The organism is Paraburkholderia sp. 2C (assembly GCF_054589215.1).
Map to the genome: position 1 here is coordinate 31,736 of NZ_BAAILL010000017.1, position 115,343 is coordinate 147,078.

Below are 115,343 nucleotides of genomic sequence, written 5' to 3' on the forward strand. Positions count from 1 at the left end.
TGCACTATACGGGCATGGCCGCCGCCGACTTCGCGCCGGGCGCGATCTGCGGCGCCGTGCAAGGCGCGAACCCGAGCGTGATCGCGGGCGAGCACGCGCAGTGGCTGGCGACCACGGTCATTCTGTTCACGTTGGCGATTCTCGTCGTCACGCTGCTGCTGTCGCGCTTCGATGCGCGCGCGACGCTGCTCGCGGGCTCGGTCTCGACGCTCAACAACCAGATCGTGCGCCTCGCGACCTACGATACGCTCACCGGTCTTCTGAATCGCAGTTCGCTGACCGGGCGGATCGGGCGCGCGATCGACGTTTCGCGAGCCCGCCACAAGCCGTTCGCGATTCTGTTTATGGACCTCGACGGCTTCAAGACGATCAACGATTCGCTCGGCCACGCGTTCGGCGACGAAGTGCTGAAGGCATTCGCGCTGCGCCTCCTGCAATGCGTGCGCGCGGCGGACACGGTCGCGCGTCTCGGCGGCGACGAGTTCGTGATACTGGCCGAAGAACTCACTTCGGCACAGGACGCCGCGCAGATGGCCGACGGCGTGCTCGCGCGCATGCGCGACGGCATCGTCGCCGAAGGCCAGGCGCTGCAGGTCATGCCGAGCATCGGCGTGGCGCTGTTTCCGCAGGACGGCGACAGCGTCGACGCGCTGCTGCGCCATGCGGACGCCGCCATGTACGAAGCGAAGCGCGAAGGCCGCGGCATTTACCGCTTCTTCGAAGCGCACATGAACGAGGCCGCGATGCGCACGCTGAAAATCCAGCGCGCGTTGCACGACGGCCTCGGCAAGGGCTATTTCTCGCTGCACTTCCAGCCGAAATTCCGCAGCGACAATGGCGAGGTCGCGGGCGCCGAAGCGCTGCTGCGGCTCGATCATCCGGAATTCGGCCAGCTCGCGCCGGTCGACTTCATTCCGATCGCCGAGCGCTCGGGCCAGATCGTGCAGATCGGCTACTGGGTGGTGCGCGAAACGTGCCGCCAGATCCGGCGCTGGGAAGCGGCCGGCCTGCCGCCGATGAAAGTCGCGGTCAACCTGTCGCCGCGCCAGCTGATCCAGCCCGAACTCGTGCCGACGATTCTCGATATCACGCGCGCCGAACAGGTGGCGTGCGCGCAACTGATGTTCGAAATCACCGAAAGCGTCGCGATGCAGGACGCACCGAAGACGATCGCGACGATTCACCAGTTCCAGCAAGCGGGCTTCGAAATCTCGATCGACGACTTCGGCACCGGCTATTCGAGCCTCGCGTACCTGCAGCGCTTTCGCGTCAAGCAGCTGAAAATCGACCGCTTCTTCACGAACGGCCTCGACGACAACGGCCACGAAGGCCAGGCGATCGTGTCGGCCATCATCGCGCTCGCGCACTCGCTCGAAATGGACGTGGTCGCCGAAGGCGTCGAAACGAAGTCGCAGTACGACAAGCTCAAAGACATGCAGTGCGACGAAATGCAGGGCTTCCTGCTCGGCCGGCCGCTGACCGCCGACGCGTTCGGCGCATTGATGCACCAGCAGACGCGCACCACTCCCGGCGCGTCGGCGCTGCTGAACTGAGCCGCAAACGGCGCAAAACGCTGGGATACGCCGGCACATTCCGGGAGCGCCAGGGAAACCGCGGCGGCTTCCTTAATATTTTCTTGACTTCGGGCGTCCGCGCATTAATATACGCATCGCGTATATCCGCTGACAACAATCTCAACCACGGTCCGACCGGACGAGGTGCCCGAATGAGCGTTCCGCAACAAGCCTTCCTGCGCGATGCGATGCGTCGCATGAATCTGACGCGCGACGGCTTTGCCAGCCGCATCGGCGTATCGCGCCGCGCCCTCGACACGTGGCTTCTGCCCGACGACTCGCAGGAATCGCGCGCGATGCCGGAAATCGTCGAGCGTTTCGTCTCGGAAATCGTCGTCAGCGGCGACGCCCCCGAAGGATATACGCAAAGCGTAGACTCGCGGCGCCCGACGCTGGCAAGCCAGATCCTGTTCGAAGGCAAGCCGCAGCTGCTGTCGGTCGACCAGTTTTCGCGCGATTCGGTCGAGGCGCTGTTCCGCGTCGCGGACATCATGCAGCCCATTGCACGCCGCCGGAAAATCTCGCGCGTGCTCGAAGGCGCCGTGCTCGGCAACCTGTTCTTCGAAGCGAGCACGCGCACGCGCGTGAGCTTCGGCGCGGCGTTCTGCCGGCTCGGCGGTTCAGTGTGCGACACGACGGGCTTCACGTTTTCGTCGATGGCCAAAGGCGAGTCGATCTACGACACGAGCCGCGTGATGAGCGGCTATGTCGACGCGCTCGTGATCCGCCACCCGGAGCAAGGCTCGGTGGCCGAATTCGCGCGCGCGACCAACGTGCCCGTGATCAACGGCGGCGACGGGCCCGGCGAACACCCGAGCCAGGCGCTGCTCGATCTGTACACGATCCAGCGCGAGTTCTCGCGTCTCGGGAAAATTGTCGACGGAGCGCATATCGCGCTGGTCGGCGATCTCAAGTACGGGCGCACCGTGCATTCGCTCGTGAAGCTGCTCGCGCTTTACCGCGGCATCAAGTTCACGCTGATCTCGCCGCCGATGCTCGACATGCCGGCGTATATCGTCGAGCAGATTTCGCGCAACGGCCACGTGATCGAGCAGACGCACGACCTGACAAACGGCCTGCGCGGCGCGGACGTCGTCTACGCGACGCGCATCCAGAAAGAACGCTTCACCGACGAATCGTTCGAAGGCTACACGCCCGATTTCCAGATCAACCAGGCGCTCGTCGACAGCACGTGCGGGCCCGACACGCTGATCATGCACCCGCTGCCGCGCGACAGTCGCCCCGGTGCGAACGATCTCAGCACCGACCTCAATCACGATTCGCGGCTCGCGATCTTCCGGCAGACCGACAACGGCATTCCGGTGCGCATGGCGATCTTCGCGGTGCTGCTCGGGGTCGAGACGCTCGTGCAGCACTCGATGCGCGACGCCGCATGGCGCCCGCCTGCGTATCTCGGCCCGGACGACGCGGTGTTTCACGGCATCGACTGACGGCCGGGCGTGCGTCACGCCGCGTCGAGTTCCATGCTGGGCCGATACAACGCGTTGCAACCGGCGATCGCCTCCACCGCGAAGTCGACGAACGAGCGGACCTTCGGCGAAAGCTGCCTCAAGGTCGGATAGATGATGTGAATCGTGCGCCTCGGCGTGTTGTAACCGTCGAGCACGCGCTCGAGCCTGCCCGTGCGCAAATGGTCGGCGGCGATATAGCTGTGCACATAGACAATACCCGAAGCGGCGAGCGCCGCGTCGATCAGCGCGTCGCACTGGTCCACGACCTGGCGCGCGGAATCGCCGACGCGCACGGTCCAGTCACGGCTGTCCGACGTGAAGTGCCAGTCGCGGCAGCGCCGCGTATCGGGCGACATATAGGCCACGCAATCGTGTTGCGCGAGATCGTCAGGAGTCCGAGGCCGGCCGTGCTCGTTCAGATACTCGGGACTCGCGCATGCCACCCAGTGCACGAAGCCGACCTCGCGCGCAATCAGACGGCTCGACGGCAAATCGCCGATGCGCACCGCGATATCGAAGCCCTCCTCGATGATGTCCTGCATCACATCCGAGAAGCTCGTTTCGATCGTGATATCGGGAAACTGCCGCTTGAACGCGACCAGCGCGGGCATCAGGATCGACCGGCCGAATGCCATCGGCGCGGCGATCCGCAAACGGCCGGACGGCACTTGAGCGGACTGTTGCAAGGCCGCTTCCGCATCCTTGAGGCCGGCGAGAATCTCGCGGCATCTGTCGAAGAATACGGACCCTTCCGCGGTGAGCCCGACGCTTCGCGTCGAGCGATGCAACAGCACGACACCGGTTTGCGATTCGAGCCTGCTGACCGCCTTGCTGACGCCGGAAGCCGTCAACCCCATCTGTTTGGCTGCGCCGGTAAAACTCCTGGCCTCAGCGGCACGCACAAACGCCTCAACGGCAGACAAATCCATCTCGTCCTCAACAAATCGGCGAAAGCCTCTCATTGCGTCGAGCAGGCTTCGGCATCGTTAGCAGATTGCTGGTCTGATGCGACGTGAATTTTACGGAACCAAGCCGCAATAACAATCGGGCTTCCATTCATGACAGAGTTGACATGGATTCACCTATCAACCCTGTCTCAGCCGTTGCGCATATTATTTAGCGCGTCGAGGAAACACGTTCACGTCGCAACACGAATGACACGGGTGCAGAGCCGATACAGCGTCGTAGCGGCCGTCTCGTTCGCATCACGAATCGACGCGCACAGGCGCTTGCCTGCCTCTGCATGAGCGCAGCCTCAGTGATGGCGATACAGGTTCACCGAATGCGCCCGCCCAAGATCGGCGCTATCGAAGCGCGCCCCCGCCTCGGAGCTGCCGGCGCTCGAACCGCCGTACGCCGACGCCGCTGCGTTGGCATTCGCGTTGGCATTCGCGTTGGCATTTGCGCTGGCTTCCGCGCTGGCTTCCGCGCTGGCTTCCGCTTTGACATCCGCATTGGCGGTCTCGTTGTTCGCCGCATCCCGCGCCATTTTTTGCGCGGCCCTGTTCGCAACATAGACAGCCGACGGATCCCAGCCGGGCTCCGGATAGTGCACCTTGCTCAGCGGAAAGGTCCCATTCTGTTCGGCCGCGATCAGGTCGGCGCGAACCTGTGCGCGCGTGAGCGGCGCGTTGTCGGCCGCATGGCCGACCAGCGGGAAGACAACGAATGAAGCAACGATCAGAGCCTTGTTCAAGCGGTTCATCGCAAATCCCCTTCAGTTCGGTGAGTACCGTCTGCGACGGCATGGACTGAACTTTAGGGGGACGCCCGATAGGCGTGAATGGCACGTCGGCTCATGAAACTGCTCGATCGGCTCACGGGTTTTGACGCGAGCGAGGCGGATTCGACGGGGCCGCTCCGGTTTGACGGCGTGCAATAACGCCAAATGCGACGCCAGATGCAACGCCAGGTGCGACGCCAGATGCGACGCCCAGATGCGAGCCCCTACGCAACAAGGCCATAGGCCCCCTACATGCAGCATTCAAGACACAGAACGTGCATATATGCCCCCGCAAGCGCGGCCTGCGGTCGGTGTTGCCTTCGGCGGCGCATTCTTTTCATCCCTGTCTAACAAGGCCGTCATGAAGCACGCTCCGTGTGAACTTTGACTTTCAAACCCGCAAGACTATGGTGCGCCTATTTACTTTTGACTTTGTTACGTGCAACGTGCTGTGTAGAAGCATGTGCAGTTTCCGGCTTCCGTATTCGTCCTTCCGCTGTTGCCCGCCGCGGCTTTCATATCGATTGCACATCGGACACGCTGCGTATCTCGCTCGTCGTGCGCGGGGCATCGAAATTGCTGTTCCGGTTCCAATCGCCTATCGCTTCGCGTCGCGTGCTCGCCGTTCGACGCCACCTGTCCGATGCTTCGCGAGTCCACAACCCCCTTTCCTGCCTTTCCTGGAGCAAGCAGAACACCATGTTCAAGGATCACGCTCTCGACCACAATGATGCGCGCAACGACGCCGACGGCGCGTCCCCAGTCCACTCCTCGCGCCGCCGGTTCCTGCAATCGGCGGCGGCCGCCGCGACCGTCGGCGCCGCTCCGCATCTGCGTGCGCAAACGCAACCCGCACCACCCGCGCAAGCGGGCGACGCGACGGCCCGGCAGCTCGCGCCCGTTCCCGCGCGGCCGGTCAAGCTCGACATCAACGGCCGCGAATACACGCTGCAGCTCGAACCGCGCGTAACGCTGCTCGACGCGCTGCGCGAATACGCGGGTCTGATGGGCACCAAGAAAGGCTGCGACCGCGGGCAATGCGGCGCGTGCACCGTGCTCGCGGACGGACGCCGCATCAATGCATGCCTGACGCTTGCCGTCATGCATGAAGGCGAAAAGATCACGACCATCGAAGGTCTCGCGCAAGGCGGCACGCTAAGCCCGCTGCAGCGCGCGTTTATCGAGCACGACGCCTTTCAGTGCGGCTACTGCACGCCCGGCCAGCTGTGTTCGGCGACCGCCATGCTGAGCGAATTCAGCGCCGGCACGGCGAGCACCGTCACCGCGGACGTGCGGCGCCGCCCGACCCAACTGACCGATGACGAGATCCGCGAGCGCATGAGCGGCAATATCTGCCGCTGCGGCGCCTATGCGAACATCGTCGCGGCCGTGCGCGCGGCGAATGGCGGCGGCACGGCAAGCAGCAGCACCGGTCATGACGACAGCAGCGATACCGCGGGTTTCGTCCGCCACCCCATCTCCACTCACGCCTAACGGAGCGCTCATGGACCCGATCTCCTATGAACGCGCCGCCGACGTAAACGGCGCGTTACGCTCCGCGCAGGAGCCAGGCTCGATGTATATCGGCGGCGGCACGAATCTGCTCGACCTGATGAAAGGCGGCGTCTCGCGGCCGATGCGTCTGATCGACATCACGCGCATCGGCGGCCTCGACACGGTCGCGACGCTGCCCGACGGCGGGCTGCGCATCGGCGCGCTCGCGCGCAACACCGACGCGGCAAATCACGCGCTCGTGCGCGAACGCTACCCGTTGCTTTCGCAAGCATTTCTCGCGGGCGCATCGCCGCAGTTGCGCAATATGGCGACCGTCGGCGGCAATCTGATGCAGCGCACGCGCTGCCCGTACTTCTACGACACCGCCTTCGCGCAATGCAACAAGCGCCTGCCCGGCAGCGGCTGCGCCGCGCTCGAAGGCCTGAACCGCACGCACGCGATTCTCGGCGCGAGCCCGCAATGCATCGCCGTGAATCCGTCGGATATGAGCGTCGCGCTCGCGGCGCTCGACGCGGTCGTGCGCGTGCGCGGCCCGAGCGGCGAGCGCGCGGTGCCGATCGGCGAGTTTCATCGTCTGCCGGGCGACCGCCCCGATCTCGATACGACGCTGCAAACGGGCGAACTGATACTCGCGGTAGACCTGCCGCCGCCGCTCTTCAGCGATCACGCGCATTACCTGAAGGTGCGCGACCGCGCGAGCTACGCGTTCGCGCTGGTCTCGGTTGCGGCCGCGCTGCAGATGGACGGCAATACCGTGAAAGATGCGCGCATCGCGCTCGGCGGCGTCGCGCACAAGCCGTGGCGTGCGAACGCGGCGGAACAGGCGCTCAACGGCCGTCCGCTGACCGATGCGAACTTGCGCGAAGCGGCCGCCGCCGCGGTCGCCGGCGCGCGTGCGCAGCGCGACAACGCGTTCAAGATCGAACTCGCGCAGCGCGCGATCATGCGCGCGGTCAGGCAGGCCGCGAACCCGTCCACCGGGCAAGCCTCCAGCCAGGCCTCCAACGCGGCCGTGGCCCGCGCGGGAGGTGTCGCATGAGCATGATCGGCTACCCGCTCGATCGCACCGACGGCGTGCTCAAGGTCACCGGCGGCGCCCGCTACGCGGCCGAATTTCCCGAAGCGCGGCTCGCACACGCGGTGCTCGTCACGAGCACGATTGCGAACGGCACAATCGCGTCGATCGACACGAGCCGCGCCCAGGCGCTGCCGGGCGTGCTGCTCGTCATGACTTACCAGAACGCGCCGCGCCTCCCGCAAAAAGGCCAGGCGGGCTTCGCGCCGCCCGCGGGCCGGCGGCTTTCGCTGCTGCAGGACAATCAGGTGCATTACAGCAACGAGCCGGTCGCGGTAGTTGTCGCGGACACGCTCGAGCATGCGACCGACGCCGCGCATCAGTTGCGCATCGCGTATCAGAATCAGCCTGCGGCGCTCGACTTCACACAGGCGAAAGCGCGCATGCATGCGCCCGACAATCCGCAAGGCCGGCAAACCGACACGCAGCGCGGCGATTTCGACGCGGGCCTGCGCGAAGGCACCGTGCGCGTCGACGCGGTCTACACCACGCCGCTCGAAACGCACAACCCGATGGAGCCGCACGCGACGATGGCCGTGTGGGACGGCCCGCATCTGACGCTCTACGATTCGACGCAAGGCGTGAGCGGCGCGAAGGTCGCGGTCGCGAAAGCGCTCGGCCTGCCGCCCGACAACGTGCGCGTGATCTCGCCGTTTATCGGCGGCGGCTTCGGCAGCAAGGGCTCGTCGTGGTCGCACGTCACGCTGTGCGCGATGGCCGCGAAGCAAACGGGACGCCCTGTGCGGCTCGCGCTCGAGCGGCCGCAGATGTTCGGGCCGGTCGGCGCGCGACCGCGCACCGAGCAGCACTTCGTGCTCGCCGCCAAGCCCGACGGTACGCTGACCGCGATGCGCCACGACAGCATCTCGAGCACATCGATGATCGAAGACTGGACCGAGACCTCCTGTATGGTCACGCGAATGTCCTACGCCGTGCCGAATCAGGTTACGACGCACCGCCTCGTGCAACTGAACGTCGGCACGCCGACCTTTATGCGCGCTCCCGGCGAAACGACGGGCTCGTTCGCGCTCGAATCGGCAATAGACGAACTTGCGGTCGCGCTGAAGATGGACCCGCTCGCGCTGCGTCTGAAAAACTATGCGGAAGTCGATCCTCAGGAAGGCAAACCGTGGTCGAGCAAGGCGCTGCGCAAGTGCTACGAGATCGGCGCGCAACGCTTCGGCTGGTCGCGCCGCAGCCCCGCGCCGCGTTCGATGCGCTCCGGCAATACGCTGATCGGTATGGGCATGGCGACCGCGACCTATCCGGCGAACCGCAGCGACGCATCGGCAATCGCGCGCATCCTGCCGGACGGCACCGCGTTCGTCGCATCCGGCACGCAGGACATCGGCACCGGCACCTACACGGTGATGACACAGGTCGCCGCCGACGCCCTCGGTTTCGAGACGCAGAACATCCGCTTTGCGCTCGGCGATTCGACGCTGCCGAATGCGCCGGGCTCCGGCGGCTCGCGCTCCGCCGCGAGCGTCTCGCCCGCCGTGCGCGACGCGTCGACGCAGGTGCGCAACAAGCTGATCGCGCTCGCCCTCGCCGACAGGGCGTCGCCGGTGTTCGGCACGGACATCGCGGATGTGACCGTCGAGAAAGGCTGGGTGGTGAGCCGCAAGGATCCATCGAAACGCGATCCGGCCGCCGCCGTGCTCGCGCGCGCGGGCGGCCAGCCGATCGAGGCGAGCGCCAGCGCGAAAGCGGGCGACGAGCGGCAGCGCTATTCGTTTCACTCGTTCGGCGCCGTATTCGCGGAAGTGCACGTCGACGCGGATCTCGGCACGGTTCGCGTCGCACGCGTCACGGCCGTCTACGACATCGGGCGCGTGCTCAACGAGAAGACCGCGCGCAGCCAGCTGATGGGCGGCATCGTATGGGGCGTCGGCGCGGCGCTCCAGGAAGAAAGCACGCTCGATCCGCGGATCGGCCGCATCATCAATGCGAATCTCGCGGAGTACCACGTGCCGGTCAATGCGGACATCAACGCGCTCGATGTCGTCATGCTCGACGAGCCCGACCCGTACATCAGTTCGCTGGGCGTCAGAGGCATCGGCGAGATCGGCATTACGGGCGTGCCGGCCGCGATCGCGAACGCGGTCTATCACGCGAGCGGCGTGCGCGTGCGCGACTTGCCGATCACGCTCGACAAGGTGATGCCGGACGCGCAGCGCCATTTCGCGTAGCGCGCGTGCCGTTGCGAGGCCGTTATGCGACTTGCGTGGGAGCCCGGTTGCGCCGCACAATCGGGTTCATTCCCTTCTTCCGGTGCCGCCCATGGCTTATGCGTCGCTCGCTACCGGTGTGCTGCTCGCCGCCGGTTATGGATCGCGCTTCGATCCGGACGGCCTCCATAACAAGCTGCTTGCCCGTCTGCCCGATGGCACACCGGTCGCGCATGAAGCCGCGCATCGGCTGCTGCTTATCGTGCCGCGCGTGATCGCGGTCGTGCGGCCCGGCTCCGACCCGCTCGCGCGCGTGCTCAACGACGCCGGCTGCGACGTCGTGTTCTCGACCGACGCCGAACGCGGCATGGGCGCGAGCCTCGCCGCCGGCGTCGCGGCCAGCGACGACGCCGAAAGCTGGATCGTCGCGCTGGCCGATATGCCGCGCATCGCCGTCGCCACGATCGAAGCGGTCGCTCGCACGCTCGACGGCGGCGCATCGATCGTCGCACCGTATTACCGAGGGCAGCGCGGCCATCCGGCCGGCTTCGGTTTCGCGCATCGCGAGGCACTGCTCGCGCTCGACGGCGATACCGGCGCGCGCGCCCTGTTCGCGCTGCATCCGGTGACGCGGCTCGACCTCGACGACGCCGGCGTGCTCACCGACGTCGACACCCCCGACGATCTGCGCAAACTACCCGCGTAAGCCGCCTAACCCGCTAACCCGCTAACCGGCGAGGCCGCGAGGCCGCGAGGCCGTAAAGCCGCGAAGCCGCGAAGCCGCGACGCCGCGACGCCGCGACGCCGCGTTTTCCGACCGTGGCCGGGCGCGGCCATTCCGACCGTCACAGGCACAATGCTTGCGCCTGTTCCGTGCAATCCGGCAATCTCGGGCGATAAAACCCGACGCAATGTACCGGTTTTGCATCTAAGCTGGTGAAAGGCCGCGGCCGTGCAGCGCCACGATGGTCGCCGCCGCCTCACCACCCGGCGAGTCCCGTCCAGTCACAAATCCATGAGCGAAACCAATCCGCGTCTCTTTGTCGTATCCCCGCATTTCGACGACGCCGTGTTCAGTTGCGGCGCGTTGCTCGCCACCTCTCCCGATGCCGCCGTCTGTACCGTGTTCGCGGCGCCGCCCGAGCATGACATGTGTACCGAATGGGATACGAAGGCGGGCTTTACCGGCGCGTACGAATCGGTCCACGCGCGCACGATCGAAGATAACAACGCGCTGGCGGTGCTCGATGCGATACCGGTACGGCTGCCGTTTCGCGATGCGCAGTACCTCGATTCACCGTCGATCGGCAAGCTTGCCGCCGCGCTCGAGGAAATGATCTACGGCTCGACCGCCGACACACTGCTGATGCCGCTTGGGCTGTTTCACGCCGATCACCGCCTCGTGTTCGACGCGTGCTGCGAAATCCTGCCGCGGCTCTCGCATCTGACGTGGTTCGCGTACGAGGAAGCGATCTACCGCCCGATGCCGGGGCTCGTGCAGCAACGTCTGATCGACCTTGCGAAGCGCGGCATCGTCGCGACGCCCGCGCATCCGGCCGCCGACCATACGCTCGACGGCGAGCGTCAGGCGCTGATGAAGCGCGAAGCGATCAGCGCGTACACGAGCCAGTTGCACGCATTCGGCCCCGAAGGTTACGCGGACGTATTTGCGGGCGAACGCTACTGGCGGCTCGATACGGCACGGCGCTCGGCCGGCGAACATCGCCGCGGCCGATAAACATGCGGGTTGCGGCTTGCCGCGGTTTCGGGCCGCCGCTCGCGGCGCTTGGCGCGCAATGCGTGCCGGCCCTTCGAGCGAAGCGCGAGCAGGCTCGACCCTTATGGCCTACGCTATCTGTTGCAGGAAAGCGCGTCGGACATCGTTCAACCATGCGGCCGGCGTTCCTGCCCGCATTTCGCTACGTGATACAAGGCAAGCACGAGGTAACGCCATGATTTGCCGCATCCACACCGCTCCGATTCCCGAACCCCTCGCCGACCCGACGCGCGACCCTGAAGGCGACCCGCTGACGCCGCCGTCGCCCGGCCATCACAACGATGAACCGCAGCGTCCCGAAGGACCGCCCGATAAGGATCCGGTGTAGCCGCGCCGGATCCTTGCCGCCGGCTGTTGCGGCTGTTGCGGCTGTTGCGGCTGTTGCGGCTGTTGCGGCTGTTGCGGCGCGTTGCCGCTTATGCGGAGCGATCGGGACCTATCGCGACCGATGGCGGCCCATCGCGGCCTAGCGTGCGTGGCGCACCATCGGAATCATCGGCGGACAGGTGCTCACACGCAGCATCGTCTGCACTTCGAAGCCGTGCCGTTCATAGAACGGCACATTGCGCTCGTTGGACGACCACAGATACGCGGGCAGATGCGCCGCATCGCATTGAGCGAGACGCGCCTGCAACAGCAACGCGCCGCGCCCGCGGTTCTGGCCGATCGGATCGACGCCGAGCGCCGACAGATACCAGAACGGTCCCTTCGGTTCGTAGCGTTCGAGTTGCGCGGCGATGCCGCCGAACGCCTCGAGCTTCTCCGGCGCGCAGCCCTCATGCAGAATCGCGGCGATCGCGCCGTCGTCGTGGCGGACGCCGGGCGGCCGCCAGCATGCAACCGCGAGGCCGTCGTCGGTCCGCTGCAACGCGGCCGACTCGAACGCATGCGTGACGAGCACCCGAAACAGTTGCGTCGCATAGGTCATCATGCGCAGCGGCGTGTCGAAAATCCAGCGCACGACCGGGTCTTCGATATTCGCGAGCACGATCGCGGCAGTAGCCGCATCGAGATCGCCGGGCGCGTCGATCGTCACGACGCGCAAAGAGTCTGGAAGCATGGTTGCTCAACCTGCTGGCGGGTTCGGGTTGGTTCGGGTCGTATCGCCGTTCGGTGTGCACGGGGCGTGCCGGCATGCACACCGGTTACCGGGCGACGCATCCCCGACAGGTATACTCCGGCTTTACAATCCGCGCGTTCGACATGCTTGCTCTCAAGCTCACGCTGGTTCCCTCGTTCCTGCTGATCGTTTCGATGTCGGGCAAATGGTGGGGACCGGCGATCGCCGGATGGCTCGCCGGCTTGCCCGTCGTGGCCGGCCCGATTCTCTACCTGCTCGTGCTGCAGCACGGTGCCTCGTTCGGTGCGCAAGCGGCTACGCTGTCGCTGGCGGCGATCCTCGCGTCGGAGGCGTTCAATTTCGGCTACGCATGGACCTGCCGCGTCGCGAACTGGCGCGTGGCGCTCGCGGCCGGACTCGCCGCGTGGTTCGCCTGCGCGAATGCGCTTGCGCTGCTGCCCGGCGCCTCGAACACGTCCCCCGCTTTCGCCTGGCCCGCATCGACCGCCTGGGCGCTCGCCGCGGCGGCGCTCGGCGTGGGCTTCGGCAATGCGTTCCTGCCGAACAGCCGCGCGCTCGCGAAAGGCGCGCCGCTCACGCGCATCGACCTCGCGGGCCGGATGCTTGCGGGCATCGCGCTCACGTTGATCGTCACCGCGCTGTCGGGACGGCTCGGCGCGGGCTGGAGCGGCCTGCTCGCGGTGTTTCCGCTGATGGGTGTGGTGCTGTCGGTAGCGTCGCACCGCGCGCACGGTCCGGCGTTCGTGATCGCCTTGCTGCGCGGCATGGTCGCCGGCCGCTTCTCGTTCGGTGCGTTCTGCCTCTTTCTGTCGTTTGCGCTGACGCGCGAACCGGCCTTCGCGGCCTTCGCGCAAGCGGCCGCATTGGCCGTCCTGGTCCAGGGACTGACAAAGCGGCTGACGAAGTCACGCGCCCGCGCTGCTGATGAAGCCACGCACCCGCGCCCGGCCACCTCGAGCGCCGGGCATGGCACGGGCATCAGAACTGATAGTTGAGCGAGATATCGCAGACGCCGCCCGTCTTCGTCTGGATGATCGGGCTATTCGCCGCGCTGCCGAGCAGCCGTTTGATGGCGCCGTCGGCCGTGACGAACCAGTGCTTGTTGACGAACCAGATCATCGTGATGCCGAAGCCCGCCGACTTGAGGCCCGCGCTCGCATCGTACTGCCGCAAGCCCGACGCAGCCGACTGCGCGGCATTCACGCCGAACCAGCTGTTCATATAGGTCGAATCGGCAAAGGTCACGGAAGGCCCGGCGAACCAGAAGAACGACTCCGAGCTGCCCGGCATCGGCATATAGGCGCCGAGGTCCAGAATCCAGCCGTTCGACCCGCCGAGGCTGCGCGTGATCGCCGTGCGGAACGTCAACGGAAATTCCTTCGAGATCACATACTCGCCCGCGAGCTTGATCTCGGGCGCCGGGTTGATATTGGGGAGTCCGTTCAGATGCTGCGGATCGTCGTGGGAGCGCCGACCGAGGTCGTACACCATGGCGATACTCGTGCGCCAGTTCTGGCCCTGCAGCACGTTGACGCCGAGGCCCTCGCCGGTCGAAAGAAACGCGAGGTCCTTGTAGCGGATATCGAGGCTCGGCCCCGCGAGAATGTGATAGCGCGACGAGCCGTCATAGCGCGGCTCGAAGGTCATGCCGGCGCCGACGCGCGTTTCCCAGGTCGGGAGCTTCGGCTCATACAGCTTCTCGAGCGGGATGCCCGCCGAGTACTGCCACTCGCCGAGCGGCGACGGCGTTTGTGCATAGGCGCCCGGCGCCGCCAGCGCGGCGGCGGCCGCACTCGCCGTGGCCCAGATTGCGGCATTGCCCACTCTCAGACTGCGCCTGTTCTTGCCGCGCCTCTTCGTCTCAAGCCGGCCGGTCCTTTTGTTTGACGCCACAACGCCTCCCATCTTCTGGTTAGTTGAGTCCCGGCCGCGCCTGCAACGGCCGCCGTCCGCCTGCGAAGGCGACGGCGACGGCGGTCCGGCGTGCGGCGGGCCGGGATTGGGGTGAGCGAGCATGTCAGCGTGCGTTCGTGCCGCCTGCCGCGCGGCCGTTGGCTACACACTGAGCAAAATCTACTGCGTAAATTCGCAGCCATGCATGCGATAGCAAACGGTGTTCCACCACTCGTTGCGTGCGGCCGTCTATTGCTTCGCCACTGTGCGTCATTCAGGCCGGCTTCGCCGCGACGCCGCGCTCCGGCCCCGTCCCCTCGCGGGCGAGCCGCGCTGCCGGCCTGTCCCTCCCCGGCTCGCTCATTGTGGGCTCATTCAGCGCCGCTAACCTGCAATCGTCAATCGAGCGCAGGGCACGCGCCCAAACCGGGTGGCACCGATGCGCAACAAGGGGAAAAAATGAAACGCTCTCTGGTTATCGCCGGCACCTCGTCACTGATCTGCGCGTTCGCGCTCTCCGGCTGCGCGGCGCCCGCCGGTTCACCCGGCATCTATGGCGCGGCGCAGACGCAGCGCGAAGAAACGATTCGCACGGGCACCGTCGAAAACGTGCGCAACGTGACGATCGACGCGAACAACGGGCAGCCCGGCGTGCTGGGCGCACTCGGCGGCGGTCTTTTGGGAGGGGTGGCGGGCAGCGCGATCGGCCGCGGACACGGCTCGCTGCTGATGGGTGTGCTCGGCGGCGTCGCGGGCGCGGTCGCCGGCAGCGAGGCGCAGCACAAGCTCGCGCAGCAGCACGGTCAGGAAATCACCGTGCGCCTCGACGACGGCACGTGGCGCGCGATCACGCAAAACACCGACGACGGCATGTTCCGTCCCGGCGAACGCGTGCGCCTGCTGTCGAGCGACGGCATCACACGCGTCACGTACTGATTGCGCAACCTGAGAACAGGAACAGCGGCTGGCGCGGCGCCGCGACAGCCGCGATAGCCGCGATAGCCGCAAACGGCATGGCGCCGCTCAAGCGAGCTGGAACACCGACACCGCGTTACGCAGCGAATGCGCCTGCTCGTCGAGTGCGGCAGCGGCTGCAGCGGCTTCTTCGACGAGCGCCGCGTTCTGCTGCGACACCTGATCCATCTGCGTCACCGCGCGATTGACCTGCTCGATGCCGTCGCGCTGCTCTTCGGAGGCTGCCGCGATTTCGTCCATGATCGCGGTCACGTGCGAGATCGACTGGCGCAGCTCTTCCATCGTCTCGCCCGCCGTGCCGACGAGGCGCGCACCCGCATTGACGCGCTCGACCGAGTCGCCGATCAGTTCCTTGATTTCCTTGGCCGCCGCCGACGAACGCTGCGCGAGGCTGCGCACTTCGCCCGCGACCACCGCGAAGCCGCGGCCCTCTTCGCCCGCGCGCGCCGCCTCGACCGCCGCATTCAGCGCGAGGATATTGGTCTGGAACGCGATGCCTTCGATCACGCCCGTGATATCGGCGATCTTCTGCGAGCTGCGATCGATGCTGCCCATCGTCTCGACGACGTCGCCGACCACCGTCGCACCGCGTCCGGCGATGACGTTTGCCTTGCCGGCCAGATCCTGAGCCTGACGCGCGTTATCGGCATTCTGTTTGACGGTTGCCGTCAGCTGCTCCATGCTCGCTGCCGTTTCTTCGAGCGAAGCGGCCTGCTCTTCGGTGCGTTGCGACAGATCGCTGTTGCCCGCCGCGATCTGGCGCGTCGCGCTGACGATCGATTCGGAGCTGTGCGTGACTTTGCGGACCGTATCCGTGAGGCCGCCTTGCATCGTCTTCAGCCCTTCGACGAGCTTGCCCATCTCGTCGTGCGAATGCACGTCGAAGCGGCCCGTCAGATCGCCGCTCGCGATCCGGCGCAACTGCTCGAGCACGGTGACGAGCGGCCGCGAAATCGAGCGGTTCAGGCCATTCGCGCACAGCACGCAGGCGCCCATGCCGACCACGATCAGCACCAGGCCGACCATGCGCAGCACGCGGAACTGGCTCTGCGCCTCGTCGAACGCGCGCTTGCCGCGCTCGAGCTTCCATTGCTGAAGCGCGTCCCACGACTTCGCGAGCGGCACCGTGTACTTGATGATGACGTTCATCGCGATGTCGTCGGCGGTCTTGTTGTCGCCCTTCCTCATCGCCTCCATCAACGGCAGCAGCGCATTCTGCACGATCGCGTTGCGCGCCGCGTTCGCCGCGTCGGCAAGACTCTGCTCTTCGGCTTCATGCGGCAGCGCGTTGTAGTCCTTCCATGCCTGGTCGGAAATCGCGAGATAGTCCGCGGCCTTGTCGATGAGCTTGGGCGCGTCCGGCGCTTCGGGGTGCAGCATCGCCCGATCGAGCGTCGTGCGCGTGATCGTCAGATTCAGATTCGACTTGGCCAGCGCGATCGACGAAGCAAGCTGGTTCGAATACGCGTAGTCCAGATCGCCGCTCAGATCCTGCATGCCGAATTGCGCAAGCAGACCGAGTGCAATGATCAGAACGCCGAGAATCGCAGTAGTGGCCCAAAGCCGGGCAGAAATCGAGAGGCGTGAAAACATGATTGACCAGATGAGTTGTTTTTGGACGAACCGGGCGCTGATCGAATCATCGAAACGCTACCGGGTCTATCGCTGAATACAACGGCACTGTCACGCCAAACTTGAGGCTTTCAGCGAAAAAAATCGTTTGCGCTGAAGCGTATCGACGAAGTTCGTGACCGGTCTGTGAAAGACCGGTCACGGTGCTGCCAGCAAGGCACTCGCGCCGCGGTCAACGGCCTTGCGCCGTCACCGAGTCGTATCCGACCGTCTGCGGCGAACCGTCGTGGGTATCCGGATCGATTCGTCCATCGAGCACGGCCAGCGCGGTCGTACGATCGAGCGCGCCTTCCCAGCGCGCCACCGCGAGCGTCGCGACGCCGTTGCCGATCAGATTCGTCACCGCGCGCGCTTCGTTCAGGAAGCGGTCGACGCCAAGCAGCAGCACCAGACCCGTAACCGGAATCTGATGCATCGACGCCAGCGTCGCCGCCAGCGCGACGAAGCCGGCACCCGCCACCCCCGCCGAACCCTTCGAGGTGAACAGCAGCACGCCGAGCACGATCAACTGGTCTTCGAGCGAGAGATGAATGTTCATCGCCTGCGCGACGAAGATCGCCGCCATCGTCAGATAGATCGACGTGCCGTCCGCGTTGAACGTGTAACCGGTCGGCAGCACCATGCCGACGACCGACTTGCGGCAGCCGAGTTGCTCCATCTTCACGAGCATCTGCGGCAGCACCGCTTCGGTGGACGCCGTGCCGAACGTGATCAGGATTTCATCCTTGATATAGCGCAGGAACTTCCAGAGCGACAGTCCGCACATGCGCATGATCACGCCGAGAATCACGACGATAAACACGACCGACGTCAGATACACGCACAGCATCAGTTCACCGAACTGCCTGAGCGTACCGATGCCGTATTTGCCGACCGTAAACGCGATGCCGCCGAATGCGCCGATCGGTGCGACATACATCACGATACGCACCACACCGAACATGCCGTGCAGGAATGTGTCGAGCATGTCGACGAACGGATCGGCGCGCTTGCCCATTCTCGCCAGCGCGATCGCGAACAGCACCGAGAAGAAGATGATCTGCAGCATGTCGCCGTTCGCGAACGAGCCGACCACCGTCGATGGCACGATGCCCGTCAGAAACGCTATCGCGCCATGTTCTTTCGCCGCGTGCGTATAGGCCGCGATCGCCGCGCCGTCGATATGCGACGGATCGACGTTCATGCCGACGCCCGGCTTCATCAGGTTCACCACGACCAGACCGATCGCGAGCGCGAAGGTCGACACGATTTCAAAATAGAGCAGCGCCTTGACGCCGACGCGCCCGGCTTCGTGGATGTCGTTCATGCGCGCGATGCCGACCACCACCGAGGCGAAGATGATCGGCGCGAGCAGCATCCGGATCAGCTTGATGAACAGGTCGCCGAGCGGCTTCATCTGCGCGCCGACATCGGGATTGAAATGCCCGAGCAGAATGCCGATCGCGATGCCGATCAACACCTGCACGTAGAGCTTCGAAAGAGTCTGCTTGAGTCGCATCTTAGGTCTCCTGTGTCGACCAGCGTGAGTGCTTCAGCGCTTACTCTGGTCCCATGCCGGGCTGCTCAAGGTCAGCGCTTTAGCACTTACCTTGAGTAGCTCGGCCTGCGCAACTGCTCTGGCGGTTTGCCACGGCCCCGAAAAAGCCGCCAGCGTACCGGTGAAACATGACAACGGAGCGCTCGCGCCCATCGTGTTTCCGGTTGTCTCCGAGATCCCCGTTGTAACGACGAAGCCGCTTGCCCGCTGCACTCCTTATGCAGACGGACAAACGGCCCTTTCCCACCTGCGCGATTACGCGAGCAGGGTTTGCATCTGCTGATACAGATCGCGCTTGCCTTCGAAGCCGATACCCGGCAGATCCGGCATCGTGATGTAACCGTTATCGACCTTCACGCCATCGGGGAAGCCGCCGAACGGCTGGAACAGATCCGGATACGACTCGTTGCCGCCGAGGCCGAGACCCGCCGCGATATTGAGCGACATCTGGTGGCCGCCGTGCGGAATGCAGCGCTTACGCGACCAGCCGTGCTCGTGCAGCATGTCGAGCGTGCGCAGATATTCGACGAGACCGTACGACAGCGCGCAGTCGAATTGCAGCCAGTCGCGATCCGAGCGCATGCCGCCGTAGCGGATCAGGTTGCGCGCGTCCTGCATCGAGAACAGGTCTTCGCCGGTCGCCATCGGCTTGTCGTAGTAATTGCGTAGCGTCGCCTGCAGTTCGAAGTCGAGCGGATCGCCCGGCTCTTCGTACCAGAACAGGTCGTATTGCGAGAGCGCCTTCGCGTAGCGCACCGCCGTGTCGAGGTCGAAGCGGCCGTTCGCGTCGACGGCGAGCTTCTGGCCGTCCTTGAGCACCGACAGGATCGAATCGATACGGCGCAGATCTTCGTCGAGCGAGCCGCCGCCGATCTTCTTCTTCACGACCGTGTAGCCGCGGTCGATATAGCTGCGCATCTCGTCCTTCAGCTTCTCGTGATCCTGGCCCGGGTAGTAGTAGCCGCCCGCCGCGTAGACGAACACCTTGCGGTCCGGCACGCCGTTGCCGTAACGGTCCGCGAGCAGCTGGAAGAGCGGCTTGCCTTCGATCTTCGCGACCGCGTCCCAGATCGCCATATCGATCGTGCCGATCGCCACCGAGCGCTCGCCATGGCCGCCCGGCTTTTCATTCGTGAACATCGTGGCCCAGATCTTGTGCGGATCGAGGTTCGTGCCCTTGTCGTCGACGAGCGACGCGGGGTCCGCTGCCATGATGCGCGGGATGAAACGCTCGCGCATCAGCGTGCCCTGACCGTAGCGGCCGTTCGAGTTGAAGCCGAAACCGACCACCGGCTTGCCATCGCGGATCACGTCGGTGATCACGGCGACGCAGCTCAGCGTCATCTTGCTGAAGTCGATATAGGCATTGCGAATCGACGAACTAATAGGAAATGTCTTTTCGCGAATCTCGACGATCTTCATTCGGAGTCTCCAGAAATCCTGCACGCTGCCGGTGCATACGACGTTTGAAAGTCGAAAGATTACGTCCGGCGGCGCGCGTTAGAATTCAGCAATATTCAATTGATAATTCAGTTTCAGTGAAAACCGACATTAATTCCGACCTCGAGTTTTTCGTGCTGCTGGCGCGCCACGAAAGCCTCTCCGCAGCGGCCCGCGCGCTCGATCTGACGCCGCCCGCGGCGACCCGGCGCCTCGCCCAGATGGAGGAAAAACTCGGCGTGCGGCTCGTCAACCGCACCACGCGCACGGTCAGCCTGACGGCGGAAGGCGAGATCTACCTGCAGCACGCGGCGCGCATCCTTGCGCAGGTGCAGGAAATGGAAGACGCGGTGTCGAGCCACGGCGCCGCGCCGCGCGGTTTGTTGCGCGTGAACGCCTCGCTCGGTTTCGGCCGCACCACCATCGCGCCGGTCGTCTCGAAGTTCGCGAAGGCTTACCCGGAAGTCGAAGTGCAGTTCGAGGTGACGGACCGGCCGATCGATCTGATCGAAAACGCGTTCGACCTGGCCATCCGCTTCGGCGAATTACCCGATCAGCGCCTCAACGCGCGACGCATCATGTCGAACCGGCGTTTTTTATGCGCGTCGCCGGCCTACCTGGAGCGCCACGGCACCCCGCACAAGGTGGCCGATCTGGCGCACCACCGCTGCATCGTGCACCGGCAAAACGATGACGCTTACGGCATCTGGCGCTTCGTGCGCGAGCAGCACAGCGAAGCGGTCAAGGTGCACGGCATGTTGTCGAGCAATGACGGGGACATCGTGCTCGGCTGGGCGCTGGACGGCCACGGCATCCTGATCCGCTCCGAGTGGGACCTCGAAAAGTATGTGAAAAGCGGCCGGCTGCGCGTCGTGCTGCCCGATTTCGTGCTGCCGGACGCCGATCTGTTCGTGTACTACCCGAGCCGGCAAAACCAGGCGGCGCGCGTGCGCGCGTTTATCGACTTCCTCGTGGCGCAATTCGAGCCGCCGGCGAGAAAAGGCCGGTAACGGCATAGCGAAGCCGGCGCAGCGAGCCGATCGAGCCCGGCGCGGAGCCACCACCCAGGAAGGCGCGCATCGTCAGAAGCCGATCCGTGCGCCCGCCGCAACTGTCATTTTCGCCGGCGTGACGCGACCAAGCGATGTATCGGGGAATAACTAGCGCGAAACGGTGTTTGCCCGATGAAAGGAACTGTCGATCGCACCGATGCCGCCTCGTGCCGGGATCGCCGCGCACCGACAGGACGAGCGCCGGAATGCGGCGCGCGCATCGCTTACCGAGGTCGCCAAAGATGATTCCGTTTCTGATTGCATGGTTAGGCGGTGTGCTAACCATTGTCAGCCCCTGCATCCTGCCGGTTCTGCCGTTCGTGTTCGCGCGCACGGGCAAGCCGTTTCTGCAAAGCAGCCTGCCGCTGCTGGCCGGCATGGCCGCGACCTTCAGCGCGGTCGGCGCGCTGGCCGCGGTCGGCGGCGGCTGGGCGGTTGCCGCGAACCAGTATGGCCGTATCGCGGCGCTCGTCGTGCTGGCGCTGTTCGGCCTCACGCTGCTGCTGCCGAAGCTGTCCGACTCGATGACGCGGCCGCTCGTCGCGCTCGGCGCGCGGCTTTCGGAGACCGCGCAAGGCACCGACAAACAGTCGACCATCTGGGCGTCGCTGCTGCTCGGCGTCGCGACGGGCCTGCTGTGGGCGCCGTGCGCGGGCCCGATTCTCGGTCTGATCCTGACCGGCGCCGCGCTGCAAGGCGCGAGCGTGCATACCTCGTTGCTGCTGATGTCGTATGCGGCAGGCGCGGCGACCTCGCTTGCGCTCGCGCTCGTGGTCGGCGGCAAGATGTTCACGGCGATGAAGAAGTCGCTTCATATCAGCGAGTGGGTCAAGCGCGGGCTCGGCGTGGCGGTGCTCGCGGGTGTCGCGGCGATTGCGGCGCATGCCGACACGGGCTTTCTGACGCATCTGTCGCTTGCGGGCACCAATAGCCTCGAACAGCGCGTGCTGGATCGTTTCCACGGCGCGAAGAATGGCGCGCAAGGCGCGATGACGGCGGCCAATGTGCCATCGGCGGCCGCGGGGAACGAGGCTGCGCCGGCGACGTCCATGTCGTCGGCCGACACGGCAAACGCAGCCGGCTCGCAGGCAATGGCGCAAGCGGCCCAGCCGGGCAGCCCCGCGCCGCTGCCGGTCGAAGGCACGCTGCCGTCGCTCGACGGCGCGGTCCAGTGGCTGAACTCGCCGCCGCTCAGTGCCGCGCAATTGCACGGCAAGGTCGTGCTCGTCGACTTCTGGACGTACTCGTGCATCAACTGCCTGCGCACGCTGCCGTACGTGAAAGCGTGGGCCGACAAATACAAGGACGCGGGGCTGGTGGTGATCGGCGTGCACACGCCCGAGTTCGCCTTCGAAAAGGACGTCGGCAATGTGAGCCGCGCGGTGAAGGACCTGAAAGTGAACTTCCCTGTGGCGATCGACGACAACTACACGATCTGGCGCGCGTTCAACAACCAGTACTGGCCCGCGGATTACTTCGTCGATGCGCAAGGCCGGATTCGCGCGCATCATTTTGGCGAAGGCGACTATGCGGGCTCCGAACAGGTGATCCGTCAACTGCTGACCGAGGCCGGCGCGCACAATCTGCCGGGCGGCATGGTGAAGGACAACGGCACGGGCGCGGAAGCGGCGCCGGAGATAGCCGACATCCAGTCGCCGGAAACCTACGTCGGCTACGACCGCGCGACGAATTTCGCGTCGCCGGGCGAACCGGTGCTGGACAAACCGCACCGCTATACGCTCGGCAACGGTCTGGGCCTGAACGACTGGGCGCTCGACGGCACGTGGACGCTCGGCGCCGAGCATACCGATCTCGTTCAGCCCGGCGGCGCGATTGCGTTCCGCTTCCATGCGCGCGATCTGCACCTTGTGCTCGGACCGACGGCGAACGGACAGCCGGTGCGCTTCCAGGTGACGATCGACGGCAAGGCGCCGGGCGCGAATCACGGCAGCGATACCGACGCGAACGGCAACGGCACGGTGACGACGCAGCGTCTGTATCAACTGGTCCGCCAGAGCGGCACGATTACCGACCATACGTTTGAAATCCGCTTTCTCGACCCGGGCGTGCGCGCGTATGCGTTCACGTTCGGTTGATCCCTGCTTCATCACGGAGAAGACCATGAAGAACGAAGTTCCTCAACAACCTCTGCGCACGGGCGCGGCCGTTACGCGAGGTGTGCGGCGCCGCTTGCCGTTTGTCGCGCTGCTCGCCGCGCTCGTGGCGGGTATCGGCTTGACGCAACGGCATGTGCTCGCCGACGAGGCGCATAGCGTGCCGCCGCCGGCCGTCGACGAAACGGCGGCGAATGCGCCGCCATCGGAAACCGTCGTACTGGCGGGCGGCTGCTTCTGGGGCGTGCAGGGCGTGTTCCAGCACGTCAAAGGCGTGACGAGCGCGGTGTCGGGTTACACCGGCGGCGCGCAATCGGCGGCCGAGTACGAGACGGTGAGCACCGGCACGACGGGCCATGCGGAATCGGTGCGCGTGACGTTCGACCCGCATCAGATCAGCTACGGGCGCATCCTGCAGATCTACTTTTCGGTGGCGCATGACCCGACCGAGTTGAACCGGCAAGGGCCGGACGTCGGCACGCAATACCGCTCGACGATCTTCCCGACCACGCCCGACCAGGCGCGCATCGCGAAGGCGTATATCGCGCAGCTGGGCAACGCGCATGTGTTCGCGGACAGGATCGTGACGACGATCGAGCCGGATCGCACGTTCTATCCGGCTGAGTCGTATCACCAGAACTATCTGACGCTGCACCCGGATCAGCCGTATATCGCGTTCAACGATATTCCGAAGGTCGAGGACCTGAAGAAGCTGTTTCCGACGCAGTATCGGGATAAGCCGGTGCTGGTGAAGGCGGCTTCGTAGGGAGTTTTGAAGTCTTGCCCGATATGTCGTGCCCATGCATGACGACATCGACACATCAAATCAAACGGCCCATATTTCCGGAATATCGGAACTATGGGCCGTTGCGTGAGTAAACCACGCTTAATTCCGGAATATCGGAAATATTCAGTCGGTTACCCAGGACGGGAGTGTCGTCTACTACTTCACCAACCCATCAAACCCCTGCAACAACCGCTCGATATCCGCCGCATGGATATCGCCCATCGTCGAAATCCGGAACAGTTCCGCCGACAGCCCGCCCTGCCCCGCATAGATCACGAATCCGCACGCCTTCAGCGCATCGTGCAACTGCGGATACGACACGCCATCCGGCAGCCGGTACGCGCGCAGCACCACCGACGACTGATCGGCCGGCAACACACTCGCCATCCCGCGCGCGGCCAGCCCCGCCCGCACCTGCTCGGCAAGCGCCGCATAGCGCGCATGGCGGGCGGTCCACCCGCCTTCATCAGCGAGCTCGCGCAGCGCTTCGACGAGCGCGTAGTACGCATGCACCGACGGCGTAAACGGCGTATTGCGCTGATCCTGCAGCCGCGCAAGCCGCCCGAGGTCGAGATAGTAAGTACGGCTGGCCGCCACCTCGAGCGCATCGCGCCGCACGATCACGAACGCCGCGCCCGGCACGCCATGCAAACACTTGTTTGCCGTCGCCGCCACCGCGGCAATCGTCGGATCGGCGAAGTCGATCGCTTCCGCGCCGAAGCTGCTCACGCCATCGACAAGCAGGCGCACGCCGCGCTCGCGGCATACCGCGGCAAGCGCACGCAGATCGTTGAGCCGCCCCGTCGTCGTTTCATGATGAATCGCCGCGACGTGCGTGATCGACCGATCGGCATCGAGCGCGGCCGCGATACGCGCGATGTCCGGCGCCTGCATCCACTCGTGCTTCACCACCGTCTGCGCGATCCGGTATTGCGTCGCGATCGCGGAAATGCGTTCGCCATACACGCCGTTCTCGACCACCAGCAGCTTGCCGTTCTCAGGCACGAGCGCGGCCACCATGCTCTCGACCGCGGCGGTGCCGGAACCCGTCATCAGCACCGCGGTCCATTGCGCAGGATCGAGTCCGTAGATCTGCAACAGCCGTGCGCGCGCTTCGTCCTGCAAATCGAAAAACTCGCTCTCGCGGTGGCACAGGTCGGTTTGCAGCAGGCTGTTACGCACGCGTGCGCTCAGCGTCACCGGGCCCGGATTCAGCAATAACATCGACGTTCTCCTTACTGTGCTGGCTATCGCGCTTGCTACGACAAAGCGATTGCGCCGATGTGGCGCATTAGACGTGCCTTGACATCGGGCGGCGTGATCGTCGGACGCGGCAGGCCGTCCGGCGTGCCGCGGCGAATCGCCAGCCGCACGAAACGCGGGCCGTCGACATCGGCGCGCGAAGCGGCGAGCACCTCGTCGAGCACGCTCAACTGATCGGTTTCCACCGCCGATGCGTAGCCGCACGCGGCCGCCACGCCCGCGAACGACACGTGCGGCGATACCGTCGCCTGGCCGCCGGTCGAATCGTGCGCGCCGTTATCGAGCAGCACGTGCGTGAGGTTTGCTGCGCCGTATGCACCGAGCGTGGCGAATACGCCCATGCGCATCAGCGCCGCGCCGTCGCCGTCGAGCGCGACCACGTGCAAATCGGGCCGCGCCAGCGCAAGGCCAAGCGCGAACGGCGTAAGGCACCCCATCGAGCCGACCATATACAGCTGGTTCGCGCGGTCGTCGATCGCATACAGCTCGCGGCCGCAGAAACCCGTCGACGCAAGCACGACCGTCGAATCGAGCGGCGCATGCGCGATCACGCGCTGCAGCGCTTCGTTGCGAGTCGGCAATGCGTCGGGCGCGACGCCGCTCACTTGCGTCACGGCCGCTTTCGCCGCACCGCGCGGCGCGGCGTTGCCGGCCTTCAGTTCATACGGCTTGACGCTGCCCTTCTGCATCACGAGCGCATACGGCCGGCCCGTTTCGTCCATATGCCTGATCGCGCGATCGAGCGCGGGACCGATTGCTTCGGCCTCGGTCGGAAACGTCTCCCACGGAATGTCCATCGTGTCGAGCATCGCCGGCGTGATCGGGCCCATCAGCGCGTGCTGCGGCTCGTCGGGCACGCCCGGCTGGCCGCGCCACGTGACGATCAGCAATTGCGGCAGCCGGAACGTCCACGTCAGCGACGTGAGCGGGCTGACCGCATTGCCGAGTCCGGAGTTCTGCATCATCGTGACGCCGCGCTTGCCGCCGAGCGTCACGCCCGCAACGAACGCCACCGCATCGCCCTCGTTCGCCGCCGACACGTAATGCAGATTCGGGTCCTGCAGCACGTAGTTGATAAACGGCGTCAGGTATGAACACGGCACGCCCGCATACCAGTCGAAGCCGCGCTCGCGCGCGGCCTCGACGAACTGTGCCGCTTCGATCATCGCGCACCCTCGTCGGCGCTGCCGCCTTGGGCGAGCGGCGTTTGCGCATGCGCGAAATCGCCGGCGCGGCGGAAGTCTTCGAGATCGTTGACGCCGCGCCAGTGGCCGTGCACGTATTGCACTTCCACCTCTTCGCCGGCTTCGATCAGCGCATTGAGCAGCGCGGGCATGTCGAGCGACGCGAAGTCCGGGCGCGCCTGCAGTTGCGCCATCACTTCCTGAAGACGCGCGAGGCCCGCGCCACGCACGTTCAGCAGACCCACCCAGCGGCCGTTCGGCGCCTTCGATGCCGCGCCTGCCGGCGCGTCGCTTTCATTGCTCGACACACGGCGCAGCAGCACCTTGTTGCCGAACAGGCCGCGGTCGTCGCCGGCCGAGCACCATGCGAAATCGCGCACGCTCTGATTGGCTGCATGCGTCTCCGACGCATCCGACGAATCGACCACGACGCTGAACGCCGCTTCGCTTTCGACGAGGTCACGCACGATATAGCTGCGGAACAGCAGATCGCCGTACGAGATCACCGTGTCGTTTTGCAGGCGTTCGAGCGCGCACGCGAGCGACGCGAGCTCGCCCGTGCTTTCATGTTTGTCATTCACGACAAGCTTGATGCCCGCCGTGTCGATCGCATCGGCGCGATAGCCGCCGACCACGGTGATGTCGTTCACGCCCTGCTTCTTGAACGCATCGACGAGCCAGCGCAGGAGCGGCTTGCCGGCAATCGGCAGCATCACCTTCGGACGGTCGGCGGTGACCGCTTCGAGGCCCTTGCCGCGGCTCGCCGCGAGCACGACAGCCGAGCCCGACGCACGCGAAGCGGACAGGTAGCGGTCTTCCGCTTCCGAATATTCGTCCGCATCCTGCAGGCGGAAAATCTCGTTCACCGTCGCCACGCGGTCTTCGACGTTCACGAGCGTCTGGTTCTCGTAGATGTCCTTCACGACCGCCTGCATCGCGGACACCGCCGCGCGCAGCTGATGGTTCGCCCAGATCACCGCGCTGATGCCGGCCTTGCGGAACACGTCGGTCGGCGTGCTGTAGTACTTGGTCGGCACGATCACGATCGGCGAGCGGCCGGCCCATTCGCGCGCGAATTCGAGAATCTCGTCGGGCTTCGACAACTTGCTGTGCATCAGGATCGCGTCGGCGCCTGCCTGGCGGTACGCTTCCGCGCGGCGCAGCGCTTCCTCCATGCCCCAGCCTGCGATCAGCGCCTCGACGCGCGCGACGATCGAGAAGTTTTCGTCGAGTTGGGAGTCTTTGCCGGCCTTGATCTTGCCGCAGAATTCGTCGACGTCCGCGAGCGGCTGACGCTCGCCGTTGATAAAGCTGTTGGTCTTCGGGAACTGCTTGTCTTCGATGCAAACGCCCGCGATGCCGCGCTGCTCGAGCTTGCGCACGAGGCGGCGCACGTTGTTGAAGTTGCCGTAACCGGTATCGCCGTCGAGCAGAATCGGCAGGTCGCTCGCGTCGGCCATGAATTCGAGCTGATCGACCACCTGGGTCCAGCTCGCCTCGTTGTTGTCGCGCACGCCGAATTGCGCGGAAATCGTCAGACCCGAGCCCCAGATCGCCTTGAAGCCCGCTTCGCGCACGATGCGTGCCGACAGACCGTTATGCGCTTCCATCAGGAATTCGAGTTCGTTGCTGATCAGCATCTGGCGCAGCCGGGCGCTGCGTGAATTGACGGAAGTAGCGGAAAAAGAAGGTTCGCGTGCATTCATTTTGTGGCTCCTGCTGGCCGCTGCAATGGCGGCAAAACGTCGACAGCCGCTCGCGCAGCGCCGTTGGGAAAATCGATCGTTGTCGAGCTTGCGAACGCAAGCCTGAGTGCGCGGAAACACTGGGCACGAGCGCGCGCTCCCGCGCTTAGGGAGATATCGAATTGATCGATGCGGTTCTTGTTCAAATCGGTTTTTGGCCGCCCGCGCGGGTCGCGGGTCTATTTCGGGATCACCAGAAGTGGCGACTATATCGGAAATAAAACGCTCGCGCCGCATTGGTACGCCATTTATGGCAATTGGTGGAATTAGTTTGAAAATTGTGTGATTTACGGCCAATTACGCCCAGCGCGCCGTCCACGGCAAACGGCTCCGCCGATCTCGCATCGCACCGACCCGCAGCGGTCTCGCAAGGCCCTGATTTATCAGACGAAAGTCGCCGCAAATCCTTGCTATATAAGGGTTTCCCCTGCTGCGCGGGGTTCGCCGCGCATCCGTTAACGCCGCTTAGGCGTCACGAAGTTCCGTTTCACCGTTTCACACCGTGGAAGCCGGCTTTCAACGCCATTTTCACCGCCTCCGGCTTTCAACCTCGCACGACAACCGCGCTTGCAATCCACTTTGTTTTATCCCGACACCCGGACATGCAGACCATGACGCTCAACAAGAAACTCGGCTCGATGATTGCCGTGCTGTGGATCGGCCTGATCCTGATCGGCGCGTTCGGCGCATGGCAAAGCCGCGCATCGATGATCGCGGAGCGCCGCGCGCAACTGATGACGCTCGGCCAGGAAGCCAATTCGATCGTCAACCACTTCTATACGCTGTCGCAGCAGCACGCGCTCAGCGAAGCGGACGCGAAGAAGCAGGCGCTCGCCGCCGTGGGCGCGCTGCGCTACGGCACCGACGGCTACTTCTCGATCAACGATTCGAAGCCGGCGATGCTGATGCATCCGATCAAGCCCGAACTGAACGGCAAGAATCTCGATCAGTTCGCGGACCCGGCGGGCACGCACGTGTTCATCGAGATCGTGAAAGCCGGCGATCGCAAGCCCGGCGGGGACTTTGTCGACTACCTCTGGTCGAAGCCCGGCAGCGACAAGCCGGTGCCGAAGACGAGCTTTTCGTTGCGCTTCGCGCCGTGGGACTGGTACCTCGTCACCGGTATGTATATGGACGACGTGCGCAGCGCGTTTATCGGCAATCTCGCGCGTTGGCTGGCCATGACGTTCGCGCTCGGCGCGCTCGCCACCGTCGTGATGGTGCTGGTGCTGCGCAGCGTGCGGCGCACGCTCGGCGGCGATCTCGAAGTGGCCGTCGCGGCCGCGCAGCAAATGGCGAGCGGCGACCTCGCGACCGCGGTGCCGGTCTCCGCCGGCGACCATACGAGCCTGCTGCACGCGCTCTCCGCGATGCAACACGGGCTTGTCGCGACGGTTTCCCGTGTGCGCATCGGCACCGAGAATATCGATGTGGGCGCAACCGAAATCGCCGCCGGCAACACCGATCTGTCGCAGCGCACCGAGGAACAGGCAGCGGCGCTCGTGCAAACCGCATCGAGCATGGATCAGATGACGCACAACGTGAAGCACAACGCGGACAGCGCCACGCAAGCGGCCCAGCTCGCGAGCCAGGCGGCCGATGTCGCATCGCGCGGCAGCCAGGTCGTCGACGACGTGGTGCGCACGATGGGCGACATCACGAACAGCTCGCGGCAGATCGGCGACATCATCGGCGTGATCGACGGCATCGCGTTCCAGACCAATATCCTCGCGCTGAACGCGGCCGTCGAAGCGGCGCGCGCAGGCGAACAGGGCCGTGGCTTCGCGGTCGTCGCGGCCGAAGTGCGCAGCCTCGCGCAGCGGTCCGCCACGGCGGCGAAAGAGATCAAGGCGCTGATCGAGACGTCGACGGGCAGCGTCGACGCGGGCGCCGAACTCGTCGCGAGCGCGGGTTCGACGATGAGCGAGATCGTGCAGTCGGTGCGGCGCGTCAACGAAATTCTCGAAGAGATCAGCCGCGCGTCGCGCGAACAGAGCGCCGGCATCGAGCAGGTCAATCGCGCGGTCGGCGAGATGGATCAGGTCACCCAGCAGAACGCCGCGCTCGTCGAACAAGCGGCCGCAGCCGCGCATTCGCTGAAAGACCAGGTGAGCGGGCTGCGCGACGCGATCTCCACTTTCACGCTGCCGGCGAGGGCATAAGAGCGCGCGCATCGCGCTTGCGCGACGCGCGCGGCCGAATGTCGGCAAACGTCAAATAAACGGACTGGCGGAACCCGGCGGTACGCGTTGCGCATACTTCTTTCAGACGCGCAGGCCCATGCCGCCGACCCTTCACAAATCTTGACAGTCAATTTTCCCGAGCATGACTAAACTCCGCGCTCGGGAGCGGACCGGCCGCATTTCTATCGTGCGGCACCGGTTTCGCGCGCTCCCGTTCTTGAAACTTTCCAGGGAGCACAACCCGTCATGTCTTTATCCAAACGTCTTGTCGCCGAACTGTTCGGCACTTTCTGGCTCGTCCTCGGCGGCTGCGGCAGCGCCGTTCTTGCAGCGAGCTTCGCCGGCCCCGAACACGGGCTCGGCATCGGTTTCGTCGGCGTCGCGCTGGCCTTCGGCCTGACCGTACTCACGATGGCGTATGCAATCGGCCACGTATCGGGCTGCCATCTGAACCCGGCGGTCAGCATCGGCCTCGCAACCGCAGGCCGCTTTCCGATGCGCGACGTCGTGCCGTATATCGTCGCGCAACTCGCGGGCGCGATTCTCGGCGCCTTCGTGCTGTCGCTGATCGCATCCGGCAAGCCCGGCTTCGATCTGGTCGCAAGCGGTTTTGCCAGCAACGGTTACGGCGATCGCTCGCCCGGCCATTACACAATGGCCGCCGCGTTCATCTGCGAAGCGGTGCTGACCGGCTTCTTCCTGTTCGTGATTCTCGGCGCGACCGACAAGCGCGCGCCGGCCGGCTTCGCGCCGATCGCGATCGGCCTGTGCCTGACGCTGATTCACCTGATCTCGATTCCGGTGACCAACACGTCGGTCAATCCGGCGCGCTCGACGGGCCCTGCACTCTTCGCCGGCGGCGCGGCGGTCGACCAGTTGTGGCTGTTCTGGGTTGCGCCGATCGTCGGTGCGGTTGTCGCGGGCATCGTGTATCCGCTCGTTGCGGGCAGCGCGACGAGCAGCGAGGTGCGCGCATCGCGCGCGACGGCATAAGCGATCGATAGCGTTACGCGTCGACATCGCAGCGCACGCATCACGCGGCGCGTCGGGCGAGGCGGGTATGGTGTTCCCGCAACGCCCGCCGCGCCGCGCTCGCATTCACATTACACATTCATTACAATCGGTGCGGCGCTGCGCAACAGCCGCATCAACGGTTGCGTCGCGTACTTCGCGTGTTCCGCGCGTTCCATGTATTCCGCGTTTTACTTCAAGCCCGCAACCATGGTTCTGAAAAAGAAAGCGCAATCCAGACCTGCCTACGCGAGCCATGCGAAGCATCCGATGCTCGCGGCGCGCCTGCCGGCGTGGCGCTCGAAGCTCATCGTGTTTATCGCATTCACCGCCTTCGCGTCGCTGATCGGACGCGCGTGGTGGGTGCAGGTGGTCAATCGCGACTTCTATGTCGAACAAGGTCAGAAGCGCTATCAGCGGACCATCGAACTCGATGCGACGCGCGGGCGCATCGTCGACCGTCATGGCGCGCTGCTCGCCGTCAGCCTTGCCACCTACGAAATCTGGGCCTCGCCGAAGCTGATCGACGCCGGGTCGCTCGCGCCGCTCGCCGCGCTGCTCGATCTGCCGCCCGCCGAAGTGCGCCGGCGCGTGTCCGGCGACAAGTCGTTCGTGCTGCTCAAGCGTCAGGTCGACGCGGACACGGCCGCGAAGATCAGCCGGCTCGGCCTTGCAGGCCTCACGCAAATCGCCGACACGAAGCGTTTCTATCCGGAAGGCGAATCGGCCGCGCACGTGGTCGGCTTCACCGATATCGAAGACAACGGCCAGGAAGGCGTCGAACTCGCCGTGAACGATGCGTTGAGCGGCATGCCGGGCCGCCGCGACGTGATCCGCGATCGCCTCGGCCGCGTCGTCTACGAAACACGGCCGCTGCAGCCGGCGCGCAACGGTGCGACCGTCCAGTTGACCATCGACCGTCGCATCCAGCAGCTCGCGTACGCACAACTGAAAGTGGCCATCGCGAAGCATCACGCCGAAGCGGGCAGCGTCGTCGTGCTCGATGCGCGCAATGGCGAGATCCTCGCGCTCGCGAACTATCCGAGCTTCGACCCGAACGACCGCGCACGGCTGACCGGCCGGCAACTGCGCAACCGCGCGGTCGTCGACACATTCGAGCCCGGCTCGACCATCAAGCCGGTAGTCGTCGCGCTGTCGCTCGACGCGGGCAAAGTGCGCCCGCAGACGTTGATCGATACCGCGCCGGGCTCGTACCGGATCGGCCCGAATCTGATCCACGACACGTCCGACCACGGGCGCATGACCGTCGCGCAGGCGCTACAGAAATCGAGCAATATCGCGCTCGCGAAGCTCGCGCTCAATCTGCCCGCGGAAACGATCTGGACCACGTACCAGCACTATGGTCTCGGCCGCGCGCCGCAACTGATGTTTCCCGGCGTCGCCGCGGGCAAGGTGCGGCCGTATGCACGCTGGCGGCCGATCGAGCAGGCGACAATGGCGTATGGGTATGGGTTGTCGGCGTCATTGCTGCAACTGGCGCAGGTCTACACCGTCTATGCCGGCGACGGCACGCTGCGGCCCGTCAACCTGCTCCGCGAGGCGGCCCCCGACGCGCGGCCGGACCATGCGGCGAACCCGCCGTTCGCGCACGCGCGGCGCGTCACGACGCCCGCTACCGCGGCGTCGATCCGCTCGATGCTCGAAATGGCGACCGGCCCCGGCGGCACCGGCCAGGCCGCGTCGATCGAAGGCTATCGGGTCGGCGGCAAGACCGGCACGGCGCGCAAGCAGATTGGCGCGACGTATGCGAAGAACCGCTACCGCGCGCTTTTCGTCGGCATCGCACCGATGAGCGACCCGCGTTTGATCGTCGCGGTGATGATCGACGATCCGGCCGGGCGCGCGTTTTACGGCGGCACGGTCGCGGGGCCGGTGTTTTCGGCCGTGGCGGGCGGCGCGCTGCAACTGCTCGGCGTGCCACCCGACGCCTAGGGCGCGGCGCGCTCCCGTGAGCGGCTCAGGCTTTATCGAGCCAAAGCGTTGCCGAGTCGCTATCGACAGGGGTGTAGCGGTACGAGATCAGATCGTCCCGGTCTCCGATTGACGTTCTTCTGTCGAGGTGCCCTTTTTCAGCCAGCACCCGTAACGTGACCGAGCCGTCCATGTTGCGCGACACGACGGCCAGCGCGGTTCCGACAGCGGGCTGCTGAGGGTTCTGCTCGTAGTAGTTGAACGTCATCATGTGCCAGCGATTCTCTCGCGGTCCGTATTCATGCCGCTTGATACCCAGTTGGGTGTTCAGCGCGGTCAGTTCGGGCACGCCGACGGCGCCCGCGATTGCGCCCATGCCCGCCACCGCCTCGGCATTGCTGAGCTTCCGGCCGCTGTAGATCAGCGCCGAGAACGGATACTGATGACCGACCTCGACGAGGTCGAGATTGTTGTTTTGCCAGCGGAGGTCGGATGTCGAGCGCGGGCCGATCGTGCGGTGAGCCTTGACGATACTGCGCGCGCCATCGGTCGACGTATGCCAGTTCGCACTCGGCGACGATGTGCCCGCATGATAGGCATAAAGCGAATGGCCGTCGCTTGCGAAAAGCATCGTGCAGCCGCTCATCGGCCCACCGGTCACGAGCACCGATGCACCCTGCGGAATGTCCGCGAAACGCAACCGCAATGCGCCAACACCGTCCCTGCCGTTATTGAGTTGAATCACATTGATGTTCTCGGCGAGCTTCGCTCCGTCGGGCCCCCACTGCCTTCCCACGAAAAACTTCGCATCCCCCGAGTAAGACGTGACATCTCCCCCGTTGCCGACCTTGAGCACATCACGCCGCATGTCTGAACTCGTTTTCTGCAAGCGGCGTCCGCGCGCCATGCTGGTGACGTCCATATCCTTGCGGTAAAAAATAAACGGCGTATCAAAGGCGTTGACGCGCCGCTGTTCTTCGTCCGGCCCGAGCGGCGCGCTGACGCTGATCGGCCCTTTGCCTGCAAGACGGTCAATCGCCGCGTTTTCGATTGTGATCGGCGCCGCGCCGGTCGGCACGCATCCCGTGGACCGCGACAGACAGCTGGGGTCGGCCTCTGAGACTTTCCGGCCCGGTTCGGATGACGCGTGCCTGAGCGCCGCTTCTTCAGTCTTACCTGACGCGCCGCCACTCGCGCCGGCGACCGGCTCCTCGCGCGGGCCGGCTTCTTCGGCCGTTTCAGCCACCGGCTCCTTGCGTGCGCCAGAATCTTTGGCGGCTCCGGCAACCGGCTCCTCGCGCGAGCCGGCTTCTTTGCCCGCACCCGCGCCCTGGGTCCCTTCAGCAGGCAGCTTTGGCGGACGGGTCGGACTGAGCCGATAGCCGATCTGGCCCGTCGGCAGCCGTGCCGGCGGTTTGAACGCGGGCTGCGCGTCGCGGCCACCGGCGCGCATTCCCAGCGGAATCCTGAAGCGCGGAAAATCGAAGATAGACAACGGCTCCCGCGGCGGTGCCTGTGGCGCTGTCGCTCTCGTCCGGGCCGGCGCAGGCGGCTTGCGAACAATCCACCCAACGCCGGCCGACGTCGGAGCCAACCCTTCGCCGAACCCTTGCAGCTGGCCGATATTGTCCGTCATCGTCTGCGGCGATAGGGATTCGCCCGCGAGCGCCGAATTCAACGTCTCGAGGGCGGAACCGGCGGCTTGCTGCACGCGCCCCGCATGGGTCAGCGTCAGAAACGATTCGACGATCTGCGCGTACTGATAGATTTTCTGCTCCTCGTCGGCGCTGAGCGCGACACCTTGCGTCGCTTTCTTGACCAGATCTCTCGCACTCTTGATGAACGATCCGAACGGCCGCTTCACCGCCTCGGCGCCCATGCCAAACACTTCTTTCAGCGAATAGTCGTTCTTGATCCGCACGCCGCCGACATAACGGATTTGCGGCCCGTCGTCGTTGCGTGGCGGTGTTGCAGCGGGCGGCGGCGTTTGAGCGCCCTCTGCCGGAGCGGCGGGCACGAACCGCCGCATCGCAACCGGGCCGCCATCCTGCGTCGCGCCGTCGGCGCGCAGGAATGCAAGGCGATCGCGCAATGCGTCATATTCCTTGAGCGTGAGGCCGTCTTCGATCGACAACTGGTCGCGAGGCTTCAGGTTAATCGCCAGCGCATTCTCCTCGAGCAGCAGAAAGCGCTCCGTCAACTGATCGGCGTCCGGGTAGGGCTTCAAAACATCGGATGCGGGCGGCGGCTCCAGCACACTCGCGTCCTGAGGCCGGCCGGACGGCGGCGCGCGCTTGTCCGGCGGAGGGCGTCGCTCGCGAGATGCATTGCTGGCCTGCGGCACGAATCCTTTTGCTGACGCGCCCTGCCCCGGCGCGTCGTTCGCCGGCGTGCCCTTCGCTCGCGATCCCGCGCTGGAAGACCCGGTTTTATCGTCGTCATCGGGACGCCGTGAAACCGGATCCGGGCGTTTGTGCAATATCGGGTGCGGCACCCTGTCCCAGATCATCATGATGTGAACTCCCTGAACACTGATCGCCGTGCCACGCGTGGCCTCCGAAACGTGAAGGACGCGTCGGATGAATGCGCGAGTGAGCGATGGGCCCCAGCATAGGGCTGAAGAAACCGTCGGTGTGGTGAAGGATCAGCACGTCCGCAAGCGGGCGCCGCGAGCGCGGCAGCGACGCGCAACCGGCCGCCGGGGATCGGCCGTGACAGTCTTAAGGCTCGTTTAATTCTTTGCGGCGACGATGACGTCATCCCCTGTTGAGCCGCCGAAGTCCAGGCGGCATTTTTTTGTCCGCGCGGCAGGTTCAATCCGGTTGGGTTCGATTCCGGTTGGGTTCGATTCCGGTTGGGTTCGATTCCGGTTGGGTTCAATTCCGGTTGGGTTCGATTCCGGTTGGGTTCAATTCCGGTTAAGCACCACCAAGCTGCGCAATCCGGTCCCATTCACGCCGCCCGCCAGCCGTTCATTGCTGGCCGCCGGGCTGTCGGCGGGAACACATTCCACGAGCCGTCGTCGTGACGGAAAAACAGGATCGACAGCAGGCCGCCCGGCCGCGAGGCTTCGACGCGCACACACCGCCGGCCGTATCCGGACGTACGCAATAGGCGCGTGACACGCGCGGGCATCGCGGGCGTCGGCGCGAGCCACTTATCGACGGCCCAGTGCAGTGTTTTTCCGGTTGTGTTCATGACAGTCTCCTTGAGCGGCTGTTGATCGATAGCCGTCGCGTTACGCCGCGCGAGCGACGAGCCGGCCGCCCTTTCCCTTCAGTCCACGCGCAACGCCCGCCGTGATCAGACACAGCAGCGCGCGCAACGCCGCGTTGGGACGCGTGAAGCACGCGTGCACCTGCTCGCTGCGGCTTTCGCCGAACAGGCACCACGCGCAAAAGTGTTCGCAGTTGTTGGTCAGCAGGCGATAGCGGTTTTCGCCCAGCCGCGAGCGTGCGCGGCGCACCGCCTCCTCGCCCACATACTTCGGGCACGGATGCGGCCATACGGTGATCGCATGACCCGCGGCAAACTGTTCGAGCGTGACCTCGCCAATCGGACCGCGCTGGGCCGAGCCGGCAAACCCGGCGTAGTGAACCACCTTGCCGGCGCCGACATAAATACCGTGATGCGCGTAGCCGCGGCGTTGCGTGATGAGGTGTGCGCCGAGCGCCGGTTCTTCATAGAAGCCATAAACCGTGACATCGTTGACCGCGCAGGCCGTCGCGCATTGCGCGGTCCGCTGCTCGATCGTCGCTGGCTGGTGGATGGTGTTCATGGCTTGCCCCGTTTCGCTTCAGAAGTCCAACACTGGTACCGGTGTTTTTGCATCATCCGGGCCAACGAATGCAAGTCATTGATCTATCGAGGATTCGTGCCAAACCGAAAGGCGTCGGATGCGCCGGTGTACGCCATGTCCCAACACTATTCGCCTGAACGTGTTGGCACGCGGCGATCAGTTTGCAAGCACGCCATGGCAGACATGACGGCGCGCACAATGGAGCGCACCGACTGCGCGACGGCAAGTCGCCGCGGATTGTGTTGGGTGTCCCAACGTTTTCTCCGGCATTGTGTTGGCCGCCGCAGAACGCGAGCACGCGAAGCCGCGCGCGACGACCCGAATCGCCGCGCAGGATTGCCGCCCAATCAATGCGTTAGCATTTCGTAGTCGGAATGGATACAAACTGGCACACCCCTTGCACCGATTTGCCGCAGCTATCCTTTTCAACATCGCAGCCGCGCAGCACCGGCTTCTTCCGGAGAACCGACCATGGCCTCGATCGCAATTCACGACCTCTCGCATAACCTCGCACTCGACCGCAAGGCAATGACCGCGATCCGCGGCGGCGGTGGCGCGCCATGGGTATTCGGCTGGATCCAGCCATACGTACGCAGTTCGCCAAGCATGGGCCCGGTGGTTAATCTGTACGAAGTGCAAAACAACTTCTACGCAGACCAGATGATCAACCAGTTCCAGACCGTCGACGTGCGCAATAGCGCGCCGAATTCGAACATCAGCGTCGCGCCGGATGCGCTCAGCAGAAACACTGCCTGACCGAAGCTGAGCCGTCATGTGCGCAAGCCACTTCCGCTGGGTGTCGACGGCGCGCTCGGATGCCGGGCGCGTGCGCGACATCAACGAAGATGCCTGTCTCGACGAGCCGGCGCGCGGGCGCTGGGCAGTCGCCGACGGCATGGGCGGACATGCGGTTGGCGACGTCGCGAGCCGGCTTGTGATCGACAGGCTTCGGCAGTTGCCCGATGCGGCGGCCGGCATCGGCCAGGCACTTGCGCAAACGCGTGCCGTACTGCTCGACGCCAATCAGCAGTTGCGCGACGAAGCAGCACGCCGCCAGGTGCAGCGGATCGGCAGCACCGTGGTTGTGCTGCTTGCGTGCGACCGCTTCTGCGGCTGTCTGTGGGCCGGCGACAGCCGCATCTACTTATGCCGCCACGGCCGGTTGCGCCAACTGACGCGCGACCATAGTCATGTCGAGGAACTGCGCGCGCTCGGCCAGTTGACCGAAGAGGAAGCGCGCAACCATCCGGCGCATCACATCATTACGCGCGCGGTCGGCGCCACGGACGCGCTCGCGATCGACGAAGACACGCTCGAAGTCGCCGACGGCGACCTGTTCCTGCTGTGCAGCGATGGGCTATCGAACGAACTGACCGACGCCGAGATTCTCGCGGCACTGGCCGCCTTTCCACTCGACATCCGGCGCGTCACCGATGAACTCGTCGACAAAGCGCTGGCGCGCGGGGGGCGCGACAACATCACCGCGATTCTCGTGCAGGCGGAAGATCCGCTCGCATCCGACAAGACATTGCTGAATCCGACACGCTGATTCGAACGCGCAGTGCGGGCGGACCACGCATCGAGCCAAGCGTTCAGCGTTCAGCGCAGATCGGCATCGCTATCGTCCGCGTCGTTCTGATGATCCGTGTGCGTCACGCCGCGCGGTCGCTGAGGCTGGCGAAAATCTTTCGAATGCAGCCCGTGCTTCTTCAGCAGCATCTGCAGATGCGAGCGGTTCATATCGACGCGACGCGCGAGTTCCGCGACAGTGCCGCCGACTTCACGCAAGCCGCGCTGCAGGAACGCCTTTTCCGCTTCATCGCTTGCCGCACGTTTCGCGTCGCTCAGCGACAGCAGATTCGATATGCCGGCTTCGCCGTTTATCACCGTGGCGGCCTCCGCTCCCGCAACCGCCGACGACGCGCTTGCAGCAGGCCGCACGTCGACGGGCAAGTGCTCGATATCGGCGATATCGCCGGCGAGGCACGATACCCGATACAGGATGTTGCGCAGTTCCCGGATATTGCCCGGATACGCATAGGTCAGCAGAAAATCGCGCAGACGCGGCGTCATTCTGATCGGCCGGCGCTTGAGCGCGCCCGCGGCTTCATCGCCGAAGTACGAGAACAGCAGCGGGATTTCATCGCGGCGCTCGCGCAACGGCGGCAAGGTCACGTGAATCACGCTGAGCCGGTAGAACAGGTCTTCGCGAAAGGTGCCCTGCTCGCTGAGCTTGCGCAAATTGCGATTTGTCGCCGCGACGATGCGCGTATCGACCGCGATCGGCTCATCGGAGCCGACGCGCTGGATTTCGTGCGCTTCGAGCACTCTGAGCAGTTTCACCTGCCCCGACAACGGCAGCTCGCCGATCTCATCGAGAAAAATCGTCCCGGTATGCGCGCTCTCGAATTTGCCTTTGCGGTCGCTCGATGCGCCGGTAAACGCGCCCTTGCGATGGCCGAACAGTTCGGATTCCAGCAGGTTGTCCGGAATCGCGCCGCAGTTCACCGAGATAAACGGCTTGTCCGCGCGGCCGCCGTTCGCGTGGATCACCTTCGCCATCAGTTCCTTGCCAGTGCCGCTTTCGCCGTCGATCAGCACCGGCAAATCCGTTGGCGCAGCTTTCTCGGCAATTTCAAGCGCCTCCAGCAGCTTCGGATTGTCGCCGAACGTGCCCTCGAAAATAAAGCTGCGTGCAAGCAGCGCTTCGCGCCGCGCGCCACGCGTCCGGGCCGCTTCGGCGGCGGCCGCGCGTTCCGGCTCCGCGGTTGCGGCCTGCACGAAGCGCTCCTTGTGCGACAACTGCATCACTTCGTCGCGCAGCACACTCGCCTGGCGCAACAGTTTCTCGATCTCCGCGCGCTCGAGCCTTGAAGACCAGCGCAGCGTGGAGCGCAGGATTTCGATCTTTTCGATCAGCCCCGCATAGGAAATCGCGGGGCTGCTGTCCTCCGGCTGGTCGAGTATTTTCATCATGCACTCAACTGTTTCTGGACGAGCTGGTAGTACATGCCCTTCCGGTTGACGAGTTCCTCGTGCCGCCCCTGCTCGACGATCGCCCCTTCATACAGCACGAGGATCTTGTCCGCCCGCATGATCGTGCTCAACCGGTGCGCGATGATCACGGCAGTGCGGCCTTTCAGGATGTCATGCATATTGCTGAGTATGTTGCTCTCCGATTGCGTATCGAGCGCCGACGTCGCCTCATCGAAGACGAGCAGCCGCGGGTCGTGATAAAGCGCGCGCGCGATGCAGAGCCGCTGGATTTGCCCACCCGATAGCCCAATGCCGCGCTCGCCGACTATCTGCTCGTAACCGAGCGGCATCCTGGCAATAAACGCGTGCGCGTCGGCCATCTTCGCGACCTCCTCGATGCGGCGCCGATCGGGCGTATCGTCGCCGCTCGCGATGTTTTCGGCGATCGTCCCCGAAAACAGCAGATTGGTTTGCATCACATAGCCGATCTGCGCGCGGTAATAGCCTTTGTCGACCACATTGAGGTCGTAACCATCGACGGTCATCTTGCCTTCGCTCGGCGCATAGAAGCCGACCAGCAGCTTCGCGAGCGTCGTCTTGCCCGAGCCGCTGCGCCCAACGATCGCCACGAGTTCGCCGGGCTTGATATCGAAGCTGATGTTTTCGAGCACATACGGCGCGTCGCTTTCGCCATAGCGGAAATAGACCCCGTTGAGGCTGATTTCGCCTTGCAGATCGGGCAGCATCACACGCGACTGAAGGTCCTGCGGCTTCTGCTCCGGCTCGATATCGAGCACGTCGCCGAGGCGCTCCATCGCCACGCCTGCATCGTTGAGCATGCTCCACAAGCCGACCAGCCCCATCAACGGGCTTAGCACGCTGCCCATGAACGCATTGAATGCGATCAGTTGTCCGATCGTCATTTCACGCGCAAGCACGAGGTCCGCGCCGACCCAAAGAATCGCGATCGTCGTCGCGGCATTGAGCAACTGGCTGCCGAAGCCGACCATGATGTTGAACGCGTGCGCGCGGTACTGCACTTCGAGCGCCTTTGCATACTTCTTTTCCCAGCGCAGCCGCACGGGACGCTCGATGCCCATGCCCTTGACCGTTTCGACGCCGGACAGCGCCTCCATCAGGAACGCTTTCGAATCGGTCGACGCGGCGAACACTTCGCGCGCATAGGCCTTGATTTTCGGCGTCGCGAGCACCGTCAACGCAATGATCGGAATGACAAACGCGATCAGCGTCAGCGTCATCTTCACGTTGTAGAAGAACATGATCGCGAAGTAGATGAACACCATCAGCAGGTTGAGCGCGGTGGTCACCGTCGACTCCGTGAGGAATGCACGGATCGTCTGATTCTCCTGGAAGCGCGCGAAAATATCGCCGGTCTTGCGCTTCGCAAAGAACGAAAACGGTAAGGACAACGTGTGCCTGAAGAACTGCGACATCATCGCGAAGTCCATGTTGCGCACCATGAAGTTCGACAGATACGCGCGTATCGTCGACATCAGCTGCGAAAACACATTCGAGATGATGAGCCCGATAATCAGCAGATGCAGCAGCCCGATGTTCTGGTGAACGATCACGCCATCGAGAATATTCTGGATGATCAGCGGCGGAATCACGCCGAGCACCTGAATGACGAACGTCGCCAGAAACAGGTACGCAAGTATCTTGCGATACGGCGTCAGGTAACCGATAAAACGCAGCCATGGCGAACGCGATGCGGCCAGCCGAATCAGATTTGGGCCGGGCGTGAAGAGCAGACAGGTGCCGCTCCAGCCGCGCTCGAAATCTTCGACGGCGAGCTTCCGGAAGCCGAGCGCCGGGTCCGCAAGCCACACGGTGTCGTGCGATACGCCGTACACCACCACATAGTGGTAGCCCTCCCAGTGAATGATGAACGGCAACTCGAAGCCGCGCAGCGAATCGAACGTGCACTGCACGCCATGCGTCGTGAAGCCGAGCGCTTCGCCTGCGCGTGCAAGACTGTCGAGCGTCGCGCCCTGCGTCGTGACATTCGCAAGCTCGCGCAGCTTGCCGAGCGTCATCGGAATGCCGTAGTGCTTGCAGATCATCGCAAGGCACGCGGCGCCGCAATCCATTTCCTCCGCCTGCTCGACCAGCGGGAAACGCTTGATCACACGCTCGCCGAATTCCGGCTTCGTATGCAGATCGAGTGTCAGCGGACGCTTGCGCCGCTGCTCGAGGCGCTTCTGGCGCTCGAGTTCGCGGTCCGCATAGCGAATCCGTTCGTCGAGCACTTCACGCAGCTTCGGATTGCGCTCGAGGATGAAATGCACGGTGCGCTCGGGAATGACCAGCAGCCGCGTATCGGTGGTCGCAACCACCGACGCGATCTGTTCCTGGCGCATCAAGCAGGCCTTTTCCCCGAATATCTCGCCGTCGCGCAAGGTCGCGATTGCGTAGTCGTGGCCGTCTTCATTGCGCACGATCCTGACTTCGCCCTGGCGCACCACATAAAGGCGCCGATCGTCGCGCGCATCCTGCTTGAGGATCTCCTTACCGGCGCTGACCCGTTTAACGCCTACGCTGCGTACATATTCCTCAAGCTCGGTCTTGTTGAGCTTGCCGCGCAGATCGAACAGTTGCGCAACAAAGCCACCCGCCGAATTGATCGCCACATAGCTCGCAACGAACGCATGCGCGGCCTGATTCGCCACGATCACCGGCTCGATCGCCGCATGCGGAATAAACAGTAATTCGGTTTTGGCCGATGCACGCACCGACGACTCATGCACGTAAGCGCGCAGCATGGCGATCTCGCCGAAGATCTCACCCTGCTTGCGCACGCCCATGCTGATTTCCTTGCCGTGCTCTTCGGTAAAAATGCGCACGGACCCGGACTTGATCACAAACAGTCCATCCGCCGGATCGCCGGCATTGCATACCGTTTCGCCGAACGTGTGGAAACGCGACTGCGCCTGCGCGGCGAGGCGCTCGATCTCGTCGCGCGAAAACGGCGAAAGGATTTCAACCGACGCAAGAAAATCCGCGGTGGTCGGCGACATTTGCGGAGGAGCGTCCATATCAGTGGCGTCTCGACGAATTCATGTCAATGCGGCGGCAAACAGGTTCGGTGGTCCGCGCCCGTCAGCGCGCTTCGATAATGTGTTCCTGCGCGCGTGCCATCAGCCACTCTTCGCGCAACAGGCGCTTGATTTCCGATGTCACATCGTCGTCGAGCGTTGCCGGATACTTCGCGGTGACCGCGAAGATCTCGAAGCACGACCGGTCCGACGATGCGAACGGCCCAAGCAGATCGCCGACCGCCGCATTGAAAATCTTCGCTTCGATATCGGGCTTAAGCGACCCGCGTAGCACCTTGCCGATCACGCCGCCCGCCGCGCCCGTATCGGCAATCGAATGCTCGCGCGCCATCTCGGCGAAGCTCTCCGGATCGTCGTGCAGATACGAGATCATCTCCTTCGCCTTTCCTTCGCTATCGAGCACGATATGGCTGACCTCGATCGCATCGAACTTCGGCGAATTCAGCGAAAAGTATTCTTCGATCGCGCGATCGTCCGCGATGCTGTCGAGCATCTTCTCCTGATAGAGGCCGTCCGTAATGAACGATTCGAACTGATCGAGCGACACGCCCATGGCATCGAGATACTGGTTCGTATCGGCCGCGCGGTGCAGCCCGCGCACGCGGCGAAACTGATCCGCGCGCTGCTGGATGTCGTCGGCGCTCACGGTAATGCCGTGTTTCTTCGCCGCATGCACGGTGAGCTTGTCGCGCACGAGCTGCTCGATCAGGCTTTCGAACTGGCCCGTCAGTTTCAGCAAACGTATGAACTCGGCATCGTCGACGACTTCATCATCGATTCTTACAATCGCGGTCATCTCATTCGCTCCTCTGGTTGTGTGCCCTGCGCCGTGCCTGCCATGCATCGGTTAAGGAAAGGCGCCTGTATTCTGCTATCCGGCCAGTTGCCGGAACGGGTCGAGTCCGAGATCGATCAACCTGCGTTCGCGCACGACGATTTCCGCACTTGCGGTCATGCCGTAACGCAGTGGATAGCGGTTTTCCGCCACCTGGTAATAGTCTTTTTCGAGTGTCACGCGGCCTTCGTAGACCGGCTGCCTGTCGGGTCCGGACGGCTTCGTCGCAGGCGAAATGTACGCAAGCGTGCCTTTGACGATGCCGTAGCGCTGGTAAGGGAAGGCATTGAATTTCATCTTGACCGCCATGCCTTCATGCAGGAATGCGCGGTCGCGTTCGGCGATTTCGATCTTGAGCACCGGGCGTGCATCTTTAGGCGCAATGCCGCCAAGCGGCGCATTGGCCTGGATCTTGTCGCCCGTCTGCGTCGACGTGACGTCGGTGATCACGCCCGACACCGGCGCGAGAATCAGCAGGAAGTTGTCCTTGTCGATATTCTCGAAGCGGATCCGCGCCGCGGCATCCGATACGAGACGCGCGGTTTGCAGTTGCAGGCGCAGCTTGTCTTCGGTGCTGGTCATCTCGCGCACGGCCGCGTCGTATTGCAGTTTGAGACTTGTCGCCTGCTGACCGCTCGTTTCGAGCTGCGCGTTCGCTTCGGCAAACTCGTGGCTCAGCTTGAAATCGAGCTCGGTCAGCTTCGATTGCGCGACACGGTACGCGTTTTCCGCTTCCAGATACGCATTGCGCTTCTGTTCGACCTGCAGTTCCGCGACACCGCCGCCGCCCGGTTGCGCAAAAAGACGCGCGTATTTATCGAACTCGCTGCGTGTCGCATCGCGAAGATGGCGCGCATTGTCGAGATTGCTGCGCGCTTCTTCGAGCGCCGCCTTTTGCCCTTCGGCAAGCTTCGTCGTGCCTTCGGAAAGGCGGTTTTCGTGCAAGCGCTCTTCTACTTCGAGCTGATCCTTGAGCGCGGCGGCCTTTCGCTCCATCAATTCCTTCTTTTCTGGAAACTGCTTCCATTCGCGCTCGGCATCGTCGAGTTTCAGCTGTGCTTGCAGTGCATTGGTCGCCGCCTCGATGGCACCGCGCGCGTTGAGCCGGGCGAGCACGTCGCCCTTCGAGACAGGCTGACCTTCAGCGATATAAAGGTCCGCGAGTTCGCCGTCGATCGGCGCATAGATGCGCCGCACTTCGGATTCGGGCGACAACGTTCCCTGAGCGGTGACGATCACATCCGCGCGCCCGATAAACGACCACAACAAACCGGCCACCACCAGCGCGACCATCGCCAGCACGAGCGCCTGCGCGGTGCGCACCGGCTCCGCGGTCAGAATCGCGATGCCTTCGACGCTGTGGTCCTCCAGCGCCTCGTGCAGCGGCTTAGGGTGAGGATCGCGCTTCACCGTCTTTGCCTCCGATTAATGCGAGCTTCGCCTTCAGGAGACCCGGTTCGAGCACCATGCGCAGTTCTTCGAGCGAGCGGCGTTGCAACGCGCTTTCCGCGTCGATGTCTTCAACGAGTTGATCCCACTGCGACGGATGGTCGGCTTTGAGCTGCCTATAGACGCGCATGCCCTGATGCGCGGAAGCCTGCGCGTCGTTCAGCACGCGCGCCTGGTTGCGAAACTTGTCGGAAATACCCGATTCGAGCCGCTGCGCGCCTCCGATCGAGCCGTTCGCGCGGTATTGGCGCCACAGCGACTGCGCGCGTTCGAGCTGGGCATGCGCCTGTGCCAGCGCGCTGTCGCGCAGCGACGCGACGTCAGGTGCGATCGCGCGCGCGAACCACACGTCCTCGGCAGGATCGAGCCCGGCATAAAACGACAGCAGGCGCTGCTGATAATCTTTGCCGCCGCGATGGTTCTGCAAGTCCGCGAATTGCGCAGCGAGTGTCTTTTTGTGCGTGTATTCGGCGGCAATCTCTTTCGACCATGCGCCGCCTGCAATCTGTTGCAAGATATTGAGCGCCTGTTGCATGTCGCCGCGCTGCCAGGCGGCAATTGCCTCGTCGTGCTGGCGAACCACATCGGGCAACGGCAAACGCGACGCGGCCAGTTGACGGTATTGCGCCTGAAATGGCGGCGTCGCGAATCGCACCTGCTTCATCTGCGTGAGCAGCGGCGTCAACCGTCTCGCCAGCAGCGCATTCAGGAGATCGATGTATTGGCGAAGGTCGTCTCGCAGACTGTCGAGGCCCGCAAGCCGCGGATAACGCTGCGTGCAGTCGTCCAACACGGCGATCAGCGCATCCGGTTTGTCGCGCACAAGCTCGGTGCCGATTGCCGTATTGAGCCGATCGATGGCCGCGACATACACCGAGTCGTCGCTTTGCAGCTTGCGCAGATGGCTCAACGCCAGCGCATACGGGTCGGCGAATTGCGGCACATACGATGCAATTCGATCGAGCGTGCGCTGATGGCTGCTGGGGTCGTCGTCCCAGTGCTCGAGCAAGCCGTTGATGCGCGCCTCGTCGCCATAGATCCGGATAGGCGCGTCGCTGCCGGACTGCCCGCCGGCTGCCGCCGTAGTGGTACCGCGTCGCGCCGCAAAATGCTCGAGATCGCCCACCCATTGCAATTCGTCGATCAACGGCGCCGTATCCGGATTGCCCGCGCTCGACGCCTTCATGCCGCCGACCAATGCCGCCGCGCGATCGTACTGTCCCGCATGCAACGCGTCGAGCCAGCCTGGCACGCGCGCTTTCATCAGCGCGACGCTCGCCAGTGTCCTGACCGCATCGTCGGTGGGATGACGCGCAAGGTAAGCGTTCGCGACAACCAGCGCTTGCTCGTCGTCGCCGCTGGCCAGCAGGTGCTTGAGTTCGCGCTCCGAAGCACCCCTCATATAAAGCGCCGACGCGAGCGCCACGATCAGCAGCACCACCGCAAGCGAAGCGATTCCGATACGCCGCAGCGTCTTGCGGTCGCCCGCGAAGGTGCGCGCGTACTCCGCGGCGAGCGCGCTAAAGAGGTGGCGCGGCTGGCGCGAGCGAGACTCGTCCGCGGCATGATCGGCCACTGCGGGCCGCGCGGCCTCGTTGACTTCGTCCTCGCGCTGCACGGCGCGATCGACATAGAAAATGTCGAGAAACGAATGCGCGGCGCCGACGAACGTCGTCTTGTCCATGTCGATTGCCGGCTCGATTGCCGGCTCGATTGCGGGCTCGATTGCGGGGGCGGACGCCGTCGCCGGCGCGGGTCGAGCAGCCGGCGATTCCGCATCCGGCACCGCATGGTGCGCCTGCGCATCGCGCGAAGCCTGGTGCGCCATCAGATGCGTGACGGTCGGCTCGATCGGGGGCGCCTTGTGCACCCTCACGCGATAGACGAAATGATCGCTGCCGAATCCAAGCACGTCGCCGTCCCGCAGTGCAAGTGCCGATTCGTCGAGCCGCTTTCCTCCGACAAACGTGCCGTTTGTGCTGCCGAGATCCTCGACATGCGGTTCGCCACCGCGCAGGAACAGATGCGCATGGCGGCGCGAAATATAGTTGACCTGATGCGGAAAGCGCTCTTTATAGCGTGAGAACAGCGGATCGGTTTTGCTGACCAGAAACGGAAACGCCTCCACGTCGATCGATTCGAGGCCGAGGTCGGACCGCTCGGGAATCAGCGTGACGCTCACCTGCTGCGCCGCCAGCGCCGCGGCCGCGTCGAACGCGCGCGGCTCGATGCCGACGCGATAGGCAAGCTCGCCGCCGAAACACAGCTCGTCGCCGGCTCGCACGCGGCTGGGCGACTCGCGCACGGCGACGCCATTGACCGACGTGCCGTTCTTGCTGTCGAGATCGGCGACATAAACTGCGCCATGTTCGGAGAAGATTCGTGCGTGGCGCCGCGACAGGCGGGCCACGCGCTCGCGCGGGTAAGCGGCGAACGGCGCTTCGCTGCGGCCGATGGCGAAAAGGCTTTCGCGAATCCGGATCACGCCGAGTGCCGGGTCTGAAACCGGCACGAGCACGACATCGAACTCCTGGTTCAGAGTCGCCCGCATCTCAGCAATCGAAGCTTCGCCGGGGTTCATCTTTCTGGATCACTAAGCGTATACCCGCTGGCGCCTGCGTCGGATCGAAGCGTCAGAGGAATGCCGTCAGAAAGCGCGGCGGAAAGCGCGCGGGCGGCCCGAAACAGGGGGCGGCGGGCACACAGCGATTTTAAGTCACGCATGACGGTAGTCAATTTTTAACGTCGTTCACTTGCATCTGGATATCGACCGGCGGCCAGCCGCCGCCCAGCGCCTTATAGAGCAACACCGTGTCCGACAGAATCTGTTGATGGTTCGACAGCAGTTCGAGCTGCGCTTCGAGATACGACCGGTCCGTTTCGAATACATCGAGCTGCGAAATCACGCCCTCTTTCAACTGCGCATTCACCTGGTCCGCGACGATGCGCAGGCGCTCGACCTGCTGCAGCAACTCCACCCGTTGCGCCTTGTGCGCATTCAGATTGACGAGCGCGCTCTCGACTTCTTCGAACGCGCCCATCACGGTGCGCCGGTACTCCTGCTCGGCCACCGTGGCTTGCGCTTCAGTCGTCTTCACATGCGCGCGCACGCCGGGATCGAGAATCGGAATGTTGATGCTCGGCATCACGCCGAACGTGAACGATTTCAGCAGATCCGACAAAGCGAGGCTCGCGGTGCCACCGTGCGCGGTAAGACTCACGGTCGGCAGTTGCGCGAGCTTCGCTTCGCCGACCAGGTCGTACGATTCAAGCACGCGCAATTCGGATGCGACGATGTCCGGGCGCCTTGCCAGCAGTTGCGACGGCAAGCCGGCCGGCACCGGTGGCAATTGCACGCGCTGCTGCAAGTGCCCGGGCGGCACCTTGTATTCGCCGGCCGGCACGCCGATCAGCGTGCACAGCGCATTGTTCGCGAGATCGCGCGAACGGCGCAGATCGAGCAGGTCCTTGGTCAGACGGTTGATCTCGGCCTGCTCGCGCAGCACTTGCGTCTTCGGTATCAGGCCGCTTGCGCTCATGCCCTGGAAGATCGTCAGGATCTGCCGGTTCGCGTCGATCATCTTCTGCTGCTGTTCGATCTGATCGTCGAACTGCAGGATCTGGAAATACGTGCTCGACACATTCGACACCAGTTCGAGGTAGCCCGCGCGCCAGTCGGCTTCGGTTGCGCGAAACTCGGCTTTTTGCGCCTGCACGCCTTTTTCGACCTTGCCCCAGATATCGATGTCCCAGTTCACCTGGGTCGCAACGTTGTACTGCCTTGAAAACGGCACGCCGGTCGTCTTTTCGAAATTCGCACCGGCGCCGAGATCCATTGTCGGCAAGGCGCCCGATTGCGCTTCGGCAATCTGGGCACCCGCTACGTTGATGCGCGCGGCAAGAATCTTGATGTCGAAGTTGCCGTCGATCGACTTCGCAATCAGCGTGTTCAGATACGGGTCCTGGAAGGTCTTCCACCAGTCGGGCTCGATCGTGTCGGAAGCGGAAATCGACGCGTTGGTGCGATCGGTCCACGACGCCTTGGCCGGCGTGTCGGGACGCTTGTAGTCGGGCACGTGGGCATCGATGCAGCCGCCGAGCAGTGCACAGGTGAAGAGCGCCTCGACGGCGATCCCGGCAACGGCGGATAGCCTTACGACAGCGCGGCGATCGCAGGTCCGCTGCGCAAGGCGGTTGCGGACGATACCCGGCAAGCGGCGAACCAATGAACGAGGCGACACGAACACGGTATTCTCCGAACGATCCCGGCGATGCCACAGCAAGGCGCGCGATTCAAGTAAAGCACGTCCCGCGCGGCATCTCTATCGATATCCGCGTGAATCGAGGTGTGCTGGAAAGCGTGCGTCGCGCGGCGTGCGTCGAGCGGGCCGTATGGAAAGGACGATTCTGCTTATCTGCTTTTTGATGCGCGACCGCTTACGGCGATGCTTACGTGCAATTCACGCGGCAATGCGCATGGCGATGTGCCCGGCAATGCGGTACTGCTATGCGGTACTGCAATGCGGCCCGCGGAAGGCCCGGTCCAGCCTCCGCGGAGCCGTCAGGCCACTTAATGAACGTTGACGTTGTTCGTCGCGGTCATGGTCGGCGTGATCGTCGTGTTGAAGTTCTTCGCGAACGCGTTGCCGTTGCCGCTCACGTTGTTGACCGATTGCGACTGGTCGATCAGTTGCTGCGCGGTAACGGTCTTGCTGTCGTCGAACTTGAACGACAGGCTCGGGAAGTACGGGTAGGCGATATAGCCGCCGCGCACGGCCTTCATGGCCTTGCTGTCGAGTTGTTCGGTAACGTGCAGGTCTTTGATCATCAGCGATTTCATCACGGTTCTCCTAAGAAGGTGGACGCAGGGTCTGCGTTTTCAGGTTCGAGCATGTCTTGTCTGCTCGCGGCTTACTAACGCATGGGCTGTGCCAGTGATGAACCCGCTTGCGCTCAAGGCGAGTAGAGCCTTGTAAACACAAGGGTTCCGCTTGATGGGCCGCCTGCTTCGCGAGTTGACGCGAGCGTGTTGCCGTTTCGGAGAGATGGGTGTGGGCCAACAACGCGTGGTTGAGTGTTGTCTCATGGGCCACACCTCGGCCACACGTCACTTCGCAATCACGGTGATCTTCTTCGAATAGATCGGCGGATCGTGCGGTACATGCTTGTCGTCGCCCATCAGCAATTGCAGCGTGTGCTTACCGGGCGGCAACTCGATCATCGTTTCGGTTTCGCCGGCGCCGAAATGCAGATGCTGGCGGTCGGACGGAATCTCCTGGTCCATCGGCGGCAGATCGGTATCGATCAGCAGATGGTGGTGCCCCGTGTTCGGATATTTGACGCCCTTGGGAGCGACGCCCATATAGCGCAGTCCGAACCACACGCGAAACGGTTTGTTGGCCGGCACGACCTGGCCGTCGTTCGGGTAACCGATATAGGCAATCGCATCGCGCGGCGCCGGGGTCGTGCCGGCCGATGCATTGCCCACAAACCAGCCCATCAACGCGGCAAGCGCCGCAGCGGCAAGAATCTTATACATGACTGGCGCTCTCCGTCGAGCATCGTTCGCCCGCTCCAGGGCCAGGGCCCCAGGAGCCCCTCACTTGACGATGATCGTGATTTTCTTCGAGTACACGGGCGGCACATGCGGCACGTGGTTCTGATCGCCGAGCAGGAGTTGCAGCGTGTGCTTGCCCGGCGGTAGTTCGATGCGCGCATCGGTCTCGCCCGCGCCGAAATGAAGATGCTGGCGGTCGGACGGAATTTCCTGGTCGAGCGGCGGTAGATCGGTGTCGATCAGCAGATGGTGATGCCCCGTATTGGGCACGTTCACGCCCTTCGGGCATACGCCCATATTGCGCAGCCCCATGCGAACCCACAGTTTGCCGCCCTGAATGACTGCGCCGTCGTACGGCCAGATGATGTATTCCTGCGCGCCGGGCGGCGACGGCGTCTGTTGTGCGGAGTGCACGCTCGATGGACCCAGCGCGATACATGCCGCCGACGCAATCAACAGCGCGGCTAGCACGCCCGGCGTTCTTGTTCTTCGCATGGCGCATTCTCCCGAAGGAAGGTCAGGGCTTTGCGATTCCGTTTTAGCTTAGGACGGAACTTGCCAAAAAGATACGCGACACTCGTTAACGTTCTGACGTTCGGACTGCGTGCTATCTTTTTGATGACGGCCGGCGAGACGTCCCGTACCCATAGACGGTTCATAGCGGACAGGATTTGAATATGTGGCGAACACTCCTGCTGGTGTGCATGATCGGGCTCGGCAGTGCGCAGGCGGCCGGCGCCGATACCGCTTCTGCCGAACGCAAAGTCGCGCTGGTGATCGGCAACGGCAACTATCCGGTTAGCCCGCTCGCTAACGCGCGGCACGATGCCGAGGCTGTCGATGCCGCTTTGAAGTCGCTAGGCTTCGACGTGGTCAGCGTGTCCGATGCAACGCCGCAAAAAATGAATGAGGCAATTGCCGAATTCGGCAGGCGGCTGCAAGCGGGCGGTATCGGTCTTTTCTACTTCGCCGGGCACGGCATGCAAACCGCGCATTCCACTTTGCTGCTCCCCGCGGGCAGCGATGCGCGCAGGCCGGCCGCTTTGCTGCGCGATGGCGTGGACGTAGCGGCGGTATTGCAGGCGATGTCTGCGGTACGGCCCGGGCAGCGCAACGTCGTCGTGCTCGACGCCTGTCTTGTGCAGCCTTTCGCGCACCCTTCCCGCTTCGATGCGGCACTGCCGGCATTGCCCGCTCGAACATTCGTCGCCTATGCGGCGGCGCCCGGTGCCGTTGCGTTCGACGGCGCGCAACATGGCCTGCTGACCGGCGCATGGCTGCGCCAGATGCAAAACGCGCCACTCGCCGCCCAGAGCGAAGACATGGGGGCGATGTTCGCGATGCTTCGGCACGCGGCAAGCGAGGTTAAGTCGCTTACGAACGGCCGGCAAAAGCCGTGGATTTCATCGACGGCGCTTGAACCGTTAGGCGTCGCCGTCAGCAGCATGCGAAATCTCGATGCGTCGCAGCGCATCGCGCTCGCGAGTTCGGCTTACGAAGACAACACGCACGCGCCCATTCAAACCCGCGGCATCATGCCCAAAGACAGCAATGAGCAATACGAACTGACATTCTGGGACTCGATCAAGGACAGCAATTACGCGAGCGATTACGAAGCCTATCTGAAGGCCTATCCGAATGGACGCTTTGCGACGCTTGCGCGCGCCCGCATCGAGCGTCTGAAAGCTGCGGCGGGCGCGCAAAAACCGCAAGCGGCGCCGGCCTCATCAGTGCCTCAAGCGACCACACCAACCGCGCCAGCTACATCTGCCGCGCCTGCCGCACCCGCACCGCAGCAACAACGCCCCGCCGCTGCAACGCCTGCACCGGCGCCGGCGCCCGCACAACCGCCCGCCAAAGCGCCTTCCTCCGCAAGCGGCGAAAGCCGGGACTGCGCGACCTGCCCGGTGATGATCGCGTTACCGGCCGGCTCCTTCACGATGGGTAGCCACTCCGACGACCCGTCTGAAAAGCCGCCACACCACGTAACGATCGCGGCGCCGTTCGCGATCGGCAAATACGAAGTGACGGTCGAGCAATGGAATGCGTGCGCGGACGCGAACGCGTGTCCGCGCCTGTCCGCCGACACCAATTCGGTGAAGAATGCGCCGGCGCGCGATCTAAGCTGGGACGACGCACAGCTCTATGTCAAATGGCTCGCCAAAACGACAGGCAAGCCTTACCGCCTGCCGACCGAAGCCGAATGGGAATACGCGGACCGCGCGGGCACTACGTCGAAGTACTGGTGGGGCGAGCAGATGCGCAAGGGCCAGGCGAACTGCAAGGACTGCGGCGAGCCATGGCATAAGGAAGGCCCCGAAAGCGTCGGTACGTTCGCGGCCAATCCTTATGGATTGCACGACATGAACGGCAGCGTATGGGAATGGGTGAGCGACTGCTGGCACAACTCGTACCAGAACGCACCGAACGACGGCCGCGCGTGGGACGCACCGGGCTGCAACATGCGGGTGATCCGCGGCGGTTCATGGCGCGAAGGCAGCGACTACATGCTCACATCGACCCGCTTCAAGTACAGTCAGAGCGTGCGCCAATCGCAAGACGGCTTTCGTGTCGCCAAAGACCTGAAGTAGCCGCTCGCGCCGGGGCTCAGTGCCCGCGCGCCTTGCTCGTAATCGGCGCGATGTCCGCGACGATCTTGTCCTGCCCGTACTTTTCGGCCATCTGCTTGAGCCTCGTGTCGAGCAGCCTTAAATAATCGGCGCGCGCTTCGCTTTCCGGCCGCATGCTGTCGAAGAGCGGCGCCGGCGTAATCAATAGCACGACGAGTTCCGTACCGAACGGTTTCGATACGATCCAGTCGCCGCCCGCACCGATCGTCGCCTTGTAATGCGGCGGCGCCTGATTATCTTTTGCGCGCGGCCCAGGCACCATATGCACGACACTGCCGTCAAGCACGTAGTAATCGACATTCACGTACGAGTCGTAGCCCGGCGTCGACACGTCGACAACGAGCGGGTCGCCTTCAGTCAGCTGTCCGCCCGATGCGCGCGTATGAAGCGTCGCGACATGGCCCGCATCCCAGTTGTGCGCCCAATAAGGCGCGTACGCGTCGAGCACTTCGCATTTGTCCGCGCCTAGCGGCCGCACGTCGAGATTGAGCGCGTCGACACCCGGCATCGCACCGACCGTCGTCTTCAGCGTGTCGATACCATCGGGCTGCGCGACAAAGCCGCGCAGTTGTACCGCGCGACCGCTGATCGATGCGGCAAGCGCGGAACACGGCACCTTCGCAAGCAAGGGCGAGACCACCGCGAGTGTCGGCGGCGGCGCCGGCGTAACGTTCGCCGCTCGCGCCGCGGCTTCGCTTTGAGACGGCATTGCCCTTTGCGCTGTCGTTTGCGATGCACCGATCGAGCCTGTTTGAACCGGCGCCTCCAATGCGCCCGCTGCCGTCGCGTCCGAAGCCGACGACACCTGCTGCTCGGCATCCTGTTCCGCTGTCGACACCCGATAACGATAAACACCGGCGCCCGCCGCAATCAGTGCGACAAGCGCCGCGACGCCCGCTTTCAATGGCCAGCCCGACCGGGCACTCGACCCGCCGTTGCCCTTTTTCAACGTGCCCTGAAGCGGCTTGGCCTTCACGTTCGCCGGGCGCGCCTCATCGACGCAAAACTCTTCGACAAAGCGCGCGACCGTCGGCATTCGCGTCGCCCGATCGAATGACAGCGCCGCGCGCAAGGCGCGCCATTGCCGCGTGCTGAGCTGCTCGGGACGCTGCGGCTGCTGATGCGCGGCGCGCGCCTGCGTCGCGGACATCCGCTCGAACGGATGGCGCCCAGTGAGCAGTTCATACGTGATGCAGCCGAGCGCATAGATGTCGTCGCGCGGATCGGGCTCCAGATGCTCGAGCATTTCGGGGCTCGCATACGCAGGCGTCAATGCGCCGAGGCTGCCCGGGTCGAACACGGTCACGTCGCTTTCTTCCTCGCTTCGCTGAAAGACGCGTGCAATGCCGAAGTCGATCACCTTCACTTCGCCGTGCTCGGTGAGGAACACATTCGCGGGCTTGAAATCGCAATGCACAAAGCCGCGTTCGTGCGCATAGGCAAGCGCGGCCGACATGCCGCGCACGATCGGCAGTGCGGCGCCGACCGGCATGCCATGGAAATCGGGCGTGCGCAAAATCTGGCTGAGCGGCTTGCCCGACAGATACTCCATCGTCAGATAGACAATCGCGCCGTCGCGATCGAAGTCGTAGACAGTGACGATGTTCCGGTGCGCGAGCACCTGCGCCTTGCGCGCCTCGCGCTGCAGTGCGATCAGCGACTTCGGATTGCCGCGAAACTGCACATTGAGCACCTTGATCGCGACATACGGCTTGCGATCCGATGCTTCGAGCTTGCGCAGATCGAGCGCCTTATAGACGGTGCCCATGCCGCCGATGCCGAGGCATTCTTCGAGCACGAAACGATTGTTGAGCGTGTCGCCCGTCCCTTTGACTTCATCGGACGATGCGCCGTGCGCGAGCGTCGCGCCGATCGTTCCCGATGGCGATGACGACGGCGGCGGCGGCGGAACCGCCGCGCCAGCGCCGCCTGGCGTTCCGCCATGGCCCGGTGTGGTCTGCACACGCGTTTCCTCGCCGCCCGCTGCCGCGAGATTCGACACCGGCAATTGCTCGATTCTGCGATGGACCTCCGCATAGAGATCCGCCGGCAATGGCATGCGTGCGTGCGCTTCGCGCAGGACATCGAAAAGCCGTGCCGAGCCCTGACCGTCGGTCGTCAACGTGCTGTCGAGCTGAGCGACGAACGCATCGTGTGAAAGCGCGCCGCTCTGGTAATCCCGGATCAGATGCGCAAGGTTGGCCATGGGTGCGAAGCGATGCAGCGCTCGTTGGGATGGAAGAGATCCTGTCGTAATCAATTACATGCGCTCGTTCGATAGTAGCCCGCACGATTCTCTTTCGCAAACGGAATTGGCCACGTATGCGGCTCACTCCATATGTTGCGAACCGGCCAACAGCTTCGGGCAACCCGTTGGCCTCAACCCGTCATCAGCCGTCTCCGGCCGCTATCGTCGATGCGCCGATCGTCGAAGCCGGATACGCGCCGGTTTCGCGGCACACGCGCGAGCGCCTTATCCATCAACGGTCGAACGCTTTTGCAGCGCATTTCGCGGGGCTCGTCGCAACGACTGGCACAGCCTGTGCGTGAGTGACGCCCGAGCAGACAAGATGCTCAAACGAACCGCCAGACCCCTCTATTCCTTGTTAGGAGAACTTTCATGAAATCGCTGACCATCAAAGACCTCGCCATGGCCGAACAACTCGACAGCAAGGCCATGCAGGCCGTGCGCGGCGGCTATATCGCTTTCCCGTACTACCCGGACCTGTCGCTCAAGTTCGATAACAGCAAGACGGTCAATGCGCAGCAACTTGTAAACCAGTCGCAGGACGTGAGCAACATCAGCAACAACGGCAACGCGTTCGCGAAGAAATTCGACACGACGATCACGCCGACGATGACGGGCACGAACAACGTCAACGTCTACTAATCACGAGACTTGCACGGGGGACCGGGAGCGCACGCACCGCACGCGCTCCCGGTGAATGCAGTCCGCCTGTTTTGCTGCTGTCGCTGTTTTTGCCCGCTTTTTGCCTGCTTTTTCCGTTTTATGTCTCCCTGGAGAAATATCATGTCGTCCATCATCATTAGCGACCTGTCCGGTATCCGGACACTCGAGCACGGCGAGATGTCCGCCGTCTCCGGCGGCGCGCCCGGCAATTCGTGGCTCGCCGGCCTCGGCCCGGTGGCCAACGTCAATATCGGCGTCAACCAGAACATCACGCAGATGCAGTTCGTCAACGTCGAAGCACTGAACAACATCGGTGTGATCGGCGCAGGCTTCGTGCCGCCGAATCTGAACGTCAGCCCGAAGCTTTGGGCAAGCACGAATGCGGCCGTGTAATCACACGCTGAGATGGAGGAACGGGGACCTCCGCACCGTGCGCTAGCGCGCGCTGCCGGATACCGGAAGCGCGCGCCTTTTCCTATACTGGTTGTTCGTCATCAAGCGTCGGGAACAGCCATGACCAGGCTCGTTATCAAGGACCTTTCCGCCAGCGTCGAACTCGACCGCCAGGCGATGACCGCGATTGTTGGCGGCGCGCGAGTCGGCGCACGCTTTTTCGGCGCGGCCGGAGAAACTCAGCCCGCCGCATCGCGCAACGTCGCGCGCGTCGTCGATTTTCCGCCGGGCTTTTCGTCTGCACGGCCAATGGTCGACGAACGGATTCCGGCGCAAAGCCTGTTGCGAAAGTGATGCGTGGCGTTGCCTGTGGCGCGGGACGTCAGGCGCCGATTCTTGACGCGAGTGTCGAAGGCAACGCGCGTGGTGCGGCCGGCACTTCTTTCAGGCACCGCTTTCAGGCACCGCTTCCATTAACGGACAACAAAAAGCCCCTCTTTGCGCCAATGCGCAAGAGGGGCCGCCAATGCCTTACCGTACTATTGATGACTGGATGACGGATTGCCGGATTGAGGAGTCCGGCATCGCCCCAGCCAGAAGCGAAATCCGTCATCACGCCGATTATGCGATGCGAAGCGCTGCACGTCATTGCACAAGTTGACAAGACACCCTTACCGGAATGGCGCACAATACAGCGTTTCAATACGAACCACCGCTTTGCCGCTCTGCCTTGCCGCTCTGCCTTGCCGCTCTGCCTTGCCGCTCTGCCTTCTCAAGCCGCCTTGCCAACCTACACCCTGCCCGCCACTTTGACCGCGGAACTCGAAATCCGCAAAAGCCGCTTTATCGGATATGCCATTCCCGTGGCAGACCGTGACGCCGCAATGGACGAGTTGCGCCGCCTGCGCGAAGCGCATCCGACGGCAACGCACGTATGCTGGGCGTTGCTCGCCGCCGGCCAGTCGGGCATGTCCGACGATGGCGAGCCATCGGGCACAGCCGGGCGGCCGATTCTCGAAGTGCTGCGCCACCACGACCTCGATGGCGTACTGGCTGCGGTCGTTCGCTACTACGGCGGTGTCAAACTCGGTGCGGGCGGACTCGTGCGCGCCTACACGGATGCGATTGCAAGCGTCCTGCAAGACGCACCACGCGTCGAACGAATTGCGCTTGCAACGCTTGCGGTGGAAATAGGCTACGCGGACGAAGCGCGTGTACGGCGCTGGATCGAGCAGCAGAACCACGTGCTCGAAAACAGCATGTATGGAATGGATGTGGGTCTTGTGATTCGCTTGCCCGTTACCGCGCTTGAAGACGCACGCGATACATTGCGCGACCTCACGCAGGGCCGCGCGGTCTTTCCCGCAGTCTGTCCTTCAAACTCCGGTCAGGAAGACTAAAGCCCGCTTTGAGGCCCACCTCGGATCGCTAAAGCGAAACGAGCGGCCACGCGACGGCGAAGTTCGCCGCGCGCGCCGCTCGACAGATCAGGCGATATCCAGCCTGGCCTAGCTTAGCGTGATCGCGCCATTCGCCGTGACCGGCGCAGCGACCGATGCGGTATGCGCCGCGACCTTTCGCGAAGCGCCGCGCCCGGTTTTGCGCGCGGCCACTTTTCTCGCAACCTTGCTCGCCGTCACCTTTCTCGCCGACGTCCTTCCAGCAGCCGCCCGGCCCGATGCGGCCTTTTTAGCCGCCGCTTTGCGACCGGCGGTCTTTTTGGCTGCCACTTTCTTGACAGCGGCTTTCTTCACCGCCGTCTTTTTGGCAGCAGCCGACTTTCTGCCCGGGCTCTTCTTAGCGGCGGTCTTTTTCATTGCTGCCTTTTTAGCCGTGGTCTTTTTTGCCGCCGGCTTTGCAGCGGGCTTGACGCTCACGCTAGCTGCCGCGCTGCCGCCATCGATCAAGAACTTGCTCCGGTCTTTCACGTTCTTGATCCATGCCGGCGGCCGGGCATGCCCGCTCCACGTCGCGCCCGTTTTCGGGTCGCGGTACTTGGGCGGCAACTTGCCCTTGGTCGCGCCCGTGCTTTTCATCTTGCCGTTAGCAAGACCGAGACGCGCGCGCTCCCGTCTTGCCTTCGCACGCGCTTCGATATCGCGCGTGGTAAGCCCATGCTTGATCATCAGTTCGCGAATCTGGTCAAGCGCGCCTTGCGCCCGCTTTGCGATGATCGCATCGGCCTGCGCTTGCAGTCTCTTCAAGCGCGTCTGGATCTGCTCCAATGTGGCCATACTCCTCTCCTGGTTGAACGACATAAGCGGACTATGCCATGGATATAGGTTGAAGTGCTACGTTTTGAAGGTAAAGTAAGGTAATAACAACAAATTGAGCCTTAGCAAACGTCGCAAAAAAGCAAATTAAGCCTAATCCAATTATGCGCAAGCGCATCTTGCCGTCTTTTTTCTTGCTGGCGCCTGATGCGTATCGCCGCGCTGTTAGCGGTCTTTAACAGAACGATGTGCTTGCCAATGTGCGCGCCATGCAACGGAGAGGTAACCGCAAGCGCAAAGGCGACCGCCACCGCGCTGTGAACCGGCTTTCAGATATGCAACCAATAAAACCGGAAATTCCGGACATTGAATCGGAATCTGTATGGGCAATCCTGCATTAAGGTCTATTGAAAGTCCGCAGGTTCCACGGCATCCGGCGACGACTTCAATGCAATGACCGGGTATTGCCATGCCAGCATGAACTGCTTTGCCCTAACGAATCCTGCGTGCCATGCTTACGCTCTGAATAACCCGTGCTCGCCGCATCGCGTGTGCTTCGCATCGCGCTTCGCGTCGTACGCCGGCGGCGAGCCCCGCTGCGCGAACCCATCCATTACCCTTAGACTGTCAACTTCATGCAAGGCGCACGAGGCCGGGAAGCAACGTTTTGTCGCAATCAGTCATCTCCGCATTGACCGCCCCATTCACGCACGCACTGACCTCGATACATCGGGAGATTCATATGGAGCATGCGTACGTCCAGTTATTGCACCTGCTAGCGGGGCACACTGGATGGACGTTGGCCGTCGTCTTCCTTGCCGCCTTTCTCGAAGCGGTTGCCTTTATCGGCACATTCGTGCCGGGCAGCACCGCGCTGTTCGTGGCGGGTGCCCTCGTCGGCACCGGCACGCTCAATCTTGGCTGGCTGCTCGCCATCGCCGTGGTCGGCGCAATCGCGGGCGACGGCATCAGCTACTGGTTCGGCCATCGCTACCGGGACAGGATCGCCGGAGCCTGGCCGTTTCGCACCCATCCTCGGCTGCTCGAACGAGGCCATCAGTACTTCGAAAAGCACGGCGCGAAGGCGGTCCTGTTCGCCCGCTTCGTCGGGCCGTTGCGCGCGGTCGTGCCGGTCGTCGCTGGCATGCTGCAGATGCCGCCCGGCCGCTTCTATGCGATGAACGTGCTGTCCGCGGTGCTGTGGGCGCCCGCGCATATCCTGCCCGGCGTCGTGTTCGGCGCGTCGATACAACTGGCCGGCGACGTGTCGTTCCGGCTCGTGGCGGCGCTTGCCATCGTCGTCGGCGCCGTATGGCTCATCTACATCGCCGCGCGCTTCATCCTTTCGCATGCGCGCGCGTGGTCGGTCAGCTCGCAACGCAGCGTCGTGCTGTGGGCGCGCCTGCATCGCCGGAGCACCGCCGGCCGCTTCGTGCTTCACATCGTCGATCCGTCGCAACAGCACAGCGTCGTGCTCGTCGTCGCGATCTCGATCATCGTGCTGCTCGGTGCAGGCATTTTCTTCGGCGTGCTGCAGGATGTCGTGCACGGCAATCCGCTCGTGCAAACGGATGCGTCGGTCTATCGCTTCATGCGCGCGATCCACTCGCCATGGTTCGCCGAAGTGCTGACACGTTTCACCGCGCTCGGCACGGTGCCCACGTTAACGGCGCTGATCGCGACCGGCGTGCTGTGGATGGTCGCCGAGCGCCGCTGGCGCACCGTCGTCTACTGGGTGATCGCGGTCGCGTTTTCACAAATGCTCATCATCGGCATCCAGTTGATCGTGCATCGCGCGCCGCCGTGGAGCGGCAGCGACTACGCCTACGCGTTCCCGAGCAATCACGTCGCGGCGAGCGTGATCGTCTATGGCTTTCTCGGCTTTATCCTCACGCGCCGGGTCGGCATCTTCAGCGCCATTGTCGTGACGACGGTCGGCACCGTGATCCTGCTTGCGATCGCCTTCGCGGGACTGTACTCGGGCCTCTATGCATTCTCCGACGCGATCGGCGGCGCCGCGTTTGCGGCGGTCTGGGTGGCGATCGTTGCATTCACCGCGGTCTGGCGCAATCCGCACGCGTCGCCGAAGCGCCCCTGGATGCCGCTGGTCGTGCTCGCCGTCATTTGCGGGAGCGTGGTGCTGCAATACCGCTTCCGCCCGGACTCGCTTGCGATACCGCCGATGGTGCCGCGCGCGCCGATCGTCGTGAGCGAGGCGCAATGGACCGATTCGCTTTGGAAGACTTTCCCGTGCTATCGCTCTGACCTGAAGGGCGATCGTCGCGAGCCCATCACCGTGCAATGGACCGCCGATGCCGGCCAGATCGAAGCGCAACTGGGCAGCCGCGGCTGGGTGCCCGGCACGCGCGTCTCCGCGCACAGCCTCTTTTCGCTGATCTCGCCAAATGTGCCCGCGATGGACCTGCCTGTGCTGCCGAAGCTCAACGACGGCGAACCGTCCACGCTGATTTTCGCGCGCCAGCGCGAGCGCCGCGACGAGCGCGACGTGCTGCGCTTCTGGCCGACCGGTTACGCGGTGCAGCGCAGGGCAGGCGCCGCCGCGACACCGATCTGGCTCGGTTCGCTCGTGCACGAGCGGCTGCTGCGCCCGTCATGGCCGTTCAACGTATTGCGCACCGACCGGCAGATCGATCCGATGATTTCCGAACCGGGCGGACCAGAATGGCAGGCGTTGGAAACGTCGCGCAGCATCGGCTGCAAGGGGGTGCCGGTCACGCTCATTGCGCATTGAATGCCGCAAGCGTATGCCCCCATGGTGCGCGCGGCTTTCAACCATGCAACAATGCTCGGGACCGGAGCGGCCGCCGCCCGCTTTTAGCTCGACTTCGGCTTGAACCCGCGGCGCCACGCAAGGAGACATTTCTGTGATCGAGTTTCCTGCCGCGGCAGTCGCGACATGGGGCAGCGCACTGGTATTCGTCAATGTGCTGATCGCACGCCTCGGCATACCGATTCCCGCGGTGCCGCTGCTGCTGTTCGCCGGCGTGGCGATCGTCGACCATCGGCTGTCGTTCTGGCACGTGCTCGGCGCGGCGATGCTCGGCGCGATGATCGGCGACGGTGTCTGGTTCACGGCGGGCCGTGTACTCGGCCGCCGGCTTATCCACGGTCTCGCGCGTTTATCGGTTACGGTCGAAAAGCGTGTCAGAAAAGCACGCGCGCTGTTCGTTCGCTTCGGGCCCGGCATCGTCGCGGTGTCGAAGTTCATTCCGGGTCTCGCGATCATCACACCGCCGCTGATGGGCACGACACGCGTGCGCCCCCTTATCTTTTTCGCATGGGATGCGCTCGGCGTGACCGCGTGGGCCACGTTCTGGCTGCTCGGCGGCGCGCTGTTCGAGCGGCACTTGCGCATGTTCATCGTGGAAGTGCGCCGGCACGGTTGGTCCGCGATCGACGTGCTCATCGCGCTTGCGCTTATCTATCTGCTTTACCGGCTGATCCTGCGCTGGCGCCTGCAGCCGCCGCTCACGCTCGCGCGCATCACGCCGGAGCATGTCGAGGCGATGCTGCGCCCGGCCATGCCGCCCGTCATTCTCGATGCGCGCCCCGAACCGGTGCGGCAGCAGGAACCGTATCGGCTGCCGCGCGTGATGACAGTCGAAGCCAATTCGCTTGAAGAAGTGGACGAGGTGGAACGCAATACGGTCGTGTATTGCGTGTGCCCCGATCACGAAACCGCGCGCGCGTTATCGCAGCAGATGCGCGAGAGGGGTTTCAAGCGCGTGCGTGCGGTCAAGGGCGGCCTCGATGCATGGGAGCGGCGCGGCTATGCGGTCGAGCCGGTGCCGCCCAATCGCGGGCGATATCGTGACGAGCCGGACGATGTGTCGTTTGAGGAAGAATCGACGTGTCGGGTCACGCTGCGCGGCATTGCCTAGCCTTGACACGTCACGCTTAAGAGCCAGTCAAGGCATCAAGGCTTGACGCCGGCCTTGAGATTAACGAAACCCGCCGCTGAAGCCGGCGCCCCCGCACCGGCAACCACGATACGGTCGCGCCCCTGCGCTTTCGCCTGATAGAGGCTGCGGTCCGCTTCAAGCAGCCACGTGTGATAGTCGGGCATATCGGGCATCAGTTGCGCAATGCCCGCGCTGATCGTGCACGGGCACGATGCATCAGGCTCGCGTGCCTGCTCGCGCACGCGCAGCAGCAATTCTCGCGCGATCGCCTGGGTCTCGCGCAGGGTGGCGCCGGGCAGCACGACGCCGAATTCCTCGCCGCCATAGCGGCCGATGCTGTCGCCCGCGCGAAAATGGCTTTGCAGCATACCGGCGAACGCAACGAGCACGGCGTCGCCGGCCGGATGGCCGAGCGTATCGTTGATCTGCTTGAAGTGATCGAGATCGATCAGCAGCAGGCACGACGCGTAGCTGTTCGCCCGGCAGCGCTCGAATTCGAGCGCGAGTTGCCCTTCCCAATGGCGGCGGTTCCAGAGCCGGGTCAGCCCGTCTGTACGGCTCAGGTGTTCAAGGTCGCGGGTGCGCGCGGCGAGCTTTTGCGACATCCGGTACATCGCCCAGCCAAGCGAGATCGGATAGACGATCAGCAATGGCAGACTCGCGACGATGGTCGCCATGGTCGACATCGGGGTAAACGTGAGGCCCAGCACAGCAGCGCCGATCACGACGCCAGCCGCATGCGCGGCGATGCCGCGCGCAAAGAAACGCACGCCGTCCGCGGCGATATTGTCCATGCTGAGCATGACGAGAATCACGACGCTCGGCAGCACATTGAATTGCATTGCAACAATCCAGAAGCCGCCGAAAATCGAGTCGATCATCAGATTGAGCCGCTCGCCGCGATACGGGACGGCGCCGGCAAGCGCCGCGCGGCGCGCGACATGCGGCCAGATAATGCCGTGGAATACGGCGAGGCTCCACATCGCAACGCCGCGCTGCTGGCCGAGAAGAACCGAACCGACGCAAAGAAAACCGAGGCCGAGGCCAACAATGCGTAACCGGTAGTTACGCTCGACAAAACCCGCGCCCTTGCCGGTCATACCGCCCGCCGCCTTGTCCGTCGTTCGATCCGTTTCTGACGCCATCTGGCACCTGCGCAAAGAACAGCGGGATTCAAGAACAGTTAATAAATACACGCGACGGTGCGTCGCGATATACCTGTAAAACACGACGTGCTTAATACGGTAAAAATTCTACCAGTTTATCGATGCCGCGCTGCACGATACGAAGGTTTTTCCATTTTCGCGGATCAGTCGCCACGTCGCCGTAAATCGGCTTAACCCGAATGCGCCGGCATTTCGTTAAAGGGCGATTAATCATCAGTTTTTACAGGCAAAATCGGTCATGGGTTTGTCATCTCGTCGACACACTTGCCACTCAGCATCGATGGTTCACGCGACCAACCTGGGAGGCACACGCCATGCCGGAACTTTCCTTTCCGCAAGCGGGTTCAACAACCGGAAAAGGCCGCAGTGTCGGCCTCATCATCTTTTTGCTTGTCATCGTCGCGGGCGCGATTTATTGCGCGACGCATCTGATCGACGATTTGCAGACCGTCCGGCAATCGTCGTTCCTGCCCTATCTGCTGCTTGGCATCGCGCTTTTAATCGCCCTTGCCTTCGAGTTCGTCAACGGCTTTCACGACACCGCGAATGCGGTGGCAACCGTCATCTATACCCATTCGCTATCGCCGAATATTGCGGTGGTCTGGTCCGGTGCATGGAACTTCCTCGGTGTCCTGACTTCGACCGGAGCGGTCGCCTTCGGCATCCTGCAGTTATTGCCGGTGGAACTGATCCTGCAGGTCGGCAGCAGCGCCGGCTTCGCGATGGTCTTCGCGCTGCTGATCGCGGCGATCATCTGGAACCTCGGCACGTGGTATCTCGGCCTGCCGTCGTCGAGCTCGCACACGCTGGTCGGCTCGATCATCGGCGTAGGCCTCATGAACCAGCTGCTGCACGGCGCATCGGGCACGAGCGGCGTGGACTGGAACCAGGCGCTCGGCGTCGGCAAGTCGCTGCTGTTTTCGCCGGTCGTCGGCTTTCTGCTGTCGGGCTTGCTGCTGCTCGTGCTGAAAGCGGTCGTTCGCGTGCCGGATCTGTACAAGGAGCCGGCCGGCAACGAGCCGCCGCCGTTCTGGATTCGCGCGCTGCTGATCCTCACCTGCACCGGCGTGTCGTTCGCGCACGGCTCGAACGACGGTCAGAAAGGCATGGGCCTCATCATGCTGATCCTGATCGGCACCGTGCCGACCGCGTATGCGCTCAACAAGGCGGTCTCGCCCGCGCAGACGCAGACCTTCCTCGCGGTGTCGCAACAGGCCGCCGCCGCGTTCGGCAATTACACGAACGGCGCGCCGCCTTCCGTTGCGCCGCGCGCCGACGTCGAGCGCTACGTGCAAACGCGCCAGCTGCAGGCGACCACACTGCCCGCCCTGCAGCAACTGGCCGCACGCATCGGCGAACAGGTCGGCGCGTCCGGGTCGCTCGCGAACGTGCCGCAGGACAAGGTCAACAACGTGCGTAACGACATGTATATCGCGTCCGAAGCAATCCGTCTGATGGAAAAGGCGAAGTCGCCCGCGTTCTCGGAGAACGACACCAGGGCGATCGACAACTTCAAGAAGCAGATCGACAACGCGACGAAGTTCATTCCGACGTGGGTGAAGGTTGCGGTCGCGATCGCGCTCGGTCTCGGCACGATGGTCGGCTGGAAGCGCATCGTCGTGACGGTCGGCGAAAAGATCGGCAAGCAGCATCTGACCTACGGCCAGGGTGCGTCGGCCGAACTCGTCGCGATGCTGACGATCGGCGCCGCGGATGCATACGGCTTGCCGGTGTCGACCACGCACGTACTGTCGTCGGGCGTGGCCGGCACGATGGCGGCGAACGGTTCGGGCCTGCAGTGGAGCACCGTGCGCAGCCTGATCCTCGCATGGGTGCTGACGCTGCCCGCATCGATCGCATTGTCGGCCGGCCTCTACTGGCTGTTCCGGAATCTGTTCTAATGCGCGCGGCGGTCGCTAAAGGCTGAAGCCAATACCAAAGCAATGGCTAAAGCGATAGCGACCGCGGTAATAAAAAACGCGGCAGAGTCACACACTCTGCCGCGTTTTCCTTCTTTAGCTTCTTGGCGTGGCGTGCCCGCATCCGGGCACCGCATCGGCGCACCGCATCGGCGCGCCGCAGTATCAACGCGGCGTCAATACAACTCGGGCACGATCATCTCGGCCGCCACCGGCTGCCGGATATACTCGGGATGATGAACGCGCTCGGGCAGCGTAACGGCCGGATGCTCGACTTCGTTATACGGCACCTGGCTCAGCAAATGGTGAATACAGTTCAGGCGCGCGCGCTTCTTGTCGACCGCCTGCACGACCCACCACGGCGCCTCGGGAATATGCGAGCGCTGCAGCATCACTTCTTTTGCCTGCGTGTACGCTTCCCAGCGCCGACGGCTTTCGAGGTCCATCGGGCTTAGCTTCCACTGCTTGAGCGGATCCTGAATGCGCGCCTGAAAGCGGATTTCCTGTTCTTCGTCGGTAATCGAAAACCAGTACTTGAGGATCTGGATGCCGCTACGCACGAGCATTTTTTCAAACTCGGGCACCGAGCGGAAAAATTCTTCGTACTCCGCGTCGTTGCAAAAGCCCATCACGCGCTCGACACCCGCGCGGTTGTACCAGCTCCGGTCGAACAGTACCATTTCGCCGCCGGCCGGCAGGTGGCTCACATAGCGCTGGAAATACCACTGCGTGCGTTCGCGGTTGTTCGGCGCCGGCAGCGCGGCGACACGGCACACGCGCGGATTGAGCCGCTGCGTAATGCGCTTGATCGCCCCGCCCTTGCCGGCCGCGTCACGGCCTTCGAAAATCACCACCACGCGGTGGCCGGTCTGCACGATCCAGTCCTGCAGCTTGACCAGTTCGCCCTGCAGCCGGAACAACTCGCGGAAATAGCGCTTGCGCAATGCGCGCGCTTCGTCGGATACCGCTCCCTCGCCGTCGAGGATGCGGTCGTCGACTTCCATTTCCAGTTCCTCGTCGTACGCGTCGATGAGGTCTTCTTCGAAACGCCGCTGCCGGGCGGCCAGCGTAGTCGGGTCGTTCTCCCGGTCGAACTCGTTCATCGCGTTTCTCCACGGTTGCGCGTTGCGCTCGAATAGCAACGCCAAAAGATCGATTATCGAAGCGCCAAATGTCAACTTTGTTACCTGACAGCGCGATGTAATCGAAGGGGCGTCCGAAGAGTTTACCGTAGCCGTTTCGCGAAGCTCAGTTGATGGCCGTCGGGGTCGCGGATATGGAAATATCGCTCACCCCACGTGGCGTCGGCGGGCGCGCTTTCCGGCGAGAGACCTGCGGCGAGCGCGCGCCGATAGAGCGCATCGACGTCGGACACGTGGATGACCACGCGCCCCCACCAGTTGATCGGCCCATGCGTTTCCGCAATGAGGTTCAAATGCGAGCCCCCGAATGCGTATGACGTAAAGGCCGCGTCGGAGCCGCCATAGGCGAATGGAAAGCCGAGCGCGGCGTAAAACTGCACGGCACGCGCCATATCGCGCGTGCCGAGCGTGACGGCATTGATGGATTCGATGCGCGGCGCCTGCTGCTCAGCCAGTGGCGTGGGATGCTTCGGGCTTCTGGACATCGCGCTCCTCCATCCAGCCTGCTCCTGCTACTGGATCACGCGCGTCACACCGCGTCCGCGCGGGTCCGACATCGGCTCCGGCGTATCGCCGTTGATCTTGATTGCCTGCACATCGCCGTTGAAGCTCTGCGCTTTCAGCACGTAGCCCTTTGCTTCGACCTGCTTCGCAAGATCGCCGTCGATCGGCGCATACGGTTCCCAGAAGATCGTATTCGGCGGCAGCAGCTGATGATGAAAACGCATCGCGGCAACGGCGTCCTTCAACGGCATGTTGAAATCGTACACGTTGTTGACCACCTGGAAAATCGTTGTGAAGATGCGTGAGCCTCCGGGCGTGCCGATCACGAGCGACACCTTGCCGTCCTTCGTGAGAATGGTCGGCGTCATCGACGAGAGCGGGCGCTTCTTCGGCTCGATCGAATTCGCGTCGCTGCCCACCACGCCGAACATATTCGGCACACCCGGCTTCGATGCGAAGTCATCCATTTCGTCGTTGAGGATGATGCCGGTGCCTTGCACGACGACGCCCGAACCGAAGTAGCCGTTGAGCGTATACGTATTCGACACCGCGTTGCCCCACTTGTCGACCACCGAGAAGTGCGTCGTTTCCGCCTTTTCCGGCATCGAGGTGCCGAGCCCCGCCACCACGCTCTTCGTATCGGACGGCGCATTCGGATTCACTTCGGCCGCGCGCTTCGCCAGATACGCATCGTCGGTCAGTTGCGCAACCGGCACCTTGTAAAAGTCGGGATCGCCGAGATACTGCGCGCGATCTGCAAATACGCGCTTTTCGATCTCCGCCAGCAGGTGAATGTATTGCGGAGAATTCAGATCGACGCCGTTGAAATCCTGCTTGAGGTCCGCCTTCATGTTGAGCAATTGCACGAGGCCGATACCACCGGAACTCGGCGGCGGCGCCGTGATGACCTCATAGCCGTTCCACTTCGCCTCGATCGGCTGGCGCCATACGGCCCGGTAATCGTGCAGGTCGCGCTTCGTGATGAGCCCATGCCCGCGCATCGACGCCGCGATCTGATCGGCGGTCTTGCCGTGATAGAACTCTTTGGCACCCTTATTCGCGATACGCGTGAGCACCGCGGCAAGGTCGGGCTGCTTGAACGTCTCGCCCGCTTTCATGCCGCCAAAATAGGTATCGAAGTTGGTCTTGCCCTCGAAGCCTTTGGCGGCATTGTCGCGCCGCTGCATCAACTGCTCGTCGACGACAAAACCATCGCGCGCATATTTGATGGCGGGCGCGAGCACCTGCTTCCATGTCAAACGGCCGAAACGATGCTGCGCTTCCCCCATGCCGGCCACCGTGCCCGGCACACCGGCCGCGTAATAACCGACCAGGCTTTTGCCCTTGATCACCTCGCCCTGATCGTCGAGGTACATGTTGCGCGTCGCGGCCAGCGGCGCGCGCTCGCGATAGTCGATGAAGTACGGCTTGCCGTTCACATACAGCGTCATAAAGCCGCCGCCGCCGATATTGCCGGCTTCGGGATAAGTCACGGCAAGCGTAAATGCAATGGCGACCGCGGCATCGACCGCGTTGCCGCCTTCCTTGAAGATCTGCTGCGCGGCATCGGCGCTGTATTTATCGGCGACCGCAATCGCCGACGCTGAAAGCACGGCGGGCTGGCCGGCAGGCGCCCTTGCATAGACCGGCGTCGCTTCGAGAAAGCCCGCCGAAATGGACCCGAGCCCGGCAAACGCCAGGCTCGCGATGGAGCGTTTCGTTTTATTGTTGGCCTGCATTGGCTGTCCTCCACGACACGAATGACACGATACTCAAAAGTTCGTAAGAAAGTCTGTCATGGGCTTATAACATGCTAAAGCGCCATTGCGAACCCCGCCGCAGGCGTTTATCGCGCATGCGGCGGTGCGGCGCAGCGACCGGCGACGCTCAGGCAGTAACGCTCAGGCAGTAACGCTCAGCAGCAACGCTCAGCAGCAACGCTCAGTAGCAACGCTCAGCAGCAACGTTCGGCAGCAACCTCAGGCCGCGGCCTTCGAGTTCAGCACCTGTTCCGCCACTTCATCGACGGCGGACTTCGTGAGACGCACGATCTCATCGACGTCCGCGCGCGTCGCGACGCGCGGCGGCGCAAAGCCGAGCATGTCGCCATGCGGCATGGCGCGCGCAATCAGGCCGCGCTGGAACGCGGCGGCCGACACGCGCGGCCCGACCTTCAACACGGGATCGAACGGCCGGCGTCCGTCCTTGTCGGCCATAAATTCGAGTGCAGCAAGCATGCCTGCCCCGCGCACTTCGCCGACGAGCGGATGCGCATCGAATGCCGCATGCATCTGCTCGCGCAGATAGGCGCCGGTTTGCACGGCCTGTTCCGTGATGTTTTCGCGCTCGAGAATATTGAGGTTGGCGAGTGCCGCGGCCGCGCAGATCGGGGGCACGGTCGCGCCTGCGAGCAACGTCAACCGGACCTCGCCCCGCCGACGCGACGTTAAACGCTGCCGCGCTTGCCGCGTGCGAGTTCGTCACCGCTGCCGTGCGGAAGACGCGCGGTCACGGGAATCGACGCGCAGGAGAAGAGTCCGACCACGAGAAAAGCCGGCCAGAAATCAGACCACACGATCGCCTGGTGGCCTTGCAGCACATGCGAAATCTGCAGCACGATGCCGGCGATCGTCACGCCGAGCCCGAGCGACAGTTGCTGGATCACGCTCGACACGCCGGTCGCGCGACCTACGTCGCGGCTCGGAATGTCCGCGTACGCAAGCGAGTTCAGCGATGTGAACTGCAGCGAAGGAAAAATGCCGCCGACCAGCACGATGCACCAGATGAGCCAATGCGGCGTGCCCGGAAAGAAGAGCCCGTAGACCGCGATCGCGCAGCCCGCGAACGCCGCGTTATAGATCAGCACCGTTCGGAAGCCGAAGCGTGCGAGCACGCGCGACGCGATCGTCTTCATAAAGATCGCGCCGAAGGCCGACGCGCAGGTAATCGATCCGGACTTGAACGCGGTCATGCCAAGTCCTTCCTGCAACGCAAGCGGCAATAGGAACGGCACCGCGCCCAAGCCGACGCGAAACAGCGATCCGCCCACCACGCTCGCATGAAACGACGGAATGCGCAGCAGCTTGAGATCGAGCACCGGCGATTCGACACGGCTTGCATAGAACCAATAGACGAACAGCAGCGCGGCGCCGAGCGCGCACATTGCGAACGTCGCGCTGTCGGACACGAGCCCGGTGCCGATCAGCGAAAGCCCGAGCATCAGCAATGCGGCGCCGCTTGCCGACAGCAGGAAGCCGAACCAGTCGAGCCGGCCCGGATGCGGTTCGCGCAGGTTCTGGATATGCCGGTTGGTGAGCCAGATGCCGAGAATCCCGATCGGCACGTTGACGAAGAAAATCAGCCGCCAGTGCAGATAGGTCGTGATGAAGCCGCCGATCGGCGGTCCGACCACGGGCCCGAGCAGCGCGGGCACCGTCAGATAGTTGACCGCGCGGATGAACTCCGACTTCGGCATCGAGCGGAAGATGATGATGCGCCCCACCGGCACCATCAGCGCGCCGCCGACACCTTGCACGAAACGTGCGGCAACGAGGGTGGCAAGCGAAGTCGAAGCGGCGCACATCAACGAGCCGACGACGAAAATGCCGATCGCCGTGCGAAACACGGTGCGAGAGCCGAAGCGGTCGGCCACCCAGCCGCAGATCGGAATAAAGACGCCCAGGCCGATCACGTAGCTCGTGACCGCGAGTTTCAGCGTGATCGGGTCACTGCCGAAATCGCGCGCAATCACCGGCAGCGAGGTGACGATGACCGTCGAGTCCACGTTCTCCATGAACATCGCGCAGGCGACGATCAAAGGAACAATAAAGGCGCCTAATGCAAGCGGCATGCAAGGGCTTGAAAATGGACGCCGCGGTATCGCGACCGCTTAACCGTACGATTAGCGGTTACGATACCGCGGCAGAAACGACATGCTGGTTACGCCGCCGAGTGAGGCTGATTGCGGCGCAAATTGCGACGCCAATTACGGCGCCAATTACGGCGCTGACCGCGGCGAAGCGCTTAGCGCGATGCGCCGACCAGCGGCTGAAGCACCGGCAGGATCTCGGCGGCCGCGCGCTCGACGTCATTCGGGAAGTCGATTTCGATCCACGGTGCGCCGGTCACATCGGCCGTTTCGAACACATGGCTGCGTTCGAGCAGCAGATCGCGCACCGCTTCTTCGTGCGGCAGGTTGGCGCGGCCGCTATCGATATAGCCCGCGACGATCTCCGCAAAACGCCTGGCCGTCTCTTCACGCAGACGGAAGAAACCGATCGATTCACCGATCGTGTCATACGTCAGATTGGCCGCAACCTGCTTGCGCAATTCGACCGGCACGCCGTCTTTCAGGCACAGCTTCACCGGCTCGTCGCCGGTTTCGAAGTCGCGGTCGATCAGCAGGCGGTTCGCGTGCTGGCCTGCCACGAGCGGGGCCAGGATGCGCTCGTCGTACAGCACGTCCGCATCCATCAGCAGCACGTCGCCGCCGCGCGTCAGCGCATCGGCGACCGTGTGCACGGTCAGCACGCTGCCGAGGTCGTAGCGTGGGTTCAGCATGATTTCGACGGGCCGATGCCAGCCGATCCGCTTCAACTCCGCTTCCACCGATTCGGGCTGAAAGCCGAGCGCGAGCACGACTTCATGCACGCCTGCCGCATCGAGCATCTGCAGATGACGCTCGAGCAGCGTCATGCCGTCAAAGCGCAGCAGGCACTTCGGGTATTGTTCGCCGGGCTGTTGCTGAAGACGCAGGCCGAGGCCCGCGGCAAGAATGATGGCGCGCATTCGCGGTCCTTCTGTTTCGGTTTTCGGGTGAATCAATCGGTGGCCGGCACGCGCGTGGTACGCCGCCGTTGCCAGCTTCTTTCGCTGAAATGCAGGTAGAGCAGCCCCGGCAGACCAAGCAGCAACTCGCGTGCACGCTTCGAAAGCGACAGCGCGAGCGCCGCTTCGGGCGGCAGGCCGACGAGCGGCGCAAGCAGCAGATAGCCGCCCTCCTGAACGCCGAGCGAGCCGGGAATCGCAAATGCGGCGCCGCGAATGGCCTGACCGATGCTTTCGAGCAGCAGCGCATCGACCCAGTCGACCGGGTGGCCGAGATAGCGCAGCGCGAGCCACACTTCCGCGGTGCCGACCATCCAGCCGGCCAGGCTCAGCATAAAGCTCGCGACGACGCGGCGGCGCTCGCTGTACAACGCCTGCACAGCCGCATCGACGGCGTCGGCGCGCATCGTCAGCGACGACCAGTCGCGCTTGCCGAATACCTTCGACATCGCACGCAGCGCCCGGCCGAAAAGACCGCGCCGTTGCGCCAGATAGAAGCCGGCCACCATCGCGCCAAGCACCGCCGTCGCGATGGTCGCGGCCGTCTCGAGGTTATGGAACGCGCCGTGCGACGCGAATGCGCCGAACAGAAGCAGGCCGAGCATCGCGAAAACGAGCTGCGCGATGGCCTGCAAGGTCGTGCTGACGGTGATCGCGGCGGCCGCGTCGCGCATCGGCATGCCACGCTGCGCGAGCTGGCGCACCATCATCACGGGGCCGCCGATCTGGCCGGCCGGCAACAGGCTGTTCACCGATTCGCCGATCCAGCGCGCAAACACCGCATCGCGTTCAGTGACCCGATCGCGGCGCTTGTCGAACAGCACGGAAATCGCGCCCGCGTCGAGCACGAGCGGCAGCAGATGCAGGACCGCGACAAGCGCGAGGCCCCAGCCTGCCGTCAAAAGCGTCGATGCGACGGAGCCGAAGCCCTGCCAGGCGAGCAGCGCGACGAACAGCGCGCCGCCGATCGTCAGCAGGATCATGGCGGCCCGAGTCACGCGCGCCCTCCGTTATTGCCCTTATTGCCGCCGCCGGCAAGCTGGCGAAATACCTGGCGGAAACCGAAATAGGCAATCGCGTCCTTGAAGTTCGAAATCACGCGGCGCCACGGGCGCATGTTCGGATCGGTCACGTACTCGAAGGTCAGCGACACGCGCATGTCGTTGTCTTTGGCCGGCGTGATGCGATGGCGCAGCGTGTCGCCGTCGAAGAACACGAGGCCGCCGGGCGGAATCTGCACCGAGCCGGGGACGTCGGCCACGTCGGGATTCTTCGTGTGCAGTTCGTAGTCGAGACGGCACGACGACTCGTCGATCACGCCGAGCAGCAGCGTGTAGCGGCGGCCGTCGTAGTACGACGTGTCGTAGTGCCAGCCGATATGGTCGCCGGCGCGCGTGTAGTAATAGAGCGCATAGGCATGCGGGTCGTCGTCGGGCGAGACGAGCAGCTTGTCGCCGGTCAGTTGCTCGAGCCAGCCGATCAGTTCCTTCGACCGGTATAAATCGGCGATAAACGGCGCAAGCCGGTCGATCGTGTGACGGCTGACGCTGCCGCCCTGCTTGTGGCCCGGCAAATAGTTGCGGTTGACCTCGCCGAGCAGCCCGCGCGCGCTCGCGATGAGTTGCGCGGTCACCTCGGGCGCGAGAAATTCGTCGAGATACAGAAACGAGCCCTGATCAGCGAACTGTTTGCGCAACTGCGGATTGTCGAATGCGCGCACACGGCTTGCGACCGATTGATCCGGGTCCGGAACGGCCGCTGCCGGCGGCGAGCCGGCAGCGAGAGATGAAGCTTGCATTGCGAGGTACGGTCGTTCGGCTGACGTGCTCATCGGCTAACCCACATCTGACTGGCTTCCTGCTTGGCTTCCATCAGCGGACGGCTGCGACGCACGACGCGCCGGTGATCGACCACGACCCAAGCGGCAAAGAGCGGCGCGCCGATCGATGCGGCGATCAGAAACGGCGTGACACCGCCAAACAACGTGACAAGCGGCAGCAGATACAGCACGTCTTCCGTTTCGAAGCCGCCGACCGATGCCTGCCTGGTGCCGGCCTTGCCTTCCATTTCCTCGATGCGCATGCGCAGGAAAAAGATCAGCGCAACCGCAACGCCCGCGACGCAACCGAGCAGGAACGGCGGCACGCTGACGCCGATCCAGCTCTGCACGTTCGCCGCGTGCACGCCGTAGCCGATGCCGCCGAACAGCAGCACGGTCACCAGTGCGTCCGACGCGAGGTCGTAAAAATGACCGATACGGCTCGATTTGCCGCTGACGCGGGCCAGCTCGCCATCAGTGTGATCGACGAAGTTGGACAGGATGATGAAGAACGCACCGAGATTGGTCCACCCGTAACCGCCGCGCGCGAGACAAAGCGCGCCGGCAAGGCCGATCAGCAGCCGGATGGTGGTGAGATGGTTCGGTGTCACGCGAGTGTTGACGAGCGGCATGATCAGCCGTCGCGCCAATTTGGCGTCCCACATTCTGGGCGGCGGAACGTTTTTAGGCGCCGCTGATAGGGGTTCTTTCGATGTCATAACCCGGCAATATATACGGGAATGAAGTTTCATGCGCGCATTTGTCTTCATTCTGTTGGTTTCGGCTGGAACGACCGCCCAGCATCGCAAGCAGGAATTGACAAAGGCGGCTAAAGTGCCGGCTTTCTTGCCGGGTTGTTGTGAAATTGTCGGGTGACCTCACATGGCGTTGAGTATTGCGCCGGCTCCGCCAGACGTCGGCTGGCGAACCCACACAATGCGGCGCGTACCGCGTGCATTCGACCAAAAACATGAAACGCACCTTCAGTCTCTTTTTCGCGGCGCTTATTGCCGCCGTCACGGCAGCCGCACCGCATGTTTCACGCGCGGCCGAACTCGATGCGGCCCTGGCTTGCGGCGAGTCCGCGCACCGCTTCATCGGCGACCTCGCGGACCAGCAACTGATCGATCCGGAGCCAATGCGCGTCGAAAGCAATTCGATCAATGCGTTTCAGCCGGCGCGTGGCGAGCGGCTCACGGCATTCGGATTCAGCGTCTTCGCGGTGGTCGGCTATGAGCAGGACGATCCGCTTTTTAAACGCGGCAAGGGCGAGCCGCTGGCGAAGTCGGCATACGGTGCAGTGGTGTTCGGCAATACCGACAAGGTACAGGCCGTTGTCACCGAAGCGGGCAGCACCGCGATCGTGCACCACGTCGGCCCGCATATCACGGCGATCTTCTGCAAGCGCAAATAGGCGATCTTCGTACGCCGGATAGAAGCGTTCGTCAGATCGAGCCTCGCTGAGCCCTGCAGTGCGCCGACCCGCCCACGTTGTCCACAGCTTCGTTGAATAACAGTGTGGAGAACCTGCGCACACGAGCGCTAAGCCTCGGCCGGCAAACGGAATTTTTTGCGCCGCGCACAAACCGTGCAAGCGCTAGAATCGTCGCGCCCCTTTCTCCACCGCTCTTCACTGCCGAGGCCGACTGATGGAATACGATCCGCAGAATCCTTTCGCCCGCATTCTGCGCGGCGAGTTGCCTTCACTGCGCGTGTACGAAGACGACGCCACGGTCGCGCTGATGGATATCATGCCGCAGGCCGATGGGCACGTGCTGATCCTCACGAAGGAACCCGTTGCTGAAGTATTCGAACTGTCCGCGGAAGGCGCGGCCGCTTGCATGCGCACGACGCAAAAGGTTGCACGCGCGGTGCAGGCTGCGCTCAATCCGCCGGGTGTCATGATCGCGCAGTTGAACGGCAGCGCGGCCGGGCAAACCGTACCGCACGTGCACTTTCATGTGATTCCGCGTCACGCGGGGCTCGAACTGAAATTGCATGCGGCTCAGGCCGCCGATATGACGCAGCTGCGCGAGCTTGCCGACCGGATCAAGGCCGCGATGCCGCAAGACGATTAAGGATGCCTGCGGGGCGCTTAAACCGTTGGAGGCGCTTAGGGAACCTTTAGCGCCCGCGCGATGCTGAAATGTCCCTGACAATGACCCGCCGTATTTACTGTCGATTGCCCTTTATTGCGCTTTCCGATACGAATCGTTTATTTCGCATCGAATCGGTCATATCCGCAATAAATACCAATAATGAAATAATTGAAATGTGATCGGCAAAAAAACGCGGCCCGAAAGCCGCGTAAGAAAGTACAGATAAAAAAGACCACCCTTGGTCAAGGGGCACCTTAATTGTATGCGCATACTGCTCTAACGGCGACTGCATAAGGTGGAAAAGTTCTTTGCCAAAAACCACACGAATAAAGTGACGGCTTTCCGATTGTCGAACTCTTACTCATCTTTCGCGAAAGCACGGCACGTCGCGCCTGAGCAACAAGCTCAGTATTGACACGCGTGTCAATCGCCACTGCTCCACACGATTTTCCCTTTGTTTAAACGTACTTACGACGATTAATGGCGCTATTCCGAATTCCGGAACGAATTGTTGCGCGATATGCAGTTAGGGCTTGGAATAATCAGAATAAACTTCGCTTCGGATCGTCTGGCGGCCGCGCGGATCGGCGGTATGCACAGTTTCAACGCGATTCTCTACGCACTGTCTCGGAGTTTACAAACCATGAAAAAAAGCCTTTTCGTTGCGAGCATCATGGGCGCGTTCATCGCGCCGGCCGTATATGCACAAAGTAGCGTGACGCTGTACGGCACGCTGGACGCCGGTCTCGTCTACTCGAACAACCAGCGGGGCCATAGCAACTGGCAGGAAGCCAGCGGCAGCGTGTCGAACACGTATTTCGGCTTGAAGGGCAACGAAGATCTCGGCGGCGGTCTGCATGCGATCTTCACGTTGGAAAGCGGCTTCAACCTGAACAACGGCCAGTTCACGCAGAGCAACAACCTGTTCAACCGTCAGGCATTCGTTGGTTTGCAGAGCAACCAGTACGGTACGGTTACGCTCGGTCGCCAATATGACTCGATGGTCGACTTCCTCGCCCCGCTGTCGGCAGCGGGCGGCGGCTACGGCAACAACCTCGCGGCCCACCCGTTCGATAACGACAACCTCGACAACTCGTTCTCGGTTCAGAACTCGGTGAAGTACACGAGCGCGAACTACTACGGCCTGACGTTCGGCGGCCTGTATGGCTTCTCGAATCAGGCTGGCCAGTTCTCGCAGAATCGTGCATGGAGCGCGGGCGCGTCGTATAACAACGGTCCGTTGAACATCGCTGCGTCGTACTTGCAACTGAACAACGCGGGCTCCAATGTGACGGGCGCGATCTCGGTGCAGAACGGCAACGCGAACATCGCATCGAACCAGCAGCGCACGTATGGCGCGGGTATCGGCTACACGTACGGTCCGGCTACGGCAAACTTCGTCTATACGCATACGCAACTGGACGGCGTGCAAGGCATCAACTCGGGCGGCTTCGTGCTGCCGGGCGTGACGGGCATGAACCTGCATATGGACAACTACGAAGTCAACGGCCGCTACGCGCTGACGCCGGCGTTGAGCCTCGCGGCTGCGTACACGTTCACGGACGGCAAGGTGACGGGCACGGCGAACAACGGCGATCCGAAGTGGCATACGGTGTCGCTGACGACCGACTACTCGCTGAGCAAGCGTACCGACGTGTATATCGAAGGCGTGTACTCGCACGCATCGGGCCAGCTCGGCGATTTCGGTGCGAACGTCGCGACGATCAACACGCTGGAGCCGTCGTCGACGGGCAACCAGGTGGCGGCTGCGGTGGGTCTGCGTCACCGCTTCTAACGAGCTTGATGCCGCGCTTGGCAAGGGCGGCCTGAAGGCGGTTTGAAGGCGGTTTGAAATAGGGCAGCGATACACTGCGCTGCACCGATGAACGCGCGCGTCTTGACGACGCGCGCGTTTTTTTGTGTCGATGCGGCAGACCGGTTACTGAATGTAAACCGTCTTTTCGCCGCGCTTCGATGCGTGTGACAATCGCGTCGGCACCTATATTCAAACGAGCCCATGATGAAAAAACTTCTTCTACTCGCACCGCTCGCGTTCGTGGCGGCCTGCGGTTCGTCTCGCGGACCCGAGGGCGCGGGCTCCGGCACGATGGTCTATGTGTCCTCCGCTCGCCAGACGTCGGATATTGCGCGTTGCCTCGATAGCCGGCTGTCACGCGTGCATACGTCGAAGAACAACGGTTCGACTGAACTCACGGTGGGATCGTCGTCGAACGGATCGTATTTCATTACGCTGACGCCGTCGCGCGGCGGATCGGTGGTGAAGGTCACGCGCGGGACGTCGGACGATCCGCCTGAAGAGGAACTGCGGTACGCGATCGCGCGGTGCACGACGTAATCGCAGCTGCATGGCTTCACGTGCTGCGCATCATGCGACCGGGTGGGCCGCGGGGGTGGTCGCCGCGGCGATCGTTGCTCATTCGGGTGCGGGTGGACCGCATCATGTGTGGATTGCAATTGCGTTTGCCGCAGGCGTGGCCGGTAGCACGGCGCCGGATTGGCTTGAAGTGGCGTGGTGGTCGCGCACACGCAGACTGTGGATCACGCATCGCACGGCGACGCACTGGGGTGCCGCATGGACTGCGCTATTGGCCGCTGCGTATCACTGGCTTGGACACGGCCCGCTTGCCGCTGCGTTGTTCGGATTTGCGTGCGGTGGTGTCATGCATCTGCTCGCCGATTGGCCGAACCCGCTCGGCGTGCCGTGGATCGCTACGCGGCATTCGTTGAACTGGTGGAACAGCGGAAGGTGTGACTTATTGGTGGTTGGGGCGGCCTGGATGGGTGCGTGGTTTGTCGTGACGCGTTTGTGGCTGCATGGGTGGCATGCGGAACACTGGTTGAGGGGACTGGGAGTGGGTTAATGATTTTTGCCCCGCTTGCGTTGCGATTCGTTGTGCGACGCTTTGGCGCTGCACCTGATATCCGCGCCCTTTCCACGCCTTATGGACGTGGTCCTGAGCGATCTTGCGATGCAATTAACCGCGGATGCTCGACACAATCGCATACGCACCAATCGCCGCTAAGCGCCGACTTCCGGCCGTCCGGACCTTGATCTCGGGCACCTCCTCCGGCGCAAACAATCCGGCCCGTAGCATTGCATTTCGGGCAGTGGACCGGGTCGCCCTCGTAAGCGACGGCGCGGTTCCGGAGCATGTCACGTTTCGAAGTCGCGGATACGCGGCCACCAGCTGTGGTGGTGTCGCCATGGCAGATGTCGTGGCGGAGGGTCATGGTGTTCTCGCTGTTGTTGGTGACCGGTTAACGATCAAATCATGAAGTCGGCAGTCGCGACGCGGTGCCACTACCCAAACTCTGCGTCGAAGCGCGCCGCTTCCGAGCGAAGCGCAGGATTTCCCTCCGTCACGCTTATCGACGTCATAGCTCGCCTTACGATGTAGTCGTGGTACATGCGGTTTGTCGCATCGCCGGTCAATCCGGAAATCCCTGCAATAAAAACTCAAAAGGAAACTTTCGCTCAGCGCCCGCTGCGCGCCAGTACCCCGAAAACTTGCCATGGTTAATCGCTCCACGGAATAAGCCTGATTCATCGCCGTCAGGGCTTGCGAGCTCCCTTAGAATTATCGAACCGTCGTCCTGTATCTCACCGCGGATCTCGATACAATCGTCGTTGTATTGCGCATACCGATAACATCCCGACAGGGACGTTCCCTGTCTATGGATACTCATGATCGAAATCGCCTGCGTCCCTACCGCACCTGAAAATTCATAGTCTTCACCATCGAGAATGCTAGTGACGGGTCGGCAAGCAATCGATTCAATCGAGAGATCGCCATCCTTGCTTGAACTTGGCAAATAACATGACCCCAGCGAATGCATCTCTTTGGCCGACGAAACGGCAAACAACGGATCAGGCCAACGCGACAGCTGAACAGTCGAGAACATCGACTCTGAAAATTGACCATATAAACGGTCCCAAACCAGTTTATCCAATTTGTGGTCTTTGACATGTATCTTTCGCATCACCCACCGGTTTCCTAATTCTCGTGAAGATGCCATTAGAGAAATCGAAGCCAGATATGCAACGTCCATCCTCCATTTTTCGCCATCCCATTTCAACGGAACGACAAGTGTGGATCGATCGTTCAAGAGCGACTGGCGCACCATCGCATAATGCCCCTGCTTTCCGTACTTCACGATCGACACAAAAGCCAACATGCCGACCTCACCGATCCCACTAGCCACAACTCCATTTGTGTCCCGCTTCAGCAGTGAACCTTTAACGTCCATGTACAGGGCGCAGGATGCATTATTTGCACCACAGTGAATTCCCGCGTTCGAAACAGATGCATGCATAAAAATCAAAATTGCAAGGATTCTTTTCACAAACATCGCCTCAAGATCTTCTCGAATTTTTCAGCGTATTCGGCAATGATTGCCTGCTTGTCCGATCCGTTGATTATTCTTCGAGCTTTCACATAATCGAAACGGTCATTAATCAAATAATCCGAAAGCTTTTTCCCCGTGAATTTCCCTTGCAACATGCCCTCAATCATGATTAACGCCGCGTTTTCCCAGTCAAGCGCCGCATCCGGATCGCTTATCAGATCAACACCCGTAATTCTCGAAAACACCCGGTAATTGTTTTTCCATGTGATCTGCACCAACCCGCGCCCTCGATATTTGTATCCGTCGCCCACGGCGTCATTGCCGAGAGCGCGAGCTACGTCGGGGGACTTTGCCGTAGCTCCCGATCCATAGAGAATTTCTGAATCGTCGTACGATCTGATTTCGACAACAGGTCCAAAAAATGTTTGCGTCCTAAAATCGTACGATTCCACACGCGCCGTAGCTAACATATAAGCGATGTATTCGATACGAAAATCGTCGTGCGCAACAACGTATAGTTCGTTTATCCAGATCAACAGAGTCCGGAGATTATTTTCTGATTTCTGCGCCAATAACGATAGTTTGCTTTTTTGACTACGTTCGTCTGCATACCAGCCGAAATCCGAACTATGAGCCGCCTTATAAATAACGAGGAACCTGTCTATATCTATGCGCCTTCTGAATGCAAAATTCCCCACCAGCGCAACCGGATGAATATGCTGCACAACCGGACTGTCCGGAAACCCCTCAACCTTCCCCTTCACCTCATCCCACCACTGGAGCCTCCTCACCCGCTCCAGTTCACACGTCCAGTTCTCAGGTGAATTACGCATGAACGGCGTTAGTGCCTCCCAGCGCTCGATATTCCCGCCCCACTCGCTTCCATAGCGCAGCACCACATGCGCAAGCTGACTCGCCGCCTCACGCTGGAGCATTGCCTTATGGATCATTTTCGCGGTCACGATATTCCGGCCATCCGTATCGCGATCCGGCTGACTGCCGTCTAACGCCGGCAGGCGCGCAATGACCTGTTCCACTCTGCGCAGCAGCGTACTGGCATTAACCGTGTCCTTCGAAGTTGCGTACTCGGGGTGCTCACGCAACTGCGCCGACTGCGTCACCACGAGATTGCGCTGGAACGCATCGGTGAGCCTGATAGCCGTCGCATCCACCATCTCAAAGCCGGGCCATGCCCACGGGCTTTCCCACCTCGTAGCGGCATGGTCCTTTTCACAAACCCATCGCCACGTGCGTCTACCGTTTCCCGCAGGCACGTTCAGTGCCCACCAGTGCACACCCTGATCGTCGACCACGCGACGATCGTCCGCGAGACCATCGAGATACGTACGCGGCAGGATCATCAACTGATCAATCGCTGGCTCGGTGATCGACTTCATCTGCAGCGGAAACCGCTTCCATGCGCGAAGACCCTTGGGCGCATCCAGCTTGTCCTTATTACTGCGCTCGATCCAGATTGGCTTCCCGTGATCGGCCATAAAACCCGAAAAGCGGTCATACCTGCGAGGCTGCACCTTCATCCACGGCCCGCTCGCAGGACTATCGGCAGCGGCCATCAGCTTTTCCATCGGCTCGCCGTCCTGCTGCACCACGATGTCCGGTTCCATCTCCGTCACCAGCCTGGCGCCCGGCTCGATCATCAAGATCGTGCGGTCGCTTGCGGGCAGTTGCGCAGCCCGCGCGCGGCTTTTCGCGAGGAACGCCGCAAACTCGTCGCCCGCGAACACTTCCATATGCACGAGCGGCCGCACTGGCTTGGGCGGCAGCGGCGTCGAATGTTCGTAGTCGAGAAACTGACCAATCTGTCCCAGCAACGTCCCGGCCTTCACGGCAATCGGCATTGGCGGAATAACGACGCGGTCCACGCCTTCAGGCTCGCGCAGCGGTTGCTGCTCATGCAGGTTGATCCAGCCGAATTCGCCTGCGGCACCCTGCTGACCTCTTTGACCACCGCTACCGTGCTGCGCCCGTGCGTCGTTACTGCGCAAGGCGATGACGTTGCCTGAGCTAACGGCCGTGACACGTCCCCATTCGCCGCGCCTTTCGCCAACCGTCACTTCGCTGTTCTCCGGCAGAAAAGCCGTTTTACTACCCGCGGTGAAGCGCCCTTTCAACGCGCCAGCCTGTGGCGCCGTATAGACGAAGGCTCCGGACGCACGACTCTGCTCGCAACGCTCCTTGCCCGTCACCCGATACGTATCCACCCCAAGCCACCAGCCCGGTCGCGCGAGCTTCGGGTCTGCTGCATAAGTGCTCCAATCCGCCATATGCAAGGCCAGACTGAAAAACGTCAGCGTCTCATCGGCAGGCTGCGGCGCGGTGGTACCGGGCGCAAGCGGCAGCGTCATGCGATGACGCGTGAGCACGAAACCCGTCGAATAGAGCGCCCACCTCGAACCATTCGTGAACTGAAGATGCGGATAGGCGCGGTCCAGCTTGTACGCAACGATCTCACCGTCGACAATCAAACGCACACCGCCCGACTGATCGACGCTTGATGCCGACTCAGCTCCGAAATGCACGCCGCCGTGCGGAAAGCCATTCACCGCAAGCGGGAAGTACCCGTCGTTCATCATGCCGAGTGCGTGATAAAACGTCTGCGGGTCGGTCTCTTCGCCGCCGCGTTTGCATGGAAACGGATAGCACCACTTGAGCAAGGGCGGCCTCACCGGTTTCTCCGTGTTCGCCGTCTGCGCAGCGGAAGAATGCGGATGGGGTTGCGCATGCCCCTGCGGATGCGCTTTCAATTGCGTAGTCATGTCGAGGATGCGATAAGCGGCGTTGCGTTAAAACGATCAACCTGAAAATTTCGAGCCATGGCCGTCGAGATCGGCTAGCTCATTCGCATGCGGCAGCGCAGTGCGAGTCACCGTCCCATCCGGATCGACCCTGCTCCACGAAACAGCGCGCTCGACGTAATCTCCCGGCGTCGCGTGCGTAATGCCGCGAGGTGTGATCCGGTAGTACGAGCGTCCGCAGCGCATCAGGATTTCCTTATCCGCATCGATCAGCACACGCCCTTCGGTGCTGCGGATATGCATGTCTCGCTGTGACGCGACCTCGAGCTCATCGCTTTGCGCCTGAATCCGCACCTTGCCTCGCGCCGCGATCAGCTTGATGCCAAGACTTTGCGCAAACAGCGACAAGACCTCGCCCGCTGCAATCGCGATATGCTTGATCGCACTCACGTTGAATGCGGACGACGTCGCCACGCTCACATCGCGGCGCGCCGATACCATCACGGGTCCATCAGTCGCCATGCCGATGCCGTTCGGAGCGGACATCGCGATCACCGCCTGTTTCAGGCCATCGAGTTCGTCCTTGAGCCAGCGGTTTTCCGCCTTGACGTCAGCGATCTCGGCTTTCGCCTGTGTCGCGACATCGGCGAGCGCTTGTGCCTGGGCCTGCGTCAACGCGAAACGGGATGTCGCGTGCATAGTATCGGCCTGCTCACCAAGCGCCCCACCCTGCTTGTCGGCCGACAGATGCAAACCGTCACCGCCGCGCACATTCCCCTTTAAATCGGTCCGCAGCTCAAACCCCGCCCCCCGCACATTCCCATCGCGATCGACCGTATGCCCAAGATTCAGCTGCGACTTGCCATGCTCGGTCGCAACCTTGATATGCTCCGCGCCCTTGAAGTTCTCGAATTCGATCGTGTTGTTCGAACGCGTGCGCAGCGTGTCGCGCGCATCCCAGGGCCGGCCGGCGACGATCGGGTCCATGTCCTGCGCCGTGTGCAACACCTGGCTGATATAAGGCAGATCCGGATTGCCCCACATGAACGAGACCGTCACGACCGTGCCCTCGACAAGCCCGAAATGAAAGCCCGTACGCCCCGCGCCCGCGAACGGTTTCGCGAGCCGCATCGGGCAACTGTTCAGTCCGGGCGTGCGCGGGTCGCGGTCCAGATGGAGGTCGACGATGTAGCGCCCCTGTTCGTCGATATAGGGGTCCTGGTAGCCGCCGGTCGACGCGATGCGCCCGGTCACCACGCCTTGCACCCTGGGCCACGTCTCTTCAAGCAGCGGCAGACGGTAGAACCGGTCCGACGGAATGGCCGTGAACCCGACGCGATAGCCTCTGCCGCGCGATGCGCCGCACGTCACGCGCACGGCGAGCAAGCCGTGTTTCGCGTCGGGCAACGCGCGATTCGATAGCTTCAACACGCTGCCCGGCGCGAGGTCGAGCATGTCGCACGTGCCGCGATACTCGATCTGCGCGGCGCGCGATGCTTCGCCGCGCAGCTGCGCTTCGGCCGCGGCCTGATCGGCGCTCAGGTACGGCGGGCCCCAGATATAGGCTTCGCCCGATGTGGTGGGATCGTCGCGAATCTCGTAAGCCCCTTCCACCGGCTTGTCCAGCACGCTTTCGGCGCTGAACGTGCGCACCGTGTAGCGTGTCGCGATGGTCGTCGCGTGTATCTCGAGCGAGTCGACCGATTCGACGCCATTGCTTTGCATGCCGCTGAACGGCTGCCATACGACATTGAGTTTCGGGTCGCGCCGGTAATGCGTGAGGTCGTCGCAAAAGCGCACCTTCTCGCAACGCTTGCCTTCATCGCAGACATACCAGAGCCCCGAGCGCCGACACAGCCGTGTGATAAACGCGAGGTCGTCCTCGCCCCACTGCATGACAAACTCGCGTTTGCGATAGGTGCGATACAGCGTCAAATCGAAATCCGCGAGCAGCTTGTCGAAGCCGTTCTCAAGCAGAATCTGCGCGATGATTTCAGGGTCGCTCCGATCGACAAAGAACCGGCATTTCGGGTTGTGACGCAGCAGCGCCATGCGCGACTCCAGCACCACTTCATAACTGGATTCGTCGCGATTGCTGTTCAACAATGCAAAGCCGGTCGTGACACCGAACACGCGTCGCTCAGGCTCGGGGTCGCGCCACGGCTGCTGCGGCGGCTGGATAATGAAGGTTGCCGGCTTGTTCAGATATTCGTTGCGCGCCAGGTCGTGGCGTGGGTGCGTAAAACGAATCACATAGCGCGTCGGCTCGCCGATCGCGCGTTGGCCCTCGAACGAAAACACGTCGGCCTGCGCGCAACTGCGCGATTGCGGTATATCGAGGCGGTAGTACTGGTGGTGTTGCGCGCCCGGACGCGGCTGCGCGTCGAGCGTGGCCGATGTCGGACTCACGAGACTCTTTCCCCTTCAACGTTAGCCTCAAGCTAAATATCGCCTGACTGGTTGAAGCGGATGATACGTTCCGTTCGCTGCGCGTTGATCGATGCGCACACAATTTGACAACCACCCTAAGAACGTCTGATAAGCCCACGCAATTGAAGCATCGAACTTCAGAATGAATAAGTCGCGGTTGCGAGAGAGACGAGGGTTATCAACAGATCCGCTTGATAAGCGTGTGCATAACCTGCGCATGACTCGCGCAAGTGCTTGAAGCATCGGGGATTCGTTACCGTGCTCGCCATGCGGCAGCGCGTGCCGTCGTGCGTGTGCCTGCGGCTCGCGTTATCCACAGTTCGGCTTGATAAGCCTGTGGACATCCTGCGCAAGACTGCGGCAACTCCTTGATGTGGTTGATATTCATCTTCCGCGCGTCAAACCGTGCACGTGCGCCGTGCATGGCCCAGGCGGCGTTCGCTGTTCAAACAACGTTCTTCTCGACAAACGGACGGTTCGCGAGTACACGGTCGAAGCCAAGCATCGACAGATCGAGCGTCGTATAGCGCCCGTGCAGGATCAGTTCGCTGACGCCGCGCCCGGTCGCTGGCCCTTGCTGCAAGCCATGTCCGCTAAAGCCGTTCGCGAAGATGCAGTTCTCGACGTCGGGATGCAAACCGATAATCGCGTTCTGATCGAACACGTTGTATTCGTAGTAGCCGGACCACGCATGCCGTACACGCAGCGCCTCGAACTGCGGCACGCGATGAGCAAGCGCGGGCCAGATCACATCGTCGAAGAGCGCATGGTCCACCTGATCGAGCGGCAAATCGTCGGGGTCGTTGTCCGTGCCGGGCGACGTGCCGCAAATATAGCTCTGCCCTTCCGGACGAAAGTACACGCCGCTCGGGTCGATCAGCAACGGGCACCGTTCGAGCCGCGCCGGCGAACTCACGTTGAAGATGCTGCGGCGACGCGCATACACGGGCAGTTCGATATCGAGCATCGTCGCGACGCGGCGCGACCACGCACCGGCCGCGTTGACCACCGTATCGCACGGGTACGCGGTGCCGCTCGCGGTCACCGCTTGCGTCACGCGCCGGCCGTCGCGGATCAACGCGGTCACGTCGTCGGCGATGTACCGCGCGCCAAGTGCCTGCGCCTTTTTGCGCAGCGCCTGCACGAGCCCGTAGCCGTCGAACCAGCCTTCGCCGCTTTCGCCGAGCGTGCCCGCCGCGAGGTCTTCGGTATTGAGCCAGGCAAAGCGCTCCGCGAGCGCGCGTTGCTCGAGCAAACAGATATCGGCGCCAAGCCGCGTTTGCAGCGCGTGATTGTCGCGCAGCGTGGCGAGGCCGGCCGGCGTCGCCAAAAACAGATAACCGCCTTCGTGAAGATCGATCGACGGCTGCGTACCGTCGACCGCGAGCCGTTCGCCGATCGAGCGCAGAAATTCGATACCGAATAGCGACATCTGCACCGACAGCGGCGTTGAGAACTGCTGCCGGATCGACGCGGCCGACAACGCCGACGATGAGCGCGCGTAGCTCGGATCGCGCTCGATCACGGTCACGTCGACGCTCGGATCGGACACGCGCAGAAAGTACGCGACCGAACTGCCGATCACGCCTGCGCCGACGATAACGACTTTCTCCTTCACGCGCCGCTCCAACAGTGACAGCATGGATAAAGATGACTGCGGTGACAAAGATGCCCCCGCGCGCGCATCAACCGAGATTGAAATCGATTCCTTGCGCAAGCGGCAATGCGGACGAATAGTTGACGGTATTCGTCGCGCGGCGCATATACGCCTTCCACGCATCGGAACCGGACTCGCGCCCGCCGCCGGTTTCCTTTTCGCCGCCGAACGCGCCGCCGATTTCCGCGCCGCTCGGCCCGATGTTCACGTTCGCGATACCGCAATCGCTGCCCGAGGCGGACAGAAAGCGTTCCGCTTCGCGCAGATCGGTGGTGAACACGCACGACGAAAGCCCATGCGCGGCCGCGTTATTCGCATCGACGGCTGCGTCGAAATCCTTGTAGCGCAGCACATAGAGAATCGGCGCGAAGGTTTCCTTGAGCACGACCGCCGTCTGCGACGGCATTTCGACGATCGCGGGACGCACGTAGTAACCGCCCTCGTGGCCTTCCACTTGTACGCGCTCGCCGCCCGTCACCGTGCCGCCTTCGGCACGCGCCTGTTCGAGCGCGGCCTGCATCCGCTCGAACGACGGCCTGTCGATCAGCGGCCCCATCAGCGTGCCCGTTTCGAGCGGATCGCCGATCGGCACTTTCGCATACAGTTGCTTCAGGCTGTCGACGGTCATTTCATACACGCTTTCATGCACGAACAGCCGCCGCAGCGACGTGCAGCGTTGCCCCGCCGTGCCGACCGCCGAAAACAGAATCGCGCGCAGCGCGAGTTCGCGATCGGCGCTCGGCGTGACGATGCCGGCATTGTTGCCGCCCAGTTCGAGCAGCGAGCGGCCGAAGCGCTTTGCGACTTCGGCGCCGACCGTGCGGCCCATTTCCGTGCTGCCGGTCGCGCTGACGATCGATGCACGCGGATCGGCCACGAGCTTTGCGCCGACGTCGCGGCCGCCGGTCACAATCGCCGCGAGCCCGGCCGGCGCATCGCCGAATTCGCGTAATGCGTCGTTCAGAATCTGATTCACCGCGAGCGCCGTCAGCGGCGTTTTCTCGGAAGGCTTCCACACGACCGCATTGCCGCACACGAGCGCGAGCGCCGCATTCCACGACCACACGGCCACCGGAAAATTGAACGCCGAAATCACGACGCAGGTGCCAAGCGGATGCCAGGTCTCGGCCATCCGGTGACCGGGCCGCTCGGACGAGATTGTCAGGCCATACAGTTGCCGTGACAGACCGACTGCGAAGTCGCAGATGTCGATCATCTCCTGCACTTCGCCAAGCCCTTCCTGCAGGATCTTTCCGGTTTCAAGCGAAACGAGGCTGCCAAGCGCCTGCTTCTTTTCGCGCAGCCGGTTACCGAGCAGGCGCACGAGTTCGCCGCGCCGCGGCGCGGGCACATTGCGCCACACCGCAAACGCCTCTTTCGCCGCGGCGAGCGCCGCATCGACTTCCGCCGCCGAGCGATTCGGCGCGCGGCCGATCAGTTCGCCGCTGATCGGCGAGTGCACGGCGATGTCGCCCGCTTGCACCGCTTCGGCAATGCCGAGTTCGGCGAGGATGGTCGAGGCGTTCATCTTGGCTCCTTTGAATTTCCAATACGAAACAAAAGACGGTCCGACGACTATACACGCGGGGTTTTATGGCGGCAAGGCGATTGACAGCATCGAAGACTACAGGAGGTAATGCACCGCAAATCAGTGGGAACAAGGGTTTTCCCGAATGACAGAGGGCGGAGGGATAGATGCTGCACTCGACTTTGCGAGGTGGCGGAAGAACTGTTTCCTATAGGAAATTATCCTGCGGCTGCAAACCGGATCCCAGCGGCATCGGGTGCCGCTATGCTCGCGGAAAATGCAGCTCGAAGCGCACGATACTCGGCGCCGGACACGACACCGACGCGCTGCCGCCATGCAGATTCATGATGGCCTTGACGATCGCGAGCCCCAATCCGCTCGACTCGGTAAACCGGCTGCGCGCCGCATCGGCGCGATAGAAGCGGTCGAACAGACGCCCCATCAGATCCGCCGGAATCTGCCCGTCGTTTTCGACGACGATGATCGAGCCGCGTTCGCCCTCCTCGCCCTTCAGGCGAACGACCGTATCGTTCGCGCCGTAGCGCACCGCGTTGACGACGAGATTGTTGATCGCACGCCGGCACAGCATCGGGTCCGCGAACAATGCGCCGCGCGCGTCGACGTTAAAGCGGATGCCGCGCTCGTCGGCGATTCCTTCGAAGTACTCGGCGATCTTGTTGAGTTCGTCGGCCAGCGCGACCGGCTCGCGCGCGATCGCGAGCGCCGCATGATCGGCGCGCGCGAGAAACAGCATGTTTTCCGCGAGATGGCCGAGCCGGTTCAGCTCTTCGAGATTCGATTCGAGCGTTTGCTGATACTCATCGACATCGCGCGTTTGCGCGAGCGTCACCTGGGTCTGGCCGATCAGCACATGGACCGGCGTGCGAATCTCGTGCGCCAGATCCGCGGAAAACTGCGAAAGCCGTTGATAGCCCTCGGCAAGCCGATCGAGCATCGCGTTGAACGCGTCGGTGAGCTGCCGCAGTTCGGCCGGCGCCTGGCGGCTGTCGAGGCGCACGGAGAGACTCGTCGGATTGATCTGCGCGGCACGCATCGCAATTTCACGCACCGGGTGAAAGCCGCGCCGCAATACGCCGTGTGCGAGCAGGATCGCCGCGAGCGCGCCGGCCAGCGTTGCGAGAATGATCCGGTCGCGATACTCGGCGAGCACATGCGCCTCGCTCGTCAGCGGATGGCCGGCAATCACGGTAACCGGCTCGCCGTCCTCGCGGGCGAGCGTCGTTGCGTAGGTCCAGTGCACGCGCACGCCGTCGGGCAGCGATGTTTCAGTGATATCGGCAAGGCCCGGCTGATGCGCGCGCGAGTCGCCGAGATTCGGCACCGGCACATGGTTCGGATTGACGTCGATAAACGGCGCCTCGCCCGGCCGTCGAAAAATCAGCACATCCTGCTCGGCGCCGAGCATCGATTCGAACAGCAGCGGCCGCGCTTTCAGTTCGTTGACGGTGTACATCTGCCGCGCGAGCCGGCTGAAATGCTCGACACGGCTCATCAGCGCGATGTCCGCGCGATGCTCGAGCGCGACGCGCTGCGAGTGGTAGAAATACGCGCCGAGCGCGGCGGTCACCGTGCACGCGATCAGCGCAAACAGCACCGTCGTGCGAAAAATCAGCGAACGCGTCGTCCAGAGTCTCATGAGCCGTCGTCGAGCGTGTAGCCGATGCTGCGCACCGTATGAATCAGCTTCTTTTCGAACGGGTGATCGATCTTCGCGCGCAGCCGCTTGACCGCCACGTCGACCACATTCGTATCGCTGTCGAAGTTCATGTCCCACACTTCCGATGCGATCTGCGTGCGCGATAGTGCCTCGCCCTGGCGGCGCACGAGCAGATGCAGCAGCATGAATTCCTTGTTGGTCAGCGGAATCTCGACGCCCTCGCGGGTCGCCTTCCGGCGCAGCACGTCGAGTTTCAGGTCGGCCACCTGAAAGACATCGCTTTCGCGCATCACCCCGCGGCGCAGCAGCGTGCGAATGCGCAGCACAAGTTCGGTGAACGAAAACGGCTTGACGAGGTAATCGTCCGCACCGAGCTCGAGCCCGCGAATACGGTCGTTGACGTGGTCGCGCGCGGTCAGGAAGATCACGGGCACGTCGCGCTTCGTGCGCAGCGACCGCATGATTTCCCAGCCGTCGACGCCAGGCAGCATCACGTCGAGCACGACCAGGTCGTACGGATGTTCGAGCGCCATGTGCAGGCCATCGGTGCCGGTTCGCGCGAGGTCGACCGCATAGCCGCTTTCGCGCAGCCCTTTCTTCAGATAGTCGCCGGTCTTCGGATCATCTTCGATCACGAGAATGCCCATATCGCCTGCTGTCATCAATTTGCCTCCCGGGATTCTATGCCGCGCTCAGATAACGTTCATGACGTTTTTGTCATCCATCGGTCACCTTGAAGAGCGAATCAGGCCATTACGCTGAACAAATCCTCAACAACCGATAAGGCAACAGATGAAGCTCGTTTCAGGCGGTTTCATGCGCGGTATCGTCGCACCGGCGCTCGTGGCTGGCGCGTTTCTCGCCGCAGGCCCGGCTGCCTACGCGCAGAACGCGCAGCAGCCGACCGGCGTGCGCGGCACGATTACGTCGTTTGCAGGCGACGCACTCAAGGTGCATACGCGCGACGGTAAGGACCTCGACGTGAAGGTTCCGCAAAACACGCCGATCCGCGGGGTCACGCTTGCGAAGATCAACGAGATCAAGGCGGACAGCTACATCGGCACGGCTGCGGTTCCGCAGGCCAACGGCACGCTGAAGGCGCTTGAAGTGCACGTGTTCCCGGAAAGCATGCGCGGCACCGGCGACGGTCACCGCCCGTGGGATCTCGGCGGCAACAGCTCGATGACGAATGGCACGGTCGGCAACGTGGTGGTCAGCAACGGCCGCACGATCACCGTCAACTACAAGGGCGGCGAGAAGAAGATTTTCGTGCCGGAAGACGTGCCTATCGTCAATCTCGAACCCGGCGACCAGTCGCTGCTCGTGCCGGGCGCAAAGGTCGTACTCTTCGCCCACAAGGAAGCTGACGGTTCGCTGACGGCGAATTTCATTTCCGCGGGCAAAAACGGCGTCACGCCGCCGATGTAAGCAATGCCGCGTGAGCGGCGACGCTGTCGCGCCTGGCAGCAATGGAACGCGCGGCAGGAACAACGCCGGCCGCCTGACCCGCTCGCTTCGGGAATGGCCGCCGGCGTCGTGGTTTGATCAATCGAACCTCAATCGATTCAAGCGGGAAACATTCGATGGCAGAAAAAGCGCCTAAGGGCACGCGCACGCAACGCGTCGTCGTGCATTCGCTTGCCGTGCGCGTCACGCATTGGGTCAACGCATTCGCGATGGTCTGCATGGTGATGAGCGGCTGGGCGATCTACAACGCGTCGCCGCTCTTTCCGTTCCGGTTCCCCGAATGGGCGACGGTCGGCGGCTGGCTCGGCGGCTCGATCGCCTGGCATTTCGCCGCGATGTGGCTGCTCGTGGCAAACGGCATCGTCTATCTGACGCATGGCCTCGCGACGCGGCATTTCCGCAAGCATTTCCTGCCGGTCCATCCGCGCGACGTGCTGCGCGACTTCGTGCGTGCGGCGACGTTCCGTCTGCCGCATGAAACGGGTGTCTATAACGCCGTGCAGCGGCTGCTCTATATCGTCGTGCTGCTGCTGGGCGTGCTGCTTGTCGCGTCGGGGCTCTCGATCTGGAAACCCGTGCAGTTTTACTGGCTCGCCAACTTCTTCGGCGGCTACGACTTCGCGCGGCGCGTGCATTTTCTAGCGATGGCCGGCGTGGTCGGCTTTGTCGTCGTGCATCTCGCACTCGTCATGCTGGTTCCGCGCACGCTGCCGTCGATGATCACCGGGCGCGCGCGCCGCGTCGTTCATGGAGGCACCGACGCATGAGTTTTCCGCACAAACCAATCGACAATAACGCTGGCGCGATACGTGATGGCGCGCACAGCGATGGCGGACCCCGTGATGGCGCGCCCCGCGATTCCCGTGCGCAACCGCTGCGCGAGCGCATCGTGCTCGCCGATCACAAACCGCAGATCGAACGCGCCGAACGGCGTCTGTTTCTGCGCTCCTCCCTGTCGCTGGGCGCGCTCGCCATGCTATCCGGCTGCAACATGCAGGACGGCGATTCCGTCGATAAGGTCTTGTGGGCCATGTCGCGCTGGAACGATCGCGTGCAGGCATGGCTCTTCAACCCGAACCGGCTCGCGCCAACCTACTCCGCCAGCCAGATCACGAAGCCGTTTCCGTTCAACGCGTTTTACCCCGAATACAACGTGCCCGATATCGACGGTTCGGATTACGCGCTCGAAGTGTCGGGTCTGGTCGCGGACAAAAGCGACTGGAATCTCGCTCGCCTGCGCAAACTGCCGCAAACGTCGCAGATCACGCGGCACATTTGCATTGAAGGCTGGAGCGCGATCGGCGAATGGCGCGGCGTGCCGTTTCGCACCTTCCTGCAACGCATCGGCGCCGATACGAGCGCGCGCTACGTCGGCTTCAAATGCGCGGATCACTATTACACGAGCCTCGACATGGCCACCGCGCTGCATCCGCAGACCCAGCTCACGCTCGACTTCGGCAGCGAGCCGCTGCCGCCGAAATACGGCTACCCGCTGAAGCTGCGCGTGCCGACCAAGCTGGGCTTCAAGAACCCGAAACATATCGCGGCGATCTTCGTGACCAACGAATATCCTGGCGGCTATTGGGAAGATCAGGGCTACAACTGGTTTAGCGGTTCGTGATGTCCCGCGCGCGCATGCCCGATTGATTCGTGCCATTGGCTCGCACCGCGGGCGCGATTCAACCGCTTGTTGTGAATTGGCCCCCTTCGTGCAATTTCATTTCGCTGGAATATCGGTACGCTTACGGCTGTTCAGATAGACGACATGCGTGTCAAGAATGCGCGGCACGGTCAATCCTTATTCATGGCAGGCAAATCGGATTGCGCTTACGATTTGCCCGAATAGCCCATGACCTCCGCCGTCCGGCATTCTTGCTCCCATTCGCGCACAGCGTGTCAGCGCGAGCGATACCGTTTGTTTTTTCCTTGAAGCCCAGCGAGTCCACCATGTCCGATGTCCTGACCAGAATCATTGCCGTCAAGCGCGAAGAAATCGCCGCGAACCGGCAAGCGAAGCCGATCGAGGTATTGCAGCGTGAAGGCGCAGCGCAGCCCGTGCGCGACTTCGTCGGCGCGCTGCGCGCGAAACATGCGAGCGGCCTGCCCGCCGTCATCGCGGAAGCCAAAAAAGCCAGTCCGTCCAAAGGCCTGATTCGCGACCCGTTCGACCCCGCGCAGATTTCCGCGTCGTATCAGCGGCATGGCGCGGCCTGCATGTCGGTGCTGACCGACCGCAACTTCTTCCAGGGCTCCGCCGCCGATCTGAGCGCCGCGCGCACGGCCTGCAATTTGCCCGTGCTGCGCAAAGACTTCATGGTCGACGCCTACCAGTTCCACGAAGCGCGTGCGATGGGCGCGGACTGCATTCTGCTGATCGCCGCCGCGCTCGAACCTGCGCAGATGCGCGACTTCGAAGCGCTGGCGCATTCGCTGAACATGGCTGTGCTGGTCGAGGTGCATTCGCGCGAAGAACTCGATGTCGCGTTGACGTTAAAAACGCCTCTGGTCGGCATCAATAACCGCAACCTGCGCACATTCGAAGTGACGCTCGACACCACGCTCGGCATGCTGCGCGACATTCCGGACGATCGGATCGTCGTCACCGAGTCGGGCATTTTGCGTCCGGCCGATGTCGAAAGAATGCGCGACGCGGGCGTCGACACATTCCTTGTCGGCGAAGCGTTCATGCGCGCGGAAGATCCGGGCGCCGAACTCGCGCGGTTATTCTTCAACGCGTAATTTAATCGCGTCGATTAAAAATTTCTAATTCAATTCCTGAAACAATCAACGCAGAATCCCGCTGCCGGATGTCGCCATCCGGCGCGCGCAGCACTAAACAAATCATCCTTTGGCACTAAACAAACCGCCAGAAATGAATGTACAGGGCGTAAAGCTCGCGAGCGCCTGAGCATCTTTAAGATGCCTGATTCGTTCGTCTCCATCGCATTCGCCGTCTTTAATCCCAGCCCTAATTGAAATGCGCCCGCGACGCTGCATCCAGGGCTGCGCTCGGCTATACTGATCCGCTTGATTGCGCGCTGAACGACGCTCACCGCTTCACAAGCGCGGCTTGGCGTCGAAAGGTCCTTGCGGGTCTTGACTCGATGCAACTCATCGGGCAATCACCGCGAGAACCGAAGGCCGAGCCAGGCTGGAAATTATCGATGGCAAAAACGTTCGACTACCTGAACAAAGTGCTGCGCGCGTCGCAAGCCGGGTGGGCTTCTCCATCGCTGCTGCTGCGTTACGCGATCATCGTCGTTGCGATCGGCGGGATTTCGTTCGCATATGCGTTCTCCGCCGGTTGGGTCGGTTGGCCTGTGCATCGCGCGCCGCTTTCCGCCACGCGCGTCGTCAATGCATTCGAATCCGTTACCGGCCCGCACCCGGGTTTTCGCCGTAACCACGCTAAAGGCATTTGTGTCACCGGCCGTTTCGAAAGCAACGGCGCGGGCGCCGCACTTTCGCGCGCACACGTGTTTGCGCCTGGCGTGGTTCCGGTCGTAGGACGCTTTTCGGTGCCGGGCACCAATCCCTCGGTAGCCGACGGGGAATCGCGCCTACGCAGCTTTGCGCTGCGGTTCGCGGTTCCGGACGGTGAGGAGTGGCGCTCCGCGATGAATTCGGCGCCGATCTTTTCCGTCAGGACGCCCGATGAGTTTGTTGCGGAACTCGCGGCGCATCGCGTGGACAAAGCTACCGGGAAGCCGGACCCCGCCCGCACCGCCGCGTTCGAGCAGCAGCATCCCGAAGCACGCGCATTTCGCGAATGGACCAGAGCGCATCCCGCTTCGTCGGGCTTCGACAACGCCACTTACTACAGCGTCAGCGCATTCCGCTTCGTTAAAGCGGACGGTACTTCGCAATACGTGCGCTGGAGCATGGTGCCTGAGGCGGCGTACCAGCCCGTCGATGCGAAGCAACGACGCGATCCGGATTTCCTCGCGCATCGGCTCGTCAAGACGCTGGGGCTGGGTCCGCTGCGTTGGCATCTGGTTCTCGCGGTCGCGCAACCGGGTGATGCGATCAACGATGCAACCAGGGTCTGGCCGCAAACGCCCGATCGCGAGCGCATCGATGCGGGCACACTGGTTATCGATCGCGCGGCGGCGCAAATCGATGGCCCGTGCCGCAACATCGATTTCGATCCGCTGATTTTGCCGGTCGGCATCGAACCGTCCGCGGATCCGCTGCTGGCTGCGCGCTCGGCCACGTATATGGAGTCGTTTTACCGGCGCATGTCGGAAGAAGTTCGTTACGCAAGCAAACGTTAGCCTTAGAACAAGCAATGCTCAGCAGACTTTATTACGAGAAGTTAAACTCGCATGTTACCGTGCGCTCCCGCGCAAGGCAGCAGCAGCAAGCGTCGCCTTGGACGACGCGTTTCGATTACTACAAGGGACAAACGAGGAACTCCGTCGATGACCGACGCAGACTTACCCAGCCTCCTGCCGGGCATGCTGCCGCGCCTGTGGGCGTTCGCGCTGCGCATCACCGGTGATCAGCACGATGCGGAGGATCTTGTTCAGCGCGCGTGCGTGCGCGCTCTCGAGCGTGCTCATCAGTTAAGACCCGGCACGGCGCCGCTTAGCTGGATGTTTTCGATTGTGCATTCGACCTGGATCAACGAGTTACGGGCACGCAGCGTGCGCAGTCGCTCCAGCATGCAATGGGACGACGCACTGCTCGAAACCGTTGCCGATCCGGCCGCACGTTCGCCCGAAGATCATGTGATGAACGGACAGATTATTGATGCTGTCTCACGCTTGCCGGAAGCGCAACGCGTCGTTATGCTTTTAGTTGCGGTGGAAGGCCTGAGCTATAGCGAGGCTGCAGAAGTCCTCGAGGTGCCAGTCGGAACGGTCATGAGCCGTTTGTCGCGGGCACGCCAGGCCATAGGTGCGCATTTCGGCGTGCGAGAAGGCCAGAAAATGAAGAATACGGTTAAGAGCAAGGGCGAAGTCTCATGAAACTGGACGACATGCTATTGATGGCGTATGTCGACGGTGACCTATCGCCTATCGAACGCCAGGAAATTGAAAAGGAGATCGCGGCCTCGCCCGAAGCAGCGGAACGTGTCGCACTCTTTTCGGCATCGCGTCTACCGTATGACGAAGCGTTCGCCGATCAGAAGCTGCCCCCTGTTCCTGAAAGCTTAACGAAAAAAATCGATGCGCTTGCGCGCGCACACGCGGCTCCGCCGGCTGGCGCGCCTTCAACTGCGTCCGCATCCGCGTCTCCATCGTCGGACCATAGCGCCAATGACGCGCATATCGAGCATGACGCGACCATGCCGCCGTCCGTGCCGGTGCGCTCACGAATGCGCATCGCGCCTGCATGGCTCGCCGTGGCATTTGTCGCGGGCGCGTTCTGTTTCGGCGCGGTGTTGCGTCTCGCACCGGGCTTCAACCCTGTACAAGGCGCGTTGACTACCGCATCGAACGGCCCTTCGCCGTGGATTCGCGCGGTGGTCGATTACCAGAAGCTCTATTCGCGTGAAACCGTCGCGTTCGGCCCCGTCGACACCGAGACGTCCGCACAAACGGTCGCGCAGATTCGTCAAGACGACAAACTGTCGTTGCGCGTGCCAGACCTGAGTTCCGCGGGACTCACGTTCAAGCGCGTCACACGTCTGCGCTTTCAGGGCAAACCGCTCGTGCAGATCGAGTATCTGCCGCCCGAAGGGCCGCCGGTTGCGCTGTGCGTGATGAAAGATATGCGGCCGGACGCGGCCGTCGCCCAGGCGACAGTCTCCGAGATGAAGGTCGTCACGTGGCGGCAGGATGAACTGCATTACGCACTCGTCGGCGGCGAGAACAAGGGCCTCGATCTGATGGCCATCGGCAAGCAGATCTCCGGGCAAGGTGTCGATCAGCTGTTCGGCAAGGCCAGTTCCGCTTCCGCGGGACATGGCACGGTCGGCTAGCCGCATCCCTCTCACCCACCAGAAACGCTTAGCCGCTTAAGCCTTTTCGCTTTCGGCTAAGCGGCTTTGTCGCGCGACGTCATTCGTTTCGTTAATCACACTGACGGATGGAATCGAACAGGCGAAGCCATCACTTGTCCGGCTGCGGCGTATAGCGCAGATACGGGCGCTCGGCCCGATATCCTTTCGGAAAGCGCTGCCGGATCGTTTCCTCGTCCTGAATCGACAGCGGAATGATCACGTCGTCGCCGGCCTTCCAGTTGCCAGGCGTCGCGACGCCGTGCGCGTCGCTAAGTTGCAACGCGTCGATCACGCGCAGGACTTCGTCGAAGTTGCGGCCAATACTCATCGGATAGGTGAGCGTCAAGCGCAGCTTGCGGTTCGGGTCGATGATAAAAACGGCCCGTACCGTCGCCGTGCCCGACTGGTTCGGATGGATCATGTCGAACAGCGTCGCGACGGTCTTGTCCTTGTCCGCGATGATCGGGAAACCGACCACAGTCTTTTGCGTGTCTTCGATATCGGCAATCCACGCGCGATGCGACGCCGCGTCGTCGACGGAAATCGCGATCGCTTTCACGTTGCGCCTGTCGAATTCGGGCTGAAGTTTGCCTGTGAGGCCCAGTTCGGTCGTGCATACGGGCGTGAAATCGGCCGGATGCGAAAACAGCACGACCCACGAATCGCCCGCCCAGTCGAAGAAACGGATCCTGCCGATCGACGTGTCCTGTTCGAAATCGGGCACGGTATCGCCGAGGTAAAGCGTGCTCATCTGCAGCCTCCAGTGTGAATGTCCGCGAAAAGGTATCCCGCTTACGATACCGCGAGCGATTTTCCACTCAAGCAGCAGAACGCGATCAACCGTGAGCAGCAGATTGAATCGCGTGGAGGGCAGACAAAAAAGAAGGTGATGACGCGTACGCGCCATCACCAATGGGAACACCGTTTGAACCGATTGCCGCCCGGCGGGTTGCCGGCCGGTTCGCTGTCAGCTTAGCGATTCAGCGTATCGGACGGCGCTTCATTGAACTCGCGACGATAGCTGTTCACCAGCGTCGAGCGGTTGCTGACGCCCCACTTGTTCGCCGTCGCCAGAATGCCGTTTTCGTGCGCGCCCTCGGACGTCTGCAGTTCGGCGCGAATGCGCTCCATACGCAGGCGGCGCACGATCTCGCTCGGCGTCGAACCGAGGCTGCTCTTGAAGGCGCTTTGCAACGCACGCTCCGTCACGCCGATTTCACCGGCGATCTCGCGAATCGACAGATCCTTGCGATCGAGGTTATCGACGAGATAGCGGTACGCACGGCGATAACGCGCGGGCAGCCGTGCGCCGATATCGTCGAGTTGCTCCGGCACGCGCACGGTGCGCTGTGCATAGCGCGCGAGCGCCCCCGCTTCGTCGCGGATGCAGCGCATCGCGGTCAGCGCATAGCGCGTGTAGACGCGCAGCGATTCCGCGTTGCGCTCCTGCTGATGACGCAGCTTCGCGAAGCAGTACAGATACTCGAGCTGCCGATGGCTTTGCGGCATCCGCACTTCCGCATTGAGCAGCGTGAGGATCGACTCGGCGAGCGCCGGCGCGCCGCCCGCGAGGCTGGCGAGCACGATCTCGATGCGCACCGCGCCCTGGTAGCTCGCGATGCCCTGCTTGCCCGCCCAGTCGGCGTGCGCGCCGAGCACGTGGCCGACGTCGCGCTGGCCGTTCGCTAGCTGCATCAGTTGCTTCAGGTAATCGGTGCGGGCGCGCAGCAGCGGCGTCTGCACCGTGTACGTGCTCACGCGCGGCGTCGTGCCCTGCATCGGCGCGATGCGCGGCGCGCCCTCGCCGGCAAGGCCCGACTGCCAGTACACGTGATCGCTCAGTTCCGGATGCGAGCGCAGCTCGCTTTGCGTCGCGACGTCAAAACGGACGGCGGTCAGCAGCTCGCGCCAGCCGCGGGCATTCTTGAGCGTGGTGCTCGAATCGTCGATCAGATCGTCGAGCGCATCGAGCACACCGTCCGCATCCCTTAGGCGGCCCAGGCCGAACAGCACGCCGAACATGCCGAAGTAGCCTTCGAGCCGCAGCGGCAAATCGCTGCCCGGCTGGTCGACAAGGCGCATGAAGCACGACATCGCCGTGCCGTAGCGGCAGCGGAACAGCGCCTGCCAGCCGGCATTGCGGCACGACGCGAAGCGCACCTGCTCCTTTGACGTGCGCATCAGCTTCTGCGCTTCCCGGTACGACTCCTCGGCGTCGACATCCATGCCGACCGCCATCTGCAGATCGCCGTGCAATTGCAGCAGGCCGGGTAGCAGATCGGGGTCGCAGGTATCGACGTGGCGCGACGCCTGGGCGGCGGCGGCCTGTATCCGGCCCTCGGAAATGAGCTCGGTCAATGCGGGCGGGATCGATGTCGACGTCAACATCGAGACGTAGGGGAAATAGAAAGTGGCAAGCATGGCGGGCTCCGTTGGCGATTCTGTGCGGACGTGTCAAACGTCCGAGTGGTCGGGGCAAACCCGAACACCGCAACGGAACCCAATGTAGCCAAATCGTCGGCCAGGATTCTCAATAATCCGGCACGTTAAATGAACTTGAGCATTGTTGAGGTTTGGCAGCCCGACAAGTTCGCTTAACGGCACTTTCTTTCATTTTCTGAACATCTGCCGAATGACTTTCGGTTTTGCATGCCAACCGGGACTTCGCGCGATCTGATGTGCAGCTTTCGGATGCGAAGTGGGAATACGCCCCCTCTATCGCGTGTTGTGTTGGACAGAGCACGACACGACGACCGTTCGTAGCCAACGACCAAGGACCTGACCCGACGGGGTGGATTGCGCTTCATTGCGAAGCGCGGCGATCGTTACGGAGAAATCATGCAGATTGCCTTTTACACACAAAACGACCATCTGTTTCGCGAGATCGACAAGGCATTCGAAGAGGACGGCAATTACCGCTGCATCCGCTTTACGAGCGAGCTTCCGTTGATCCGTTTCCTCGAGCGCCACGACGCGGCGCTCGTGCTGTTCGACTCCGGCCGAAGCGTCGCGGCTGGCCGCGGCGTGCTGTCGTGGCGCGCCTGCCACTTCCGGCGCGACCTGCCGGTCATGATGATCGGCCAGTCGTGGGACACGGACAGCATCATCGAAGCGCTCGACGCCGGCGTCGACGAGATCGCGGTCGGCACGCCGTGCGCGAAGGAAGTGCTGGCGCGGGCGCGCCGCACGATCGCGAAGAACGGCGGCAGCGCGAATTCCGACAGCCGCATTTCGCTCGGCGAATACACGATCGACCGCTCGACCAGCGCGATCAGCATCAACGGCCAGCACATCAAGCTGACGGCACGCGAACTGACGCTCGCCTGGCTGCTGTTTGCGAACGCCGGCGCGCTCCTCACGCGCGAACAGATTGCGCGCGCGGTCTGGGGCAAGGAGGCGATCATCGCGAGCCGTTCGATCGAGCAGCATATCTACAAGCTCCGCAGCAAACTGTCGCTCGGTGAGCACAGCAATCTCCAGCTTAAAACCGTCTATTCGATCGGCTACGTTTTCGACCTCGTCAGAACGCGGCCCGCCACGGTCGCTTCTGCGAGAATCGGCGAAGCCTTCGTCGCCCATCCGTTCTGATTGCACACAATGCAAGTTTGGTGGCGTGTCCCGCCAGGTTCCGGCACCAAACTGGCATAGGTGCATTTTTAGCCCATTGGGCAGGCGTGCTACGCCGCAGTAGCGAAGGAGCGCGCGGCGACGCGAACCTTCGCGCTGAATTAATGTTGTTCGGCGGAATAGTCGCGCTTGCCGCCTGTTGATAGGACGGCAAGGGCGGCAGGCGCATCGCGTGTGATGTATGACAGTTGTGTGAATGATGCGCGCGCGACTGCCGGCTGATTGCGATTTTCCGATGAGAAACGGAGTGCGCGCGGCAGCGAGGCGTGTCGTTAAAGGTTGTCCGCGGGTTGTCCGTGGGGTTTTCCGCGTGGTTTTCCGCGGATGCGGCGGCCGCTTGCGATCGGGATGTTATGATCGGAAACAACGATACACTGCTCGCGCCCCGTTGCGGCAATTGCGCATAGACAGCGATGTATGCGCGGCGGCGTCTGCGCGGCAACTCAGGACAGCGCGCCGCCAACCGTCTCCCAGTCACGCCACGCCATGGATACCGCTTCCGCCAAACCCGCTGAGTCCGCCACGTCCGATCTTGGCCGGCGCGTGCGCGCCGCGCGGGTCGCGCTCGATCTGACGCTGGAAAACGCGAGCCGCCTGTGCGGCGTGTCGCGCTCCACCTTATCGAAAGTGGAAAACGGCCTGATGTCGCCGACCTTCGACGTGCTGCAAAAGATCGTGCTCGGCCTCGCAATCGATCTCACCGACCTGTTCGGCGCGGCGCAGAAAGCCACCGCGGGCGGCCGCCGCGCGGTCACGCGCAAGGATGAGGGGCAGCGTCACGCGTATCGCGGCTATCAGATGGAACTGCTCGCAACCGACCTTGCGCACAAGGCGATGCTGCCGTTTCGCATCCGCATTTCGGCGCACACGCTCGATGCATTCGACGACTGGGGCCGCCACGAAGGCGAAGAGTTTCTCTATGTGATCAGCGGCAGCGTATGCCTGTATTCCGAGTTGTACGCACCCACGCATCTGAATGCCGGCGACAGCATCTATTTCGATAGCCGGACCGGACACGCGGCCGTCTCGACAAGCGACGAAGATGCCGACGTGCTGTGGATGGCGACCGGTGCCGAATTTGTGCAACCGGAGGCCGGGCCGGGCAAGAAGAAGTAGCCGGCCGGCGTTTTCCGTCCTTTCTTTTAGACCGCGGTCGCCGCCGCGGTGCGCCGAACCTGCGCTGAGCCTTCAGCCAGCGCCCGCTGCGCAAGTTGCGCGATATGCAGCGCATGCCTGCCCGTTCCATGTTCGATCTGCTCGCGGCAGCTAAAGCCGTTGGTCAGCACGATCGTCTGTTGCGAAGCCGCGCGCACCGCGGGGAACAGCTTGTCTTCGCCGATCTTTTCCGACATCGCGTAGTGCGCTTCGTTAAAACCGAACGAACCGGCCATGCCACAGCAGCCGGTATCGAGCACCTTCCACTGCACGCCGAGGCGCTCGAGCAGCGCGGTGTCACCCTGCATGCCGAACAGCGTTTTCTGGTGGCAATGGCCGTGCACGATGACTTGCGCGTCGAGTTTCGGCCATTCGAATGGCTGCCGCGCGACGAAATCGGAGAACAGGAAAGTCTGCGCGGACAGGCGCCGCGCTGCTTCGCTGTCGGGCAACTGTTTGAGCAACTCGTCCTTGAAGACCGACAGGCAGCCGGGCTCGAGTCCGACGAGCGGCACGCCGGCCGCGATATCGTCGGCGAGGTCGTCGAGCACATTCACGAGCAGTTCACGCGCGCGCTCGAGCAGACCGAAGTCGTATAACGGCCGGCCGCAGCACAGGCGCTTTTTCGGCAACACGACCTGAAAACCGAGACGCGTCAGCACATCGGCTGCGGCCGATGCAATCTCGGGCGTGAAATGGTCGTTGAAGGTATCGACCCACAGAATGACCTTGTTTGCCGATGCATCGCGCGCGTTGCTGGCAACCGTGCCGCCCGCTGCGTTCGAGCTCGTGTTCTGTTGCGCCGCGATCTGCCGATACGTGCGGCGCGCGAATGTGGGAAGTTTGCGCGCCTGCGCCACACCGGCGACCCATTTGCCGATCGGTCCGATTAACGGCGCCGACGTCATCAGATTCGCAAGCGGCGCGAAGCGCGCGGCGAGCGGCGCCCATTCGCCGATGCGCCCCATAAACAGCGCTTGGCGTGGACGGCGATGCGTCTCGTAGTAATGCGAGAAGAACTCGGCCTTGTACGACGCCATATCGGTATGCGTGGGACAGTCGGATTGACAGCCCTTGCACGCAAGGCAGGTATCGAGCGCGTCCTTGATCTCTTCGCTTTGCCAGCCGCCCTTGATCGTCTCGCCTTGCAGCATCTCCCAGAACAGATGCGCACGGCCGCGCGTCGAATACGCTTCCTCACGCGACGCGCGATAGCTCGGGCACATCGTGCCGCCTTCGAGCGAGCGGCACTTGCCCATGCCGATGCAGCGCTCGACGGCACGCCGGAAGCCATCGCCTTCGCGGCTCCTGAACGTGAGCCTGGTTTGCAGCGTGACGGGCTTGTACGTCGGCCCCATGCGCAGGTTTTCATCGGCGCGGTAAGGATGCACGACCTTGCCCGGGTTCATCCGGTGCTCAGGATCCCAGATTGCCTTGAACTGCTCCATCGCCTGCATCAGTTCATCGCCGTACATGACGGGCAGAAACTCGGCCTTCGCCTGGCCGTCGCCGTGCTCACCCGACAGCGAGCCGCCGAACTCGACCACCAGTTGCGCCGCTTCGCGCAAAAACTTGCGCCAGTGGCCAATGCTCTCCGGTGTGCGCAAATCGAATGTGATGCGCGCATGCACGCAGCCGTCGCCGAAATGCCCATATAGCGACGTCTCGTAGCCGTAACGGTCGACCAGCGCCTGGAACGCACGCAGATAGTCGCCGAGCCGCATCGGGTCGACCGCCGCATCTTCCCAGCCGACCACCGGATCGGGACTGCCGGGCTCGATCGTCAATGCGACCGCCGAGGCGCCCGTCTCACGAATCGACCACACCTTGTTTTGCAGCGCGCGCGATTCGACCCGCTTCGTCGACACATTGGGGCCAGCCTCGCCTGCTTCGAAATAACGCGCCGCGTCCTGCGCGGCCTGCACGGCGGCTTCCTGGGTATCGGCGCCGAATTCGAGCACGACCCACGCGTCGCCCGGCGGCAGCAGCGAAATTTCCTCGGCTTTCAGGCCGCGCGCCTGCAGGCCGCGAATCATCACGCGATCGAGGCCTTCGATCGCGATCGGCTTGAAGCGCATGAAATGCGGCACCGCGTCGGCCGCGACATAGATGTTGTCGAACCCGACGACCAGCATCACGCGCTGCGCCGGACTGTGGACAAGGCGCACCCTTGCGTGCAACGTGACCGCGCACGTGCCTTCGGTGCCCACAAGTGCGCGCGCGACATTAAAGCCGTTTTCGGGCAGCAGTTGATCGAGGTTGAAACCCGAGACGCGACGCTTGATTTGCGGAAACTTCGCGCGGATCTGCTCGGCGTACCGGTCGCGCAGCGCTTTTAGCGCCGCATAGATTTCGCCCTGGCGGCCGCCCGCCGCGATGATACGCGCGAGTTCGTCTTCGGAAGTCGGGCCGACCCAGAAACGCGCGCCATCGTAGGTCAGCACTTCGAGGGCTTCGATGTTCTCGACCGTCTTGCCGGCCATCACCGAATGCGCGCCGCACGAGTTGTTGCCGATCATGCCGCCCAACGTACAGCGGCTGTGCGTCGCCGGGTCCGGCGCGAACGTCAGGCCGTGTTGCTCGGCCGCGTCGCGCAACGCATCGCAGACCACACCCGGTTCGACGATCGCCGTGCGCGCCGCCGGATCGACCGATACGATGCGGTTGACGAATTTGCTTGCATCCGCAACCACTGCGACGTTCACGCACTGGCCGCTTTGCGACGTGCCGCCGCCGCGCGGCAAAACCGGCACGTCGTTACGCGCGCAGGCGGCGATCGTCGCGATCAGATCGTCGATATCGCGCGGCACGACGACCGCGATCGGCACCTGCCGGTAATTCGAGGCATCGGCGGCATAAAGCGCTTTCGAGCCCTGATCGAAGCGCACTTCGCCGCGCACGTGCTGCCGCAGGTCGGCTTCGAGCCGTTGCAGCACGGCGGCGCTGCCGTTAAACGGTGTCGCGGGTTGCGCGCGGGCTGCGCGTGGAGTTTCGCCGATCGCCTGGTCTTCGATTGAATTCACACTGTCCTCGCTAATGCGGGCCGCCGGCAAACCCCGATCGACGCGTCCGCCTGTGCCGAACTCCGCAATCGGCGCACCACCCGGTGCGTACCGTCAGATTCGCCTATGCCTGACCCGACGCCACATGCAGGGTCCGAACCGCAACCTTGCAAGCAGCGGAAGAGTCACGCAGCTTTCATATTGCCGCGGTAAAGTCCCGCCTGCGAGTTATCTCGCAACGAAACTCCTAGCAGTTTTTTCAGGCCCGCATAAGCGGGCTTTTTTTCGTCCGTGCGCCTAGCAGCGAAAATGCTCGATATCCTGCCCCGCGTTGATCGCACGCGTGAGCCAGTCCGGACGCTCGCCCTTGCCGTCCCACGTGTTGCCGTATGCGTCGCGGTATTTCGGAGTCGCCGCATCTTCGGTCAGCGCCGCAGCCAATGCTTCGATTGAAATACCGTACTCTTCCATACGGCGTCTGATCCACACGATCAGCCGGTCGCGCGCCTCACCGTCGGCGTCGAACAATCGATGTTCCTCTCGTTCTTTCATAAAGTATCGATATCGCGGCTCGAATTGCGCGCGTTATAAACACAAAGGCTTCGCCATTTCAGCGAAGCCTTTATACGAAGTTGATGAACGCGGCAAGCGGCCCTGACGATACAGGAATACCGGCCATGCCCAACAAGCTTGATTGACGGCGAATGCCCGCCCGCGATTTACCTTGCGCGTCAGATGAGTAGTGTGCGTGAATCATTTGCGGCATGGCCGTGGCGAGCGTTCGCTGATGAAACCCAGTGCGTCGCGGGTCGCTTCTCTGATTTGCATTGCGATTCTACACTCATTTTACGCAGCGCCAGCTAGGGGCAATCGTGCACTGCAGCGCCAGGAGCCGCACCGGCTCGACGTTTGCGGACAGCGCGCTGGTTGCGCGGCCGCTATCAATTCTTTATTGGCCCGAGCAAAAATTATTCTTTTGCCCGGCACTGGGCGGCTTGCGCGTTGCGGGCATGCTATCGTGCAAGCCTCTCCGAATGCATCGCCCGCCCTTCATCGCCACTTCGCAAAACATCTCACAGGAGATTTTTCATGACCGCTCAAGCCGCCATCGCCGCTATTCTCGGCGCACTGCTGATCGGTGCAATGAGTCCCGGCCCCAGCTTTCTTGTCGTTGCACGCAACGCCATCGGTCTGTCGCGGCGCGACGGCCTCGCCACTGCACTAGGCATGGGCATTGGCGGTGTGTTCTTTAGCGGTATTGCACTTCTGGGTCTTTATACGGTATTGGCCGCGGTCGAATGGTTATATGTGAGCTTAAAGATCGCAGGCGGACTCTATCTGATCTATATCGCGTCAAAGATCTGGCGCGGCGCGGCGGCGCCGCTCACGTTCGACGGCATGGCGACCGATGCGCGCGGCGATGCACGCCGTTCGTTCTGGGTCGGCCTGTCGACGCAATTGAGCAACCCAAAAACTGCGATTTTCTACGGCAGTATCTTCGCCGCGCTGCTGCCGCAGCATCCGCCGGCATGGTGTTATGCAGCGCTGCCGCCCGCGGTGTTTGCGATCGAAGCCGGCTGGTACACGATCGTTGCGGTGTTCTTCTCAAGCCGGCATGCGCGCGAGCTTTACGCTCAGGCGAAGAAAGGTATCGATCGCCTCGCCGCGACCGCGATTGCGGCGCTCGGCCTGCGGCTGATTTTCACCGCGCACCGCGCGGGACTGTGACGGGGCTCAATGTATCGATTGCGTGCGCCGATTTTACGCGGGCACGCAATTCGAACTTCTGGATCTTGCCGGTAGAGGTTTTCGGCAATTCGCCGAAAAACACGGCTTTAGGCACCTTGTAGCCGGCAAGCAGCGACCGGCAATGCGCGATCATCTCGTCGACCGTGACGCGCGCGCCCTCTTTGAGCTCGATAAACGCACACGGCACTTCGCCCCATTTCGCATCCGGCATCGCCACCACCGCCGCCACCGATACGGCCGGATGTCTGTACAGCGCGTCCTCCACTTCGATACTCGAAATATTCTCGCCGCCCGAGATGATGATGTCCTTGCTGCGATCGGTAATACGGAAGTAGCCGTCCGGCATCAGCACGCCGATATCGCCGGTGTGAAACCAGCCGCCCCGAAACGCCTCGGCCGTCGCGTGCTCGTTTTTCAAATAGCCCTTCATGCAAATATTTCCGCGAAACATGACCTCGCCGTGCGTCGTGCCATCGCATGGCACCGGCTCGAGCGTCTGCGGATCGAGCACGGCGGCGGCAGCCTGCAAGTGGTATCGGACGCCCTGGCGCGCGTTCATACGCGCGCGGTCTTCATCGCATAGCGCTTCCCAGCTCTGCTGCTTCGCGCAGACCGAGGCGGGCCCATACACCTCGGTCAAGCCGTAGACGTGCGTGAGATCGAAGCCGATTTCCTTCATGCGTGCGATTACCGCGGGGGATGGCGGCGCGCCTGCCACCATCGTCGACACCTGATGTGTGATGCCTTCGCGCCATTCGGCGGGCGCATTCGCGAGTGCGATCTGCACAATCGGCGCGCCGCAATAATGTGTCACGCGCTCGCGGCGAATCAGGTCGAACACCGCCTTCGCGTCGAACTTGCGCAAACAGACGTTGACGCCCGCACGCGCTGCGATGGTCCACGGAAAACACCAGCCGTTGCAGTGGAAAAGCGGCAATGTCCACAGATACACAGCGTGCTTGGGCATGTCCCATTCGAGAATATTACTGAGCGCGTTCAGGTATGCACCGCGATGGTGATAAACGACGCCCTTCGGGTCTCCAGTTGTACCCGATGTGTAGTTCAGCGCGATCGCGTCCCATTCGTCGGCGGGTGGTGTCCACACGAACCGCGGATCGCCATTGCGCAGGAATACTTCGTAATCGGTCGCGCGAGAAAACGCCTGTGCATCGGCGGGCAGCGCATCGCTGACACTGACGATACGCAGCGACGGCAATTCAAGCGCCGCACGCTGCGCAAGTTCGGCGAATTCGCTATCGACGATCAGCAGTTTCGCCTCGCCATGGCGCAGCATGAAAAGAATCGTCGCGATATCGAGCCGCGTGTTGATCGTATTGAGCACGGCGCCGGCCATCGGCACGCCGAAATGGGCCTCGATCATCGCGGGAATATTCGGCAGCAACACGGCCACCGTGTCGCCGCGAGCGATGCCAGCCTGTTCAAGCGCACTGGCAAGGCGGCATGCGCGCTCGTAGGTTTCGCGCCAGCTGCGCCGAACCTCGCCGTACACGATCGCCGGGCATTCGCCGTAAATTTCCGCCGCGCGCGCGATGAAATCGATCGGCGTGAGCGGCACGTAGTTCGCGTCGCGGCGGCCGAGACCTTCGTCGAACATGTGCGTCATCGCGTCTCTCCTCGAACGCCCGCACTGCTACGCCGCCCCGGTCGAACCCCGGCTGTGCGACGCAACGCGCGCTTCCTTCAAACAACGGTGGAGCGCCGCGCGCATTGCGATCGCGACGTTGCGCACCGCAATAGAGATGATCGGAGAAGCGTCAGACCCGTGGCAGGTCGTCCATGAATTTCTCGACGTGGCCGTCGGGAATATCGGTGTCGATGCCGTCGAGGCCGTCAGTGTGCGAAACCGTTTTTATTTTGGGCCCGAGCAGTTTCATTCCGCCTAGCGTAAAGAGCGACCAGACCGCGTTTCCCGCATGAATCGCATGGACGACGTCCGACACCTCGACGATTTCTTGCGGCGACAACCACTCGTTCGTTTTCGGATTAACGAGTGCCCAGCGAACGTGGGTGACGCGGTCCGTACTGGGGTTAATGCGTACGGCATCGATAGCATAGGTAGCCATTTCCACCTCCATTATCGTCGTCAGGGCATCGTAGCACTTCTAGGATAGAGAACGAACACCCCTCCCGGCCGGGACCGCGTAGAACGTGCCCGGCAAAGAATGCCAAAGTTGACGGAGCGTTGGGCGGAAACAGCGCGGCCTGCGGCGTCTTAAAGGCGCCCGCCATACGCGTACGCGCAATGCAGTACGTGCCACATTGCGCTTAGAACAGCGGCACGGGCCGCGTGGACGCGACGCGCGTGCTGTTATCGGATATCGCGGACAGTTGCTCGTGCGCGGTGCCGGCGGCCTGCGTCAGCGCAAAGCGCTGCGCAGCGGTGAGCGGCGCGGTGAACTCGAGTTCGGTCAGCTTCAGCGGGTCGACCGGCTCGTCGTTGATTCGCACTTCGTAATGCAGGTGCGGGCCGGTTGCGACGCCGGTGCGACCGACCGCGCCGATGCGCTCGCCTTGCGCGATTTGCATGCCTTCGCGCAAACCACGCGCAAATGAGGACAGATGCGCGTAGCAGGTCGTATAGCCATCGCCGTGGTTGATCACAACGTGACGGCCGTAACCGCTGCGTACGCCGACGAATTCGACCGTGCCGGCCGCTGCCGCCAGCACCGGCGCGCCCGCGTGCGCGGTCAGATCGACGCCGGTGTGAAAGCGCTCCTCGCCGTACACCGGATGCATGCGCACGCCGAACGGCGAGCTGATCCGATCGTAGTCGACCGGCATCGCGAACGCCTCGCCCAGCAGCAAGCTGCCGTCGAACGCGTAGTACTCGCCGTGCGTGCTGCCGGGCGCGATATACCAAAGCGCCGTGTACGTACGGTCGCCGAGTCGCACTTCCGCGGCAGTGAGGCGCGGATGACGCGTGACCGCATCCGACAGATCGGCGCGCTCATAGATCACGCGGAATCCGTCACCCGGCACCGCGGCAGGCGCGGCGTCGAGCCGGCCCGCGAACAGATGCTCGAGCTGCGCGATGACATCGGCCGGCAAATCGGCCTGCGTCAACGCGTCGTGCAAATCGTGCTCGATGCTTCCAGTGCGCGCGACGAAACGCGATTGATCGCTCGCCTCGGGCGGCGCCCACGGCGCTGCACCGGCAAGCGGGAAGCGCGTCGCGTCGCTGCCTGCATCGGCATCGGCGTGACCGTCGACCCACGCATTCGTGTTCATTGCGCGAGGCCACGTGCGCACCGCATCGAGGTATTCGTCGGGCACGCACAGCGCGGGCGCGGCGCCGCACATCGACGCAAGAATCGGCGCGCCATAGCGCAATGTTGTTTCGGACGGTGCTGGCGTATTGCCGCGGCTTGCCCACAGCGAGTCGACGGAATCGCGCAATCCAGCCGCGTCGGTGACGAGGTCCGCTTCGCGCGGCGGCTCGTTTGCGGTGCCCGCGGATTGATCGGCTCGCTGCGCGCGCGACGATACGCCGGCGGGGCTATTCGATGGTGTGCGCGAGCTCGTGCGAGCCGCAGCCGCGACGAGCGTTGGCGCGCCGGAAGCCGCGGGCAGCCCGCAACTGGCTGCGATGCCGATCAGAAACGCCGCGCGTGCGGCGGCGGTGAACAACGGATTGAGTGTGAAACGCGCCGGAAGCGAAGCCTTGCGAGACGTACGCTGACCTTGCGCGAGAGAAGAACGTAGGCGTACCGTCACGTGGATATCTCGCAGTCGAAACAGAAAGGCTGCGGGCGTGAGCGGCAGTGCGATTAACGCACGGCACAGCGCGACGTACTACGAATGAAGTGAAGGATTTCAACCGATCAATACGACGAACACCTGAAAGTGCACTTCATCACGCCACGCAGCCCGGCAAAGAAGGCCACAGTCTAGGGGCGAATGCCCATTATGTGAATAGGACATTTCCTGAGTTTTTGTATGCAAGCACACGCGTGTCAATCACCGGAACATACGTAACCACCCTAAAAGTAGCGGGCGCCACCGCTACAATTGGAGCCTTCTTCACGACAGAAGCGATACCTACGCATTGCGCTTCGGCACCCGGCACGCGCGTTGCGGTTTCTTCAGCCCTTAATTTCATTCACTTCAATCGACGAACACCCGGCCATCATGTCCTTCACCGCCTGGCTCTTTTTTCTTCCCGCGTGCTTTGCAATCAATATGGCCCCAGGACCGAACAACCTGTTGTCGATCAACGTCGCGGCGCGCCACGGATTCACGACCGCGTTCGTCGCCGGAACGGGCCGCCTCGTTGCGTTCGCGTTGATGCTGGCGCTTGCGGCCACGGGTCTCGCCGTCGTACTGCACGCATCCGAAGTGTTTTTCCTTGCGATCAAGCTTGCCGGCGCCGCGTATCTGATCTGGCTCGCCATTCAGTTGTGGCGCAGCGATGCCGCGCCGCTCGATGCGCAACGCGAACACGAAGACGCATCGCTTTTTCGCATTGCGCGTCAGGAGTGTCTGGTCGCTGCGGGCAATCCGAAAGCGATTCTCGTGTTCACTGCGTTTTTGCCGCAATTCGTCGATATCGCGAAGCCGATGCTGCCGCAGTTCGCCGTGCTCGGCGCGAGCTTTCTCGTGCTCGAATGGCTTGCGATCGCGCTCTACTCCGGAGCGGGCATGTACCTCGGCAAGTGGCTCACGCGCCCCGGTGTGCGTCGCTGGTTCAACCGCTGCTGCGGCATGTTTCTCGGCGCCATCGGCGTGAGTTTTCTGCTCGTGCGGCGCGCGCAAAGCTGAGGTCCGCAACTTCGCCATCTGGCTTGCACGCGTGCTTGCGAAACGGTTGCGGAACGATTGGCCGGAACGATTGGCCGAGCAAGCGCGACGGGCTGCACGTCGCAGCGATTACGCAGGTCGTCGGCACGCATAAGTAATCGCTAATGCATTTGGCGATAAACTTTAACTGTCCTCAATCGATGCAGCCCCCTATGCTCACCATATCGCCTGTTACGGATGCGTGACGCTCGACGCGCGCTTCGCGCTCGCAGCACGCACCGAACGATGCCGGCATCGGCAAGCACTATTAAGCCGGCACAGGAGGCAAGCGGGTTTTCAATGTCATTGGGGCGAACATCATGAAGATCTGTGTTTTTGGAGCAGGGGCGATTGGAGCGTTGATGGGCGTGCAACTCGCGCGCGCCGGTGCGGATGTGAGTTTCGTTGCGCGTGGTCCGCATCTCGCTGCGATGCGCGAGCATGGCGTACGCGTATTGATGGACGGCGAAGAGGTGTCTGCGCGTGTGCGCTGCACGTCCGACCCAAGCGAACTCGGTGTGCAGGACTATGTGCTCATTACGCTAAAGGCGCACTCGGTGCCAGGCGTCGTCGATGCGATGCAGCCGCTGCTTGGCAAGCACACAGCGGTTATCACCGGCGTGAACGGCATTCCGTACTGGTACTTCTATCAGCATGGCGGCAAGTTCGCGGGCACGCGGCTGTCGAGCATCGACCCGGACGGCTCGCAATGGAACAAGCTCGGCGCCGAACGCGCGATCGGCTGCGTGCTGTATCCGGCGGCGGAAATTATCGAGCCTGGTGTGGTCAAGCACGTGTACGGCAAGAAGTTTCCGATCGGCGAACCGAGCGGCGAACGCACACCGCGCATTCAGGCGCTTCATGAAATGATGCAGGCGGCCGGCTTCGATGCGCCGATTCGCGACAATATCCGCGACGAAATCTGGCTCAAGCTGTGGGGCAATCTGTGTTTCAACCCGATCAGCGCGCTGACGCATGGCACGCTCGATCTGCTGGCAGGCGACCCCGGTACGCGCCACGTGTGCCGCACGATGATGGCTGAAGCGCAGCGAATCGCCGAGCCGCTCGGCGTGCATTTCCGCGTCGATATCGAACGGCGCATCGACGGTGCGGGTTCGGTCGGCGCGCACAAGACGTCGACGCTCGTCGACCTCGAGCATCGCCGGCCGATGGAGATCGACCCGCTGCTGACCGTCGTGCAGGAAATGGGCCGCCTTGTCGGCGAGCCGACGCCGACCATCGACGTCGTGCTCGCGCTCGTCAAGATGCGCGAAAGAATAGCGCTAAGCGGCGAATAAAAGCCCTTGCGTCGTCGAATGACGCAAGGGCTCGGGTGCCTATGAAGCCGCATCGGGGATCGGACGCATCGCTGCGTTCGATCCTCGTTTTATCGAGCGCGCCCTCAGTCGTTCAGTCATGCGCCCTTATTCTGATCACCGCTGTCAATGATCGATTGCGAGCCAGATCGACTTCGGCTCCGTGAAGTTTTCAATCGCGACATCGCCGTGCTCGCGGCCGAAGCCCGAATCGCCCGCCCCGCCCCACGGCAAACGCACATCGGTATAGCCATACGTATTGATCCATACCGTGCCGGCCTTGAGCGCATGCGCGACGCGATGCACGCGCCCGATATCGGCACTCCATACGCCGGCCGCGAGGCTATACAGCGTGCCGTTTGCCATCCGGATCGCGTCCGCCTCGTCGTCGAATCGGATCACGCTCGCCACGGGCCCGAAGATCTCCTCCTGCGAAATGCGCATTTCGTGCTCGACGTTCGCAAAAACAGTCGGCTCGACGAAAAAGCCGCGCTCGCCAATTCGCGAGCCGCCCGTCACGAGCGACGCGCCCTCGTTCTTGCCGATGTCGACATAGCCGAGCACGGTCTTCATCTGCGCATCGGAAATCAGCGGACCCATGCCCGTTTCGCGCTGCGTCGGATCGCCGACCTTGATCGACTTCGCGCGCGCGGAAAGCCGCTCGACGACATCGTCGTAAACATCGCGATGGACAAGAATGCGCGAGCCCGCCGAGCACACCTGGCCCGTGTTGAAGAACACGCCCGAGGCCGCCGCGCGCACCGCGCTGTCGAGATTCGCATCGGGAAAGATCAGGTTCGCCGACTTGCCGCCGAGTTCGAGCGTGACGCGCTTGAAGTTGCTGGCCGCACCTTGCAGAATGCCGCGGCCGACTGACGGCGAACCGGTAAACGTCACCTTGTCGACGCCCGGGTGAGCGACGAGCGCATCGCCGACCACACTGCCCTTGCCGGTCACCACATTGAACACGCCCGGCGGCACACCCGCATCGAGCGCGAGTTCGGCGACGCGCAACGCCGATAACGGCGTGATTTCCGCGGGCTTCACGATCAGCGTGCAGCCGCACGCGAGCGCCGGCGCGATCTTCCACATGCCGATCATTAGCGGGAAATTCCACGGCACGATCGCAGCGACCACACCGACGGGCTCGCGCACTGTGTAAGTGAGCGCGTCGGGCCGTACCGGCACGACTTCGCCGTGGATCTTGTCGCACCAGCCCGCGTAGTACGCGAGCGTATCGATCGCCGCCGGAATATCCTGACGCAATACGCCGGAGATCGGCTTGCCGCCGTCGAGGCTTTCGAGTTCGGCGATTTCCTGCTGGTTCGCGCGCAGCAGATCGGCGAAGCGCGCCAGAATGCGTGCGCGCTCGCCCGCGCGGATACCGTTCCAGACCGCAAGCGCGGCGCGTGCCGCCCGGACCGCGGCGTCGACATCCGCGGCGTTCCCTCGCGCGACGCGCGCAATCGGCTGTTCGGTGGCAGGGTCGAT

Annotated in this window: 92 protein-coding genes and 1 pseudogene (1 of these 93 cut by a window edge); 43 read left to right on the forward strand and 50 right to left on the reverse strand. The window is 63.0% G+C overall.

Going from position 1 to position 115,343, the window contains the following annotated elements; translation table 11 throughout:
* Together ACYPXD_RS04740 and ACYPXD_RS04745 are read left to right on the forward strand one after the other, a co-directional pair.
* Positions 1-1,553: putative bifunctional diguanylate cyclase/phosphodiesterase (locus tag ACYPXD_RS04740; protein ID WP_459708052.1), on the forward strand; the 1,553-nt coding region annotated here is incomplete at its 5' end.
* A gap of 173 nt (positions 1,554-1,726) precedes the next feature.
* Positions 1,727-3,025, forward strand: a complete 1,299-nt coding sequence (locus ACYPXD_RS04745) for an aspartate carbamoyltransferase (RefSeq protein WP_459708054.1) — start codon at positions 1,727-1,729, stop codon at positions 3,023-3,025.
* Between the two features lie 14 nt (positions 3,026-3,039).
* On the opposite strand, the gene ACYPXD_RS04750 is transcribed toward ACYPXD_RS04745, so the two are convergent.
* Both ACYPXD_RS04750 and ACYPXD_RS04755 read right to left on the reverse strand, forming a co-directional pair.
* A complete protein-coding gene (locus ACYPXD_RS04750) occupies positions 3,040-3,975 on the reverse strand; it encodes a LysR family transcriptional regulator (RefSeq protein WP_459708056.1) in 936 nt (311 codons plus the stop codon).
* A 326-nt stretch (positions 3,976-4,301) separates the two neighbouring features.
* Positions 4,302-4,751: a DUF4148 domain-containing protein gene (locus tag ACYPXD_RS04755; RefSeq protein WP_459708058.1), complete on the reverse strand. Its 450-nt coding sequence runs from the start codon at positions 4,749-4,751 to the stop codon at positions 4,302-4,304.
* 717 nt (positions 4,752-5,468) lie between these two features.
* Between ACYPXD_RS04755 and ACYPXD_RS04760 the strand changes: the two genes are divergently transcribed.
* From ACYPXD_RS04760 to ACYPXD_RS04785, 6 genes are all read left to right on the forward strand, one after another.
* Positions 5,469-6,263, forward strand: coding sequence for a 2Fe-2S iron-sulfur cluster-binding protein (locus ACYPXD_RS04760; RefSeq protein ID WP_459708060.1), 795 nt, complete (start codon positions 5,469-5,471; stop codon positions 6,261-6,263).
* Between the two features lie 10 nt (positions 6,264-6,273).
* Complete coding sequence (locus tag ACYPXD_RS04765) at positions 6,274-7,323, forward strand: FAD binding domain-containing protein (protein ID WP_459708062.1); 1,050 nt, start codon at positions 6,274-6,276, stop codon at positions 7,321-7,323.
* Positions 7,320-9,551, forward strand: coding sequence for a xanthine dehydrogenase family protein molybdopterin-binding subunit (locus tag ACYPXD_RS04770; protein WP_459708064.1), 2,232 nt, complete (start codon positions 7,320-7,322; stop codon positions 9,549-9,551). Before ACYPXD_RS04765 ends, ACYPXD_RS04770 begins: the two co-directional genes overlap by 4 nt.
* A gap of 91 nt (positions 9,552-9,642) precedes the next feature.
* Positions 9,643-10,236, forward strand: coding sequence for a nucleotidyltransferase family protein (locus ACYPXD_RS04775; RefSeq protein ID WP_459708066.1), 594 nt, complete (start codon positions 9,643-9,645; stop codon positions 10,234-10,236).
* Positions 10,237-10,545: 309 nt separating this feature from the next.
* Positions 10,546-11,268, forward strand: a complete 723-nt coding sequence (locus ACYPXD_RS04780) for a PIG-L family deacetylase (RefSeq protein ID WP_459708068.1) — start codon at positions 10,546-10,548, stop codon at positions 11,266-11,268.
* Between the two features lie 214 nt (positions 11,269-11,482).
* The gene (locus ACYPXD_RS04785; protein ID WP_175111667.1) at positions 11,483-11,635 is read left to right on the forward strand and encodes a hypothetical protein; all 153 of its coding nucleotides are present in this window, start codon (positions 11,483-11,485) and stop codon (positions 11,633-11,635) included.
* Positions 11,636-11,773: 138 nt separating this feature from the next.
* On the opposite strand, the gene ACYPXD_RS04790 is transcribed toward ACYPXD_RS04785, so the two are convergent.
* Positions 11,774-12,367, reverse strand: coding sequence for a GNAT family N-acetyltransferase (locus ACYPXD_RS04790; protein WP_459708071.1), 594 nt, complete (start codon positions 12,365-12,367; stop codon positions 11,774-11,776).
* Between the two features lie 143 nt (positions 12,368-12,510).
* On the opposite strand from ACYPXD_RS04790, the gene ACYPXD_RS04795 reads away from it, so the two are divergent.
* Positions 12,511-13,383, forward strand: coding sequence for a hypothetical protein (locus ACYPXD_RS04795; protein ID WP_459708073.1), 873 nt, complete (start codon positions 12,511-12,513; stop codon positions 13,381-13,383).
* Here the strand turns inward: ACYPXD_RS04795 and ACYPXD_RS04800 are convergent.
* Positions 13,367-14,293, reverse strand: coding sequence for a MipA/OmpV family protein (locus tag ACYPXD_RS04800; protein ID WP_459708075.1), 927 nt, complete (start codon positions 14,291-14,293; stop codon positions 13,367-13,369). The two genes, ACYPXD_RS04795 and ACYPXD_RS04800, sit on opposite strands and share 17 nt — an antisense overlap.
* Before the next feature lie 447 nt (positions 14,294-14,740).
* Here ACYPXD_RS04800 and ACYPXD_RS04805 point away from each other — a divergent pair, with 447 nt between their 5' ends.
* Complete coding sequence (locus tag ACYPXD_RS04805; RefSeq protein ID WP_459708077.1) at positions 14,741-15,217, forward strand: outer membrane lipoprotein; 477 nt, start codon at positions 14,741-14,743, stop codon at positions 15,215-15,217.
* An 87-nt stretch (positions 15,218-15,304) separates the two neighbouring features.
* On the opposite strand, the gene ACYPXD_RS04810 is transcribed toward ACYPXD_RS04805, so the two are convergent.
* From ACYPXD_RS04810 to ACYPXD_RS04820, 3 genes are all read right to left on the reverse strand, one after another.
* Positions 15,305-16,849, reverse strand: a complete 1,545-nt coding sequence (locus tag ACYPXD_RS04810) for a methyl-accepting chemotaxis protein (protein ID WP_459708079.1) — start codon at positions 16,847-16,849, stop codon at positions 15,305-15,307.
* Between the two features lie 211 nt (positions 16,850-17,060).
* Positions 17,061-18,386, reverse strand: a complete 1,326-nt coding sequence (dctA, locus tag ACYPXD_RS04815) for a C4-dicarboxylate transporter DctA (RefSeq protein WP_459708082.1) — start codon at positions 18,384-18,386, stop codon at positions 17,061-17,063.
* A gap of 294 nt (positions 18,387-18,680) precedes the next feature.
* Positions 18,681-19,847, reverse strand: a complete 1,167-nt coding sequence (locus tag ACYPXD_RS04820; protein WP_219800724.1) for a mandelate racemase/muconate lactonizing enzyme family protein — start codon at positions 19,845-19,847, stop codon at positions 18,681-18,683.
* Between the two features lie 116 nt (positions 19,848-19,963).
* Here ACYPXD_RS04820 and ACYPXD_RS04825 point away from each other — a divergent pair, with 116 nt between their 5' ends.
* From ACYPXD_RS04825 to msrA, 3 genes are all read left to right on the forward strand, one after another.
* Positions 19,964-20,875, forward strand: a complete 912-nt coding sequence (locus ACYPXD_RS04825; RefSeq protein WP_459708085.1) for a LysR family transcriptional regulator — start codon at positions 19,964-19,966, stop codon at positions 20,873-20,875.
* Between the two features lie 284 nt (positions 20,876-21,159).
* Entirely contained in the window at positions 21,160-23,013 is a 1,854-nt protein-coding gene (locus tag ACYPXD_RS04830; protein WP_459708087.1) for a cytochrome c biogenesis protein DipZ, read from the forward strand.
* Positions 23,014-23,038: 25 nt separating this feature from the next.
* Positions 23,039-23,797, forward strand: a complete 759-nt coding sequence (gene msrA, locus ACYPXD_RS04835; RefSeq protein WP_459708089.1) for a peptide-methionine (S)-S-oxide reductase MsrA — start codon at positions 23,039-23,041, stop codon at positions 23,795-23,797.
* 177 nt (positions 23,798-23,974) lie between these two features.
* Here msrA and ACYPXD_RS04840 read toward each other — a convergent pair whose 3' ends face one another.
* From ACYPXD_RS04840 to aepX, 3 genes are read right to left on the reverse strand one after another with little or no spacing between them, the layout of a single operon-like run.
* The gene (locus ACYPXD_RS04840; RefSeq protein ID WP_459708091.1) at positions 23,975-25,042 is read right to left on the reverse strand and encodes a 2-aminoethylphosphonate aminotransferase; all 1,068 of its coding nucleotides are present in this window, start codon (positions 25,040-25,042) and stop codon (positions 23,975-23,977) included.
* 35 nt (positions 25,043-25,077) lie between these two features.
* Positions 25,078-26,247, reverse strand: coding sequence for a phosphonopyruvate decarboxylase (gene aepY / locus ACYPXD_RS04845; protein WP_459708093.1), 1,170 nt, complete (start codon positions 26,245-26,247; stop codon positions 25,078-25,080).
* The gene (aepX, locus tag ACYPXD_RS04850; RefSeq protein WP_459708095.1) at positions 26,244-27,971 is read right to left on the reverse strand and encodes a phosphoenolpyruvate mutase; all 1,728 of its coding nucleotides are present in this window, start codon (positions 27,969-27,971) and stop codon (positions 26,244-26,246) included. Before aepX ends, aepY begins: the two co-directional genes overlap by 4 nt.
* Before the next feature lie 650 nt (positions 27,972-28,621).
* Here aepX and ACYPXD_RS04855 point away from each other — a divergent pair.
* From ACYPXD_RS04855 to ACYPXD_RS04865, 3 genes are all read left to right on the forward strand, one after another.
* Positions 28,622-30,172: a methyl-accepting chemotaxis protein gene (locus tag ACYPXD_RS04855; protein WP_459708434.1), complete on the forward strand. Its 1,551-nt coding sequence runs from the start codon at positions 28,622-28,624 to the stop codon at positions 30,170-30,172.
* Between the two features lie 267 nt (positions 30,173-30,439).
* Entirely contained in the window at positions 30,440-31,186 is a 747-nt protein-coding gene (gene aqpZ, locus ACYPXD_RS04860) for an aquaporin Z (RefSeq protein WP_459708097.1), read from the forward strand.
* Positions 31,187-31,414: 228 nt separating this feature from the next.
* Entirely contained in the window at positions 31,415-33,157 is a 1,743-nt protein-coding gene (locus tag ACYPXD_RS04865; protein WP_459708436.1) for a peptidoglycan D,D-transpeptidase FtsI family protein, read from the forward strand.
* A 25-nt stretch (positions 33,158-33,182) separates the two neighbouring features.
* Here the strand turns inward: ACYPXD_RS04865 and ACYPXD_RS04870 are convergent, their stop codons facing one another.
* The 3 genes from ACYPXD_RS04870 to ACYPXD_RS04880 all read right to left on the reverse strand — a co-directional run bounded on the left by ACYPXD_RS04870 (position 33,183) and on the right by ACYPXD_RS04880 (position 36,914).
* On the reverse strand, positions 33,183-35,648 hold the full coding sequence (locus ACYPXD_RS04870; RefSeq protein ID WP_459708099.1) for a cytotoxic necrotizing factor Rho-activating domain-containing protein: 2,466 nt from the start codon (positions 35,646-35,648) through the stop codon (positions 33,183-33,185).
* Positions 35,649-36,088: 440 nt separating this feature from the next.
* Complete coding sequence (locus tag ACYPXD_RS04875; protein ID WP_459708101.1) at positions 36,089-36,334, reverse strand: hypothetical protein; 246 nt, start codon at positions 36,332-36,334, stop codon at positions 36,089-36,091.
* 40 nt (positions 36,335-36,374) lie between these two features.
* The gene (locus ACYPXD_RS04880; protein WP_459708103.1) at positions 36,375-36,914 is read right to left on the reverse strand and encodes a lecithin retinol acyltransferase family protein; all 540 of its coding nucleotides are present in this window, start codon (positions 36,912-36,914) and stop codon (positions 36,375-36,377) included.
* 492 nt (positions 36,915-37,406) lie between these two features.
* On the opposite strand from ACYPXD_RS04880, the gene ACYPXD_RS04885 reads away from it, so the two are divergent.
* Positions 37,407-37,691 (forward strand): hypothetical protein, encoded by a 285-nt coding sequence (locus tag ACYPXD_RS04885; protein ID WP_075160254.1) that lies wholly within the window; start codon positions 37,407-37,409, stop codon positions 37,689-37,691.
* Positions 37,692-37,707: 16 nt separating this feature from the next.
* Positions 37,708-38,484 carry a PP2C family protein-serine/threonine phosphatase gene (locus ACYPXD_RS04890; RefSeq protein WP_459708106.1) on the forward strand — a complete coding sequence of 259 codons (777 nt, stop codon included), beginning with the start codon at positions 37,708-37,710 and terminating at the stop codon, positions 38,482-38,484.
* 50 nt (positions 38,485-38,534) lie between these two features.
* Here ACYPXD_RS04890 and ACYPXD_RS04895 read toward each other — a convergent pair whose 3' ends face one another.
* The 9 genes from ACYPXD_RS04895 to ACYPXD_RS04935 all read right to left on the reverse strand — a co-directional run bounded on the left by ACYPXD_RS04895 (position 38,535) and on the right by ACYPXD_RS04935 (position 51,324).
* On the reverse strand, positions 38,535-39,911 hold the full coding sequence (locus ACYPXD_RS04895; RefSeq protein ID WP_459708108.1) for a sigma-54 interaction domain-containing protein: 1,377 nt from the start codon (positions 39,909-39,911) through the stop codon (positions 38,535-38,537).
* On the reverse strand, positions 39,908-42,967 hold the full coding sequence (locus tag ACYPXD_RS04900) for an ABC transporter transmembrane domain-containing protein (RefSeq protein WP_459708109.1): 3,060 nt from the start codon (positions 42,965-42,967) through the stop codon (positions 39,908-39,910). The genes ACYPXD_RS04895 and ACYPXD_RS04900 overlap by 4 nt, the downstream gene beginning before the upstream one ends.
* Before the next feature lie 64 nt (positions 42,968-43,031).
* Entirely contained in the window at positions 43,032-43,784 is a 753-nt protein-coding gene (locus tag ACYPXD_RS04905) for a peptidylprolyl isomerase (protein ID WP_459708110.1), read from the reverse strand.
* A gap of 75 nt (positions 43,785-43,859) precedes the next feature.
* On the reverse strand, positions 43,860-45,233 hold the full coding sequence (locus ACYPXD_RS04910) for an HlyD family efflux transporter periplasmic adaptor subunit (RefSeq protein WP_459708112.1): 1,374 nt from the start codon (positions 45,231-45,233) through the stop codon (positions 43,860-43,862).
* The gene (locus ACYPXD_RS04915; RefSeq protein WP_459708115.1) at positions 45,211-47,853 is read right to left on the reverse strand and encodes an FHA domain-containing protein; all 2,643 of its coding nucleotides are present in this window, start codon (positions 47,851-47,853) and stop codon (positions 45,211-45,213) included. Before ACYPXD_RS04915 ends, ACYPXD_RS04910 begins: the two co-directional genes overlap by 23 nt.
* A 151-nt stretch (positions 47,854-48,004) precedes the next feature.
* Positions 48,005-49,405 carry an efflux transporter outer membrane subunit gene (locus ACYPXD_RS04920; protein WP_459708438.1) on the reverse strand — a complete coding sequence of 467 codons (1,401 nt, stop codon included), beginning with the start codon at positions 49,403-49,405 and terminating at the stop codon, positions 48,005-48,007.
* A gap of 437 nt (positions 49,406-49,842) precedes the next feature.
* Positions 49,843-50,112 carry a hypothetical protein gene (locus ACYPXD_RS04925; protein WP_459708117.1) on the reverse strand — a complete coding sequence of 90 codons (270 nt, stop codon included), beginning with the start codon at positions 50,110-50,112 and terminating at the stop codon, positions 49,843-49,845.
* A 267-nt stretch (positions 50,113-50,379) separates the two neighbouring features.
* Positions 50,380-50,811 (reverse strand): DUF4399 domain-containing protein, encoded by a 432-nt coding sequence (locus ACYPXD_RS04930; protein WP_459708119.1) that lies wholly within the window; start codon positions 50,809-50,811, stop codon positions 50,380-50,382.
* Between the two features lie 60 nt (positions 50,812-50,871).
* On the reverse strand, positions 50,872-51,324 hold the full coding sequence (locus tag ACYPXD_RS04935; protein WP_459708122.1) for a DUF4399 domain-containing protein: 453 nt from the start codon (positions 51,322-51,324) through the stop codon (positions 50,872-50,874).
* Positions 51,325-51,506: 182 nt separating this feature from the next.
* Between ACYPXD_RS04935 and ACYPXD_RS04940 the strand changes: the two genes are divergently transcribed.
* On the forward strand, positions 51,507-53,420 hold the full coding sequence (locus ACYPXD_RS04940; RefSeq protein WP_459708124.1) for an SUMF1/EgtB/PvdO family nonheme iron enzyme: 1,914 nt from the start codon (positions 51,507-51,509) through the stop codon (positions 53,418-53,420).
* 16 nt (positions 53,421-53,436) lie between these two features.
* On the opposite strand, the gene ACYPXD_RS04945 is transcribed toward ACYPXD_RS04940, so the two are convergent.
* Positions 53,437-55,665 (reverse strand): serine/threonine protein kinase, encoded by a 2,229-nt coding sequence (locus ACYPXD_RS04945; protein WP_459708126.1) that lies wholly within the window; start codon positions 55,663-55,665, stop codon positions 53,437-53,439.
* Between the two features lie 414 nt (positions 55,666-56,079).
* Here ACYPXD_RS04945 and ACYPXD_RS04950 point away from each other — a divergent pair, with 414 nt between their 5' ends.
* The 4 genes from ACYPXD_RS04950 to ACYPXD_RS04965 all read left to right on the forward strand — a co-directional run bounded on the left by ACYPXD_RS04950 (position 56,080) and on the right by ACYPXD_RS04965 (position 58,163).
* On the forward strand, positions 56,080-56,349 hold the full coding sequence (locus ACYPXD_RS04950; protein ID WP_219800697.1) for a hypothetical protein: 270 nt from the start codon (positions 56,080-56,082) through the stop codon (positions 56,347-56,349).
* 141 nt (positions 56,350-56,490) lie between these two features.
* Complete coding sequence (locus ACYPXD_RS04955) at positions 56,491-56,763, forward strand: hypothetical protein (protein ID WP_459708129.1); 273 nt, start codon at positions 56,491-56,493, stop codon at positions 56,761-56,763.
* A 120-nt stretch (positions 56,764-56,883) separates the two neighbouring features.
* Complete coding sequence (locus tag ACYPXD_RS04960; protein WP_459708131.1) at positions 56,884-57,117, forward strand: hypothetical protein; 234 nt, start codon at positions 56,884-56,886, stop codon at positions 57,115-57,117.
* Positions 57,118-57,527: 410 nt separating this feature from the next.
* Positions 57,528-58,163 carry an IMPACT family protein gene (locus ACYPXD_RS04965; RefSeq protein WP_459708440.1) on the forward strand — a complete coding sequence of 212 codons (636 nt, stop codon included), beginning with the start codon at positions 57,528-57,530 and terminating at the stop codon, positions 58,161-58,163.
* Positions 58,164-58,271: 108 nt separating this feature from the next.
* Here ACYPXD_RS04965 and ACYPXD_RS04970 read toward each other — a convergent pair whose 3' ends face one another.
* Positions 58,272-58,997: an H-NS histone family protein gene (locus ACYPXD_RS04970; protein WP_459708133.1), complete on the reverse strand. Its 726-nt coding sequence runs from the start codon at positions 58,995-58,997 to the stop codon at positions 58,272-58,274.
* 721 nt (positions 58,998-59,718) lie between these two features.
* On the opposite strand from ACYPXD_RS04970, the gene ACYPXD_RS04975 reads away from it, so the two are divergent.
* Together ACYPXD_RS04975 and ACYPXD_RS04980 are read left to right on the forward strand one after the other, a co-directional pair.
* Positions 59,719-61,728, forward strand: coding sequence for a bifunctional DedA family/phosphatase PAP2 family protein (locus ACYPXD_RS04975; RefSeq protein WP_459708135.1), 2,010 nt, complete (start codon positions 59,719-59,721; stop codon positions 61,726-61,728).
* A gap of 133 nt (positions 61,729-61,861) precedes the next feature.
* Positions 61,862-62,878, forward strand: a complete 1,017-nt coding sequence (locus ACYPXD_RS04980) for a VTT domain-containing protein (RefSeq protein WP_459708138.1) — start codon at positions 61,862-61,864, stop codon at positions 62,876-62,878.
* A gap of 35 nt (positions 62,879-62,913) precedes the next feature.
* Here ACYPXD_RS04980 and ACYPXD_RS04985 read toward each other — a convergent pair whose 3' ends face one another.
* Positions 62,914-64,044: a diguanylate cyclase gene (locus ACYPXD_RS04985; protein WP_459708140.1), complete on the reverse strand. Its 1,131-nt coding sequence runs from the start codon at positions 64,042-64,044 to the stop codon at positions 62,914-62,916.
* Positions 64,045-64,379: 335 nt separating this feature from the next.
* On the opposite strand from ACYPXD_RS04985, the gene ACYPXD_RS04990 reads away from it, so the two are divergent.
* Positions 64,380-65,966: an inorganic phosphate transporter gene (locus ACYPXD_RS04990; RefSeq protein ID WP_459708142.1), complete on the forward strand. Its 1,587-nt coding sequence runs from the start codon at positions 64,380-64,382 to the stop codon at positions 65,964-65,966.
* 194 nt (positions 65,967-66,160) lie between these two features.
* Here the strand turns inward: ACYPXD_RS04990 and ppk2 are convergent, their stop codons facing one another.
* From ppk2 to ACYPXD_RS05035, 9 genes and pseudogenes are all read right to left on the reverse strand, one after another.
* Positions 66,161-67,087 carry a polyphosphate kinase 2 gene (gene ppk2, locus ACYPXD_RS04995; RefSeq protein WP_459708144.1) on the reverse strand — a complete coding sequence of 309 codons (927 nt, stop codon included), beginning with the start codon at positions 67,085-67,087 and terminating at the stop codon, positions 66,161-66,163.
* Positions 67,088-67,209: 122 nt separating this feature from the next.
* Positions 67,210-67,611 carry a VOC family protein gene (locus ACYPXD_RS05000; protein ID WP_459708146.1) on the reverse strand — a complete coding sequence of 134 codons (402 nt, stop codon included), beginning with the start codon at positions 67,609-67,611 and terminating at the stop codon, positions 67,210-67,212.
* 27 nt (positions 67,612-67,638) lie between these two features.
* The gene (ggt, locus tag ACYPXD_RS05005) at positions 67,639-69,369 is read right to left on the reverse strand and encodes a gamma-glutamyltransferase (RefSeq protein ID WP_459708148.1); all 1,731 of its coding nucleotides are present in this window, start codon (positions 69,367-69,369) and stop codon (positions 67,639-67,641) included.
* A 240-nt stretch (positions 69,370-69,609) separates the two neighbouring features.
* Positions 69,610-70,020: pseudogene (locus ACYPXD_RS05010) on the reverse strand (aminotransferase class III-fold pyridoxal phosphate-dependent enzyme); the annotation flags it as partial.
* 56 nt (positions 70,021-70,076) lie between these two features.
* Positions 70,077-71,480, reverse strand: a complete 1,404-nt coding sequence (locus ACYPXD_RS05015) for an MFS transporter (RefSeq protein ID WP_459708150.1) — start codon at positions 71,478-71,480, stop codon at positions 70,077-70,079.
* A gap of 173 nt (positions 71,481-71,653) precedes the next feature.
* On the reverse strand, positions 71,654-72,418 hold the full coding sequence (locus ACYPXD_RS05020) for a phosphocholine cytidylyltransferase family protein (RefSeq protein WP_459708152.1): 765 nt from the start codon (positions 72,416-72,418) through the stop codon (positions 71,654-71,656).
* 32 nt (positions 72,419-72,450) lie between these two features.
* Entirely contained in the window at positions 72,451-73,455 is a 1,005-nt protein-coding gene (locus ACYPXD_RS05025) for a flippase-like domain-containing protein (protein WP_459708154.1), read from the reverse strand.
* Positions 73,452-74,288, reverse strand: coding sequence for a HalD/BesD family halogenase (locus ACYPXD_RS05030; protein WP_459708156.1), 837 nt, complete (start codon positions 74,286-74,288; stop codon positions 73,452-73,454). Before ACYPXD_RS05030 ends, ACYPXD_RS05025 begins: the two co-directional genes overlap by 4 nt.
* Entirely contained in the window at positions 74,285-74,941 is a 657-nt protein-coding gene (locus ACYPXD_RS05035) for a CDP-alcohol phosphatidyltransferase family protein (RefSeq protein ID WP_459708158.1), read from the reverse strand. Before ACYPXD_RS05035 ends, ACYPXD_RS05030 begins: the two co-directional genes overlap by 4 nt.
* Positions 74,942-75,246: 305 nt before the next feature.
* On the opposite strand from ACYPXD_RS05035, the gene ACYPXD_RS05040 reads away from it, so the two are divergent.
* From ACYPXD_RS05040 to ACYPXD_RS05060, 5 genes are all read left to right on the forward strand, one after another.
* Positions 75,247-75,690, forward strand: a complete 444-nt coding sequence (locus tag ACYPXD_RS05040) for a hypothetical protein (protein WP_459708160.1) — start codon at positions 75,247-75,249, stop codon at positions 75,688-75,690.
* 235 nt (positions 75,691-75,925) lie between these two features.
* Positions 75,926-76,354, forward strand: coding sequence for an HIT family protein (locus tag ACYPXD_RS05045; protein ID WP_459708162.1), 429 nt, complete (start codon positions 75,926-75,928; stop codon positions 76,352-76,354).
* A gap of 664 nt (positions 76,355-77,018) precedes the next feature.
* Complete coding sequence (locus tag ACYPXD_RS05050; protein ID WP_459708164.1) at positions 77,019-78,170, forward strand: porin; 1,152 nt, start codon at positions 77,019-77,021, stop codon at positions 78,168-78,170.
* Between the two features lie 225 nt (positions 78,171-78,395).
* Positions 78,396-78,731: a sugar ABC transporter ATPase gene (locus tag ACYPXD_RS05055; protein WP_459708166.1), complete on the forward strand. Its 336-nt coding sequence runs from the start codon at positions 78,396-78,398 to the stop codon at positions 78,729-78,731.
* A gap of 10 nt (positions 78,732-78,741) precedes the next feature.
* Positions 78,742-79,257 (forward strand): metal-dependent hydrolase, encoded by a 516-nt coding sequence (locus ACYPXD_RS05060; RefSeq protein ID WP_459708167.1) that lies wholly within the window; start codon positions 78,742-78,744, stop codon positions 79,255-79,257.
* A 79-nt stretch (positions 79,258-79,336) separates the two neighbouring features.
* Here the strand turns inward: ACYPXD_RS05060 and ACYPXD_RS05065 are convergent, their stop codons facing one another.
* From ACYPXD_RS05065 to ACYPXD_RS05100, 8 genes are all read right to left on the reverse strand, one after another.
* On the reverse strand, positions 79,337-79,627 hold the full coding sequence (locus ACYPXD_RS05065; protein WP_459708168.1) for a PAAR domain-containing protein: 291 nt from the start codon (positions 79,625-79,627) through the stop codon (positions 79,337-79,339).
* Positions 79,628-79,825: 198 nt separating this feature from the next.
* Positions 79,826-80,740, reverse strand: coding sequence for a hypothetical protein (locus ACYPXD_RS05070; RefSeq protein WP_459708169.1), 915 nt, complete (start codon positions 80,738-80,740; stop codon positions 79,826-79,828).
* Positions 80,737-83,520, reverse strand: a complete 2,784-nt coding sequence (locus ACYPXD_RS05075) for a lytic transglycosylase domain-containing protein (RefSeq protein WP_459708170.1) — start codon at positions 83,518-83,520, stop codon at positions 80,737-80,739. Before ACYPXD_RS05075 ends, ACYPXD_RS05070 begins: the two co-directional genes overlap by 4 nt.
* A 36-nt stretch (positions 83,521-83,556) precedes the next feature.
* The gene (locus tag ACYPXD_RS05080; RefSeq protein ID WP_459708171.1) at positions 83,557-85,908 is read right to left on the reverse strand and encodes a type VI secretion system Vgr family protein; all 2,352 of its coding nucleotides are present in this window, start codon (positions 85,906-85,908) and stop codon (positions 83,557-83,559) included.
* A gap of 466 nt (positions 85,909-86,374) precedes the next feature.
* Positions 86,375-87,547, reverse strand: coding sequence for an NAD(P)/FAD-dependent oxidoreductase (locus ACYPXD_RS05085; RefSeq protein ID WP_459708172.1), 1,173 nt, complete (start codon positions 87,545-87,547; stop codon positions 86,375-86,377).
* A gap of 67 nt (positions 87,548-87,614) precedes the next feature.
* A complete protein-coding gene (gene amaB / locus ACYPXD_RS05090; RefSeq protein WP_459708174.1) occupies positions 87,615-89,114 on the reverse strand; it encodes an L-piperidine-6-carboxylate dehydrogenase in 1,500 nt (499 codons plus the stop codon).
* Between the two features lie 262 nt (positions 89,115-89,376).
* Positions 89,377-90,771 carry a heavy metal sensor histidine kinase gene (locus tag ACYPXD_RS05095; protein ID WP_459708177.1) on the reverse strand — a complete coding sequence of 465 codons (1,395 nt, stop codon included), beginning with the start codon at positions 90,769-90,771 and terminating at the stop codon, positions 89,377-89,379.
* Complete coding sequence (locus ACYPXD_RS05100; protein ID WP_459708442.1) at positions 90,768-91,439, reverse strand: heavy metal response regulator transcription factor; 672 nt, start codon at positions 91,437-91,439, stop codon at positions 90,768-90,770. Before ACYPXD_RS05100 ends, ACYPXD_RS05095 begins: the two co-directional genes overlap by 4 nt.
* A gap of 145 nt (positions 91,440-91,584) precedes the next feature.
* Here ACYPXD_RS05100 and ACYPXD_RS05105 point away from each other — a divergent pair, with 145 nt between their 5' ends.
* From ACYPXD_RS05105 to ACYPXD_RS05135, 7 genes are all read left to right on the forward strand, one after another.
* Positions 91,585-92,220 carry a hypothetical protein gene (locus tag ACYPXD_RS05105; protein ID WP_459708179.1) on the forward strand — a complete coding sequence of 212 codons (636 nt, stop codon included), beginning with the start codon at positions 91,585-91,587 and terminating at the stop codon, positions 92,218-92,220.
* A 155-nt stretch (positions 92,221-92,375) separates the two neighbouring features.
* Positions 92,376-93,026 (forward strand): cytochrome b/b6 domain-containing protein, encoded by a 651-nt coding sequence (locus ACYPXD_RS05110; RefSeq protein ID WP_459708182.1) that lies wholly within the window; start codon positions 92,376-92,378, stop codon positions 93,024-93,026.
* Positions 93,023-93,880 carry a molybdopterin-dependent oxidoreductase gene (locus ACYPXD_RS05115; RefSeq protein WP_459708185.1) on the forward strand — a complete coding sequence of 286 codons (858 nt, stop codon included), beginning with the start codon at positions 93,023-93,025 and terminating at the stop codon, positions 93,878-93,880. Before ACYPXD_RS05110 ends, ACYPXD_RS05115 begins: the two co-directional genes overlap by 4 nt.
* A 326-nt stretch (positions 93,881-94,206) precedes the next feature.
* Positions 94,207-94,998, forward strand: a complete 792-nt coding sequence (gene trpC / locus ACYPXD_RS05120) for an indole-3-glycerol phosphate synthase TrpC (protein ID WP_459708187.1) — start codon at positions 94,207-94,209, stop codon at positions 94,996-94,998.
* Positions 94,999-95,423: 425 nt separating this feature from the next.
* Complete coding sequence (locus tag ACYPXD_RS05125) at positions 95,424-96,533, forward strand: catalase family peroxidase (RefSeq protein WP_459708189.1); 1,110 nt, start codon at positions 95,424-95,426, stop codon at positions 96,531-96,533.
* Positions 96,534-96,680: 147 nt separating this feature from the next.
* On the forward strand, positions 96,681-97,229 hold the full coding sequence (locus ACYPXD_RS05130; protein ID WP_134195500.1) for an RNA polymerase sigma factor: 549 nt from the start codon (positions 96,681-96,683) through the stop codon (positions 97,227-97,229).
* Positions 97,226-98,185, forward strand: coding sequence for an anti-sigma factor family protein (locus ACYPXD_RS05135; RefSeq protein ID WP_459708191.1), 960 nt, complete (start codon positions 97,226-97,228; stop codon positions 98,183-98,185). The genes ACYPXD_RS05130 and ACYPXD_RS05135 overlap by 4 nt, the downstream gene beginning before the upstream one ends.
* Before the next feature lie 130 nt (positions 98,186-98,315).
* Here the strand turns inward: ACYPXD_RS05135 and ACYPXD_RS05140 are convergent, their stop codons facing one another.
* Together ACYPXD_RS05140 and ACYPXD_RS05145 are read right to left on the reverse strand one after the other, a co-directional pair.
* Positions 98,316-98,957 carry a peroxiredoxin gene (locus ACYPXD_RS05140; protein ID WP_459708193.1) on the reverse strand — a complete coding sequence of 214 codons (642 nt, stop codon included), beginning with the start codon at positions 98,955-98,957 and terminating at the stop codon, positions 98,316-98,318.
* A 221-nt stretch (positions 98,958-99,178) separates the two neighbouring features.
* On the reverse strand, positions 99,179-100,627 hold the full coding sequence (locus ACYPXD_RS05145) for a helix-turn-helix transcriptional regulator (protein ID WP_459708196.1): 1,449 nt from the start codon (positions 100,625-100,627) through the stop codon (positions 99,179-99,181).
* Between the two features lie 417 nt (positions 100,628-101,044).
* Between ACYPXD_RS05145 and ACYPXD_RS05150 the strand changes: the two genes are divergently transcribed.
* Together ACYPXD_RS05150 and ACYPXD_RS05155 are read left to right on the forward strand one after the other, a co-directional pair.
* Positions 101,045-101,794, forward strand: coding sequence for a winged helix-turn-helix transcriptional regulator (locus tag ACYPXD_RS05150; protein ID WP_459708198.1), 750 nt, complete (start codon positions 101,045-101,047; stop codon positions 101,792-101,794).
* Between the two features lie 525 nt (positions 101,795-102,319).
* Positions 102,320-102,949: a helix-turn-helix domain-containing protein gene (locus tag ACYPXD_RS05155; protein ID WP_459708200.1), complete on the forward strand. Its 630-nt coding sequence runs from the start codon at positions 102,320-102,322 to the stop codon at positions 102,947-102,949.
* A gap of 26 nt (positions 102,950-102,975) precedes the next feature.
* Here ACYPXD_RS05155 and ACYPXD_RS05160 read toward each other — a convergent pair whose 3' ends face one another.
* Together ACYPXD_RS05160 and ACYPXD_RS05165 are read right to left on the reverse strand one after the other, a co-directional pair.
* Positions 102,976-106,011: an FAD-binding and (Fe-S)-binding domain-containing protein gene (locus ACYPXD_RS05160; RefSeq protein ID WP_459708202.1), complete on the reverse strand. Its 3,036-nt coding sequence runs from the start codon at positions 106,009-106,011 to the stop codon at positions 102,976-102,978.
* A 276-nt stretch (positions 106,012-106,287) separates the two neighbouring features.
* A complete protein-coding gene (locus ACYPXD_RS05165; protein ID WP_075160201.1) occupies positions 106,288-106,542 on the reverse strand; it encodes an H-NS family nucleoid-associated regulatory protein in 255 nt (84 codons plus the stop codon).
* Between the two features lie 537 nt (positions 106,543-107,079).
* Here ACYPXD_RS05165 and ACYPXD_RS05170 point away from each other — a divergent pair.
* The gene (locus ACYPXD_RS05170; protein WP_459708205.1) at positions 107,080-107,718 is read left to right on the forward strand and encodes a LysE family translocator; all 639 of its coding nucleotides are present in this window, start codon (positions 107,080-107,082) and stop codon (positions 107,716-107,718) included.
* Here ACYPXD_RS05170 and ACYPXD_RS05175 read toward each other — a convergent pair.
* The 3 genes from ACYPXD_RS05175 to ACYPXD_RS05185 form a co-directional block, all read right to left on the reverse strand.
* Positions 107,693-109,363 (reverse strand): acyl-CoA synthetase, encoded by a 1,671-nt coding sequence (locus ACYPXD_RS05175; RefSeq protein ID WP_459708207.1) that lies wholly within the window; start codon positions 109,361-109,363, stop codon positions 107,693-107,695. The genes ACYPXD_RS05170 and ACYPXD_RS05175 overlap by 26 nt on opposite strands.
* A 151-nt stretch (positions 109,364-109,514) precedes the next feature.
* Complete coding sequence (locus tag ACYPXD_RS05180; protein ID WP_219800648.1) at positions 109,515-109,823, reverse strand: hypothetical protein; 309 nt, start codon at positions 109,821-109,823, stop codon at positions 109,515-109,517.
* Between the two features lie 202 nt (positions 109,824-110,025).
* Positions 110,026-111,474 carry a M23 family metallopeptidase gene (locus ACYPXD_RS05185; RefSeq protein ID WP_459708209.1) on the reverse strand — a complete coding sequence of 483 codons (1,449 nt, stop codon included), beginning with the start codon at positions 111,472-111,474 and terminating at the stop codon, positions 110,026-110,028.
* Between the two features lie 414 nt (positions 111,475-111,888).
* On the opposite strand from ACYPXD_RS05185, the gene ACYPXD_RS05190 reads away from it, so the two are divergent.
* Positions 111,889-112,518 (forward strand): LysE family translocator, encoded by a 630-nt coding sequence (locus ACYPXD_RS05190; RefSeq protein WP_459708211.1) that lies wholly within the window; start codon positions 111,889-111,891, stop codon positions 112,516-112,518.
* 338 nt (positions 112,519-112,856) lie between these two features.
* The gene (locus ACYPXD_RS05195; RefSeq protein ID WP_459708213.1) at positions 112,857-113,834 is read left to right on the forward strand and encodes a 2-dehydropantoate 2-reductase; all 978 of its coding nucleotides are present in this window, start codon (positions 112,857-112,859) and stop codon (positions 113,832-113,834) included.
* Positions 113,835-113,978: 144 nt separating this feature from the next.
* Here the strand turns inward: ACYPXD_RS05195 and ACYPXD_RS05200 are convergent, their stop codons facing one another.
* A protein-coding gene (locus ACYPXD_RS05200) for an aldehyde dehydrogenase family protein (RefSeq protein WP_459708215.1) crosses the window boundary here: on the reverse strand, positions 113,979-115,343 show its 3' portion. It continues 87 nt past the right edge of the window; 1,365 of the gene's 1,452 nt are visible here — the last part of the coding sequence; its start codon lies off the right edge, out of view; it ends in the stop codon at positions 113,979-113,981.

Coding starts and splice junctions, on each gene's coding strand:
- ACYPXD_RS04970 (WP_459708133.1), bottom strand. CDS start 58,997: ATGGCCACATTGGAGCAGATCCAGACGCGCTTGAAGAGACTGCAAGCG.
- ACYPXD_RS04795 (WP_459708073.1), top strand. CDS start 12,511: ATGCTTGCTCTCAAGCTCACGCTGGTTCCCTCGTTCCTGCTGATCGTT.
- ACYPXD_RS05100 (WP_459708442.1), bottom strand. CDS start 91,439: ATGGGCATTCTCGTGATCGAAGATGATCCGAAGACCGGCGACTATCTG.
- ACYPXD_RS05180 (WP_219800648.1), bottom strand. CDS start 109,823: ATGGCTACCTATGCTATCGATGCCGTACGCATTAACCCCAGTACGGAC.
- ACYPXD_RS04755 (WP_459708058.1), bottom strand. CDS start 4,751: ATGAACCGCTTGAACAAGGCTCTGATCGTTGCTTCATTCGTTGTCTTC.
- ACYPXD_RS05030 (WP_459708156.1), bottom strand. CDS start 74,288: ATGAGCACGTCAGCCGAACGACCGTACCTCGCAATGCAAGCTTCATCT.
- ACYPXD_RS05020 (WP_459708152.1), bottom strand. CDS start 72,418: ATGCGCGCCATCATTCTTGCCGCGGGCCTCGGCCTGCGTCTTCAGCAA.
- ACYPXD_RS04900 (WP_459708109.1), bottom strand. CDS start 42,967: ATGGACGCTCCTCCGCAAATGTCGCCGACCACCGCGGATTTTCTTGCG.
- ACYPXD_RS05115 (WP_459708185.1), top strand. CDS start 93,023: ATGAGTTTTCCGCACAAACCAATCGACAATAACGCTGGCGCGATACGT.
- ACYPXD_RS05055 (WP_459708166.1), top strand. CDS start 78,396: ATGAAAAAACTTCTTCTACTCGCACCGCTCGCGTTCGTGGCGGCCTGC.
- ACYPXD_RS04810 (WP_459708079.1), bottom strand. CDS start 16,849: ATGTTTTCACGCCTCTCGATTTCTGCCCGGCTTTGGGCCACTACTGCG.
- ACYPXD_RS05015 (WP_459708150.1), bottom strand. CDS start 71,480: ATGCCGCTTGCATTAGGCGCCTTTATTGTTCCTTTGATCGTCGCCTGC.
- ACYPXD_RS04805 (WP_459708077.1), top strand. CDS start 14,741: ATGAAACGCTCTCTGGTTATCGCCGGCACCTCGTCACTGATCTGCGCG.
- aepY (WP_459708093.1), bottom strand. CDS start 26,247: ATGATCGAAGCGGCACAGTTCGTCGAGGCCGCGCGCGAGCGCGGCTTC.
- ACYPXD_RS04885 (WP_075160254.1), top strand. CDS start 37,407: ATGGCCTCGATCGCAATTCACGACCTCTCGCATAACCTCGCACTCGAC.
- aqpZ (WP_459708097.1), top strand. CDS start 30,440: ATGTCTTTATCCAAACGTCTTGTCGCCGAACTGTTCGGCACTTTCTGG.
- ACYPXD_RS04875 (WP_459708101.1), bottom strand. CDS start 36,334: ATGAACACAACCGGAAAAACACTGCACTGGGCCGTCGATAAGTGGCTC.
- ACYPXD_RS04790 (WP_459708071.1), bottom strand. CDS start 12,367: ATGCTTCCAGACTCTTTGCGCGTCGTGACGATCGACGCGCCCGGCGAT.
- ACYPXD_RS05000 (WP_459708146.1), bottom strand. CDS start 67,611: ATGTCCAGAAGCCCGAAGCATCCCACGCCACTGGCTGAGCAGCAGGCG.
- ACYPXD_RS04820 (WP_219800724.1), bottom strand. CDS start 19,847: ATGAAGATCGTCGAGATTCGCGAAAAGACATTTCCTATTAGTTCGTCG.
- amaB (WP_459708174.1), bottom strand. CDS start 89,114: ATGAACGCCTCGACCATCCTCGCCGAACTCGGCATTGCCGAAGCGGTG.
- ACYPXD_RS04830 (WP_459708087.1), top strand. CDS start 21,160: ATGATTCCGTTTCTGATTGCATGGTTAGGCGGTGTGCTAACCATTGTC.
- ACYPXD_RS05050 (WP_459708164.1), top strand. CDS start 77,019: ATGAAAAAAAGCCTTTTCGTTGCGAGCATCATGGGCGCGTTCATCGCG.
- ACYPXD_RS05075 (WP_459708170.1), bottom strand. CDS start 83,520: ATGACTACGCAATTGAAAGCGCATCCGCAGGGGCATGCGCAACCCCAT.
- ACYPXD_RS04765 (WP_459708062.1), top strand. CDS start 6,274: ATGGACCCGATCTCCTATGAACGCGCCGCCGACGTAAACGGCGCGTTA.
- ACYPXD_RS05110 (WP_459708182.1), top strand. CDS start 92,376: ATGGCAGAAAAAGCGCCTAAGGGCACGCGCACGCAACGCGTCGTCGTG.
- ACYPXD_RS05125 (WP_459708189.1), top strand. CDS start 95,424: ATGGCAAAAACGTTCGACTACCTGAACAAAGTGCTGCGCGCGTCGCAA.
- ACYPXD_RS04990 (WP_459708142.1), top strand. CDS start 64,380: ATGCCGGAACTTTCCTTTCCGCAAGCGGGTTCAACAACCGGAAAAGGC.
- ACYPXD_RS05095 (WP_459708177.1), bottom strand. CDS start 90,771: ATGAGACTCTGGACGACGCGTTCGCTGATTTTTCGCACGACGGTGCTG.
- ACYPXD_RS04925 (WP_459708117.1), bottom strand. CDS start 50,112: ATGAAATCGCTGATGATCAAAGACCTGCACGTTACCGAACAACTCGAC.
- ACYPXD_RS04930 (WP_459708119.1), bottom strand. CDS start 50,811: ATGTATAAGATTCTTGCCGCTGCGGCGCTTGCCGCGTTGATGGGCTGG.
- ACYPXD_RS05165 (WP_075160201.1), bottom strand. CDS start 106,542: ATGAAAGAACGAGAGGAACATCGATTGTTCGACGCCGACGGTGAGGCG.
- ACYPXD_RS05045 (WP_459708162.1), top strand. CDS start 75,926: ATGGAATACGATCCGCAGAATCCTTTCGCCCGCATTCTGCGCGGCGAG.
- ACYPXD_RS05150 (WP_459708198.1), top strand. CDS start 101,045: ATGCAGATTGCCTTTTACACACAAAACGACCATCTGTTTCGCGAGATC.
- aepX (WP_459708095.1), bottom strand. CDS start 27,971: ATGAATGCACGCGAACCTTCTTTTTCCGCTACTTCCGTCAATTCACGC.
- ACYPXD_RS05175 (WP_459708207.1), bottom strand. CDS start 109,363: ATGACGCACATGTTCGACGAAGGTCTCGGCCGCCGCGACGCGAACTAC.
- ACYPXD_RS04945 (WP_459708126.1), bottom strand. CDS start 55,665: ATGGCCAACCTTGCGCATCTGATCCGGGATTACCAGAGCGGCGCGCTT.
- ACYPXD_RS05195 (WP_459708213.1), top strand. CDS start 112,857: ATGAAGATCTGTGTTTTTGGAGCAGGGGCGATTGGAGCGTTGATGGGC.
- ACYPXD_RS04785 (WP_175111667.1), top strand. CDS start 11,483: ATGATTTGCCGCATCCACACCGCTCCGATTCCCGAACCCCTCGCCGAC.
- ACYPXD_RS04745 (WP_459708054.1), top strand. CDS start 1,727: ATGAGCGTTCCGCAACAAGCCTTCCTGCGCGATGCGATGCGTCGCATG.
- ACYPXD_RS04870 (WP_459708099.1), bottom strand. CDS start 35,648: ATGATGATCTGGGACAGGGTGCCGCACCCGATATTGCACAAACGCCCG.
- ACYPXD_RS04960 (WP_459708131.1), top strand. CDS start 56,884: ATGACCAGGCTCGTTATCAAGGACCTTTCCGCCAGCGTCGAACTCGAC.
- ACYPXD_RS05190 (WP_459708211.1), top strand. CDS start 111,889: ATGTCCTTCACCGCCTGGCTCTTTTTTCTTCCCGCGTGCTTTGCAATC.
- ggt (WP_459708148.1), bottom strand. CDS start 69,369: ATGCAGGCCAACAATAAAACGAAACGCTCCATCGCGAGCCTGGCGTTT.
- ACYPXD_RS04955 (WP_459708129.1), top strand. CDS start 56,491: ATGTCGTCCATCATCATTAGCGACCTGTCCGGTATCCGGACACTCGAG.
- ACYPXD_RS05040 (WP_459708160.1), top strand. CDS start 75,247: ATGAAACGCACCTTCAGTCTCTTTTTCGCGGCGCTTATTGCCGCCGTC.
- ACYPXD_RS04905 (WP_459708110.1), bottom strand. CDS start 43,784: ATGACCGCGATTGTAAGAATCGATGATGAAGTCGTCGACGATGCCGAG.
- ACYPXD_RS04890 (WP_459708106.1), top strand. CDS start 37,708: ATGTGCGCAAGCCACTTCCGCTGGGTGTCGACGGCGCGCTCGGATGCC.
- ACYPXD_RS04915 (WP_459708115.1), bottom strand. CDS start 47,853: ATGAACCCCGGCGAAGCTTCGATTGCTGAGATGCGGGCGACTCTGAAC.
- ACYPXD_RS05145 (WP_459708196.1), bottom strand. CDS start 100,627: ATGCTTGCCACTTTCTATTTCCCCTACGTCTCGATGTTGACGTCGACA.
- ACYPXD_RS04775 (WP_459708066.1), top strand. CDS start 9,643: ATGGCTTATGCGTCGCTCGCTACCGGTGTGCTGCTCGCCGCCGGTTAT.
- ACYPXD_RS04750 (WP_459708056.1), bottom strand. CDS start 3,975: ATGGATTTGTCTGCCGTTGAGGCGTTTGTGCGTGCCGCTGAGGCCAGG.
- ACYPXD_RS04985 (WP_459708140.1), bottom strand. CDS start 64,044: ATGGCGTCAGAAACGGATCGAACGACGGACAAGGCGGCGGGCGGTATG.
- ACYPXD_RS05060 (WP_459708167.1), top strand. CDS start 78,742: ATGGCTTCACGTGCTGCGCATCATGCGACCGGGTGGGCCGCGGGGGTG.
- ACYPXD_RS05035 (WP_459708158.1), bottom strand. CDS start 74,941: ATGTGGGACGCCAAATTGGCGCGACGGCTGATCATGCCGCTCGTCAAC.
- ACYPXD_RS04780 (WP_459708068.1), top strand. CDS start 10,546: ATGAGCGAAACCAATCCGCGTCTCTTTGTCGTATCCCCGCATTTCGAC.
- ACYPXD_RS04865 (WP_459708436.1), top strand. CDS start 31,415: ATGGTTCTGAAAAAGAAAGCGCAATCCAGACCTGCCTACGCGAGCCAT.
- dctA (WP_459708082.1), bottom strand. CDS start 18,386: ATGCGACTCAAGCAGACTCTTTCGAAGCTCTACGTGCAGGTGTTGATC.
- ACYPXD_RS04950 (WP_219800697.1), top strand. CDS start 56,080: ATGAAATCGCTGACCATCAAAGACCTCGCCATGGCCGAACAACTCGAC.
- ACYPXD_RS05135 (WP_459708191.1), top strand. CDS start 97,226: ATGAAACTGGACGACATGCTATTGATGGCGTATGTCGACGGTGACCTA.
- ACYPXD_RS05130 (WP_134195500.1), top strand. CDS start 96,681: ATGACCGACGCAGACTTACCCAGCCTCCTGCCGGGCATGCTGCCGCGC.
- ACYPXD_RS04880 (WP_459708103.1), bottom strand. CDS start 36,914: ATGAACACCATCCACCAGCCAGCGACGATCGAGCAGCGGACCGCGCAA.
- ACYPXD_RS05170 (WP_459708205.1), top strand. CDS start 107,080: ATGACCGCTCAAGCCGCCATCGCCGCTATTCTCGGCGCACTGCTGATC.
- ACYPXD_RS04770 (WP_459708064.1), top strand. CDS start 7,320: ATGAGCATGATCGGCTACCCGCTCGATCGCACCGACGGCGTGCTCAAG.
- ACYPXD_RS04855 (WP_459708434.1), top strand. CDS start 28,622: ATGACGCTCAACAAGAAACTCGGCTCGATGATTGCCGTGCTGTGGATC.
- ACYPXD_RS04935 (WP_459708122.1), bottom strand. CDS start 51,324: ATGCGAAGAACAAGAACGCCGGGCGTGCTAGCCGCGCTGTTGATTGCG.
- ACYPXD_RS04940 (WP_459708124.1), top strand. CDS start 51,507: ATGTGGCGAACACTCCTGCTGGTGTGCATGATCGGGCTCGGCAGTGCG.
- ACYPXD_RS05105 (WP_459708179.1), top strand. CDS start 91,585: ATGAAGCTCGTTTCAGGCGGTTTCATGCGCGGTATCGTCGCACCGGCG.
- ACYPXD_RS04800 (WP_459708075.1), bottom strand. CDS start 14,293: ATGGGAGGCGTTGTGGCGTCAAACAAAAGGACCGGCCGGCTTGAGACG.
- ACYPXD_RS04840 (WP_459708091.1), bottom strand. CDS start 25,042: ATGTTATTGCTGAATCCGGGCCCGGTGACGCTGAGCGCACGCGTGCGT.
- ACYPXD_RS05065 (WP_459708168.1), bottom strand. CDS start 79,627: ATGACCCTCCGCCACGACATCTGCCATGGCGACACCACCACAGCTGGT.
- trpC (WP_459708187.1), top strand. CDS start 94,207: ATGTCCGATGTCCTGACCAGAATCATTGCCGTCAAGCGCGAAGAAATC.
- ACYPXD_RS05155 (WP_459708200.1), top strand. CDS start 102,320: ATGGATACCGCTTCCGCCAAACCCGCTGAGTCCGCCACGTCCGATCTT.
- ppk2 (WP_459708144.1), bottom strand. CDS start 67,087: ATGAACGAGTTCGACCGGGAGAACGACCCGACTACGCTGGCCGCCCGG.
- ACYPXD_RS04975 (WP_459708135.1), top strand. CDS start 59,719: ATGGAGCATGCGTACGTCCAGTTATTGCACCTGCTAGCGGGGCACACT.
- msrA (WP_459708089.1), top strand. CDS start 23,039: ATGAAGAACGAAGTTCCTCAACAACCTCTGCGCACGGGCGCGGCCGTT.
- ACYPXD_RS04760 (WP_459708060.1), top strand. CDS start 5,469: ATGTTCAAGGATCACGCTCTCGACCACAATGATGCGCGCAACGACGCC.
- ACYPXD_RS05140 (WP_459708193.1), bottom strand. CDS start 98,957: ATGAGCACGCTTTACCTCGGCGATACCGTGCCCGATTTCGAACAGGAC.
- ACYPXD_RS04895 (WP_459708108.1), bottom strand. CDS start 39,911: ATGATGAAAATACTCGACCAGCCGGAGGACAGCAGCCCCGCGATTTCC.